We start from the raw sequence: 109,083 nt of genomic DNA, 5'->3' as shown, positions 1-109,083 counted from the left end.
TCTTCGTCTGCGGCACGCCGTTGGCGACCGAGGAAGGTTCAGGAAATCTGACCAAGGGCGGCAGCATGGCGGAAGCCAAGAAGGCGCTGGCCGAATCCGGCTATGACGGCACCCCCGTCGTGATCATGGCGCCGGGCGACGTTGTCACGCTGAAGGCGCAGCCGATTGTCGCGGCGCAGTTGTTGCGCGACGCCGGCTTCAAGGTCGATCTGCAGGCCACCGACTGGCAGACCGTCGTGGCCCGCCGCGCCAGCCAGAAGCCTCCGAAGGAGGGAGGTTGGAACATGTTCTTCACCAACTGGGTCGGCGCCGACGTGATGAACCCGATCGCCAACGCCTCGATCGGCGGCCGCGGCACCAAGGGCGGCTGGTTCGGCTGGGCGGAAAGCGCCAAGATCGAGGAGCTGAAGGACAAGTTCGCGCGCTCTTCTTCGCCGGAGGAGCAAAAGAAGATCGCCGCCGAGATCCAGAAGGAAGCCTATGAGCAGGTGATCTATATCCCGCTCGGCCAATACCTCACGCCGAGCGCGTGGCGGAAGTCGCTGACCGGTGTGCTCGACGGCCCGGCGACGCCGGTCTTCTGGAACATTGACAAGAGCGAGTAGGGCAATTCGCTTTAAGTCGAACATCAGGCAAACGCGACGGAGGACTGTTCCTCCGTCGCGTTTTTGTTTTCATCGTCAGCAGTGACTGTCGCGCACCAGTTCCGGGCCGTCATTCCCAAGCGGCGGAGAGACTTGCGGCGGGGGCGGCGACGGAGAGCGCTGATCCCGCGCTTGCTTGCGCTCCGCTGCAGCCTTTTCCCGATCTTTTTCACTGGTCATGTTGTCGTACTCCATTTTTGTGCACGACAACATTTTTGCGGGCGTTGCGTTCCTCACGCAGGATGCGCAGCCAGATGTTCCAGCAGCAACTCGCTCACCCGTTCCGGCGCCTGATCCGCTGCAAAATGCCCGACGCCGGGCAGCACCTCGAAACGATAGGGCGCGGCGATGAAATCCACCGTGCCTTCGGCGGCGGCGCGACCGACGGTGTCGTCGGCGTCGCCCCAGATATAGAGCGTCGGCACGCGGATCGGACCGAGTGGGCCGCGGATCGCGCCGCGTGCGCGATACCAGGCGAGCGCTGCCTCCATCGCATCCTTGTTGCCGAGCACGGCAAGATGTCTTTCGATCGCATCAGAGGGAACGCCGTTGGCAGCGAGACGCTCGCGCAGCCATTTGGCATCGTTCGCGAGCACGATATCGGCGGCATCCGGTTCCAAAAACGCCCTGTGATGCTTTGAGCGCTGCGCCTGCTGGCTGTCGGTTGCCAGCGCGCGGTTGAACGCGTTCGGGTGTGGCCGCGAGAGAATGGTGAGCGACGCCAGCCGCTCGGGATGCCGGTCGGCGATGCCCCAGGCGATGCTGCCGCCCCAGTCATGGCCGACCAGATGAAACCGCGCATAGCCATAGCCGGCAGCCGCCACGATCGCCCTGGCGTCGTCCATCAGGCAGTCGATCCGGTAATGCGAAAATTCGCGCGGATCGGGCCGTGCGCCCGGCGAATAGCCGCGTTGGCTCGGCGCCACCGCGCGATAGCCCATGTCGCCAAGGGCCGTGACCTGCGCACGCCAGCAATGCATCGATTCCGCAAAGCCGTGCAGCAGCAGCACCAGCGGTGCGCCGGGCGTGCCGGCGCTGATGGCATCGAAGGCGAGATGCGGGGCGATGGTGATTTGCTCTGACGCCAGCATGCGGCGAACCTAACGAGGCAATTCCGGCCGGCCGATGGCGCAATTGTGCAACGGCGGGAAAGTGCTGTATTGGGTGGCCACAAAGTGCCCAAGGGGACAATCGTTGCACTATTTGAGATCGATCATATTCGATACGGCGGTGGTAATTCTGACGCTTGCCGTGTCGCTGACGGTGCCGTTCATGTGGCTGTTCAATGCCAGCAGCCGGACTGTGCGCGCGGTCTCGCAAGTCTGGGTCAACGGCATCATGTTTCTGATGAAGCATGTCGTAGGCCTCGACTACACGGTGCGAGGGCGCGAGAACGTGCCCGACGGTCCCTGCATCATTGCCTGCAATCATCAGTCGCTGTGGGAAACCGCGGCGCTCTGCGCGCTTTTCCCGGACGCCAGCATTGTCGCCAAGAAAGAGCTGCGCAAGGTGCCGTTCGTCGGCTGGTTCCTGGCGCGCTATCCGATGATCTTGGTCGATCGCTCGGCGGGCCGCCATGCGCTGCGCCAGATGGTCGATGAAGCCAGGCGAGCGGCTAGCGAGGGCCGTCAGGTCTTGCTCTTTCCGCAAGGCACCCGCCAGGCGATCGATGAGCAGATGAGATTCCAGTCCGCTGGCATTTCGGCGCTCTACACCAACCTTGACGTATCAGTCGTTCCGGCGGCATGCAATTCCGGACTGTTCTGGGGCAAGAAGACCCTGATCATGCACTCCGGCACCATCACGCTATCCTTCCTGCCGCCGATCGCGCCGGGCCTGCCGCGCAAGGAATTTCAGGAAAAGATGGAGCGGATGATTGCGGAGGAGGCGAGCCGGCTGCTCACGCTGAGCGAGGCCAAGGTTTCGCGCTAGCCTGCGCGACGCGCAGCAAGCCAGCCAGCAAGGGGCGCCAGAAACGCCAGGCACCAGACAAACTGCGCAACCCCCGGCGCGGTGAATGCCGCAATGACACCAAGCACAAACACGAACACCGGAAACAGCGCCGTCACCAGCAATTGCGGATCGCGGCGGCCCCGCAGCGCCAGAACCCACAATACCGCGTTCAGCGCCGCGATCACCAGCAGGTGAAAGCCGTAGATCACCGCGATCACGCCATCGAGCCGGTAGACACCGTAGAGGCCGTTGGTCACCGGCAGCATGATGATCGACAGCAAGAAAAACAAATTGAGAAATACCACGCCGCGACCGCCTTCCGGCGCCACCGCCAGCCGCCGGTGATGGCTGAACCAGAACACGCCGGCGACCACGAAGCTGATCGTCAGCGCAATGACGGGCTGGGCGTAGACGCGAAGCACGTCGTGCCAATCGGGCGCTTGCGTGAAACTAGAGGCCTTTGGCAGGTCATAGGCGAGCAGCGTCATGGCAACGCCGAAGATCGTGTTGCTCAGCATCTCCAGCCGGCGCATTTCGAACAGATGGATTTGCGGCAACTTGGCCCCTTGCATCATCAGTCCGTCTTCGCTTTCGCCACGCTCAAGCTACGCCGGACACGCTTCGGCCTGGCGGCCTTCGCGTGGCTGCGCCACGCGTAGCCCGTCAGGGCGGTGGCTTGCCAAGCCGTAGCTCGCGGACACAAGCCCGCCTTCGCCCGTCGGCTTCGGCGTGGCAGCCTTCACTCGCTTCGCGAGCGAAGGCTGGTGCGGGCGGCCGGACTCGAACCGGCACAGAGGTCACCCTCCGAGGGATTTTCTTACCAGCTACGGCTTTCGCCGCCTCGCCAGCGTGGACATCCGCGCTGGCTCGTTTGTGGTCTGGACTATACCTTCACCATTGGTGCGTTCGCGCCTTTAGGTGCTGCCCGTCTAGTCTCTACACCTTCGCACGAACCGTTAGGTCTGGGCGCTTGGCTCGGGATTGCCATGTGAAAGGTTTCCCCGACTTTGAGCAGTTCTACAGCTTGGGTTTCCCCAAGAGCACTCAAGCGTTTAAGTCCCTTGCGTCTACCATTTCGCCACGCCCGCTTTCACTACCAAATCAGATACTTAGCGCGTTTTCCGGAGAGGTGGAATTGGGATAATCTCCGGCCCGAACGCTCCCCACCTTTAAGTGAGCGCGCGCGCAGAAGCAAAGCCTCAATGCGGACACTTGGGGTGTTTACCTGCGGCAAGCTTTAGGCAATCTCAAGATAATCCGCTTAACGAAGGTCCGATGCCCAACTCGCTGTCCCATCGCCGGTTATTATCGCGCAGCCTCGCGGCGCTGGCGCTGGTTGCGCTCGGCGTCGGCCTGTCCGGTTGCGCCGGGATGAGCGACACCATTTCGCCGGCCTTTGCCGATCCCGCCAAATACGATCTCTACGATTGCAAGCAGCTCGAGCCCGAGCGCAAGAACCTCGCGGCGCGCACCGCGGAGTTGCAGGGGCTGATGACCAAGGCCGAAACCGGCGTCGCCGGTCCCGTGGTGGCGGAGCTCGCCTACCGCAACGACTACATCGCGTTGCGCGGACAATCGAAGCTGGCCGATGAAGCCTGGCAGAAGAACAGGTGCCAGGAATCGAAACCGGAAGCCAGGCCGGCGCCGGTCCCGCCATCGATCGCACCGGCTCCCGCTGCCAAGAGCCGTACGAAGGCAAGCCCGGCGGCAAATTAGAACGCTATCGGTTGCGGCCTCGAACTTCGCTCTACACCCGCCAATTGTAAATCCAGTCCTGCCGCGCCAGCATGCGCTCCGGGCCCATCGCCTTGATGGCGACGTCGCGCGCCAGGGCCAGCGGTCCGGTGAGATGGTAGATGCGTCCCTGTTGTCTTGCCGCACGCTGCACCCGCAGCACACGGCCGCGCCGCTGCCGGCCATAGCGCTTCAGTGCTGCCGGGATGCCTGCGACAGGATCGCCGGCGCTTTCGCTCACGCATTTGGCCAGCACGGCGGCATCCTCGATCGCCATTCCCGCGCCTTGCGCGGCAAACGGCAGCATCGCGTGCGCGGCGTCGCCGAGCAGCGCGATCGCGCCGTCGGTCCATTCGCGGATACCAGGCAGCGTGAACAACGCCCAACGCCGCCACTCGTCGACGGCCCCAATCAGCATCCGCGCAGTCGCGGGCCAGCGCTGCGAGGCGAATGCGTTCTTCAGTTCGTTGGCATCGCCGGGCACACTCCACCCCGGCCTGTTCCAGGTTCCCGGTACGATAGCGACCACGTTGATCTGGCGCGCCGCCGAGATCGGATAGGCGACCAGGTGCGCGTCCGGCCCCATCCAGAGCTGCACCCGGGCAGCGGTATATTCGCGCGGCAACGTGGTCGCATCGAGGGTTCCGCGCCAGGCGATCAGACCGGAAAATTGCGGTTGCACGTCCGGGAACAAATGGTTCCGCACCGCGGACCAGATGCCGTCGGCACCGACCAGCGCCAGCGCCAACTCCTGCTGACGTGCATTGCCGTGGCGCTGCACCACGGTCAGCCCCTTGGCGTGCGAGGTCACGTCTTCGAATTGGCAGCCAAGCCGCAGGTCGATGTCCGGATGATCGTTTACCGCCGCCTGCAGGGCGCCTTGCAGATCGGCGCGGTGCATCACCCAATAGGGCGCGCCGGCGCGCAGACCGGCGGCCTCGCCGAGCGGCAGGCGGACGATCTCACCGCCCGCACGCGCGCTCACGATACTAATGGCTTCGGGTGTCACGGCGCTTGGCGCAAGCCGCGGCCGCAGGCCGAGGTCGATCAGGATCCGGCTGGCGTTGGGCGAAAGCTGCAAGCCGGCGCCGGCTTCCTCCAGCCGTTCGGCCTTTTCCAGAATGATGACGCGAAAGCCTTTGGCTGCGAGCGAAAGCGCTGCCGTCAGTCCCCCGATCCCGGCACCAGCAACGATGATGGTGCGCGCGGCGGCCACCGAAACGTCAGGCGACCTTGTCCCTCAGGACGCATTCCGGCGGGCGGGCTTCGCCTGCGGCGAGGTCGGGGGCAAAGCGGTAAAGCGTCGAGCAGTAGGGGCAGATGATCTCGTTGTCGTTGCCAAGGTCGAGAAATACGTGCGGATGATCGAACGGCGGATTGGCGCCCACGCACATGAATTCCTGCGAGCCGATCTCGATCACGGACACTCCGGCGTCGTTATGGAAATGCGGGACGACATGGTCGGACATCAGCTTCACCTTGGATTTCAACGATGAGCGCACGCAATCAACGCGACGCGGCAGCTTCGAAATGCCGCGCACCATAGTGGGGGGTGCCGATGATTCCTAGAGCCGATTCGGGGTGTCCCCGCCGCACATTTGCTCATTCAAATTCGACACAATCTTGTCGTTGGAGAAAAGCCCTTCTTTCGTCGGGGCAGTTGTGTCTTAAAAACGGCATACCATCTTGAGAAAGACGAAAACATTGGACTTTTTTGGATGAGGCGGTTGCGGTTCGGTTCGGCTCTGGCAGGGGCGCTGGGATGCTTGGCGCTCAGCGTGGCGGTGTGCGCCGCGCTGTGGCCGCACGCCCGCGAGGCCGGCGCCATCCTGGCCGCGCAGGACGATCCCGCGGCACTGTCCGACATCCAGATCAATTCCGCGTTGCGGGCCAACCAGGCGCTGGTCGCCGAGAATATCGAGGCAGCGCTCGCGGCGGGGGATTCCGATCTCGCCAACAGCTTCGTCGAACTCGCTCGCGACAAAGGCATTGCCGTCAGCGACGAACTATCGAAGCGCGTCAGCGATGCCGTTACTGAGGCAGGTTCGGCGTCGCATTTTGCCAAGCGCTTTGCCACCGGTTTCGTGGTCGGCAATGCCGACGATGTCGCAAGCCTGTCGGGTACGGTTGCCGGCGATCTCTTCGTCTACGGCGATATCAGGGACGTTGTTCGCGAAGGCAAGCACCTCGCGACGGGCGAGGACGTGGACCGGCTGGTGCTGGGCCTTGCGACGGTCGGCCTCGCAGTGACCGCGGCGACCTATGTATCGGTCGGCGGTGTCGGTCCGGTGCGCGCCGGCCTCAGCATGGTCAAGAGTGCCCGCAAGGTCGGACGTCTCGGCGAGGGGCTGACGCAATGGGCGGGCCGCTCGGCGCGCGAGGTCGTCGATGCGCCGGTGCTGCAGCAGGCGGTCGCGAAAGGCTCGGTGCTGCGGCCGGGCCAGACCATCAGCGCAATCAAGGCGGCGTTCCGCGCCGAGAAAGCTGGCGCGTTGGTGCGTCTGGCGAAAGATGTCGGACGCGTCGGCGAAAAGGCCGGCACGCGTGGTGCGCTCGACGCACTGCGCATCGCGCAAGGCCCGAAGGACATCGCCCGCGCCGCGCGGCTTGCCGAAGCCAAAGGAGGCCAGACCCGCGCGATTTTGAAAGTGCTCGGCCGCGGCGCGCTGCTGCTGGCTGCCGGGACGTTCAATCTGACGATGTGGGTCTTCGGTGCTCTATTGGCGCTGTTCGGATTTCTGTCATCGATCAAGGCGACCACCGAACGGGCGACCGAAGCGTGGCTTCGCCGCAAGAAAGCGCGGCGCTTGAGAAAGGAGGCGGCGGCAGCATGCTTGCCGGCCGCCCCGGCGCTGGCGGGCGCTGCTGCGCACGGCTAGACTTGCGGCCATTGCAAGGCCCCCGTCCATTTCCAATCCCCCGAAAAATGGAACTGATGATGCCGAGTTTTCACAACGGCGCTGTCGAAATTGCTTATCTCGACGAAGGCGAGGGCGATCCGATCGTCCTCGTGCATGGCTTTGCCTCCAGCAAGAACGTGAACTGGGTTTATCCGACCTGGGTTTCCGATCTGAGGAAAGACGGCCGCCGCGTGATCGCGCTCGACAATCGCGGCCATGGCGATTCCGAAAAGCTCTACGATGCCGCTGCTTACGAAATTGCGATCATGGCGAGCGACGTCATTGCGCTGCTGGATCATCTGGGAATCGAGCGTGCCGACATCATGGGCTATTCGCTGGGATCGCGAATGACGGCGATCCTGGCGCGCGAGCAGCCGCAGCGGCTGCGCTCGGCGATTCTCGGCGGCATCGGGATCGGACTGATCGAGGGCGGCGGTCCCGGCGAGAACGTGGCCATCGCGCTGGAAGCGCCGTCGCTGGAGGACGTCACCGATCCGGTCGGCCGCACCTTTCGCGCCTTCGCCGATCAGACCCGATCCGACCGCCACGCGCTTGCCGCCTGCCTGCGCGGCTCGCGGCGGCTGATGACATCGGATGAAGCCGCCGGGATCCGCGTGCCAGTCCTGATTGCGGTCGGCACCAGGGATGAAATTGCCGGCTCAGCCGCGGCGCTCGGAAGGATCGTTCCGGGCGCGGAGGTGCTCGACATTCCAAACCGCGATCACATGCGCGCGGTCGGCGACAAGGTCTACAAGGTCGGTGTCATCGATTTCCTGTCGCGACGGCAATGAGCGGTCGCGCGATGATCCTCAGCGGTGAAATGCCTGATCGCCGCAATCAGCGCCACCGTGGTTGCAAGCCCGGCGAAAATGTCGGTCAGGAGCGTGCTGGCAAGAAAAGGCAGCGAGGTGGTCAGGGCCAGCACGAAGCTCATGGCCAGGAGCCGCAACGGCTCGGAGATACCGAGCACGCGGAGCGTCAGCTGCAGGATCCACAGCGTCGCCAGCGCGTTGATCCCGAGGTTAATCCAGAAGCTCGAATCCTCGCCGAAATGAAGATAGAGGCCGAAAGTGGTGGAGCGGCTGGGGACCAGGTGGCCCTCGTACCACCGGGCCAGATAGCCGCCGGTGTCCCACTGGGGATAGCCATTCCACAGGGCAGGGGCCAGCAACATCAATGGGATGGCGATGGCGGCGATCGAGGCCGAGCGCGAATTCGCAGCGGTACGCGCCCGCAATATCTGCGTGCTGATGTGGCTTCCCCCCATTTTGGGCCAGCATCCGCCGAATGGCAGGTCCGCCGAAATTCACCAATAGTCGCAGGCCCGCCGGCTTGATTTCCTGCTATCGCTGACCACCTTGAACGGACCCCACGGCATTCGGAGGCGGTTTACTTTGGCCTGCGCCTGCCCGGGACAGAAGTCCGCCCGCCGTGCTATAATAGCAACGAAATCAGCGAATTTGCGAGAGCAACCATGGCAGTGCATCAGGTCAATCCGCAAGCATCGAAGCTCGCCGCGCTCGATCCGATCTGGGACCGGGTGCGGGGCGAGGCGGAGGACATCGTCCGCCGCGAGCCGGAGCTAGCTTCCTTCATCTATTCGACCGTGCTGCACCACGATCGCCTGGAGGATTCGGTCGTGCATCGTCTCGCCGAGCGGCTCGATCATTCGGCGCTATCGGGCGATTTGATCCGGCAGACCTATGATGAGGCGCTGCGCGACGAGCCCGATCTCGGCAATGCGTTCCGCGCCGATCTGGTCGCGGTCTACGACCGCGACCCCGCAACCTCGCGCTTTATTGATCCGTTGCTCTACTTCAAGGGTTTTCACGCGCTGCAGACCCATCGTCTGGCGCATTGGCTCTATCAAAAGGGCCGCAAGGATTTTGCCTATTATCTGCAGAGCCGCTCGTCGGCGGTGTTTCAGACCGATATCAACCCTGCCGCCAAAATCGGCCGCGGCATTTTCCTCGATCACGCGACCGGCTTCGTCTGCGGCGAGACCGCCGTGATCGACGACGATGTTTCGATCCTGCACGGCGTCACGCTGGGAGGCACCGGCAAGGAGAATGAGGATCGTCATCCCAAGATCCGCCGCGGCGTGCTGATCGGGGCAGGCGCCAAAATTCTCGGCAATATCGAGATCGGCCATTGCGCGCGCATTGCCGCGGGCTCGGTGGTGGTCAAGCCGGTGCCGCACAACGTCACGGTCGCCGGCGTCCCCGCCAAGATCGTCGGCGAGGCGGGCTGTGCCGAGCCGTCGCGCACCATGGATCAGATGCTCGGCGCTATCGGGCTTTGATTTTCCTCACTTTCTGCCAGCCGTATTTGTGAAGTTACGGCTGGTAGTCTGCGCCGTCTCGTCCTAAAAACCTCCCGGAAATTTAAAGAATCCGATTGGAGACCGCCGTGGACGTTCAGGAAGTCAGGAAGCTCGACGCCTATCTCAAGCGCGTATTCGGCAATCCCAAGATCCGCGTCGTGCCGCGGCCGAAAAAAGACGACTCCGCCGAAGTCTATATCGGCGAGGAATTCATCGGCGTGTTGTTCGTCGATGATGAGGACGACGATCGCTCGTTCCAGTTTCAGATGGCGATCCTCGAAGAAGATCTCGCCGACGTCGGATAGAGTGCGTGCGGCGTAGGGTGGGCAAAGCGTAGCGTGCCCACCAACTTGTTTTCTTAGTCGTGAATTACGATGGTGGGCACGGCGCAATTGCGCCTTTGCCCACCCTACAAAGCTGCGAAATCGAGCCTAGTCCTTCGGCCCGCGCATTTGCGCTGTCAGGCGGTCCATCGCATTCGCAACATCGCGCCATTGCGACAGCCAGCTCCGCGGAAAGCGGAACGTCAGGTCGGCGCCGTCGACGCGACGCTCGCTCAGGCACATGCCGGGCGTCAGGCCATCGCGCGTGCAGCGCGCGTTGAGGCTCGGAGCGCCGGCCGAGAACAGATCCTCGTTGGCGTAGGGCGAGCCGTCGCGGAAGGCGCGCATCGTCAATCCGTCGTCGATCGGTGTTGTCTTCTGTTCGAGGTAGCGCGGGTAGATGGTGCGAACCCGCATCTCCGGCGCCAGCGCGTTGTGGTGGGCCGATATCGAGACGAAGATCCGGTCGATCGGCTGCACCTTCTCCTCGATCGTATCGGCGCTGACGTGCTTCGGCGCATCCGGTGGTTCAAGCGACGGGAAGACGAAACTGAGATCGACCCGCTCCTGCGGCCCGGAGTGGCGCTGGATCTTGCGGCGGATTGCTGCTGTCGGCACATTGAAGAGCGTGGCGCCGACGCTGACCGGCAACCGGCCCGGAGCGCTGGCAGGCCGCGCTACCCAGGTTGGCCACAGCAAGTAAGCGACAAGTGCAGCGGCGCCCGCGGTGATGGTTACGGCGACCATGATGAGCATCATGTGCGAGCGCGGATCCCTGCGGGTGTCGCGGGCGAGGTGCTGGGCCGTCGAAAGCAGGGTCATGAAGGAAGCATCAGTGGGTTCGAGGCTCGGGCGCGATCCCGAGAGCTAGGCGAATCATCCCGCGAATATGCCATGGGCCGCGCGATTTCCGCATGATTTCGCGGGAGTTCGGCCGCTGTAGCTATGCGCAAACGAGGTCCTGGCGGATCGTTGTTAACCCTTCCTTAAGGATGCTGTGGCGGCCGCCGCCCAATTTTGCGAAAGCAGGGGCGCGGTTTGTCGAGTACGGGAAGTTGTCATGTCGCCCGATGCGTTGAATTCCCTGTTCTCCCTGTGCATCGGCTTTGCGCTCGCAGGCGCGCTCGCCAGCGGCTATCAGGCAATGGCGGCGCGGCCGGCGGGATTCGGGCTGCTTGGGGAAGGCGTGGCGCCGAAGACATTTGCGGCCGTGCCGTTTCTGGTTTTCGCCGCACCCTTCATCATCATGCGTAACACGGTGCGCGGCGCGAAGATCGAGCGGCACCGCTTCGAATTCGTGATGATGGCGACCGTGCTTTCAGGCTTCTGGAGCATGATGTCCGGCACGTTCTTCCTGATGACGCTGCGAGCCGCGGGCGTGCTGGCCTGAGGCTGGCGGCCTGTTCGCTTGATCCCGCGCCAGCGGCTGTGCCAAGGTCTCTGCCAACGGAGACCTTTTTGTTATGGCGATCTACGAACTCGACGGACAGGGGCCTGAACTCCCCGCAAACGGAAACTATTTCATCGCAGACACCGCCGTCGTGATCGGCAAGGTTCGCCTGCTGGATTCCGCCAGCGTGTGGTTCGGCGCGGTACTGCGCGGCGACAATGAGTGGATCGAAATCGGCGAAGGCTCCAACGTGCAGGACAATTCGACCTGCCATACCGACCGCGGCTTTCCGCTCACGATCGGCAAGAACTGCACCGTCGGCCACAATGTCATCCTGCACGGCTGCACGCTCGAAGACGACGCGCTGGTCGGCATGGGCTCGATCGTCATGAACGGCGCGAAGATACGCCGCGGCAGCATCGTCGGCGCGGGATCGGTTATCACCGAAGGCAAGGAATATCCCGAATATTCCCTGATCATCGGCTCGCCCGCGCGCGTGATCCGCACTTTGTCACCCGAGCAGGTGACGGCGATGGGAAGTGCTGCGAAATTCTATGCGCTCAACGGGCCGCGGTTTAAAAACGGACTGAAGAAGATCGGGTGAAGACAGTCCTCTTCGGTTCCGTCTCGGCGGTTTCGCGAGAACGGGGCCTCCGAGGAGTATCTCGCTGACGCTTCGCTAACCGTCATGCAGGGACCATGGGGTTCCACGGCGGTAGCCCGTATTACTACCGGTTGCAACCTTAAGCTTGTGATAGCGGAGGTGCTTTAGGCTCTGTCGTTCTGGAGCGATGGCCGACGGATGCACCACCCTGAAGCCCGACCTCGCAACTGCCGGAGGCCGGATCGATGAAAAGAATGATGGCTGGGCTCGTCGGTTGGACGAGCGATCTCAGCGTTACCGAGAAAATCTATGGCATCGCCGCCGGGTTGATGGTCGTCACGACCGTCCTAATGGTGATGTCGATCCAGTCGGTACGGCTGTAAACCGGATATCGGCACCTGCAGGCGTCGTCGGCCCAGGCCGCAGCCAATGTCAGCCAAGCCAATGGTCTCATCTACGCCATCGTCATGGAATCGCGCGGCATCTACATGTCCACTGACCGGGCGAAGGTGAAGCAGTACGGCGACGAGCTCTTAAAGCGCAACCGCGAACTGACCGGCGTGATGGAGCGGTGGAAGCAAACCGTCCGCGCTGACGACGTCGAGCAGTTCACGGCTTTCAAGCGACGCATTGACCAGTTTATCGAATTCCGCAAGGAGCTCGTACGACGCGCGGTCGACATCAGCCCGGCGGCTGGCCGCGAATGGGGCGACAACGACGCCAACCGTGCGCCGCGTACGCAGCTCAGCAACGACCTCGAGGCGCTGGCGCGGATCTACAACGAACGCACCGTCGAGGCCGCGGCGCTCGGCGACCAGGGCCGCATCTGTTCGCGCTCGGACTTGGCGCTCTGATATTTGCCGCACTCAACGTACTCGTGATGCGACGCTCTGTCGTCCAGCCGTTGCAGGAAATTACCGAGGCGACCGACCGCATCGCCGCCGGCAACGTCAATAGCTATATTCCGCATTACGCCCGTGCCGACGAGATCGGACGTCTGGCCTACGCCGTTCAGAATTTTCGTGACGTCGTGAGCCGCAACTTCGAGCTCGAGAAGCTCAAAGCCGGTACCGCGAAGCAGCGCGATGCTGCCATGGATGAGCGCGACAAGTTCAACGACAAGTACCAAGCCACCAAATGGCAACTGACTGCGGCCATCAACAGCATGCCGCAGGGCCTGGTCATGCTCGACGGCAAGGCGCAGGTCCTGGCGCTGAACGACCAGTATCGAAAACTCTATGGCCTGCCGGTGAAGATCAAGGCCGGATCGTCGCTGGAGGAGATCCTGCAGCATAGGGTCGACAGCGGATTGTTCAAAGGCGACATCAAGCAATATCTCGCAGCGATCATTGATCGCATCGGAAAACGGCAGCCGACCTGCTACGAAATCAGCCTCACCGACGGTCGCGTGATCAAGATCCACGAGCGTCCGATGGACGGCGGCGGCTGGGTGTCGGTGCAGGAAGACGTTACCGCACAAAGGAAGGGCCAAGCCATTCTGGAGCGGACGGAAGAGTTTCTGGCCGCGATCGTCGAAAACATACCCGAGGGGATTCTCGTCAAGGACGCGCGCAATCTGCGGTACCTGTTCGTCAACAAGGCAGCCGAGGAGATGATCGGCATGTCGCGTGCGGAGATCATGGGGAAAACACCCCGCGAGCTGTTTCCGGAGTCGGCTGCCGAATTGATCGAACGGCGCGATCGGCAGTTGCTGGAGCGCAAGCAGCAACTCGAAACCATCGTCGATACCGTCGACAACCCGGTCAAGGGCCGGCGCACCATTGCGGTGCGGCGGCTTCAGATCGGCGGGCCCGAACGCGAGTCCCATTTGTTCGTGAGCATGGTCGAGGACCGGACCGGCCAGACCGATATTGCGGCCCCGACCGAAGCTGCGGCGTAGAGGCTTTTCGGTTCTGATTGAATCAGAGCCGGGCTTTAGACTTTGTTTTGACGCGTTTTCTTGACGCGAAACGTTCTAACGATCGCAAACGTTCCAGGCGGCTCAGCCGCCTTCACTTTCGTTCGCCTCGCGAGGGCCGGCGACCTTTTCATGGCCCGCGGCCCAGAGCGCATGCTCCTCGCTGCCATCCCGATATGGATTAGCTTCCGCCGGAATGTTTTGGCGCGCGGCGCGCTGGCCTTGCTCGAAAGGATCGGGGTCGGAATTCATGATGCCGCCTTTCGGGTTTTCGATCTGGTTCTTTTCGGCGTCGCTTCGTTCGAAGCGGCTGCGCTTTTCCGCAGCGCGTCCTTGAGGTCGATGGGGATGCCGTGCTTCTTCAGCAGGTCCGCAAAGGCTTCGTCGGCCAGTTCCTGAAATGTCGCCATCCGATCGCGCGCAAGCTGGGTCAGCTTGTCGAGCGTGTCATCGTCGAAGGCAATCAATTTGCGCAAAGCGTGGCCACTCCGGGCGTCGAGCGGATGTGAATGAATGATCGGGCAGGGGGAATCGTTCCGGGAGGAACAAGGGAACGGGTGCCGTCGTTGTTCCGTAAAGGAGATTTCCGATGAAGCTATCATCTGCGGCCGCTGCAGTTGCGGCCATCACAATCCTGATATCGCCGGTCACTTCGTTTGCACAGAGCGGCGGCGGCGCCGGCGGAGGTGCGAGCACCGGCGGCGCCAGTTCAGGCGGTGCGGCGAGTGGTCCTACCGCTGGTAGCAGCACCGCCGCTGGTTCTCCGAACGCGGGCTCTGCGGGCGCGGGCTCGCAAAGTGTCACCGGCGTGCCTCCAGGTCCCGCCAGCCCCGGCGGGTTGAACAATGCCGGCGAAGATCCAAGCGGCGCGGCGAACCAGCCCAGGCTAGCGTCGCCGCCTGCACCGGGCACCAACAGTGCCGGGACCGCCCAGTCGTCAGGCAGCGGCGTCAACACCGGCAGCGGCGTAACGACGGGCACGGGAAGATCGGCAGGATCGGGAACGAACGTAACGGGCCCGCAGACCAGGGAAGATGCCGAGATCAACGAAGAAAACAAGACGATCGATCGCAAGATAAAGGGCATTTGCCGCGGCTGTTAATCCGTGCCAGAGCGACGTCCGGTCGCAGGGTAGCGGGCAAATAGGGCCAGCCATCTCCGTGAACCCGTTCTAAATTTGACCCGGGATCCGCGAGGATCCGACGCGGACAGCGTCGAGCACTTCAAGGGCAAATCGCGGGGGCGATACGCTCGGGCGTTTTCCAGAGCCGACGCCGTATTTCGATCCATCCGCTGATATGCCGCTGGCATCGCATCAGGGATGTTGAACATGCTCACAGTCCCAGCATTGACGTTGTTATTCCTTTGTGTCGTGGTTGGTCTGGGTGCGGCCTTCGTCTGGATGTTCTGGGAGTTCGAACAGAGGATGGCCAAGCCGCGCCAGATGTCCAAGCCGTATCGCAAGAGCGGTCGCGCCGGATAGCTGATTTTCGACAGGATCGCGCGCAGTCATGTTGCACGCGATCTCTGCGGCCTGCCATCGCAGCGGGCTGCACAGCCACGCCTGGATTCTGGCGCGTATCGGTGCGGGCGTCGGTGAGCTATTGGATTGCAGCGGCGGCCGTTGAAGGGGGCACAAAAGAACAAGGCCGTCGACGCAGTATACCGTCAACGACCTTGCCAGCCCCGGATATTGAAATCGGCTCACGCCATCCGGTGAATTACAGGATGCCCGGGATTTTTCCGGCCATGTGTGAACCAGTTCACAAAGGCGGAAAAAACTTGCGGCAGGACATGCCACAGCGATGGAAAATGTCCCGTCAGCCAGCCGCGCGGCGGAATGCGCTGGGGCCGCCATGTGCTGGTCCCTATGCTAAGGGCAATATCGTCGGATTGCCGGAAGCAAGCGGTGCGGATCGCATTGGCGTCGGCGGTCGCGCCAGCCGTCAAACGCCGACCAGACCGGTCAGCCCCGCGCCTTGGCGCGGCTGCGATTTGCGCTTCGGGCCGCGCGGGGCTTTGCCTTGGCTGACCGGTTGCGGGGCGCGGCAGCCGCGGCGGGTTCGGAGGCCTGCGCGCTGGCAAAGGATTGCCGCAAGCCATCGATCGCCTCTGTCAGCGTTCCGACCTGCTCGGAAAGCTTCCTGGTATCGGCCTGCTGCGCGGCGAGCAGGCGGCGCACGGTCTGCAACTGGTCCTGCACCACCTGCAACTGGTCGATCGATTCCTGCTGGGTCGCTTCCAAGCCCTTGGTCTTCTCGACCAGTTGCTCGGAGGCTTGCGCGGCGCGCGCCTGCAACAGGCGGGTCGCGGCCGCGCGATCGGTCTCGGGGGCGCTGCCCGTACAGGCGCGCCACAGGGCGATAGAGCTTACGCCAACCACGACAATGACGAGAGCCGCAGCAGCGATCGCAATCGGCTGGCCGCCGAAACGCACGACGGGGCTGGCACTCCGGGGGGCGAGTTCGATCATGCGACTCCAAATCCGGACGTGATTTCAATGTTCTCAAATAGCACAGCCGCGCTGCCGCACAAAACCGGGATTTGCCGGGCGGGTGAGGAATTCCGGCCAAGTCCTTGAGAATCAGGCTTTCCCGGCGGCGGCCACCGGAGCCGGATGTTCAGTGCTATCGGATATGCGACTTGATGAATTGCCCGGCGCAGGCCAGCGCGCGGCGCCCGTCTTCGAGTTTGGCATTCCAAACCGGCCAAGCGTGGATCATGTGTGGCCAGATCTGCAGCGTCACATCGACATCGGCCGCGCCTGCGGCCTCGGCGAGCCGTGTGGCGTCCGCCAGCAACGTCTCGGCCGACCCGACCTGAATGAGGGCCGGCGGAAAGCCGGTGAGATCGGCGAATAGCGGCGAGATCAGTGGATCGCGGCGGTCGATGGGTGGCGGCGCGTAGGCATTCGCGAGCTCGGCCAGATAGGCCTTGCGGATCAGCGGATCGATTGCGTCCTTGGTTAGAAGCGTCCTGCCTGACATCGTGAGGTCGGTCCAGGGCGAGACCAGCCAGATGCACGCCGGCAATTCCTCGCTGGCGGCGCGCAGCCGATCGAGCAGCCCGAGCGTCAGGTTGCCGCCGGCGCTGTCGCCGCCGACCGCGATGCTCGCCGCGGCGATGCCTTGCTTGCGCAGAAAATGCCACGCGGTCAGTGCGTCTTCGTGGGCGGCGGGGTAGGGGTGTTCGGGCGCGCGCCGGTAGTCGATCGCGAGGGTGCGGGTGCGTGCCGCGCGTCCGGCTTCCGTCACCAGGCGGCGGTGACTGACAATCGAGCCGGAGCAGTATCCGCCGCCATGGAAATACAGCAGCACACGCGATGTGTCGCTGCCCGGCGCGATCGACCACTCGCCGGCGACGCCGGCACAATCGACCGGCTCGCATTCCACGTCGGATGCCATCGGCCAGGTCGATCCGACTTCGTCGAGCCGCTGCCGCCGTTCCGCCCATCCGACCGGCCGCGGCTTCGAACCCAGCAATGCGCGGATGGCGTCGATCTCGCTGTGCGCCAAGGTGCGTTCTCCGGCCGCGGCGGTCCATCATTGCACATCGGTCATGCGGTGCAAAAGATCGACAAGGCCGGCCAGGCCGGCGCCGGTCCGCAAAAATTTTTATCCGCACCCTTGAAACCAAATCGCGGTTTTCCAATTTTTTTGCTGCCGCCGATAGGCGGCGGGGCCGGGCGCCTGATGGGCCCGGTCTTGGGACGGGCACCGGTCGTGTCCGGTGCCGCTCGTATCCAACTTGCTCCATGGAGGATTTGGCTATGCGCACCTATGACTTTACGCCGCTTTGGCGTTCCACCATTGGCTTCGATCGCCTTTTCGACCTCGCCGAAACCGCGCAACGGATGGGCGAGGATAACTACCCTCCCTACAACATCGAACGCCTCGGCGAAGATCGCTACCAGATCTCGCTCGCGGTCGCCGGCTTTTCGACGGATGAGATTTCGGTCACCGCCGAGCAGAACACGGTGACGATCGAGGGCCGCAAGGCCGACAAGGGCCAGCGCGAGTATCTCTACCAGGGTATCTCCGCTCGTCCCTTTAAGCGCCAGTTCAGCCTTGCCGATCATGTGCAGGTGAAGAGCGCGTCGTTCGAGGAAGGTTTGCTGCGGATTGAGCTGTTCCGGGAGGTCCCGGAAGCGATGAAGCCACGCCGCATCGCCATCAATGGCGTGACGCCGAGCAACGTTCAGCAGATCGAGGCGAAGGCGGCCTAAGGCCGGCTCGCACCGCGCGAAAGGACCGGAGGCTCCCGCCCGGGCATTGCGGGCGGGAGGCGATTTTTACCTTTTGGGGAGGATGAACCGATGATCGATCAGGCGGACAATATCTTTGATCTGAATGCCGTTCTGCATCCGGCGACCGTGTTCGACCACCCGCGCGACGTGGTCGCCGACGCGACGCTGTCGCTGAGCGAAAAGCGCGCGATCCTCGCCTCGTGGGCGTCGGATGCGGCGGCCGTGACTTCGAATCCCGCGCTGCGCGAGCTGGCGGGCACGAGGCGCCTCGTGACCATTGATGAGGTTCTCGAAGCGCTTTCGATGCTCGACCGCAAACCGCCGGGATCGCCAGGCGGCAAGCCGATGCGGCAAAAATCAACGTCGCGCGTGGCGCTGGCGGCGTAGTCGTCAGAACAAAATATGACACGGCGCGGCGGCCCCCGGGGCCGTCGCACATCGTTTGCGCCCCGTCGAAATCGCTGTCAGGCCGATTTGCGGTGGACCATCTCCGTCAGGGCTCGATCAGCCACAGCCTTCAGGCCGCCAAGGGTGGTATTTCCTTTCCTGGCAGCTTGAATGAGTTTCATGGCAATCTTTTTTCGGGTTTCGTGGTCGCCACCGTGTTTCAATCCCCTGCAGGCTTCTTCCAGAACCACATCCAGATTTGCTGCGGTACGGTCGTCCACATGGATCATCTTGGGCCTCCAAGCGGCGAAAAATAGAGGATTGATTTGAGCGACAAGCCCACGGTCCTGTCTGTCTGCTAGTAGTCATATAAGGGATTTAAATGCTCGCAACGGCCAAGAACGCAACTGGGTGCAAAGCTGGTGCGCTCTGCGTGGAGGCCGCACAAAAAGGTGCGGCCACCCTTTGGGGGAAGGGTGGCCGCGCGCGAACCGGTCTGGGACGGGGAGGGGTGGGGATGTGACCGGGTCGCGGGTTGGTAAAATCCTTCTCTCGTTATCGATCGCGTGACGAGGCGGTGGCGACCGCCGGGCGACTGTCACCGAGCGAGACCCATATGTTCGGGTCGCTCTGCGACTGACGCTTGACGAAGCGGTAGCCGGTCTCGGTCCAGGCCAGGACGTTTTCGTTCTGGTTGTCGAGAACGAACTCGCCCTTGTCGGTCTTCACCGTCAGCACTGCGTGGCCTTCGCCCTTCTTGTCGCGCACCACCGTGATCAGCAGCGCCTCGCGCGGCCATCCGGCGTCGATCAACATTTTGCGCTTCAGAAGCACATAGTCCTCGCAGTCACCGTAACCGTCCGTCGGCAACGACCACTTTTCGATCACACCCCAATGATCCATGTCGGTGATCGGCTTGATGGCCTCGTTGACCCACTTGTTGACCCGCAGCAGATCCCGCCACGCCGTCTGCGACATCACGATGTCGCGCGGCTGTGATGCGCCGCCGCGGCATTCGCCCGCGTTCTCGGCGCAGAATTCGACCCAGCCGATCGGCGAGCGCGCGGTATCGCCAAGGCTGGCATAGACTGCGTCGCCGGCTTTCGCCGGGACGCACATTGAAGCGCTCACTCCCAACAGGACGGCGATCACCGCCAGTCCCTTCCCCTGTCCCCTGAACAACATTGTGGCCCCCGTTTCTTGTTGGGACCACGTTTCGCACAAAGGATTTGCGCCGCCGCTAAGTCAGGCAAGTACATTTGACGCGAATACTAGTAAAGCTGGCGGCTAATTCGATCTATACTTGAATCGAATTCGAATAAAATTTGAAACAACTGCAATTGATTCAAACTTTATGGATTAACGCTTGTGGCGCTGCAGTAGCAGGGGATGCGCGGGCAAAAGCGCCCCGCGTTAACCGAGTCTGGCCGTTGCCGGACAACGAAAAGACGGCATCCGGCAACCCGGATACCGCTTCTTGAGGTTGAAAAATCAGGGGTTTTTGGCGGCTGGCGCTTTACCGCGCGGTAACCGCGTCTTCGAGCGCCTCGGCGACTTGCTCGTGGACGAACTCGAGCGCAAAGCCTTCTTCGAGATTTCGCACCACGCGAGACTGCACCTTGCCGAGCATGACCAGCGACTTCAGCGGCGGGCGGTTCTCCGCGGCGATCGCAGCGCCCGACAGCGACAGGTCGATGATGCGGCAGGTCATCTTGCTGCCGTCCTCGAGCGTCAGCAGCGCAATCGGGTTGCGCGGCACGATGCGATCGTGGCGGCGGTCTTCGGGCAGATTGAGGATATCGCGGTTGGCGAGCCAGGTGAGCTGGGCGGCGAGCTTGTCGCGCTTGCGCGCGGTGGCGCCGACCGTCATGGCAAAGCCGTTGTCGATGATGCGGGTGATCTTGCCCTCAACGCGGCCGATGTGGTCGAGATAGGCGATCACGCGGTCGCCGACATTGCCGATGCCGGGCGCCAGCAGCGCCAGGCCCCCCGGCGACATGTTGATAATCTGGCAAGGAAATTCGCGGCGGTCCGGCAGCATGTAGCGGCCGAGCAAATGAACCTTGACGCGCTGGAAGCGCCGCCGCTCCTCCGCGGACGGCACAGTGGTTGTTTTCTTTTGCGCAAACGACATCTTCGCCACCAGACAGCCGGTCCTTCGGCGTCAGGAAGACCCTAAGGCGGACAGGGTTAACGATGTGTTAGCGGCGGTTGCATGAAGCGCAGGCACTCACGCGGCCTGCAGTCGCGGCGCAGCAATCCGGTTGTATCCCCACAACAATACTGGACAGACAAGCAGGGCCACCGTCCCGAAGTCGAATGCCGCCGCGGCGCTGCCGCTCCATTTGGCGATGGCGCCGGCAACCGCTGGGCCGAGCATCATTGCGGCGTAAAAGACGGTATAGAAAATGCCCATCCCGATCGCACGCGTCTGAGGCTGCAACACCTGTGCGGGCAGGCTCATGATCGGCCCTGCGGGCAGGGCGCTGATCAAGCCTATCGTGATTACGAGGGGAAGCACTGCCGTGCTGCGAGGCAGCACGAGCATCAATAGCGCGAACACGACGCATCCGATGACAAGCACCGATTGCGGTCGCTTGGTCCAATCGGCCAGAAATCCGCCAGCCGTTCCGCCGAGCGCCGCGAGCCACAGGACGATGCTGATGGCCGAGCCCGCCGCCGTGATCGTCCAGCCGCGTTCGACCAGCAGGGTGGGGCCGAAACTGAAAATCGTCGCGAACCCGATGTTGAAGAGGCCCCAGGTCAGACCGGCGATGATCACGGCAAAGAGGGTGTTGCGGTCGAGCCGTGAGGCGGCCGAAGGCGCGGCTGCTGCGGTTGACGGAGATCGATAGACCACAACAAGAAGCAGCATGCCGAGGCCGATCAGCGCGGCAATCGAAAGATAGGCCGCGCCGACGCCATAGGCGGTGCCGATTGGGGGCAAGGTCAAGAGCGATATGGCGATGCCGGCCGGCCACGAATTGACGAAGATGGCCATCGCGGTCGCGATTTCCTTGCCGGCGAACCAGTCGGTCACCATTTTCGTCAGCAAGACGTTGAGCAAGACGCCGCCACCGCCGGCGATCAGCCGTCCTGCGATCTGCCAGCCCCAGGACTCCGAGACCACCATGACCACCTGGCCGATCAACATCAGCACCAGCGCACCTGACACGGTGGCCTTGTCGCCAAGCCTTTTTCCGATCGCGCCGCCCGGCAGCGAAAGCGCGACTCCCGGCGTGAAATAGAGGCCGATCAGGAGTCCGATATCGGCAAGGGTGGCATCGAATTTGGTGCCGAGCAGCGGCGCAACCGCAGCGACGCTCTGAAACTGGAACGCCATGGTGAGCCGCACGGTGAACAGAACGGCCAGAACGCTCCAGCGATTGCCCAACGCTCGCTCCTCGACCGGGTAGACCGACTCTGCGCCGATGCTGGCGCAGTGATTGCGGGTCGCCTATTTCCGTACCAGTTGATTGAGGTCCTACTTGATTGTGTTCAGCAGCGACTCCAACCGCTTTTGCCGGAATGCAAGTTGCTCCGGAGCAACTTCAACCGGACGCGCACGCATAGCGGTTCGAACCTGCGGACGCCTCGGAACTACAGAACGCACAGGTTCTTCAGCGTGCGGCTCGCTTTTGACGAACTCGCCATGCAACACGTCATTGCGCCGTCCCATCAGCCAGAGGATCGCCCAATAGGATAGTGCGAGAAAAATTACGCAGAAAATACCGATCTCAAACATAGCTCACATCCAATGAGCCAAGTATCTCTGGCAACAGGGATTTCGGTCAAGTCTGCGAGAGGCCATTGTGCTTCGCATCGCTGCTTCGGTACGATTAGGGTTACCTGTCGCGCCCGGCCGGGCCGGCCCAAAACGTCAGCAGACGGAGGAACCGAATGCCGGGAGTGAAGCGGGAGCGCGACGACAGCGTCGGCATGCTGACGTTGGATGAACCCGAGACCCTGAACGCGATGACGCCCGATTTGCTGGGCGATCTCGCGACAGCCATCGGCGAGATTAACGATGATCCGCAGGTGAGGGCGTTGGTGCTGACGGGCGCCGGGCGTGGCTTCTGCTCGGGCCAGAACCTCAAGGCGGCGCAAATCCTGGGCGACGACCTCGCGGCCGGCGTGATGAAGTATTACTGGCCGGCGTTCAAGGCGCTACGCGAGTGCCGCGTGCCGGTCGTGGTCGCGGTCAACGGCGTGGCGGCGGGCGGCGGATTCAGCCTTGCGATGGCGGGCGACATGATCGTTGCCGCACGTTCGGCGCGCTTCATTCAGGTGTTCAGCCGCATCGCGCTGGTCCCCGATCTTGGCTCGACCTGGCTGTTGCCACGCCTCATCGGCCGGCAGCGAGCGCTCGAATTGATGATGACCAACGAGCCGCTGTCTGCCGACCTCGCGAAGGAGTGGGGATTGGTCCGCGAAGTGTTCGACGATGCAGCGCTTCGGGACGGGGCGCTTGGGCTGGCGCGCCGGCTCGCTGATGGCCCGACGCGCGCGCTGGTCGCGACGCGCCGCCTGATCGATGAGAGCGAACACGCCAGCTATGCCGATCAATTCCGCCGCGAGATCGAGACGCAGGCGGAGATCCGCTTGAGCGCCGACGCGGTGGAAGGGCGCAACGCCTTCCTTGAGAAACGCGCGGCGGTGTTCACCGGACGCTGAGCAGAAGTTCAGCCGACCTGACCGACGAACTGCTGCAATTCCGGCGTTCGCGGCGCGGCGAAGACCTCTTTCGGCACGCCTTCTTCATGCACCTTGCCGTGGTGCATGAAGACGAGCTTGGTGCCGACGTCGCGGGCGAAGCGCATTTCGTGCGTCACCAGAATGAGCGTCATGCCCTCGCGCGCCAATTGCTCGACCACGCGCAGCACCTCGTTGACCAGTTCGGGGTCGAGGGCTGACGTGATCTCATCGCACAGCAACACCTTCGGCCGCATCGCCAGCGATCGCGCGATGGCGACACGCTGCTGCTGGCCGCCGGAAAGCTCGCTCGGATAGGCGTCCATCTTTTCCGACAGACCCACCTTCGCCAGTACTTCGGCGGCGGTGGCGCGGGCTTCGGCCTTCGATACCTTGTTGACGACGGTGGGCGCCAGCATAACGTTCTCGGCAGCGGTCAGATGCGGAAACAGGTTGAACTGCTGGAATACCATGCCGACATGGCGGCGCAGTTCGCGCAAATTGGTGTTGGCGCCGGCGACCTCGATGCCATCAGCGACGATGCTGCCGGATTGATAAGTCTCCAGCCCATTGATACAGCGGAGCAGGGTGCTCTTGCCGGAGCCGGAGCGGCCGATGATCGCCACCACGTCGCCCTTGGCGATGTCGAGCGAGACGCCTTTCAGCACCTCATTGGTACCAAAACTCTTCCTGACGTCACGAATGCTAACGAGCGACATTGAGGCGGCCTTCGATTTTCTTCGCCCACCAGGACAGCGGGAAACACAGACAGAAATAGATCAGCGCGACCAGCGAGTAGACCAGGAACGGCCGGAAGGTCGCGTTGTTGAGCATGGTGCCGGCCTTGGTCAGCTCGACAAAGCCGATGATCGAGGCGAGCGCGGTGCCCTTGATCACCTGCACCGAAAACCCGACGGTCGGCGCCACCGCGATGCGCGAGGCCTGTGGCAGGATGACGTAGCGCATCTGTTCGATGTAGCTGAGGGCGAGGCTGGACGAGGCCTCCCATTGGCCCTTCGGGATCGCTTCGACGCAGCCACGCCAGATCTCGGTCAGGAATGCGCTGGTCCAGAACGTCAGCGCCAGCGTCGCGGCCATCCACGGCGAGACCTCGACGCCGAACAGCGCGATGCCGAAGAAGAACAGGAACAACTGCATCAATAGCGGCGTGCCCTGGAAGAACTCGATGTAGATCTTGGTGAACCATTCCAGCGGCGCGATCCGCGACGTGCGCATGAACAGCAGCGCCAGCCCGACGATGCCGCCGCAGAAGAAGGCAATCAGCGACAGCACGATGGTCCATTGCGTGGCGATCAAGAGGTTGGAGAGGATGTCCCAAAAGCTGAACTGCAGCATGGTTCACCTCGCCTTGAAGATGACGCGGCCGAGCGCCCGCAAGAGCGAACGCGTCAGCATCGCCAGCAGGAGGTAGGCCAGCGCGACCAACAGGTAGACCTCGAAGTTGCGGAAGTTTCGCGACGCCACATAGTTCGCGGCATAGGTGAGGTCTTCCGCCGAAATCTGCGACACCACCGCCGAACCCAGCATCACAATGATGATCTGCGACGATAGCGCCGGATAGATTTTTCGGAACGCCTGGTTGAGCACGATGTGGCGCAGCACCTCCCATTTGCTCATGGCGAGGCTGAGGCCGGCTTCGATGTGGCCCTTCGGAACCGCCTCGATGCCGGCGCGGATGATCTCGGTCGAGTAGGCGCCGAGATTGATCACCATGGCGAGGAAGGCGGCGGTGGTTTCGCTGAGTTTCAGCCCGAGCGCCGGCAGGCCGAAGAAGATGAAGAACAACTGCACGATGAACGGCGTATTGCGGATCAATTCCACATACACCGCGACGATACGGCCCAGCCAGCCGGGGCCGAAGGTGCGCGCCGCGGCGCCCGCGGTGCCGACCGCTATGCCGACGACCGTCGACACGATCGTCAGCACGATCGTGAAGGCCAGCCCGTACAGCAGCACGTTCCAGTAGGGCAGCAGTTCGGCGAATTGCAGTTTATAGGGCACTGCCCCAGCCTTGCTCTTAGAAGCCGGGCGGTAGCGGTGCTTTCAGCCACTTCTCCGATAGTTTTCCGATCTCGCCAGATGCCTTCGCTTTGGTGATGATCTCGTTGACCTTGGCGAGCAGCGCCGGCTCGTTCTTGTTGAGCCCGACATAGCAGGGACTGTCCTTGATCACGAATTTCAGCGTCGGAGCGCGGGCAGGGACCTTCTCGGCGATCGCAGCCGCAACGGTATTGCCGGTGGCAATCAGGTCGACCTGGCCGGACACGAAGGCGGCGATGGTCGCATTGTTGTCCTCGAAACGCTTAATAGTCGCATCCGGCGGGGCGGAGGCGGTCAGCGCCTGCTCCTCGATCGCGCCGCGGGTGGCGCCGATGGTCTTGCCCTTGAGATCGGCCGCGCTCGCAACTGCGATCGCCTTAGTGCCGAACACGCCGGAGAAGAACGGTGCATAAGCGATCGAGAAGTCGATGACCTTTTCGCGCTCCTCGTTCTTGCCGAGGCTGGAAATCACCAGGTCGGCCTTGTTGGTCTGCAAATAGGGAATGCGGTTGGCGCTGGTCACCGGAATGATTTCGGTCTTCACCCCGAGTTCCTTGCCGATCAGATTGGCCATATCGATGTCGTAGCCTTGCGGCTTGAGATCGAGCCCGGCGGAGCCGAACGGCGCAAAATCCTGTGGCACCGCGATCTTGATTACCTTGGACTTCATGATCGAATCGAGGGCGTCGGCATGGGCCTGCGTCGCCACCGCAGCAGTGGCCAGTGCGGCGGCAAGCATCAATCTCTTCAATAGCATTCTTGGATCTCCGAGGTTACGGCGAATACGCGCCTCCGAGATTTTCTCTCGGTGCGTATCATTCGACTGATGTGGCCCGGCTCCACGTCGTGGTTTGACCCTGCCTGACGGCTCGCATTTAGGCAATGCTAGGCGGTGCTTTTTTTGAAGGCTTTTTGTGGGTCGTTTTCGAGCATGATCACGCGACCATGCGTTGTGCTGCGGCGTTCGATGTACCCGGCGGTTCGTGACTACCGCAGGCCCTCATACACCATGAAGCCGCGCGCGATCGCGAGCGTGCGCAAGGCGCGCGGGACGAATTTTTGTGGCCGATGCAGATAGCGCCACGACGTCACCTTGAAATCCCTGATCGTGCCGAGATCGCTTTCGAACGGCGCCAGCAATCCGGTCAGGCTGATCGGCGCATGCGCGCGGTTGTTGAAAGGCAGCAGCAGCAACTCCAGATGCGCCGTCGTGCCATCTTGCGAAGTCGCGGTGATGCCTGCAATCGCCGCCAGCATTTCTTCGGCGACATAGCTGATGATGTCCTCGATCTCGTGGCGGCTCTCCGGAGCGAACAGCGCCGAGAAACTCGTGTCCTTCAGATCGCGGCCGAGCAGGGCGCAGACCCGCGTCCCGGCGACTCGAAACGGATAGCCGGCCCCGTTGTCGTAGGACAGCACGAAGATGTCGCCGAGCAGCTCGCGCACCGCATCGGGTTCGATCTCGCTACGGTCCGGCGCCCGCGCGTCGCCGCGTTTCGCGTCCCAATAGGCGAAGAACTCGCGGCTCGATGGGTGTTTCATGCTTACCTTTTCCCGGCTTGCCTAGGCGGGACACATCTGTCCCGCTTTTGCGCAACACGCCTTCCCTTGTTCGTTGTGCAGGACAGGCTGTGCAGCGTCCATGCCGGGGACGCGATTTGGCCGCGTGGGGCGCGGCTTTGCGTTGTTAACGTTAAATTAACTATGAGGTTGGCCGTGGCGCTGCGGCGTGCGTAATGTGGAACGCATCACGGGGCTCCGGCTTATCTGTCCGGCGCGGTTGGTACACAGGTGGCGTCAAACAGTTTGGTCATCGCGCGGGGAGGGGCGGGGATGTGGTCCCGGCTCCGGGGCGCGAAAAGGCCAGCAAGACGGGGGAGAGCTTTCTCAGAGCTCTCCCTTTTTCTTTTCAGAGTTCGTTCGACAGAAGGTGTCTCGTGTCCCGGCTCTGCGTCGCACCGCCAAGGGGCGCTGCGCCGCGTCCGGGACACAGATAGCTGCGATTGTGCACTTGCACAGGGCGGGCAAAGCCGCCTATCTGGGCCCATAAGCCTCGAAGCCGCCAGCTAAGGTCCTGGACCCCTTGGAATCCCAGTCTTACTCATCCCCGGTCGAGCCGCCGGACGCCCCGCACGAGCCAATCTTGACGCTACCGGGCGCGCTCACGGCCTATATCGTGCTGATCGCTGCGATTCATGTGCGGGTGCTGCTGCCGGTTGAGCTGGAGAACTGGACGATCGATGTCTTCGGCTTCATTCCGAAGCGCTACGACTCCACCTTGCTCAGTATCACCTTTCCCGGCGGAGCCGGCGCCAAGGTATGGACCTTCGTCACCTATTCGCTGCTGCATGCCAATCTCAGCCATATCGGCTTCAACGTATTGTGGCTGTTGCCGTTCGGCAGCGCGCTGGCGCGCCGGTTTGGTCCTGCCAGATTCTTCGTCTTTATGGCGGTGACGGCCGCGGCGGGCGCACTGGCGCATCTCGTTACCCATGAGCACGCCATCGCGCCGATGATCGGCGCCTCGGCCTCGGTATCCGGCGCCATGGCCGCCGCCATTCGCTTTGCCTTCGTGCGGGGAAGTTTTCTTTCGTTCAGACGGGGCGATGCGGATGCTGCCGCGAAGGTTCCGGCGCTGTCGCTTGCCCGGGCGCTGCGCAACCCTCGCGTGGTCGGATTTCTCGCGGTGTGGTTCGGCGTCAACATCATCTTCGGCCTCGGGGCGATTTCGATTGGCACCGAGGGTGCCAGCGTTGCCTGGCAGGCGCATATCGGCGGATTTCTCGCCGGCCTGATGTTGTTTTCGCTGTTCGATCCGGTGCCGCGTGCGACGCCGCATGCTGCGGATGCTTCATCGCCGGACGAATCTGGCCGCGTCTGATCGCCGCTTGCGGGTCAGGGCGATTTCATTCATCATCATCGCGAACTGCAAGCCGAGGCACGTGCATCACCACTTTGCTTGCTGACCGCGCCCCGAGAAGAAACCGGCGCGGAACTGTTGATTGAAGACTCGCGAACAAGTCGGGCCCTTGCGGGCGCGAACCGATTCAGGAGGCGACAATGACGGTACGTGCAATTCTCGACACCAAAGGTCATGACGTTTTGAGCGTCGAGCCCGACGCCAAGCTTTCGGCTGCGATCAGGCTGCTGGGCGAGAAAAAGATCGGCGCGGTACTGGTGATGAACCAGGGACGCCTCGAGGGCATTCTTTCCGAGCGCGACATTGTCCGCGTGCTGGGGGAGCGCGGAGCCCGGGTGTGTGAGGAGCCGGTCAGCGAGGTCATGACGCGCAAGGTCGTGAGTTGCCGGGAGTCCGACACCGTCGCCGGCATCATGGAAATGATGACGCTTGGTAAGTTCAGGCATCTGCCCGTGATTGAGGACGGCAAGGTGGTTGGCCTGATATCGATCGGCGACGTCGTCAAGCGCCGTGTCCAGGAATATGAGGCCGAGCAGGAAGCGCTGCGCGACTACATCAAGACGGCATGAGCTTGTTTTGATGCATTTCCTTAGCGTGAACCGGTGACCACCCTCGGATCAAGTCCGAGGGCATGCTTCGCTTGAAAACGCTACGCTATTCCTTATCAGGCTTTTCGAGCGCCTTCTCGGCTTCGATCTGCGGCGGCGCCAGGATATGGATCGCCTCCTGGATCGAGTCGATGGCCCGCTCGGCCGCGCGCACGCCGTGGGCGATCAGGTCGTCGGCGCGATGAAAATCGAACCAGCCGATCTTGCCGACGCGGGGCGAGATCAGGAGGTCCGGCGGATCGCCGGCAAGCCGAGCACGGGTGATGCGGTCCTGCATGATGTTGAAGGCATCAACCATGACCGAGGAGATGCCCGGCCGTCCGCCGCCACCGAAGAATTCACGCTTCATCGTGCGCTCGGCGGAGAAGAATTTTCCGATGCCGCGTTTGCGCGGCTCGGGTTCGGGCAGCGCTTCCGGCATTACCGATACCGAAATGCCGGCCGTCGGACCGTGGGAATAGATCGTTGTGGCGTGCGCGAAGACGTCGCTGGAGAGATTGGCAGCGATCACGATTTCCGCCCCGAGCGCGCGCGCCGCCGATACCGGCACCGGATTGACCAGGGCGCCGTCGACCAGCCAGCGGTCGCCAACCAGGATCGGCGAGAATATTCCCGGCAGCGCGTAGGAGGCGCGCATCGCGTCCACCATCGGGCCATGGGTCAGCCAGATTTCGTGGCCGGTGCGCACTTCGGTCGCGACGGTGGCAAATTTCACCGGCAGATCCTCGATCAGGCTTTGGCCGAGCGCCGCCTCCAGTTGGGCCGCCAACTTGGCGCCGCCGATCAGGCCCGAGCCGTTCAGGCGGATATCGAGATAAGAGAGGACCGTCCGCGGTTGCAGGCTACGCGCCCATTCTTCCAGCGTGTCGAGATGTCCGGCAGCATAGGCGCCGCCGACCACGGCGCCGATCGACGTTCCCACTACGACGTTGGGCATGATTCCGTGAGCCACCAGCGTCCGGACGATGCCGATATGGGCAAAGCCGCGTGCGGCGCCGCCACCAAGCGCCAGTCCGATCACCGGCCGGCGGATACTGCCGAGCCCTACCTTGTCCTGGGCATCGGAGCTTTTTTGGCCACGGCCCATCCAGCTATCCAACACGCAAACTCTCCTGCGGCTGCAACGATATTCGTCGCGGCGCGGCCGCGCCAGAATTGTCCATTCCAATCCGGATGCATGGTTTATGCCCGGCGAATGGCCGGCGTAGGCAGGGAATGTGACTGGACCACGACCGCTGGATTAACATTGGGTGCCGGTGCGGGTTCCTTTAGCGCCGCTGGCCAAACTTCGGCCACGAAGGCTTGAATTTGCCGCGTTTTCAGTGAAAAGCATGGCGATGATTTCGGGCGGCAACGGTATCGTAGGATACGGGCGGGGCGGATGGCCCTTCCCGGCGCTGGCGGTTGCCTTCACGCTGGTTGCTTTGCTTCTTCCAACCCCGGTCTCGGCCCAGTGGTTCTCGGATCGCCCGCCACCGGTGCCGCCCGCCGTGGTTCCGGACACCCAGACCGGGCCTGCCATGAACCTGGCGCCGCCGTCGGGGACGGGGGCGATTCCACCGCTTGCCGCGCCGCTGAACCAGCCGACCATCGTTCAGCCACAAGTCACCGCCGTGCCGCCGGTGGTACCGCCGCCGGGTGCGGCGACTGCAGGCCAGGCGGTGCTGTCGCTCACGGCGCGCTACGGCAAGGATCTGCCGGTTATCAACGGCGGGCTGGTGTGGCGGGTATTTGCCGACAAGCCCGACGATACCGGCACGTTCAAGCTGATCCGCGAGGAGCGCGGCGCGACCCCAAACATCGTGCTGCCGCCTGGTAATTACGTCGTCCATGTGGCCCTCGGCCTGGTCAGCGCGGTGCGGGCGGTGAGCCTGAAAGCGGAGACGGACCGCGTGGGTTTCGTGCTTCCGGCCGGCGGACTGCGCATCGAAGGCCGCGTCGGCACCAGCAAGATTCCCCCGAACCAGATCTCGTTCGCGATCTACAAGGGCAGCCAGTTCGAAGGGTCCGAACGCAGCCCGCTGCTTCCGAACGTCGCCGCGGGCGACGTCGCGCTGCTGCCGGAGGGCACCTACTACATCATCTCCAACTATGGCGACGCCAACTCGGTGGTGCGCTCCGACATCCGCGTCCAGGCCGGCAAGCTGACCGACGTGACCGTCTCCCACCGCGCGGCGGTGATTACGCTGAAACTCGTCAGCGACAGGGGCGGGGAGGCGCTCGCCAACACCGCATGGTCGGTGATTACGCCGGGCGGCGACGTCATCAAGGAATCGATCGGCGCGTTTCCGCGCGTGGTGCTGTCCGAAGGCGAATACCGGGCGATTGCCAAGAACGAAGGCAAGGTGTTCGAGCGCCCCTTCAACGTCGTCAACGGCGTCGACGGCGAGGTCGAGGTCGTGGCACGTTAAGCGCATCGCCGAATGCTTCTCGCCGCACGGACCCGGAGCAGCAGCACACCACGCCGCCAACCATAGCGCGTCGAAGACGCGCGTGTGCTGTTGGCGCTGCGCAGCATCCGCGGAACGCGAGCAGTCTGAACTAGACTAGAACCGCGTCACGATATCCGACAGCGCCGGGCGCGGGCGGTCCTCGGCAGGCTTGGCCGGCGTGCCGATATGGATGAAGCCGGCGAGTTTTTCATCTGCCTTCAATCCGAGCCCGTCGAGCACATCGCGGTCGAAGGCGAACCAGCCGGTCAGCCAGCACGCGCCGTAACCAAGCGCGGTGGCTGCGTTGACGATGTTCATCGCGCTGGCGCCGGCGGACAGTTCCTGCTCCAAGGGCGGTACTTTTGGATGCGGCCTGGTGAAACTGACGACACCGATCACCAGCGGCGCGTCCATTAGCCGGCGCTTCTCGATCTCGATATCGGCGGCCGGCGCCGACGGATTTTTACGTGCAAACACCTTGGCGATGACCTCGCCGGCGCGAAGGCGCCCGTCGCCCTCGAACACGATGAAGCGCCACGGCGTCAGCTTGCCGTGATCGGGCACCCGCGCGCCGATGGTCAGGATGGTCTCGAGTTCGGCCGCCGTCGGGCCGGGGCCGCTCATCTCGCGCGGTTTGACCGAACGGCGGATTTTCAGGAGTTCAATGGCGTCGGGCACAAGGGTCTCTCATTGGATAAGGTGTGGGATTGCCTAACACGAAGATAGGTTGCCGACGAAGCCAGCAAAAGCCGGTTTAGATGGATTATGATGAGGTGTCTGCCCGACTTCATGCTTGTTACGTTTGGGGCGCTCCGCGTGGTCTATATCAGGTTTATCGGGACGCATCGGCAATACGATGCAATCGATGCACAGAGCGTCTGAGGTTCAGTCATGAATATCGCACCGATCAAATCCAATCGTGACTATCGCCGGGTTCTCAGCGAGATCGAGGGACTGATGAATGCCCGGCGCAACTCGCCCGAAGGAGATCGGCTCGATGTATTGGTCACGCTGGTGGAGGCGTGGGAGCGCAAACATTACAGGCTCGATATGCCGGATCCGGTGGAAGCGATCAGGTACCACATGGAGCAGAGCGGATTGCAACCGCGCGATCTCATACCCTTTATAGGCAGCCGAAACCGAGTGCACGAGGTGCTCAATCGGCGGCGCGAGTTGACTCTCAATGTGATCCGAAGACTGCATGAGGGGCTCGGCATTCCGGCCGAGTCCCTCATCAAGATCGGGCAAAATAAGGCCGCCTAGACCGCCGCCTGTGCCCGCTTTACGTCCGGCGGCGTCGCTTCCTCGACGAGGGCGGCCAGCGCCTCGTCGGTCGGCATCACCTTCTGTCCGTCGCTGCCGAGCCGGCGGATCGAGACCGAATGGGTCTCGGCTTCCTTCTTGCCGACGACGAGCAGGGCAGGGATCTTCGCCAGCGAGTGCTCGCGGACCTTGTAATTGATCTTCTCGTTGCGTAGGTCGATCTCGACGCGGAGCCCTGCGCGCCGCGCAGCGGCAGCGACCACCTTGGCGTATTCGTCGCCTTCGGAGGTGATGGTCGTGACCACGACCTGGATCGGCGCCAGCCAGAGCGGGAAATTGCCGGCAAAGTGCTCGATCAGGATGCCGATGAAACGTTCCATCGAGCCGCAGATCGCGCGATGCACCATCACCGGCGCTTTCTTCGAGCCGTCGGCATCGATATAGAACGCACCGAAGCGTTCCGGCAGGTTGAAGTCGACCTGCGTGGTGCCGCATTGCCAATCGCGGCCGATGGCGTCGCGCAGCACATATTCGAACTTTGGCCCGTAGAACGCGCCTTCGCCCGGATTGATCTCGGTCCTGATGCGGTTACTGCCGCCGGCCTGAATTTCCGCCAGCACGGTCGCCATCACGCGCTCGGCATGATCCCACATCTCGTCGGTGCCGACGCGCTTCTCTGGCCGGGTCGAGAGCTTGACCGTCAGCTCGCCCTCGAAGCCAAAATCGGCGTAGGTCGACAGGATCAGGTCGTTGATCTTCAGGCACTCGTCAGCAAGTTGCGCCTCAGTACAGAATACGTGTGCGTCGTCTTGTGTAAAACCGCGCACGCGCATCAGGCCGTGCATCGCGCCCGAGGGCTCATAGCGATGCACCACACCAAACTCGGCAAGGCGTAGCGGCAGGTCGCGATAGCTCTTCAGCCCGTGCTTGAAGATCTGGACATGGCCGGGGCAGTTCATCGGCTTCAGCGCAAACCAGCGCTTATCCTCCGCCTCGTCGCCGGCCGATTGCGCCGCGAACATATTTTCGCGGTACCAGTCCCAGTGGCCCGAGGTTTCCCACAGCGCCTTGTCGAGGATCTGTGGCGCGTTGACCTCGTCATAGTCGCCGGTCAGGCGGCGGCGCATATAGGCAATCAGCGCCTGGAAAATGGTCCAGCCCTTCGGGTGCCAGAACACCACGCCGGGGCCTTCCTCCTGGAAGTGGAAGAGATCGAGCTCGCGGCCGAGCTTGCGATGGTCGCGCTTCTCGGCTTCCTCGATCTGCTTGAGGTAAGCATCGAGCTCTTCCTGCTTGGCGAACGCCGTGCCGTAGATGCGCGTCAGCATCGGGTTATTGGCATCGCCGCGCCAATAGGCGCCCGCCACCTTCATCAGCTTGAAGGCGTTGCCGACCTTGCCGGTCGAACTCATGTGTGGGCCGCGGCACAGGTCGAACCAGTCGCCCTGGAAGTAGATCTTGATCGGCTCGTTGCCGGGAATGGCGTCGACCAGCTCGACCTTGAAGGCCTCGCCTTTGTCGCGGAACACCTGCTTGGTCTTCTCGCGATCCCACACTTCCTTGGTGAAGGGCTTGTCGCGCGCGATGATCTCGCGCATCCGCTTTTCGATCGCCGCGAAATCTTCCGGCGTGAACGGCTCGTTGCGGAAGAAGTCGTAATAGAAGCCGTTCTCGATCACCGGGCCAATCGTAACCTGCGTGCCCGGCCACAGCGATTGCACTGCTTCCGCCAGAACGTGCGCGCAGTCGTGCCGGATCAGTTCCAGCGCGCGCGGGTCCTCGCGGCTGATCAGCTCGATCTTGGCGTCGTTCGAAATCGGATCGTTGAGGTCGGTGACCACGCCATCCAGCGCCATCGCTACCGTGCGCTTGGCGAGCGAGGGCGATATGCCCTTGGCGACGTCGAGCCCGGTGATGTCCTTGGCGAATTCGCGTTTCGCGCCGTCGGGGAAGGTGAGGGTGATTTTGTGCACGGGTTCGGCCGGTTTCAAATTCGCAAGGCCAAATTGGAATCCCGATGCGGGGGCATTGCTGTCAGGCATTGGCATCTCCTTGAGCTCACTCCTGCGAACGAGCGCAGGTAAGCGGGAAGCAGCGGTATAGCAGGGGATTCGGCTCCCGCAATCGGTCAATTTGCCAAAACAAGGGCGCGATAAACCGCGGCCGACAGGAGCCCTGGCGGCGTCAAATCAATAAATCTCATGCAGCGAATGCCAAATAGTCCGGTATCGCGTCCTTTTTTTGGCGCGCGGAGCGGCCTACATGCATCTGCATGAAACATCTGCCGGTGCCCGCCTCATCGAACGCCGCTTTGCGCCCACCGCATTGATGCTCGGCAATGTTGTTACTGGCTGCTCGGTATTGGCGCCGGCGGGCATGCTGGTGGAGTTGTCTTCCGGTCTCGACATCAGTATCCGCACCGCCGGGCTATTGATCACTTTCGGCGCGATCATGCTCTGCATCGGCTCGCCGGTTACGGCGTGGCTGACCTCCAGGATCGATCGTCGCAACCTGCTAGTGGCGACGCTCGCGGTGCTCGCGCTCACCAATTTCGCCTCCGCCTTCGCGCCTGACTACGCGAGCCTGCTCGTCATTCGCCTGCTGATGCTGGCAATCGGCGCGCTCTACACGCCGCAGGCGGCGGGAACGGCCGCACTGATCGTGCTTGAAGAAAGGCGCGGCAGCACCATCGCCTATATCTTTCTCGGCTGGTCGCTGGCGGCGGCCGTCGGCCTGCCGGCGATCACCTTCATCGCCAGCCGCTATGGTTGGCAGGCGGTCTATGGCGCCATCGGTGCAATGAGCTGCCTCAGTTTCCTCCTGCTGGCGTGGCGCCTGCCCCGCGGGCTGATGGGTGCGCCGGTCGACCTCAAGACCTGGGCAGCAATCGGCCGCAACCGGATGATCCTGCTGTTGCTGTTGATCACGACCGCGCAGATGTCCGGCCAGTTCGTGGTGTTTACCTATATGGGCCCGTTGCTGGCGCGGCTGACGGGCGCAGGCCCGGACCCAATCGCCGTGGTATTCGCCGTCTACGGCGCCTGCGGCGTCATCGGCACTGCGATCGGGGCCCGCATCGTGGATTCCTGGGGCGCTTGGAGGACCTCGATGCTGTTCACGTCGGTGTTGCTGGCCGGCGTGGGCGGATGGGCGCTCAGCGCCGGCATCTATTCCCTGATGGCTATTTCCGTCGCGATCTGGGGTATCGGATTTGCTTCCACCAATTCGATGCAGCAGGTGAGGTTGATCGGCGCAGCGCCCGCGCTTGCGTCCGCGTCGGTATCGCTCAACACATCCGTGCTCTACGTCGGACAGGCCATTGGTTCGGCCATCGGCGGTTTTCTGTATGCGCGCGATCTGCTTTACGCCTCGGGCTACGTCGCCTCGGCTTTTGTCGCGTTGGCGCTGGTGACGGTGATTCTAACCAAGCCGAAAAAAGTCCAGGGAAGCGCACCGCACTGATGCCGGCCCGAGGCTTTTGACATCCCTACGCGAGTTCCATAAATGTGATGTTATAACATTACGCTATGGGGCTGTAAGCAATGGAAAAAATTGGCAATTGGTATGAAGTCAGGGGGCGGATCGGACGCCGAACGCGGTTCTTGGCAGTTCTGACCGCAGCATCCTTTGCCGCGGACGGTGCACGGCCCGCGATTGCTCGAGCCGTCCCTCAGGCTGTCCTGCCTGCGATTACAGTGGAAGGACGGCCGGCCACCAAGCAAAAGCAGCGAACCAGCAAGCGCTTGCAGATGCGAGCTGCGTCCGTCGCGCGCCAGGCGCAGCCCGGCGCGGATCAAGCGCCGCAAGGCCCAATAGCCGGATGGCCAGGAGGCTTGCCGCGCGACCACATCCGTTCGACGACCGATCTCAACGTACCCAATGCGACCGGATCGCGACTGCCGAGCACGGCTCGCGACATCCCCGCCAGCGTGGAGAGCATCAATCAGGCGACGATGCAGGAGCGAGGCAAGACTAGTTGGGTGGACGCCCTTCAAGGCCTGACCGGCTTCACGTCCGCCGTCCGGCCAGGAGCTGCCGGCGTCGCATCGACGCGCGGGTTCGTCGAGAACGGCATCGCGGTGCTCTATGACGGAATCCGTGTCACCAACACCACGATCAGCACGCGCAACTACGACAGCTTCATTTTCGATAGAGTAGACGTGCTGCGCGGACCGGCGTCGGTGCTTTACGGTGAAGGCGCCATCGGCGGCGCCGTCAATCTCGTTCGCAAGCAACCGAGCGGGGTCAACGAGCCGTGGGAAACAATCTCCTCGCTCACCACGCGCGAAGGCGTCCGCCAGGCCGTGGGAAAGGGAGGTCCGCTGGGGAACGGCTTCTCTTATCGGCTCGACGGCGTCGTCAACGGATACAACGGCCCGGTCGACGACAACCAGATCAGATACGGCAACGTCGCAGGCGCCTTGCGCTGGGACGTGACGCCGCAATTGTCATCGACCGTCGATTTTGACTACATGAAATCGAAAATCGAGAACGCGTATTGGGGCACGCCCCTGGTGCGAGGGCAAATCCGCTCCGATCTCCGCGAGGTCAACTACAACAACCTGCCGAACAATAAATACGACGACAGTGTGCTGTGGCTGCGCTGGAACACGACGTATGACACCGAGGAGCTAAAGATCCGCAATCGCTTCTGGTCTTATCAATCCGATCGCGATTGGATTAACACGTACCGCTTTGCCTATATTCCCGCAGGCGGCACCTGCTCTTTCCGCGGGCAGAACCTCCTCAACAACACCGGTACGGACCAGGTCTGCCGGCAAACGTGGGAGAATCTCGGCTACGACCATCGCTTCATTGGCGATCGTTTCGACGTGAACTGGAACGGCAGCTTGGGAGCGATGCCGCTGTCGACGGTCATCGGCGTTGAGGTTGCAAGCACGCGATGGGACAGTCCGCGCAACGAGGTGACATCGCTTCAACTCGTCGATCCCTATAATCCCGCACCGACGGACTTCTTCGCGCGGGGCACTGCACGGACACAAAACGTGCGCGCGGATCTGACGCAGAAGGCGGTTTTCGGCGAGGCGCGCCTGGAGGTGCTCAAAGGGGTCAAAATTGTTGGCGGGTTTCGGGTCGATCAAATGGAGGTGGACTACAATCGGCAGCCCACGAACCAGCTCTACAGCAAGACGTTCGAACCCAGCACCTACCGCATGGGTGCACTGTGGGACATTCGCGCCGACACGACGCTCTACGCCCAATATGCAACCGCGGTTGAGCCGCGCTTCGCTCTGTTCACATTGGGCGTCAGCGATACTCCCTTCAGCCTCACCAATGCGCGCCAGGTGGAAGGCGGTATCAAACACGCCTTCGCGAACGGACGAGGTGAGCTGTTGGCGGCCGTCTATCACATCGAAAAGACCGATATCCCCTCAACCGATCCGCTGACGGGATTCACGGTTCAGGTGGGCAAGCAGTCATCCCGCGGCTTTGAGATTTCCGGCAGTTATCGCCCGATGGAGACTTTGCGCCTTGAGGCGAACTTTGCCTACGTGAATGCCCGGTATGACGAATATCGAACCAGTACGACCGCGAACTACACGGGTAATACGCCGCCGAATGTGCCGCAGGTCGTGGCGAACTTTGGTGCCACGTGGCAGCCGTTCACAAACTGGGCGGTTGGCGGGTGGATCAATCACAAGGCCTCCATCAAGGCTGACGATGCCAACCTCGTGACGTTGCCGTCTGCCACCACCGCGGATGTTTTTGCCACCTACCGTTTTGCGCAAAACGCCGACCTGACGTTCCGCGTTCGCAATATCACCGACGCGGTCTATGCAGCGTGGGCCACGGACGCGAACTACGTCATTCTTGGCGCGCCGCGGACCTTCGAACTTTCTCTCCGTACGCGCTGGTAGGTAGGCCCAGGAATGCTCGTTTGCAGCAGGCGTCGTGCTGCGCCAGCTGCGACGCGGACGGTTTCCGAGGCCGGCAAAGCGTTCGTGCCCGGACACGGGGACGCCGGCGATCCGAACGCACGGCGCCAATCATTCACGGCGCCATCATTCAATGGCTCACGCCATCCCCTCCGATCGCAAGCAGGTCTGAGGGGACGCCCTCTACCTTGATACGCTGTCGCTCGGCGAGAGTCGTTGCGTCGAGAATTGCCACTTCGCCCGTACGCGGGTCGGAGACGGCGACATGCGGGCCGATGGAAACGATCCGCGGGCGGACGGTGCTCTGATCCATCGCATAGCGCTCGGTAACACGTGTTTGGGCTTCGGTCGTGCCGGTCAACGGGTTGATGCTGAGAAGGGTACCGTCCTCAATGATGACAAAGAGCCGGTCTCCCGACTCTGGATGGAGGTTGAAGTCCATCCTGCGCGCCGGCAGAGCGATGAAGCGGAAGTCCCCATCCGCAGCAGAAGGGTCGACGATGACCATGCCATCAAGACCGAAATCACCGGCAACGAATGTAAATCCGGTTGCGCCGGTCATGCGGCGGATCATGCGTCCAGGCGGTAGCGAAGCTGGATAGGGGAGTTGGCGACTGACAACGCCGTTGCGTGCCATCTCGAAAATCGCAACACCATCCGCACATCCCAACACGACGAAGCGGCTGGTCGCCGCTTCGCCGTGCAAGCTTGGGCATTCAACCCGGTGCGGCTTTGGCGTGTCCTCGCTGCGGAGCTCGATCGCATCCGGAAGGCCTTCGCCTGCGGGTGGAACGGTGACGGCCAACCGCCTTGCAACCGGAACGGCTACGCCGTGATGCTTGATGTCGGTTTCGGCACGCTGAATGCGTTCCATGCGGCCCGCGACGAAATCTTGCTCGTTGAAAATCTGGGCTGTTCCGTCGCCATCGAAAAACACGGCAACGCGGATGTTGTCGTGCGTGAGATGCGAAGGGCGCAAGCCACGAAGCCGGGAAGACAAAAGCGCGGGAGCGGAAATCTTTATGTCGGCATGATCGCCGTGGCTCCCCCGTTCAATGCCGGTATCGATGACAGCGACTTCATCCCCATCGGGCTGCACGGCATACGTATAACGGCCCGAGGCTCCCGCGTGGAGGCGCGCCGGACTGGCCAGGGGCAGTGCGGCAAGCAATTGGCCGTTTTCAAGATCAAAGATCTTGACTGCCGCCGCCTTGGCATCGGCAACCACGAGCCGGAAAGCCTGCGCGGTGCCCGCAGCGTGGGTGCGATGTTCGCCGGCAGGGCCATGCGCATCGCTGGTTGCGCCGGACATTCCGCAAAGAACCATCGCGATAGCAAGAAGTCGGCGCATCGCTGTCCTGTAAGATGGAGAATATGCAATGTTATAACGTAACAGGTACATGCGGCAAGATGCTTGGCGCAAGTCATGCGTGATCAAGATGACAATTCGATCCGGGGGAATGATGGCTGGCACGCCGCGATATCGCGCCGAGGCCGTTACCGATTGGCGTACGGCGCGCCGGCGAGGCGGGTCAAGGCAGGCGTTGCGGCCATCTTGACCAGCACGTCCTTGACCGGATGCTCGGTCCAGGCCTGCGTCACGTAATCGCGATGGGTGACGCCATCAGGCGTCTGCACGAACACGACGCTGCCGGGCTTCAACGGCCCGTCCATGCTCTCGGTGATGGTGATGCCCCTGTCGCGGAGCATCTGCATCAGCTCCAGGTCGTGCCGCTTGGTGTAGCGGGTGTACGAAGAGACGAAGAAGCCGGTCCGGTTTTTCTGGATCCACGACGCGAACTTGTCGAGCTCGCCATAGACGGCGTCGAGCAGGAACACGCCGCGGACCCGGTTGGGGAGGCCGCCGACTTCGAGGCTCCACGCCGTCGGCAGGAAACCGCCGCTATAGCCGACGATCACGATCGGCATGTTGGCGAACGCCTGCGCCGACTTCGGATCGCCATAGAGGCGGGCGAGGTGGCTTGCTGATTCCTCGATGAAGCGCTTGAAGCCGCCCGGCTGCCAGAACTTGCCGGCCGAGGAGTCGGCGGCATTGACCGCCATTTGCGGGGCGAGCAGCACGGCATTGACACCTGAATCGGAGATCTGCTGCGGCACCAATTGCCGGTCGCGGACGTCGCGTTCCAGCGTCGCGCCGTTGCCGTGGAAGAACACCACGATCACGCCCGGCTTCCTGACATCGAACGCCTCGGGGACATGTACCAAGACGCGGCTATCGTTGTAGGTCTCGTCCTGCCAGTAGACCTTGCCGCTGTAGCTGCGATGGCCCTTGCGGTCGCCTTTGACGATGTTGAGGAATGGTTCTTCCGAGCGCGGATTGGTGCCGAAATAGGGGAAGGCGGAGGATTTCATGCTGACCAGCGTGGTCAGCTCTTCACGCTCATTGCGGGGTAGCGTCAGCGTTGGCGTTAGCGAGGCGACCCGCACCGGCTCGGTACGCACCGCGCGCGGCTGCGGCGCCAGCGCGACCTGGCGCTGGACTTGCGGCAGGCTTTCACCCGCTGTCGGAAAACGGTCGGCGAATTGCGGCTGGGGGAAACGGTCGTCGAACGTGTCGGCGGAAGCCTGCGGCTTGGCGGCCCGGGATTTGGCGCCACCCGTGTTCGCCGCCAGCATTTCCGGGTTCGGCGCCTTACCGCATTGAACCAGGACGAAGGATAGCGGCACGACCAGCGCGGCCATCGCGGCCCAGTGGCATCGAAGCGGCAGCAGACGGCGCGGCATGGCCGAAGACGTTGCCCGGCTGGCGCGATCAACTGTCGGGAATTTCGGATTAGCTCCGACCATCCACCTCAATGCCCCAAGATCCACCGTCAACCGGCGTATGCTCGCACGCGTTTAGGCGACGTTAAGCGTCCGGAAAAACTCCCCGCATCCGGAAGGCTAAGGAGACCATGCAATCGTGTCGCGATTGTGGGACCGCCACGATGTTTTCGCAATCAGTAGCGGCACGGTGGCGCTTGTCGGTACTATAGGACCTATTTGTATCTCAATTTAAACCCTTGTTAACATTGCTTGAATTGAGGGGCGTCAGCCTGCACGATGAGCTCCTGGCTGGGCGCTGAAGGTACGGTCCGAGATGGCGGCATCAGAAACGGGAAGCCCGGCCTGGCCTGGCTCGCGCTCCGGCAGCGGCTCCACCGTTTCGGTCCTGGTGGCGGTTGCCATCGTGGTTGCCGACATGGTCGGTGTCGGCGTCTTCACCAGCCTCGGCTTTCAGGTCAAGGACATCCCCTCGGGCTTTTCCATCCTGCTGCTGTGGACGGTCGGCGGCATCGTCGCCCTGTGCGGGGTGTTTTCCTACGGCGAGCTCGGCGCGATGTTTCCGCGCTCGAGCGGTGAGTACAACTTCCTCGGCCGGGCCTATCACCCGGCCTTCGGTTTCGTGGCGGGCTGGGTGTCGGCGACGGTCGGCTTTGCAGCGCCAGTGGCGCTCGCTGCCATGGCGTTTGGCGAGTACGGCAAGTCGGTGCTGCCCAACACGCCGCCGCTGGCACTTGCGATCGGCGTGGTCTGGCTGGTGTCGCTGGTGCAACTCGCCGGCATCAGGCACTCCTCGACCTTTCAACTGGTCGCGACCATCCTGAAGGTGGTGCTGATCGTGGCCTTCCTGGTCTGCGGCTTCGTGATCGGCACCGCGCAGCCGGTTTCGTTCGCGCCATCGGCGTCCGACTTCACCCATATCGTCAGCGCACCATTCGCGATCAGTCTCGTCTTCGTGATGTAGTCGTTCTCCGGCTGGAACGCGGCAACCTACATCATCGGCGAGGTGAGATTGCCAGAGCGCAACGTACCGCGGGCGATGCTGATCGGAACACTGATCGTACTCGTGCTGTATGTCGCGCTCAACGCCGTGTTTCTGCACACCGCGCCGATCGACAAGCTTGCGGGCCAGCTCGATGTCGCCCGCATCTCCGGCAGCTACATCTTCGGCGAGCTCGGCGGCCGCATTGTCGGCGCGATGATCTGCTTCGGGCTGATCTCCTCGATCAGCGCGATGATGTGGATCGGGCCGCGCGTCATGATGACGATGGGCGAGGACATTCCAGTGCTGCGGCCGTTCGCCAGCCGGTCGGCCAGCGGTGCGCCGGCCTACGCCATTCTGTTTCAGCTTACGGTCGCGAGCCTGATGCTGCTCACGCGCAGCTTCGAGGCGGTGCTCGACTTCATTCAGTTCGCGCTGCTGTTCTGCTCATTCTTTACCGTGCTCGGCGTGATCAAGCTGCGCATCATGCAGCCGGATCTGCCGCGGCCCTACCGTGCCTGGGGATACCCGGTAACCCCTGTGGTTTTCCTGCTCGTGACCGGGTTCATGATGTACTACCTTCTGACCGAACGGCCGTTGCAGTCGCTGCTGGGTCTTTTGATTATGTTTTCAGGTCTCTTGATTTACGCCGTCTTCGGCAAGCGGGCAGATCAAGTCCCTGTGGGGGCAGCGGGGCGCGAATGAGCATGCTGCACTGTCTGAGAACGGCGGCGGTTGCTGCTTTCATGCTGCTGGCGGCCGTGGCTGCCGTCCATGCCCAAACCGCAACGGAGGACGACACAGCGAAATTTCTCGCGGGCATGATGCCGTCGGCGGACTCGCCGCTGGCGCCGCTCACCAAAGATCCTGCCTGGCAACGCCACGCCAAATTCTTCGACACCGCGTTCGGCCAACTCGAGCAGCGCCAGATATCGCGGATCCGCGCCTGGGCGGATACCAATCTGGCGGCGCCGAAGCCGACCATGTTCTACATGTTCTCAGGCCCGGACTTTCTCTACGCGAACGCCTTTTATTCGAAGGCATCGACGTACGTGTTGAGTGCGCTCGAGCCGGTCGGCTCGGTGCCCGACCTGACTCGATTGCCGCGCGGCGGCATCGCGTCCGCGCTCTACAATGTCGAACGTTCGCTCAGTTCGATCCTGAGCTTCAGCTTCTTCATCACCAAGCAGATGAAGACCGATCTGCAGGCGGGCCAGATCAGCGGCACCTTGCCGATCCTTTACGTGTTCCTGGCGCGCTCGGGCATGACGGTGAAGAGCGTTAGTCCGATCTCGCTGGACGACAAGGGCGCGGCGTATTTCGCAGGCGAAAATCCCGGGCCGAATGCCGTGCGCGGCGTGCGCATCATCTTCGTGGACCCCGACGGTCAGGACAAGACGCTGTATTATTTCTCGACCGATCTATCCAACTCCGGCGTCAAGGCGAGCGGTTTTCTGAAATTCTGTGCGACGCTCGCGCCCGGCAACAGCCTGATCAAGAGCGCGTCCTATCTGCTGCACTCCGGTAACTTCACCGCCGTGCGCGACTTCCTGCTCGCCAACAGCGCCACAATCATTCAGGACGATTCTGGAATTCCGCTCGCTTTTTACAATCAGAGGAAGTGGCGCTTCTTCCCGTTCGGCCGTTATCTGGGACCGATCGACGAGTTCCCGGAGCGCTACCAGGAATCCTACGCTGCACTGTTCCGCCGCGCTCAGCCGATCGATTTCGGCATCGGCTATCGCTGGCGCACGCCTGAATCCAATGTGCTGCTGTCGGTGAGATTGCCCGTTGACGGCACGGCCACCTCCGAAGCCACGCCGTCAGCCGAGGCGCCACCGCCGCCGCGTCCGCGCCGGCCGCGGCCGCCGGCGGATGTCGGACCGCAGCCGAGAGCCGGATTTTTCTTCTGGCGTTGAGCGGCGGAATCCAGGCTGCCGCGAGCGTCGCATTCACGAGGAGTTGACGCCGCGCCAACGTCCGTAGCGCCACGGCAGATACCATCGTGCCCCCGGCGGGGTGGTGAGCGGCACGTTATCGATGCCGGAGGTGCCCCACGGATGGCAGCGTAATAGCCTCGCCAACGTCATCCAGCCGCCGCCCCACAAACCGAAACGTTCGATCGCCTCATCGCCATACACCGAGCAGGTCGGCAGATGCCGGCAGTTGTAACCGACCAGCAATGACAGCGAGTGCCGATAGATCCAGATCAGTGCTCGTCCTGCATTTCGCGGCAGACGACGGACCATGCTGGCACAATCTGTGCATTGTTTTCGCTGTGACGCTGAATGATCTGCCGGAGCCATGCGGGACTATGTACGTAGTTTCGCGGGAGTTCCCAAGCAAGGAACTCAATTCGTGCAGATATTTAGCCACAGTTCGCAATTATCGCACCGCAAACTGACGCAACAAGCCAAGGTATTATGGACGACACACGTCAGCACAGTTACCGTTTTCATACGGATCGATGACAGAATCATCTCGCGTTAAAACGGGGCCATTGCCGCCCGTCGTAGACGGGGCTTGGGGGAAGGATCCAAATTGAGGTTTGTGACTTCGCTGAAATTTCGCGGCCTGGCGCTTCTCGGTGCCACTGCCTTCTGTCTCGCACTGCCTGGCGCGATCACGATGCTGGGCAATTCGGCTCATGCCGGCGGCACCCTCGAAGAACGCAAACAGCCGATGCATTTCAAGTGGAATGCATGCCAGCCGGATTGCAGGGGCTGGGTGTCGGCGGTCGGCATCGTCACAGCGGATAGTCCGCGGGAGTTCGATGAATTCGCCAAGGGTCGCCAGCTCGCCGGCGCGACCATCGTGCTGGATTCCAGCGGCGGCTCGGTCAACGATTCCATCGCGCTTGGCCGGCGGTTCCGCAGTCTCGGCGCGCTGACGACCGTCGGCTCAACTGTGCGCACCAAGACCCCGCTCGGCGAACGCGTGAGCGTCGTGCCGGAAGCCTATTGCGAGTCGATGTGCGTGTTCCTGCTGCTGTCGGGCAAGACACGTTACGTGCCGCCCGCCGCACATGTCCGGGTGCACCAGATCTGGATGGGCGATCGCGCCGACAACGCCAAGGCCGCAAGCTACAGCGCGCAGGACCTGATGATCGTGGAGCGCGACATCGGTCGGCTTGCGAAATTCACCTTCGACATGGGCGGCACCGGCGATTTGCTGTCGCTCGCGCTCAGCGTGCCGCCGTGGGAAGATCTGCACAAATTGTCACACGGCGAATTGCGCCTGACCAATCTCGTGACGACCGATGCAGCCGCCGACGTGTTCCCGCAGGACAATGCGTCGGTACCGATGGCCGAGGCGAAGCCTTCCAAGCCGCAGGATCGCTTCGTCAGTTCCGCGATGGAGGGCGACGCGCAACAGCAGACCGGTAAATCGACCAAGACTGCCGAAGCCGCGGTTCCGACCGGCTCTGCGACCACGCCGGCGCAGCCGGCTCAGCCGGCTCAGCCGCAGAAGTAGGCTTTATCCGCTTAAACAGTGTCATCATCCGCGAAGGCGGATGATCCAGTACGCCGCGGCATCTGTAATTGATCGAGAATTCCCGGCGTACTGGATGCCCGCCTTCGCGGGCATGACAGGATACGGCTGGGCGGGAAGTTCCCCTTACGCCTGCGCCGGCTGCTTTGCCCTGGCTTCGATCTGGCCGATGGCGTCGACCACGGCGTCGAATGTCAGCATGGTCGAGGCGTGGCGGGCCTTGTAGTCGCGCACCGGCTCGAGCAGGGCGATGTCGGCCCATTTGCCCTGCGGGGGACTGCCATTTTCCTTCAACATCTTGCGCACGATTTCTCGCAATTCACGTAACTCGCTAGCCGTCGAGCCGACCACATGGCTTGCCATGATCGAGGAGGAGGCTTGTCCGAGCGCGCAGGCCTTCACGTCATGGGCGAAGTCGCTGACCACAGGCCCGTCCATCTTGAGGTCGACCTTGACGGTCGAGCCACACAGTTTGGAGTGGGCGGTGGCGCTGGCGTGGGGGTCGGGGAGGCGGCCGAGGCGGGGGATATTGCCCGCTAGTTCAATGATCCGCTTGTTGTAGATGTCGTTCAGCATGAGAATCAGTGTCCCGGGCGGCGATCCAAGCGCCCTTGGCGGCTGGGTTTCATCGTCCTATATATGGACAGGAACGGCGGAAAAACAGCCCGGCCGTTTGCCTTGGGCGGACGGACATGGACCAGACATGGAAACCAGTTCGGCCGTCCGCGTGTTGTGGATGGGACTCAGGCGCCCGGCGGCAAAACCGCCCCGTCTGCCCGGTGACACTCCGGTCTCTTCAGGCCGGTCGAACGGAGAAGACATGGACGCATTGATCAAATCCCTCCGCCCTGGCAAGCCTTCCGAAGTCAAGCCTTCCGATTTGAAGCCTTCCGAAGTGAAATCGCCCGACGTGGCCCCGGAAACCCGCTCAGCCGAGCTCGATCCGGCCGAATTTCTGGCCGCTGCCGTCCGCGCCGACCTGCCGCGCCCGTCACGCGCCGAGGCCGAACACGCCGTGCACACGCTGCTAAGCTATATCGGCGAAAACCCCGATCGCGAGGGTTTGCTGGATACGCCCCGCCGCGTGGTCGAAGCCTTCGACGAGCTCTATCAGGGCTATCATCAGTGCCCGGCCGAGGTGCTGGACCGCACCTTTGGCGAAACCGCCGGCTATGACGATTTTGTCCTGGTCCGCGACATCGAATTCACCTCGCAATGCGAGCATCACATGATGCCGTTCTACGGTAGGGCGCATATCGCCTATACGCCGGTCGAGCGGGTGGTGGGGCTGTCGAAGCTGGCGCGGCTCACCGATATCTTCGCCCGCCGCCTGCAGACCCAGGAGCACCTGACGGCCCAAATCGCGGCCGCGATCGACGAGGTGTTGAAACCCCGCGGCGTTGCCGTGCTGATCGAGGCGGAGCATACCTGCATGTCGGTGCGCGGCGTCGCCAAGCATGGCGCGATAACGTTCACCAGCCGGTTCACCGGCATGTTCCGCGACAATCCGGCGGAGCAGCAGCGTTTCCTGTCTCTGGTGCGAGGGCCGAACCGGTAGCCTCGCCGAAATTTCTCCGCGAGGCCCTGCCGTGTCCACATCCGCAACGACCGATGAACGCGAAGAGGGGCTGACCTTCCAGCCCAAGTTCGACGCATCCGGTCTCGTAACCTGTGTGGCGACCGATGCCGCGACCGGTGACGTGTTGATGGTTGCGCACATGAACGAGGAAGCGCTGCACAAGACGATCGCAAGCGGCGATGCCTGGTACTTCAGCCGGTCGCGCAACGCGTTGTGGCGAAAAGGTGAGACGTCAGGTCAGACCCAGCGCGTGGTCGAGATGCGCATTGATTGCGATCAGGATGCCATCTGGATTCGCGTCGAGCAGCAGGGCGCCGCGTGTCACACCGGGCGGCATTCCTGCTTCTACCGCAAAATCGACGCCGCCGGGGGCGGTGCGCTGCTGACGTTCGTCGATGCCGACCGGCAGTTCGATCCGAACAATGTTTATCGGAAATAGCTGGCGTTGGCTCCGGCTGGTCAGGCCAACAGCTCACCGATCATGGCGGCTGCGCGTTTCGCACCATCGGCTTCGACCGGTTTCGGTCTATCCGGCCTCGACATAGCCGACATCATGGCGTCGGCAATCATGTCGGGGGTTGACGAAGCGAAGTCCATTTGGATGCCTGCGCCATAGCGGCGGAGCCGGTGGGCGACGTGAAAGTTCTGCTCGAAATGGTTTCGCAGTGGAAAATAGACAAACGGCGTCCCGGCGGCAGCGAGCTCCATGCATGTGGTGAGCCCGCCCTGAACCAGCGCCAGGTCACACGCTGCGAGATGCCGGTCGAGATTGGCGACGAACGACCGTATCTCGACGCCCTCGGGCGCAGGCAGCGACGCTGGATTAATGCGGGGACCGGCGACCACCACCATGCGCAACGCCGGCAGCTTGGCCTTCACAATGGGATAGGCCTGCAGGACGCGCTTGATCAGGTGAGCCCCGATCCCCGAGCCGCCGACGGTGACGATGCAAATCTGCTCGGCGTTCCGGTAGCCCAGCGCTTCGCGAAGAAATTGGCGGCTGCCGAAGCTTTGGGGGTGCTCGCCGATAACGTAGCCGGCGAAATCGAAGTGCTTCGGTACCCAATCGCGCATCAGGGGCAGATCCGCACCGAACGATAGCGGCACCACGTCTTCAGGGTGGCCTACGAAAATCGCTCGATCGCGCACGCCAGGATGCTGCTCGACATGTTCGATCATCTCGGCATTGTAGTCGGCGGTCAGCAGCGCCTCATGTTTGCCGCCGGACGGCATCGGCACGTAGCCGACAAAGTCGGTCAACCAAACGAGTTTTGCCTTTTTCAGCTCGGGGTGCTCGTGCCAGTAGTGGTCGATATCCCAGGCCTCGTCCGCAATCACGATGTCGTAAGCGCCTTGCTCGACGGCGTCCTGGAAGATCATGAAGTTCTTGATCAGCACCTCGTCCATGCGGCGGAGCGCCTGAAAGCAGTGCAATTCGTGTTCGCCGCTTTCGAGCTCGATATGCCGCGTTTCGCTCGCCAACCTCGCACTTAGCGGATGGACATGCTCGTTGCCGGCCTCGAGCAGACGCGTGACCGGATCTTGCGCCAGCCAGTCCACCGTGAGGTCAGGATGAAGCTTGCGCAGCTCGCGGGCGATGGCGATGTCGCGGCGGCCATGGCCGAGGCCGATCGGCGAGGAGAGATAGAGGGCGCGCTTTTGCCGTGCATGGTGCGGCAAGGTCTCACGTGCCGGCGGGCGGATGGCAAGCCGGCGATCGATGAAGTCGTTGATCAGCGCGTTCGATTTTGCCGGATACCGCCCGAGTGGGTTATGACCGCCGTCTCTGATCGTTACGAACTCCGAGCCGCTCACCGCGGCGTGGGCCGCCCTGGCGCGCTCGCAGGGCTGAATCTGGTCGTTATCGCCGTGGATGAACAGAACCGGGCAGCGGATGCTGCGGTACATTTCCGCGCTGACGTCGAATTGGGGAGGAATGTTTCGCGCTTCGATCGTTTTGATCAGGGTTGGTCCATCCGTCTCGGCAGCCCAACCGACCCCGTCCTCGATCTGTTTGGTCGAATGCGGCTCGTTGCAGATGTTGCGAACGAAGAACTCCGCGAAATCGGGGTAATTCTTCAGCCAATAGTCACGGTTGAACTTGTTCCAGCCGTCGTAACTGTCTCTCTCGGCCAGAAAATGCGAGGCCGCAAATCTTGCCTGGTGCGCGGGTCCGATGGTCGAGACCGTGCCGGCAAGGATGGCTGCCCGCACACGCGTCGGGTGATAGGCCGCGACAATGGAAGCGAGCAACCCGCCAAACGAAAGTCCGACCAGGATAGTCTGCTCCACCTCGAGGCCGTCCATCACGGCAAGCACGTCGGCGAGGTAGTTGTCGAGCGTGTAGGCAGTGACGTCTTCCGGTCGATCGGATTTGCCGTTGCCGCGGCCATCATAGGCGATGCAGCGGAAACGTTCGCTGAAGTAGGGAAGCTGCGCCTTGTAGATCCGCGAGTGGACGATGCTCCATGGCGGGACAAACAGAATGGTTTCTGCGCCGGTGCCGTAGATTTCGTAGGCGAGTTTCACGCCGTCGCGGGCGATGAAGCCCTCACTGTCCGCCAGCTTTGCTCGCATGCTGTCACCCTTTTTCCGGTGAAGATCCTTCCGCAATGCGAATGAGGTCGCCGACGCGCCGCAGCGACGCCCTTATCGGCGAGCCTTTTTTCTCCAGTCCCAGCAGGAACAGGCTTTCGCCGCCGATGAAACTGGAGGCGGCGATCGCGCCGACCTCTTCCGCCGAGAACGGCCCGAGCGGCCCGATCATCTGTTCGGTCCTCCGTACCACGCCTACGATCAGGTCGATCCAGCCCATGAGGCCGGCTCGGATCACCTTTGCTACTTCCGCGTCATGCCAGCTCACCGCGATCAGCTCCTGCAGCACCCGCACATAGCCGGAGGCGATATCCTCATCGAGGTAGTCACAGGCGCGATCCCATTGCTCGGACAGTTTTAGCGATGGATTTTCGAACAGCCTGTTCTGCCGGTCGAGCAGTTGAGCATTGAGATACTCGAACAGCTCCAGAACCATGTTCTGCTTGGAGCCAAAATGGTAGTGGATCTGGCTTAAGGGCACGGCCGCTTCTGCAGCGACTTCGCGAGTGGAAAGTCCGGCATAGCCGGCGCGGCGCAACACCTTCTTGGCAGCTTCGAGCAAGCTCGTGCTGGTTTCGATCTTCTTCACTGCCGCGCGCGCCATGGTACCTCATGATGTGATGGAAGCGTCAAAGACGCTACATGCATTCCGGCTGAGAAGGCCAGCCTTGCCATTTCAACCCTCTACCGGCCGGAAAACCGGTGCCCGGAGTTGGGCCGGGCACCGTGAAACAAATGTCACCCGACCTTCGCCTTGTGTCGTGGCAGCGGGATCAGCATCGAGACCTGCTGCCGGTAGCGGCGGTACTGGTCGCCGAACAGCGCTATCAGGTCGCGCTCCTCGAGCCAGATGCCGATCAGGATGTAGCCGGTAGTGGCGATGGCGAATAGCAGATGACCGAACGTCATCACTGGCGTCGCCCAGAACGCAAGCAGGAAGCCGAGATAGATCGGATGCCGGACCACCTTGTAGAACATCGGCGTTTTGAACTCGGCCGGGGGCAACTCGCGCCCGAGAAGCCGCGCCAGCACCTGGCGCAGGCCGAACAGCTCGAAATGGTTGATCATGAAGGTGCTGGCGAGCACCACCACCCAGCCGATCCAGAAGATCGTCTCAATGACAATTGCCGCAACTGGATCGGTCACCGACCAGATGACTCCGGTCATCGGCCGCCATTGCCAGTAGAGCAGGAGCAACGCGAGGCTGGCCAACAGCACGAAGGTCGTGCGCTCAACGGATTGCGGCACGATTCTCGTCCACCAGCGCTTGAAGGCGGGACGCGCCATTACGCTGTGCTGGATTGCAAACAAGCCAAGCAGGACGACATTGATGAGCAGCGAGGGAACGAGCGGCCCGGGGGTGCCGCTATCGATGGTCTTCGGTACCGGCAAGTTGCCGACAAAGGCAATCGCATAAAGAAATGTACCGAGAAACAGCAAGTACGTGAGCGTGCCGTACAGCATAGCCGTCAAGCCGCCGGTTAGGGTCTTTGCGGGAGGGGAGTGGAGTGCATGGTCTGTCATGATCTTAATCCTCTCTGGGAACACTGCGGAAGGCCTTGCTTTCAGTGCGGACGGTCGTGATTGCCCGGAACTTCTCCTCGTTTGCGAGCCGGTCAGATCCAACGTCAAATATTCAGTCGGTCGAACGACCGAAAAGTTCATTCCCGCTTTATGTTGGAAATGCGGCATTTTAACCCGGCATTAACCATAAATGGCTCAGGCTGGGTCGGTGAGGCGCCGGATTGGCGGCGTTCACGAGCCCGCGCGAGGTTTCGCGAGGAGCGGGGCACCACAGATATGACGGTCGACACATCAAACGCCACGGCTGCGGCAGGTGTCGATCCCGCGCGCGCGAGGATCGCGGGCTCGATCAAGCAGGCCGCATCCACCACCGGTGCCAGCTTCGAATATCTGCTCGCCACCGCAAAGATGGAATCCAATTTCAACCCGAAGGCCGCCGCAACCACCTCGTCGGCGCGCGGGCTGTTTCAGTTCATCGACCAGACCTGGCTCGGCACGGTAAAGGAGGCGGGTGCCCATCTCGGCTATGGCAAATATGCCGACGCCATCACCAAGAATCCGTCCGGCAGCTATTCGGTCGACGATCCCGCGGCACGCGCCGCGATCATGCGGCTGCGCGACGATCCCGAGGCCGCCTCATCGATGGCGGCGGTGCTGACGCAATCCAACAGTTTCAAACTGACCGGCAAGATCGGGCGCCGCCCGACCGATGCCGAACTCTACATGGCGCATTTCATGGGCGTCGGCGGCGCCGGCAAGCTGATCCAGAACGCCGAGGACAATCCGAACGCGTCTGCGGCGCGAATGTTTCCAGCGGCAGCCGCGGCCAACCAGTCGATCTTCTATGACCGCTCCGGGCAGCCGCGCAGCGTCTCGCAGGTCTATTCGGTGCTGAGCACGCGCTATGCGGCTGCCGCCAGTTCGCCGGTGACGCGCACGGCGATGGCGGCGGCCGGCGGCGATCTGCCACGGCGCGTCACGGTCGCGAGCACCGCGCCGGCAGCGATGGCGATCGACAACGCCTCCTATCTCTCGAGCTTCCCGGATTCGCGCGCCGTGACGCCGACAGGCCCGACGTCGCAGGCTGCTTCGGCGTCAACGGAGCCGATCTTCCGCTCGTTGTTCCAGGCCGGTCAACGCACGCAGCCGATTTCGCCGGCGGTGCAGGAATTGTGGGGCAGCAATTCGTCGTCGGCGTCAGTTGCCTCCGCGAGCACCGTATTGTCGGGACATGAGCCCGAAGTCCGTGCACCCGGAAGGCTCGATCTTTTCAGCGACCGCAACGGCACGTTCAGTAGCTGAGATTGCAGCGGCATGTTCGACGGCTGACCCTCATGGTGAGGAGGCGCGCTAGCGCCGTCTCGTGCGGCCCCAGTCGGGCCTTCATCCTTCGAGACGCGCGTTCCGCGCTCCTCAGGATGAGGACGACGCAGTAGGCCGCCCTCGACACCCCTTAACAAAACGTCAATAAAACCAGCCGTTTATGGTGAACCCTTTGTTAAGCGTCATGGTTTATTTTTTCTAATAGTGGCACCGCGTCACGGTGTCGTCTCAGGTTGCGTAGCCAGGACCATGATCGTTCGGCAGTTCATCAGTTGGATTCGTACCGCCCCGGCAGGCGAGCGGGCAGAGGCGACGCGGGCATTGGCGCGGGCCTGGTTGATTTCAGATCTCAGCGAGGACGATCGCACCGCCGCTGAAGGCGCGCTGTTGATGCTGCTCGATGATCCGTCGCCACTGGTGCGCCAGGCGATGTCGGAAGTCTTCGCGCGCAGCTCGGATGCGCCGGCTGCGATCGTGCAGGCGCTCTCGCTCGACCAGCCCTCGATCGCGCTTCCCATACTCGAACATTCGCCGCTTCTGATCGACGCCGACCTCGTCGACATCGTCGCCACCGGCAACAGCGACATGCAATGCGCCATCGCCCGCCGCATCAACCTGCCGCCCTCGGTTTCCGCTGCGATTGCCGAAGTCGGCTCGGCGGCCGCGGCGCTCGAACTGATCGAGAATGCCTACGCGGAATTGGCGCCGTTTTCCTGGGACCGTATCGTCGAACGCCACGGCCATCTCGCCGCAATCAGGGAATCGATGCTGGTGCTGGAAGGCCTGCCCGCCGCCACCCGCGTGGCGCTGGTCGCGAAACTCTCCGAGACGCTGGCGCAATTCGTCGTCGCCCGTAACTGGCTGAGCGCCGACCGGGCAGGGCGGCTGGCGAACGAGGCGCGCGAGCGCTCGGCCGTGAACATCGCGGCGCGTTCGCGCGGCGACGACATGCTGGGCCTGGTGCGGCACCTGCGTGCCACCGGGCAACTGACCGCAGGCCTGATCCTGCGCGCGCTGTTGTCGGGCAATCTCGAACTGTTCGATGCGGCGCTTGCCGAACTCGCCGACCTGCCGCTGGCCCGCGTCACCGCGCTGCTGCACAACCGCGGCGGCGCCAGCCTGCAGGCGCTCCTGATACGCGCGGGCCTTCCCGAATCCACGTTCGGCGCGTTCCGTATCGCGCTCGAGGTCAGCCATGAGACCGGCTTTGTCGACACGATCGGCGGCGCCGCGAGACTGCGCCGCCGCATGGTCGAGCGTGTGCTGACCCATTGCGAGACCGACCGCAAGGCTGCCGAGCCGCTGTTGATCCTGCTGCGGCGCTTCGCAACCGAGTCCGCGCGCGAGGAAGCCCGCCTGTTCTGCGAGGAACTGGTCGCCGACGAAGCGTTCGTGCCGGCCGTGCGCGATCTGATCGCGGCGTAGCTCTCGATCACCGTCATTGCGAGGAGCGTAAGCGACGAAGCAATCCATCGTCCGCGTATGCGGCGCGATGGATTGCTTCGCGGAGCCTGTCATCGGGCGCGCATTCGCGCGACCCGTTGGCTCGCAATGACGGGAGGACTTACTCCGCCGGCACGATGCTCGGCGCCAGGATCGCTTCGAGATGTTCGGGGCGGTCGCGGTTGACCTTGAGCAGGAATTCATCCGCGACTCCGCGGAGCTGCTTGCTCAATGCGCTCGCCATCACGGCGGTGTCGAGCTTGGTGCGTTCGCGCACGATCGCCTGAATGGCATTGATGTGATGGGTGATCAACTCGGATGGGACCTGGTCGAGATCAGGCGCGTGTTCGATGATGCGGCACAGGCTTTCGGCGGCGGCGCCGGCGGAAGGGAAGCCGAACGTGGCGGCGTCGCCTTTGATGTCATGTGCCGCGCGAAACAGCTCCTCGCGGTTGTCGATGGTGAAGCCGTCGCGGAGAATGGCCGCGTAGGCGGCCGAGAGCCGGTCCGCCTCGATCGCCATCCAGTTCTTGAATTCGCCGGATAGTCCCGCAAGCGCCTTTTCCGCGCGCCCGACAGGATCGTCGAGATCGGATTCGGGAACGCGCAGCAATACCTTGCGCAACGGATTGGGCTGCGTGATCACGTGATGATCGGCAAACGATTTGACCTGTATCGTGCCGGGTTTTTCTTTCGCCATGATGGTCTCTCCAGGCCGCGCTAGATGTTCGTCCGCGCCTTGTCGAGCAGCGACGGCTGTTGCATGACTTCCACCTCGCCACCGACCCTGCGCTCGGGGCCGATATAGGCGTTGTTGGTGTTGCGCCGCCGGTCGGGGCCGAAATAGGTCTTGGTCTTGATGAAGGGGCGCGGATTGGCGACCACGTTGAGGATGCGCTGATAGAGTCCCTTGGCCGAGATCGGCTTGGCCAGAAATTCAGTGACGCCGGCGTCGCGCGCGACCGTGACGCGCCGCTTCTCCGAATGTCCGGTCAGCATGATGATCGGCGCGTAAGGGTTACCCTTCGATTCCGGCTGCCGGATCATCTGCGCCAGTTCGAGGCCATCGAAGATCGGCATGGCCCAGTCGGTGATGACGATGTCGGGCACATAGTGGCTGTACATTTCGAGCGCGGTGGCGCCGTCCTCGGCTTCATAGGCTTCGCGCGCGCCGAACGAATGCAGCAGCGTCCGCAGGATGCGGCGCATATGCGGATTGTCGTCGCAAATCAGGAACCGCAGCTTGTTGAAGTCAATGCGATACATGGTCCGGCCCGGCCAAACGGTATACTGGCGTTAACCATATCGCGGCGCGGGTTAAGGAATGGTTGCAAGCCGGCGTGAGGAGGGCTCCGGTGAATCCGAATTAGTACCCGAACTGCTCGCGCAGGATGCGTTCCTCGAGGCTGTGGCCGGGGTCGAACAGCATCCGCATCGAAATCGTCTTGTCGGACAGCACCTCGACGCGGCGGACATCGCGCACGTCGTCATGGTCGGCGGCGGCCGCGACCGGACGCTTTTCACCCTCGAGCACCTCGATCACAACAAAGGCGGAGTTCGGGAGGAGGGCGCCGCGCCAGCGGCGCGGGCGGAACGCGCTGATCGGGGTCAGCGCCAGAAGCGCGGCGTTGATGGGCAGGATCGGTCCCTGCGCCGACAGATTGTAGGCGGTGGAGCCGGCCGGCGTCGCCACCAGGATGCCGTCGGCGATCAATTCCGCCATCCGCTCGTGCTCGTCGATCAGGATGCGCAAGTGGGCGGCCTGGTTGGTCTGGCGAAACAGCGCGACTTCGTTGATGGCGTGATGCAGATGCACTACGCCGTGCACGTCGGTCGCACGCATCAAGAGCGGATTGATCAGGGATTCCCGCGCCGCCGCCAGCCTTGTATGCAAATCGTGCGTGGTGAATTCGTTCATCAGGAAGCCGACGGTGCCGCGATGCATGCCGTAGATCGGCTTGCCCGAGCGCATATGGGCGTGCAGCGTCTGCAGCATCAATCCGTCGCCGCCGAGCGCCACCACGACGTCGGCGTCGTCGGCGTCATGATTGCCGTAGAGCTTGACGAGCTGCGCCAGCGCGGCCTGCGCCTCGGCGCCGGCGCTCGCGACGAAGGCGATCCGGTCGTATCGCTTGGGGGTGGCCATCGGACGACGAACTCATACCTGGCGCCGGATTGCGCCGCGCTCGTCTATACACCTTGGACAGGCTTGTCGAGATGGCCGTCAGGCACTTTCGCGCCGGTAACGTAAACCGACGGTCATAGGGACGTCATTTTTCCTGCAACGTCCGGATCGGATCCCAGTCCTCGCTCGGCGGGTTTTGGGCCAATTCCCGGGCCCGCGCGGCAAACAGCGATGCCGGCCGGTCGATATCGGCCGAACGGCCGAAACACTCCGCGGCGCGCGCGAACTCGCGGGCCCGCCAGTGCGCCAGCCCGTCGGCGTAGTTGGCGATCACGGTCTGCTGCGAGGGCGTCAGCCCCGCTGACAGCGCCAGCAATTGGTAGATTTTGAGCGCCTGGGTTCGCCCCTTGACCCTGATGGCGTCCAGTTCGCGCCAGGCGAAGGCTTGGCCTGCAAGCGCAACCGTCGTCTCGGAAGCGATCACGGTGGTGCCGTAGAATTTGTTGGCGCCCTCCAGCCGCGAGGCCAGGTTCACCGCGTCGCTCATCACGGAGTAGTTGAAGCGCCGCCGCGATCCGAAATTGCCGACCAGCGCCTCGCCGGAATTGATGCCGATCCGCTGTGCCAGCTTGTAGTCGCGAAACACGGCGGAGGAGGCGTTGAGTTCCGCCAGTTGCGTGCAGCAGTCCAGCGCGGCGCGCGCTGCGTTAGCTGCATGGTCGGGATCGTCGGCCGGCGCGCCGAACACCGCCACGATGGAATCGCCGATATATTTGTCGACATATCCGCCATGGCGCTCGATGACGTCGGTCATCGCCGAAAGATATTCGTTCATCAACTCCATCAGGCTATCTGGCGACATCTTCTCCGCAATCAGCGAAAAGCCCTCTATGTCGGAGAAGAACACGGTCACGTTGCGGGTTTCGCCGCCGAGCTCCGGCAACTTGCTCGATGACAGCATGCGGTTGATGACGTGCGGGGCGAGGTAGAGCGCAAAGCTCTTCTGCAGCAGGCGGCGATCCTTGTCGGCGACGACGAAGCGGAAGCCGATGGTTGCGGCCAGCGCAGTCAGGCTGGCCAGGAACGGCTCGACGATCGGAAGCGCCAGTGCGTGGTTGAATGCGACCGTTGCGCCGGCCACGCCGAGCACGATCATGCCCGTCCAGGCGGCGAACGCGATGACGGGCCTGAACAGCCAGGCGGCGGCCGCGGCGAGCGCAGCAATCAAAGTCGCGATAAGCAAGCGGGGAAGCGGCCCGGGTTCGACCACGCCATTGCGCGCGATCAGGTTGTTGACTGCGGTGGCATGGATATAGACGCCTGCAATCGTGCTCTTCTTGAAACCCGCGGTGACCGGCGTGCTCTCGGTTGTGCAGCGCGGGGTGCGCGCGCCTTCGATGCCGGTTGCGAAGCGCTTGGACGTCTGCTGGCGGTCCTCAATATCGAGCACGCTGCCGAAGATCACGACCTTGCCGCCGAACCAGCGCCGGAAATACTCCTTGTCGTTCTTGACGGCGCAGGCGCGCAGATCGGCAAAGGAGAAGGTCGGAATGTCGTCGGCGCCGCCTTCGAAATTCAGTGTCATCGTGTTCGGCACTCGGCCGGGAACGCGGTAGCCGGCGAGCGTCAGCCTGCCGCGCTCGTCGAACTCGGGCGCGGCGCCGAGCGCCCGCGAGGCCAACTCGACCGCCATCGAGGGTGCCCTTGTCCCGTTGACGGTGAAGCTGAGCGGCAGGCGCCGCAATACATCATCGCTGTCGATATGAACGTTGAGCGGGCGGATGTTCAACTGCTGGCGTACCGCGACGCGCTGTCCCGGCGACGGCCTGACCGGTTGGTTACCGCCCAGGACTTCTCCCAGAACCACCTTGCCGTTCGCCGCCGCGCCGGCAAGCGCGCGAAGGAAATCGCGGTCAAATCCACGAACCTTCTCGCCGAGCGTGCCCTCGCCGAACGGTATCTCCGATTGCTCCATAGATTTGGGGATCACCATATCGAAGCCGGCGACCTTGGCGCCGCCTTCGAGCGTCGCTGACAGCACGCGGCCGATCTCGCCGGTCCAGGTCAGCATCGGCGCGTCCTTGAAAGGAGCGGTGCGCAGGCTCTCCTCGTCCATCGCGACGACGACCGCCGCCGAAGCGGCGGGATCCTGCCTGCGGCCAAACACCTCCCAGCGCAGCGCTGTGAGAATATCGATGGAGAGCCCGCGGATCGGTCGGGCCGCAGGAGAAACCGAGGCCGCCGCGCAAACCAGCGCGATGGCGGCGATCGCCAGCCTGTCGCGCGTGCTGCGTCTTACTCTCAAGCTGGACGGTCCGGCACGCCTATTCCATCCGCAGCAGACGGCCGACGATCGGCGTCGCGCCGGGCTTGGCTTGCTCATCAACCCGGAACACGATCTGCGATGACTTGAATGAAGCGGCGTAGAGGCCGCCGGGGGCCAGCGCAACATTCTCGCTGGCAAAATCTACGAAGCGTCCCTTGAGCTGGGTGCCGCCGAGACTAATCTCCTGACGCTCGCCCGCCGCGTCGAGACGCCGAATGATCAGCTTGCCGCGTCCCTTGGCTTCCACCAGCGGAGAGGCGCCGTAAAGCGTGAGCTGCGGCTGCGGCAGGGAAGCCGCCTTCTTGCTGTCGACGCTCCGCAGCACGGTTGCGGCGACGCCGCTGGTCTCCCGCGTGGTCACGTTGGCCTGGTTGGCATCGCAATTCGTCTTCTCGGCCTTGACCTCGGCGAGGTGAACGGCGCTCTCCTCGGTGCCGACGACAATGGTGCCGGTGCCGCTGATCGTCTCGCGCCGGCATGACTTCAGGTAGCTCAGAATGACAGAGCCGCCGTCGCCGATCTTGATCACAGCCTTGGGCGTCACATAGTCCATGAATTCCGCGCCGGTGACCTTGCCCTTGATTTCTTCGACCACCGCGGCCGGCGAATCTGCGGCCGCCGGAGAAGCCAGCGCCAGCAGGCCGAGACAAACAGCAATCGAACGTTTCATTCTAAGACCCCATAAAAAAGCGCAGGTTCGTTAGTCGCGCCAGCGCCCGAATGGTTTCATGGATGGATCAAAATATCTGGCCCGTAGGCCAGCGGAACCGACCGTTATCACCTAACGGCCGCCGAGGACAACCATCGGGCGCAGCGTCGTAGGGCATCCCGATCCTCTCACGCGACACTGTCGGGATTGTGATTTCCGCGGGTTTCCTGCCCTTGTGTACCAACAGCCCGCTGTCGCAGTCTCCGGGCAGATTGGCAGGCCCTGACTGATCGCGAGCGCAGGAGTAAACGGCATGGCTTTTCGTTTTATGCCAACGCGTCCCATGCGTCTGGCCGTCGCGATTCTGGTCCTGTGTTGCGCGACCGGCGTACGTGCCGAGGAGGCGAGTTCGCCGACTTCGCGGCAGCCCGCCGCAGCGACGCCATCGCCGTCTTCGCCGGGCCAGAAGGGCGGAGCAGGGCGGGACCCCGCCGCGACGCCATCGCCGGCAGCCGAACAACGTCACCTGCCGCCGGATTCGACCACCCAGCAAACGCTGACGCTGCCCGGCCGGACGCTCAATTTCACCGCCACCGCCGGCTCGATCCGCATATTCGACGACAAGCGCGAGCCGCAGGCCGATATCGCCTATACCTCCTACCAACTCGATGGCGCCGATCGCGCAAGCCGGCCGGTGACGTTTCTGTTCAACGGCGGGCCAGGCGCGTCCTCGGCCTGGCTGCAATTGGGCGCCGCCGGGCCGTGGCGACTGCAGATCGGCGGCGATGGCGCGGTGTCGTCAGCCACTCCCGATCTGTTGCCCAATGCCGAGACGTGGCTCGACTTCACCGATCTCGTCTTCATTGATCCCGTCGGCACTGGCTACAGCCGCTTCATCGCCTCGGGCGAGGACGTGCGCAAGCGATTGCTTTCCGTTGATGGCGATGTCAGTTCGATTGCGCTCGTGATCCGGCGCTGGCTGGAGAAGTACGACCGTCTATCGTCGCCAAAATTCGTCGCCGGCGAGAGCTATGGCGGCATTCGCGGGCCGAAGATCGTCCGCAATCTGCAGACGCAGCAGGGCGTCGGTGTGCGCGGGCTGATTCTGGTTTCACCCTTGCTCGACTTCCGCGATTTTTCCGGCTCTAGCCTGCTGAAATACAGTTATGCGCTGCCGAGCATGGCGGCGGTGGCGCGTGAGGTGAGGGAAGCCAGAGGGGCGCCGCTGACGCGCGCCGATCTCGCCGACGTCGAACGCTACGCGCAGGGCGAATTTCTCACCGACCTCATCAAGGGGCAGGCGGACACACAAGCCGCCACGCGGCTCGCCGACAAGGTGGCGGCACTGACCGGCATCGATCAGGCCGTGAGCCGCAGGCTCGCGGGTCGTTTCGAAGTCGGAGAATTCCGCAGGGAATTCGACCGCCGCAACGGCAGGGTGACCGGGCGCTACGACGGCTCGGTCATGGGCTTCGATCCCTATCCGGATTCGAATTCAGCGCATTTCGGCGATCCATCCGGCGATTCGCTGATGGCACCGTTGACCAGCGCCGCGGTTGAACTCACTACCCGCAAACTCAACTGGCGGCCGGATGGTTCGTACCAGCTACTCAGCGAGAGCGTGAACCGCTCGTGGGATTTCGGCCGTGGGCCGGCCGAGTCGATTTCACAGCTACGACAGATTCTCGCGCTCGACCCGAAGATGAAACTGCTGGTCGGCCACGGACTGTTCGATCTCGCCACGCCCTATTTCGCGTCCAAGGTCCTTCTCGACCAGTTGCCGGCCTATGCCAGCCCCGATCGCGTCAAGCTCGTCGTCTATCCTGGGGGCCACATGTTCTACTCGCGCGACGGCGCGCGCCAGGCATTCCGCGCGGAAGTTGAGAAGGTGATGAAGTAGCGCTCAAACAAAACCGGCGCAGTGGTGAGCCGCGCCGGTTGCCATTCGTCATTGCGAGCGAAGCGAAGCAATCCATATCGCGGCATAACGGATAGATGGATTGCTTCGTCGCTACGCTCCTCGCAATGACGTGGAGAGATTAACGCCTCAGTACACCAATCCAGTCCCCGGCGGCTTTTCAAGCGCGGCGGCGAGCGAGCGATATTCCTCGCTTGAGGTGCCGGTGAGCTGCGCGATCCGGTTCAGGTGGTATTGCGCCTGATCGCGGTTGCCCTGTTCGACCTGCCACAGGCCGTAATACTGCCAGGTCTTGACGTGGTTCGGATCGGCTTTCAGCGCGCGCTCGTACCAGATCTGCGAGACCTTGTAGTCGCCGAGCTTACGATAAGAATAGCCGATTAGATTGGCGACGGCGGCCGAGTCGTCACGGCCGAGCGCCTTCAACTGCTCGATCGCCGACGCATAGTCGTGGTGCTCGTAGATCGCGGCGTAAGCAGCGCGATAGCCGTCGGCGAATGCGGTTTGTTCGCTGCCCGGACGGGTTTCGCTGGATTTCTTCTTCTTCGGCGGCGGCGGGGGATCGTTGTCGGGTGCTGCGTAGACGGCGGAAACGACAGGGGCTGCTGCGAGCGTGAGCGACAATATTGCGAGAGTCAAAAGCCTGATCGCTAATTTATTCATGCATCTCTCCTGATGGCCGGTTCGGCGATCCTACACCGAAGGTCGCTGATGTGAACACCCGGCAGCCGCGAACATTCCGGTCCGTGCACCTCGATTTACTCAATTTGCTTTGCCACGAAGATGTCATTCAGATGAATGGAGTTGAAAAGTCGGCTTCAGCAGCGGTTCAGCGCGCAGTGCCTAACGTCGCATGCACGATCGGCGAGCCCGGCCATTCGGGACCGGAGAGCCCGCAGGTCCCCACGGAAGAGGAGACAGCCATGCTCAAGACCATTTCTGCAGCGCTCGTTGCCGTGTCCGTTCTCGCCGCGCCCGTGCTTGCCGGCACTGCGGGCAAGACCGCGCAAGCTCCGGTGACCAAGAGCACGCAGGACCCGGTCACCAAGGCCGATCAGGGAAAATCGAAGGCGTTGAACGCCAATGCAGGCCGCCATCACAAGCACTATCGGCATCAGAGCCACAAGAAGCAGGTCGGCCTCTCGAAGACGCGGGCCGCGGTCAAACCCGCCGCGCCGGCTGCCAAGCGCAGTTGAACCAGCGCGATCGAATCTGATCCGTCGGCGCGTTTTGCTTCCCATTGCCCACGCGTCGGCGGATATCGGACCAGCCCACGTGCCATTGCTTCCCCGATGGCCGTGGGCTGGTGCTGCTTCGATCTGTTCGGGACGGTAACCGAGATGCGAATTCCATTTCGCCGCCGGGCAGTCTAAGAGACGGCCAACAACGGGGCGGGGGAAACATTTCGCTTGCGAAGTTCAGTCAAAATTGCGGCGATGGTGCTGTTGCCACTCGCGCTGTCGGCCTGCGCCGCCAGCGACGAGAGCAAGCCGATCACGTTTACCGACGATCGCGGCGTCTCCAGCCAGCCTTTTCCGAAAAATTACCGCGCCGAAGTGCTGGCGTTCCTGAAGACCTACCTCAACGACCCCGTCGGGGTACGCGGCGCCGTCATGGCCGAGCCGATCGAGCGCGTCGTCGGCGGGCGGCTGCGCTATGTCGTCTGTCTCCGATTCAGCCCGCGCGAATCCGACGGCGGCTACCGCGAGCCGCGCGAACGCGCCATCCTCTTTGTCGACGGCCGGCTCGACCGCATCATCGAAAACGCCGCGGAGCCCTGCGCGGGAATGGCCTACGCGCCATTTCCGGAACTGGAGAAACTGACGCGCTAGAGCATGATGAAATTGGGTTTGGTTGCGACCACGCAGAAGGTGCGCTCCCTCTCCCGCATGCGGGGGAGGGTTGGGGTGGGGGTGTCTCCGCGGGCGACACTGCCCGAGTGGAGAGAGCCCCCACCCGGCGCTTCGCGCCGACCTAAGAGCGAGCTTCGCTCGTCTCGACCCCCGCAAGCGGGAGAGGTGAAGCGCGTCTGCGGCCAAATCGATCTAACCAAAAATCATCATGCTCTAGATTCGCGCGCGTGCTGTGAGCTCCACACGAGAGTGTGATGCTTCGCGCCTATACATAGCGCGCCTGACCACTTAGATCGCATGCGATCTAATCGCATGAGATAAAGACCGGAGAAAGACCATGTCCCATCCCATCACGCCTGACCGCCGCCGCTTCCTCGGCACCGCGGCAGCTAGCCTTGCGGCCGCACCGTTTGCCATGAACGGGACTCTGTTCGCGCAGTCCGGTGACGCCGGAGCAGGCGCGGGCAGGCCGAGCGCCCACGCCTCGTTTGCTGCGCTGAAACAGATCGATGCCGGCGTCCTCAATATCGGTTACGCCGAAGCCGGGCCCGCCAACGGTCCCGTCGCCATCCTTCTGCACGGCTGGCCCTACGACATCTACGCGTTCGTCGACGTGGCTCCCGTGCTGGCATCGGCAGGCTTCCGGGTCATCGTGCCGTATCTGCGTGGTTACGGCACGACGCGCTTCCTCTCAGGCGATACGCCGCGAAATGGCCAGCAGGGCGCGCTCGCCACCGACGTCATCGCGCTGATGGATGCGCTGAAGATCGAGAAAGCGGTGGTGGCTGGCTTCGACTGGGGCGCCCGAACCGCCGATATCGTCGCCGCGATCTGGCCGGAGCGCGTCAAGGCGCTGATTTCGGTCAGTGGCTACCTGATCGGCAGCCAGGAAGCTAACACAAAACCGCTGCCGCCATCGGCCGAGCTGCAGTGGTGGTACCAGTATTATTTTGCAACCGAGCGGGGCCGGTTGGGCTACGAAAAATACCGGCGCGAGTTTTCCAAGCTGATCTGGCAGCTTGCCTCGCCGAAATGGAATTTCGACGACGCCACCTTCGAACGCAGCGCGGCGTCCTTCGACAACCCCGACCATGTCGCCATCGTGATCCACAATTATCGCTGGCGGCTTGGTCTCGCCCCGGGCGAGGCCAAATACGACGCGCTCGAAAAACGGCTGGCCGAATTTCCCGTGATTACCGTACCCACGATCACCCTCGAAGGCGACGCCAATGGCGCGCCGCATCCGGACCCGAAGGTTTACGCCAAAAAGTTCTCCGGCAGATACGCCCACCGTCTCATCACCGGCGGGATCGGGCACAACTTGCCGCAGGAAGCACCGCAGGCCTTTGCCGATGCCGTCGTCGAAGCGGCTCGCGCTTGAAGACGGACGGTCTTGCTGCCGGCAGCCGCGACGGCTGCCGGCGCGGGCCTTCTCCTAGCGCTCTCGGGACGGAACCGTGAACGAAATCGGATCACTTTTCGGCGATGGTTGAACCTTGCCTTAGTCATCCCGGACACCAGCTAAGCGGGGAGATCACCTCCTTAACCGGGGAAAAAGCCTGACGTGCGAGGGAACTAAAACGCTTTGTTGCTGTGCCGTCACAGTGGCGCGCCATCCGGTCGCGGGCGTTTGCCGCAAAGCAACCTAAATGAAGTCACGTTGTTTGGATTGGTATCCGCAAGCGTTCCTAACGGGGAAGTCAGATGAAGAAGTTACTGCTCGGGGCTGCCGCGCTGGCCGTCATGGCGGCTCCAGCTTTTGCGGCCGACATGCCGCCCCGGCCGTACACCAAGGCGCCTGCCTATACGGCGCCTCAAGTCGTCTACAACTGGACCGGATTCTATATCGGCGGCCATGTCGGTGGCGCCTTTGCGGGTGACAGCTCCCTACAGGGCAGCGATGCCCGCTTCCTTGGCGGCGTGCAGGGCGGCTTCGACTATCAGTTCGCGCCGAACTGGGTGCTGGGTGCGGAAGCCCAGTACAGCTGGCTGCCCAACAACAATAATAACGGCGTGCTGTTTCCGGGCGGGACGCTCGTGACCTCCAACACTGATCAGATCGGCTCGGTAACCGGCCGGATCGGCTACACTTGGGGTCCGGCGCTGCTCTACGCCAAGGGCGGTTACGCCTGGCGCAACGGCAACGATCTCGGAGTGTCGGTGGCCGGCGTGCCCGCGGGCTTCACCACCAACGGTAACGAGAAGGACGGTTATACGGTCGGCGGCGGCCTCGAATACATGTTTGCCCCGAACTGGTCGGCCAAGGCCGAGTACCAGTATTACAATTTCGGCGATACCACCTTCACGTCCGGTCCCGCCGACATCACCGGCCGCAGCTTCCGCAACGACGAACACACCGCCAAGGTCGGCGTAAACTACCGGTTCGGCTGGGGCGGCCCTGCTGCTGGCAAATACTGATACCGGCTTTGGTATCGACACATGTAAAGGCCGGCTTCACGCCGGCCTTTTGTTTGGGGAATGTCGAAGCGAGCGCGCGCCGGTGATTTTTTGGCGGATGCGAAAAAAATTTCGCGGTGCATGCAACTTTTCGTCACGATCCGATATTATGGTGCCGGCCGGCTGGTGGGACAACGAACATGCGTGTTTTTGCGTTAGGGCTGATCTTTTCCGCAGCGGCGTCTCCGTGCCTTGCTCAAACTGTCCTCAAATCCGAACCGCTTATTCTTGCTCCCTATGAAGTCGCCTTCGTGCAGGATCCCTCGTGCGGGGCCGGCAAGGTACGCAAGGTAACCGGTGCGATCAGGGGACTGCAGCGGCGCAAGGCTTGCGTGACCCTAGCTTCGGAACAGGCATCGCTCGTCTCGGCGACGCCGTAGGATCCGACTTTCTGTCTCAGATGTCGTCCCGGCGAACGGGATCCGTTCGCCGAGACCTGTCGTGTGCCCGGCCGTTTGACGGCGGGCCTTACGACGCTAATTGCAATTCCGTCTGCGCTTCGCGCTCGGCGTCCGCCTTGTTTCGGGCGGGGTCTTCATGCGGCTCGAGCTGGCACGGCCTGATCTCGTAGTCATGATCCAGCACCGGACGGGGGCCACTGTTGTCCTGTCCAGAAACGACATCGACGACGAGGCCGCTCTTCTGGGCGATCTTCCAGACATCGGCCGCGGTCGGATAGGCTTTGCTCAGCTTGGCATCGTTCGAGAACAGCGCGTAGGGCATTGTTAGCTCCGGTAAAAACGGTCAACGCAAAGGCGGGGGCCGGGTTTCAGGCTTGGCTGCCATGCGGCCATTCCACAGGCTGTTTCGGGAGCAATTTGGCTCGTTTCGGCCCATTTTCGTGGAGTCTCTGAGTCTTTAACGAGCCGTAAATTCCCGAAAAAAGAATCCCCGAGACTCAGTCGCCAGAATCGCCGGATGTTTCCGGCGATGAGAACGAGCCTCCAGACCTCCTGCGAGCGTGTCCAACTCACGCTGACCGTTTGCCTGCTGGCTGCCTGCGCAGCCAACATGGCGCTGGTCTATGCCTGGCTCTGAACATCGGGGCGGGCAGGAGAACGCAGCAAGGTGTTTGGGGTCTACTCCGCCGGCCGTGCCGGCGGCTCGCCTTGCCGGAGCGCAGCGTGCACCTTTGCCATGGTCGCGCTGCAATAGGCCTCGCGCTCGCGGTTGAACCGCTCCTGATGGGCACGGAAATTCGCAACCCGCGCCTTGATCTCGGATCGGAAGTCGTCCGGCAGGCTGGGGCGCGGCATCGGATCCGGCCTTGATATTTCCTTTGCAGCCGGGCTGACGGTGCCACTTACGGCCAAGAGCGCCTCGATGTCGGGCATCGGCGCGGTCGCGCGGGCAGTTTCCGAGGTCTCGACCGAAAACAGCGGGAACGACGTCGTGACTGTCTTCTCGGCCTCCGGCGGCTTGCCGGTCACCGATTGAACAAACGCCATCGTCTGCGCGATCAGGAGATCGCGTTCCCTCATCCATTTCATGAGACACCTCGGCCCAAACCCACTCCATCAAACGGCTTTTGTGGAATCAAGCGGTCGGGGAGGTAGCTGGGGATAACTGCCGCTCATTTGCGCGCGGGGTGACAAAACGGTGACAGTTCGTCCCGCGAACTACACATGGCCCGTCAGGTGCGCGTCAGGTGATTGTGTCCCGCAAGCGTGGTCGCGAATCGGGATCTAGCGTTCGCGGGGATTGGTGTTCGGGACAAAGGGCGCGCCGATCATGCGTACCGGCGGCTGGTCGCCGACGTAGATGATCCGCTTGTCGGGTGAGGCTGTCCGCTCGATGCGGGCGCTGGTCCGATCAGCGAACTGGTCCGTGTTGCTCGACCCAAGCAGCGTGGCTCCGACCGCAATCGCCGAAGAGAACACGGTGACAACAGCGAGCAGCACCATGTTGCAGTTTTCTTCGCGAATTCTCATGCGTTGAAAACGTGTGCGGAGGAGGTTGGTTCCGGCTCAGATCGAGCGACGGTCGCGCACAACGCTCCGCACCGGCGGATTGCAGGACACGGCTAGCGTCTCGTTTTCGCGTCGCTCGGAGTCGCAAGCAAATAAATGGTGCCGGTTGAGAGGATTGAACTCCCGACCTTCGGTTTACAAAACCGCTGCTCTACCGCTGAGCTAAACCGGCGAATTGAAGCGATCGTTGAACAGCGAAAATACCCGCCGCATGGGCCGATCTTTGGCGGCTCGAATAGCAGACTTGGTCGCAAAGGGCCAGAACATCAAGAACCGCGCCAGCGCACCCGAGGCATGAAAAAGGCGGCCTTTCGGCTGCCTTTCCCGGACTCGATTTGCACTGTTCTATTGGCAGATATGCCTGCGGCCGTCATCGCCGCGGAACTAGGAGCCGGGGGTGCAGACGAAGCCGTTGCGCCGGGCGTATTGGCCGCCGCCGATCGAGGCCCTGGCGGCGGCAACTGGAGCGCTCGCGATAGCTGCGGCGGTGCCCACCGCGTCGCCGACGACTCCGGCCACGACGTCGCCTGGCCAGAAGCCGCTGTCTTAGCGGTTATAGCTGTTACGCCAGGTGCTATCCCGATAAGTGCTATCCCGATAAGTGCGATCCCGATAGGCCTGATCGCGATAGACCTGCCGCTGGTAGCTGCCGGTATAGGGATTTCCCGGTCCCTTGTTCTGGCAGTTGGCGTTTGGATAAAATTGCGCGCAATAGCCGGGATTTTGGATGACCTCCTGCGCGGTGGCGGGGCTAGTGAGCGCGGACGCAAGCACCGCGGCGGCGGCGAGAATTCCGGACTTTGTCATCGGGGGTACTCCGTTGCTGGTGATGCGGGCTAAGCGCCCCCCGCTGCCGATCGTTCCGGTGTTCGCATTCAGGTTGAGTCAAACCGGCGTGATGCCGAGCAACGGGAAAGCGCCGGACTCTTCGATTTCGGTTGTGCGATCCTCAAACCGGTGTGAAGTTCCGGCAGCCTATCATTTGAAGGATCGGGAAATTTGATTCAGCCGCGCGATGTCGACTACCGCTGCGACGAGCTCAATCTGCGCGGCTATCTTGCAATTGACGAGAACGCGGTCGGAAAGCGACCGGGCGTGCTGGTGTTTCACGAGGGCCTGGGGCTCGGAGAATTCGCCATGGAGCGCGCCCGCCGGCTCGCCGGTCTCGGCTATGTGGCGCTGGCCGCCGATATGTTCGGCGACCGTCGGCAGGCAGTCAACCTGCAGGAAGTCTCCGCGCTGGTGGGCGGGCTTCGCGCCGAGCCGGAGAAGCTGCGCGCGCGGGGGCGTGCCGCGCTCGAAACGCTGGCCGCGCTGCCGCAGGTTGATCCCCGGAGGCTGGCGGCCATCGGGTTCTGTTTTGGTGGGTCGGTGGTGCTGGAGCTCGCTCGCGAAGGCGCGGACCTCAAGGCAATCGTCAGTTTCCACGGCGTGCTGGCGACCAAAATGCCGGCGCAGCCGGGCCGGGTGAGGGCGAGCGTGCTGGTCTGCACCGGGGTAGACGACCCGTTGGCGCCGCCGGATCAGGTGGCTGATTTCGAGAATGAGATGCGCACTGGCGAGGTGAAGGATTGGCAGGTTATCTCCTACGGCAACACGCTGCACGGTTTCACCAACCCGGCCGCGGACGGCTCGATCATGCGCGCCGCGCTCTACAACGAGCAGGCCGACCGCCGCTCCTGGGCATCGATGCGGAGCCTGTTCGATGAAGTCTTGACCTGACAAAGGCTTCGAACTGGTATTTTATCAAGCAGGCTAGCGAGCAGGGGGCGCATGTTCGGAATTCTGGGGTTGGGGTTTTTGCTGGGCATGCAGCATGCGCTCGAAGCCGATCATATCGCCGCCGTCTCCAGCATCGCCGCGCGCCGCAGCCGTGTCGCCGATATCGTCAAGCACGGGCTGACCTGGGGGCTCGGCCATACGCTTACCTTGTTCTTCTTTGCCGGTGCCGCCATTCTGCTTGGCCGCGCGATCCCGGACGGCGTTGCCCGGCCGCTCGAGACTGCCGTCGGCCTGATGCTGGTCGGCCTCGGGGCGCATGTGCTGTGGCGGCTGTGGCGCGACCGGGTGCATTTTCACCGGCATGACCACGGCGACGGCACAGTGCATTTCCATGCTCACAGCCATGCCGGCGAGACCGCACCGCATGGCCGCGCCGCCCACATCCACGAACATGGCTTCCGCTGGCGGACCCTGCTGGTCGGCTTGATGCACGGCATGGCGGGCTCGGCCGCACTTCTGGTGCTCGCGGTCACGCAGGCGTCCAGCGCTGCCGTCGGGCTCGGCTATATCGCGCTGTTCGGCGTCGGCTCGATGATCGGCATGGGCGCGCTGTCGACGGCGATCGCAGTGCCGCTTGCGGTCTCCGCCCGCTGGCTCACTTGGGCCAATCGCAGCTTGCAAGGGGCAGTCGGCCTTGCCACCGTCGCGATCGGAATTATGACGGTAGTAGAGACGGTGCTGGCCTGACGCGGCATCGTCTCAGCGTTAGGGGCCGACAATAATTATAAAGTGTTTGGAGGAAATAGAATGAAGCGCCGAGATTTTCTGGCCGGAAGCGCCGTATGTTCGCTGGCGGCGATAACGGGCAAGGCATTCGCGCAGGCCGGCCCGCTGACCAAGATCATCTTTCCCTTTGCCGCCGGCGGCGGCGGGGATGCACTTTGCCGGCTGCTGGCGCAGCACATCGCTCCACTGCTCGATCGTAACATCATCGTCGAGAACCGCACCGGCGGCGACGGGCTGATCGGCATCAAGGCGGTGAAGGGAGCCAATCCCGACGGCACCACCGTCCTCGTCACCACGGGGCCGACGATGTATCTCTTGCCGATGGTCGAGACCACGCCGAGCTTCGACGCGGCGAAGGATTTCGTTCCGGTCAGCCAACTCGTGCGGTTCGAATTCTGTGTCTTCGTCGGTACCGCCGTCCCCGCCGAGGTCAAGGATTTCAAGCAATTCGTCGCCTGGCTAAAAGCCAATCCGGACAAGACGACGTTCGGCGTGCCCAGCAACGGCACCATTCCGCATTTTACCGGCTCGCGGCTCGAGCAGGCGCTGGGCGTCAAGCTGACCCGGGTGGCCTATCGCGGCAGCGCGCCGATCATCAACGATCTCGTCGGCGGCCACATGCCGTTCGCGATTTCCACGTTGACCGATGCCATCCCGCAGCATCGCGCGGGCAACGTTCGGATTCTCGCGGTCGGCAGCGCGCAGCGCTCGCCGTTCCTGCCCGACGCGCCGACGCTGAGAGAGAGCGGCGTCGATCTGGTGGCGGATGCCTGGTACGGCATGTGGCTGCCGGCAGGCGCCTCGCCCGACTTTGCCAAGAAGCTGAGCGGGGCCGTCGCCACCGCGCTCGCCAAGCCGGAGGTCAAGGAAAAGCTTTCAGCCATCGGCCTGATCCCAGTCGGCTCGACGCCCGAAGGCCTAACGAAGGAGCTCGCCGCCAATACCGCCTTCTGGCAGCCGATCGTGAAGGAGACGGGGTACAAGATCACGAATTAGAAGCATGATCGGGAAAAGTGGGTACCGGAAGCTCATGGAGCATTGACCAAAAATCAAGCTGGCACACAAAGGAGGGTTCTTTGGGCAGTGAAGGTAGAGTGACGAACAAGCCGCGTGAAAAACCTGCTGCATAGTTTGTCATGCGACCGATCTTCCATCCGAGTCTGGTCAACGGTCGCTACGGCGACCCGACGGTCTATGTGGAGACACTGTTCAAAACGGATAGTGTGCTGTTCGATCTCGGGGAAATCGCTTCACTGTCACCGCGGAAGCTACGACGCGTCGATAAGATCTTCGTCTCGCATGCGCATATCGATCATTTCATTGGCTTCGATCATCTGCTCCGTTTGCTCGTAGGACAGGAGAGAACTGTACATCTTTACGGCCCGGCCGGTTTTGCCGAGCGCGTCTTTCACAAGCTTCAGGCCTATCAATGGAATCTGGTCGAGAGCTACGGCGCCGATCTTGTCTTCGTTGTCAGCGAAGTTGAGGCGCCGAACTCCATCTCGACCAGGCAGTTCCGGTTGAAGAGGGCTTTTGCCGCAGAACCGCCGGTGTCGAAGGCAATTCTTGATGGCGTCCTATCTGACGAGCCGACCTGCCGCGTCTCAGCCGCCATCCTCGAGCATGGCACGCCCTGCCTCGGCTTTGCCCTGCAGGAGGCGGCTCATGTCAACATTTGGAAGAATCGACTATCCGAGCGCGGGCTTCCGGTCGGTCCGTGGTTGCAGTGGCTCAAGCAGGCAGTTGTGGAAGGCCGGCCGGACGATCATTTGATACGGATCGATGGAGCTACTGCTTCGGACGTTCGCCTCGAGCCGCTCGGCAGCCTGCGTGACCTCCTGACGGTCACTGCCGGCCAGAAAATTGCCTATGTTACCGATGTTGTCGATACGCCGGCCAATCGCACCGCCATCGTGGCGCTCGTTCAGAATGCGGACATCCTCTTCATTGAGGCGACATTCGCAGGCACAGATGCCGCATTGGCGAGGGACCGGGGCCATCTTACAACGACGGCTGCCGGAGAAATTGCGCGGGAAGCCAATGTGCGCCGTGTCGAGCCGTTTCACTTCTCTCCGCGCTATGCGGGAGAGGAGGAGCGGATGCTGGCCGAGGTGATGACGGCATTCAGGGATCCCGCATCTGACGCAAAAACCTGAGCGGTATTTTCATGCTCGAGGAAAGACGCTTGCCGGATGGGCATCGGAAATTGGTACGGCTCTTTCTATGCGGCGATGTCATGTGCGGTCGCGGCATCGACCAAGTGTTGGCGCACCCCTGCAGCCCCGAGATTTACGAAAATTACGTGCGATCGGCGAAGGGGTACGTGCTGCTTGCCGAGCAGGCGAACGGGCCCATTCCGCGGCAAAACGGGCCGTCCTACGTTTGGGGCGCTGCGCTGGGCCAGCTGGAGCGCATGCAGCCGGACGCACGGATCATCAATCTCGAAACCGCAGTGACCCGCAGCAACGACCGCATGAACAAGGGCATCAACTACCGCATGAGCCCCGAGAATGCAGAATGTCTCGTGGCGGCCGAGATCAACTGCTGCGTATTGGCCAACAATCATGTGCTCGATTGGGGCCGCGCCGGCCTGCTGGAGACGCTGGCTACTCTGCAAAAACTCGACGTCAAGGCAACGGGCGCGGGGCGCAACGATCATGAAGCGCGCGCACCCGCGGTGCTGAACCTTGGCAAAGCGAGGCTCTTGATCTTTTCGTTTGGGTCGACATCGAGCGGCATCCCGCTCGAATGGGCTGCGACGTCAGACGCGCCAGGCGTCAACTTACTGCCTGACTTGTCCGAGGCGAGCGCGTGGGAGATCGCCGACCAAGTCATGGCCATCAGGAGGCCGGGTGATCTCGTCGTCGTATCGATCCATTGGGGATCCAATTGGGGATATCACATTCCCCGTGAGCAGAAAGTTCTGGCCCGGGCCTCGACAAGGCAGGCGTGTCGATCGTTCACGGGCATTCCTCGCATCATCCGCGAGCGATCGAAATTTATCGAGACCGCCTCATTCTCTATGGCTGCGGTGATTTCCTGAATGACTATGAAGGGATCAGTGGTTACGAACGCTACCGTGACGATCTTGCCTTGATGTATTTCGCCGACCTGGATCCGACCAGCGGAAGCCTCCATGCGCTCAAACTGGTTCCCCTGCAGATCAAGAACTTTCGTCTCTGCATTCCAGCGCGGCAGGATATCGAATGGATCCAGCAGACACTGGATGGGACATGTCATCAGCAGTTCGGAACGAGGGTCATTCCTGATTCCGAAGGGCAGCTTGTCGTTACCGGGCCTCGGGCAGGGATCTAACCCTGTCACGCCCGCTTTCGGCGCGACGCGGACCATCTGCGAATGCTGACGTCTGCGCGCCTCCTTGAGGCTTCATTCCGATCTTCTCACTGATCGCGCCGAGCTAGGCTGCGTCCTGGCCCGATGCTTCGTGCGTTGATGACGGATAGCGCGCTCTACCGCTGAGAGGAAAGAGGCGATCCAATGATCGAGGATCCAGCCGGCCTGGCCAAATCCTTGCTGGCCAAGTCCTTGCTGGCCAAGTCCTCGATTGCCTTGTTTTGTCTGTAACGCCTGCGTCATGTTAGCCACCTTTGCCACCGGAGAGCAGTGCTCCGGTGGCGTAAGAAACGACAGCGCGGTCAGTCCTATCGCCGCGCTTCGAGCACGATGTTGAAGGGTGTCTCGGCTGCGATCCGGACACGGCTAAATCCTGCTTCGCGCAGAACCGCTTCCAACCGTTTTGGTCCTGCCTGCCCACCGAGGGCGAGCCCTACCTCCTGCGCCAGGGAAACCGGCGTGCAGATCATGGTGGAGCCGGCATAATAGAGGCGGCCGACCGGATTGATATTGTCTTCCAGCCGGTCTCCTGCAAGCGGCTCCACGGCCATGAACGTGCCGTCAGGGGCGAGAGCCTGCAGAATGCGGCTCGCTGCGCCGACGGGATCACCAAGGTCGTGCAGCGCGTCGAAACAACAGATCAGGTCGAAATTGCCGCCAACAAAATTCTTGGCCGTGGCGACATCAAATTCCGTCCTGGCTGCTACGCCGTCGCGTTTCGCGGCGTCGCGGGCGCAGGCGATCGAATCTTCGTGGTTGTCGATCCCGAGAAATCTGGACCGTTCGAATGCTTTAGCCATCAGGATGGTTGAGATGCCATGGCCGCAGCCGATATCCGCGACCCGCGCACCGCGGCCGAGTTTTTCGACCACGCCGTCCAATGCGGGAAGCCATTCCTGCACCAGATGGGCTTTGTAGCTCACGCCGAAGAAGCGCGCCATTCCGCTGAACAGGCAGTTGCATCGCCCGTGATAACCGGCGGCGCCGCCGTTGCGGAAAGCCTTGCTCACCTTGGGCTGGTCAACCATAACGGCCTGGCAAACCTCGAACGAGCCCAGCATGTAGACCGGGCTGTCAGGATTGCCGAACACCATGGCCTGCTCGGGATTCATGGAGAAGCGCTTGGTCGAAGCGTCATAGTCCAGATAGCCGGCGGCGGCGTGAGCGCTGAGCCATTCGCGCACAAGGCGCTCGACTGTTCCGGTACGGCGCGCCAGCTCTTCCGGCGTCACCGGTCCCGACGCGGCGAGCGTGCTGTACAGTCCGAGTTCGTCGCCAATGCGCACCAGCGGTGCAATCATGGCGGCGCCGAGATCGCCCAGTATCCGCGTAACAAATACTTCCAGCTTCTGCTCGTTTAATTCTCTGACCATCATGTTCATTGCTGCCTCCTTTGGCGCGATGGGGACATAGGTCCTCGCGGGGGTGCGGCAAATGACCAGACTGCCGGATGGCTTGACTAGGCGTCTGAATTCTTTCTATTTTTTGCAGTTCGTCCGAGAAGCGTGACCGAGCGTCCGATTGGAGCTGCGACTATGGGGGCGGATGCCCTGTCCGATGTGTTGCGCGCCGTACGACTCAGTAGCGCGATGTTCTTCCATCTTGACGTCCGCGCACCATGGGTGGCCGAGGCGCCGGAATCGGCCGCCTGCGCTTCAGCCGTCTTGCCTGGGGCACAGCACGTCATCGAGTATCACGTGGTGGTCGACGGTCGCTGCTGGGGCGGCTTGATCGATGCGCCATCCGTACGGCTCGAGGCGGGCGATATCATCGCTTTTCCGCAGGGCTCAGCACATGTACTTTCCAGCGCTCCGGGCATGCGGTCGATGCCTGATCTGAGCATCTATGGTCAGGCGAGGGCCAGTCAGCTTCCGCTCATGATGCGCCTCGGCGACAACGGACCCGCCGATGCGCGCATCCTGTGCGGATTTCTCGGCTGCGACACGCGTCCTTTCAATCCGCTGGTGGAGGCGCTGCCTCCGGTCCTGCATCTGCGCGGAAGTTCATATCGGGAGAATTCGGGACTTGGTTACCTGATCAATGCCGCACGGGTTGAATCGGAGGGGCGCCGGACCGGCGGGGAGGGCGTGCTGGCCCGGCTAGGCGAACTGCTCTTTGTCGAGGCGATCAGGTGCCATATCGAAGCGCTTGGCCCCGAACAGACCGGCTGGTTTGCCGGCTTGGCCGATCGACACGTCGGTCAAGCGCTGAATCTCTTGCATGGCGAGCCAGCGGCCGATTGGACATTGGATGAGCTCGCGAAGGCCGTGGGGCTGTCGCGATCGACGTTCGCGCAGCGGTTCACCCATCTGATCGGACAACCGCCGATGCAGTATCTGACGCGCTGGCGCATGCAACTCGCTGCCGGTCTGCTAGCGTCTGGAAGCGATCCGATCGCCCGCGTGGCGGAGGCGGTTGGCTATGATTCCGAAGCCGCCTTCAATCGTGCGTTTCGCAGAACGGTAGGGACGCCACCGGCGGCCTGGCGGCAGACGCAGATATCGCCGGAGTAGGCGCTCAGAGGATGCGTTCCTGATGGCTGGTCGTGGAGTTCGGGCGGTTAGCCTCATTCTCGTCAGAGCGATTGCCCTGGTGCTTAGAATCGTGGGGGTAAAGGGCTCACGCAACGATCGTGACTGGTTGGCTGAATGGCAACACCTGCGGGGAAAATTATCGCAACGCGTGGTGTTCCCGAGACCCTGTACGATGCTAATCGCCTGAATTACTGCATGATTTGTCAAGGTTGGCAGCGCCTTCGCGCGCTCGAGGGGCCGTCAAACGTGCCCCGTCCGCGTTTTGACTTGATGGTGATTTCCTAGTTTAACTACCATTCTGTTTCTGACGGAAGTTGGGGATCGAAGCAGGTGCGGTTGACCCGTTTTACCGCGTCTGCCGATAGCAGGGGGATAAGCACCGCATGAGTTCGTATTTTCGGCGGCAGCTTGCGGATTACGTTGAATACCATCGTGACCCCTGGAATTGCGCAATGCATGTGTTGGGCATCGTGTTCTTGTTCCTGGCCGCTATCCTTCCGCTCAGCTTGTGGTCCATCACCGTATTCGGGTTCCAAACCAGCGCGGCAACCATCGCTGTCATACCGGTGCTCATCTACTGGTTGCTGCTCGACTCCGCCCTGGGAACCGCGATCCTTGGGGCCGCAATTGTGTTGCTCTCAGTCGCCGCTGCGATCGTTGATAATACGACGACTGCCGGGATGTGGTCACTTACGGTGATCCTGATTGTCGTCGGCGTCGCATCGCAAATTATTGGGCACCGCGTGTTCGAGGGGCGGCAGCCGGCGCTGGTCGACAATCCGACTCACCTGCTGCTGGGCCCAATGTTTGTCATGGCAAAGCTGTTTATCGCGCTGGGCTTTCGGCGCGATCTCGCCATCATCATCCAAGTGCATCCGCAAGGCGCTGCATCTTGATCTCAAATAGTTCAGCTTGAGACCATCGGCAGCATGACGCACATACTGGTCACAGGCGGCAGTGGATTCGTCGGAAAGCACCTCGTCTCGGCGCTGATAGCGCGAGGTCGGCAGGTGAGGGTGCTCGATCTTCAGCCGCCCCCTCGCGCGTTGCCGCAGGTTCAGTATGTCAGGGGATCGGTACTTGATCGCGACCTGGTTGACCGCGCGATGGACGGGGTCGACGAGGTCTATCACCTGGCCGGCCTGCCGGGGATGTGGCTGCCGCGGAAGGCGGATTTTCACGCCGTCAATTTCGGCGGCACCGAGATCGTTATTGAGACGGCGCGCAAGCGCGGCATAAAGCGTTTCCTGCACTGTTCGACGGAATCCATTCTGTTCCGTGCCTCGCCATCAATGGTTCCTGTCGCTGACGATGCGTTGCTGCCGGACGATATGCCGGGTCCATATACGCGCTCGAAAATGCTCGCCGACCGGTTCGCTATGCAAGCGGCCGCATCCGGATACCCGGTGGTTATCGGCTGTCCCACCATGCCCGTCGGGCCTTATGACCACAACGTTACCCCGCCGACGGCGATGCTCCGGTATTTTCTCAAACGACGTCTTCATTTGCATCTTGATTTCGTCGTGAACCTCGTCGATGTCCGCGACGCCGCCGAAGGGCTGATCTTTGCTATGGAGCGCGGACACGCTGGACATCGCTACGTTCTCGGTGGCGAAAGCATGCCGCTAAGACGGGTTCTCGAACTCATGGCTGATATCAGCGGCCGTCGCGTCCGGTACATTCAAGTGAACGGCAAGGTCGCCGAAATGGTCACTGCAACGCTGGAATTCATCGCCGATCACGTGACGCGCCGGCCTCCGTCCGGTACGGCCGAAGGCGTTCGTATCGCATTGCGGGCGGGGGCGTTGTCGATCGAAAAGGCGCAACGAGAGCTGGGCTATGCGCCGGGTCCCGTCGAACCCGTATTGCGTGAGACCATTGCGCATCTGCTTGATGCCGGCCACAATCAACCTGAATGGGATTTAGCGCCGAGTACGCGTTTCACGTCGAGCGCCTGTTCGGCGGTTGATCCAATCGCTTAAGGATGGTCCGCGACATGCTGAACGATCCTGGTCAATGGCTGGCTTTCGCCTTGAGTGGTTGGACCACTAGCTGGCCCACACAGTTGCTCGCCATCATTTGGATTTTGTGGGTCATGAGCTGGGTTTTGGCGTCGTTCTGGTCTGGTCAAACGAAGAAACACGTGATGACCTGGGACTCGCTCAAATACCGCTTCCCCATTCTCGTAGGGGCCATTCTTTTCTTGCCATTGACTGGCAAGGTCCTGGGGGAAAAGCCGCTCTGGCAGTTTGGCAGCCTTGGCATCTACGTGCTCGCCTGCCTTGTCCTTGCGGGGATCTCATTCACATGGTGGGGGAGAATTCATCTCGGACGATTCTGGTCGAACGCGATCACGCACAAGGAAGGCCATCAGGTCATTGACACCGGCCCCTACGGGCTGGTGCGCCATCCGATCTATACGGGGCTTATCGCCGGAATGCTGGTGACGGGTATAGCGGTCGGAACGGTGAGCGCGATGCTGGGGGCGGCGCTGATCTCGCTCGGGATGGGGTTGAAGGCCCGCATGGAGGAGGGCTTCCTCACGGCGGAACTCGGTGTGGATGCCTATGGATCGTATTGCCGTCGCGTTCCGATGCTGATTCCGTTCCTGCCGCGCACCTGACGTCGCTCTGCACCTACCGTTTTCGTCGCGACGCCGCTGACGTCGCGACAGGTGGGACGAGGCGGCGCGGAACCAGGACGGGTTGGCCAACCGACAGCGGTGCACTGTCAGAATACTGATTGGCCTGGGTAAGCGACCACAGCGGTACATGGTTTAGTGCCGCAAGCCTCTGCAAGGTATCGCCCGAACGGGCGAATTGCTGCGTGCCGCTGTCCCACAGCTCCAGCGGGGCATTAGGAGGAACGACGTAGCGCAGCGGCACTGCCTCTCCCTTGGCCGGCAAAGGCGTCGTCGCAAGTTGCGCAATGGCTGTCACCAGTTGCTCGTGGACGGAATCCATCTTGTCGATGTTGATGTGGGTGACTTCGCCGTGCTGCTTCAAATCGAAGCTCGCGTAGTGACCCTGGTAACCCTGCTCCGCCACCACATCGCCGCCGCCCAATATACTGTCGGACAGGAAAATGTTGATGTAACGCTCGACGTTCAGCGGCACCTTCGGGCTTGCCTGAGCCGGATCGATGGTGACCACCAGACTTGCCGAGATGTTTTCGGACCTCAGTATGCCGGCGAACGTCAGGGCGCACAGTCCGCCCATCGAATGACCGATCAGGACGATCGGAGCAGGATCGTTCCGGAAATCGCGGATCGCCTGATCCGCAATCAGCCGACAAATCGTGAATTCGTAGACGTCAGCCCGGATACCGGCTTCCTGGAGACGATTGGTCAGGCGATCCATCCCGCGCGAAAAGATCGGGCCGAGCGCGCCGCGGAACAGGTAGACGCGCGCCTGCGGCTGGGTCGCGGCTGGCGGCGTATCGGGAGCGACCGTCGCGACAGCATTGGTCGTGCGTGCGACCGGACCGGCGACCGCCACATTCCAAACGGCCGACAAGATGCAGACGGAAAGGGCTGCACGGATCACCAGGGCTGCAACCAGCGTCGGACTTCTCATGTACATTCCGCTCGCGATTTAGGCGTAGAGGTGCCGGACCTCGAATGCCGGCCGGGCCACGCCACCCAGCGCTCTGCGGGTGATCTATCGTCGAGGAATTAGCAGAATTTGCGGCGCTCGTAGCTTGGCGCAGCCACCTGAACCGATCGAACCGAACTACTAACGTACCGCCGCGGCGCTTGCCGTGCCGGGCCTCGTCGCGTTTGCCGCTTCTGGTTGCCGCGGCTTCTGCGCCCCCGAAGCTGGTACAGATCGGCCGAAGACGACAGCGTCGATCTCGCTTATCACCTTCTGCTGCATGATCAGGTTCTTTTCGATCGACATGTGCCCGACGCCAGGCACGTCCTGCACGTTCACATTTTCGAGCTTGCCCTGGAATTGTCCGGTTTTCTGAACCGGCGTGCCGGCACCGTTGGCGATATAAAAGTTTATATAGCGTCCTACGCGTCCCGAGAGGCTGGTGCGAAACACCGAATCCAGGCCGATGGCGAGCCTAACGGGAGCGCCAAGCTGATCCAGCTTGGCGACCATGTCGGGAAGCGCGGTCGCCCCCGAGGAATGCCCGACCAGAATGATCGTCTTGATCCTGCCGCTCTTGTATCCGGCGGCGGCTTCGTCGGCGAGCGACGACCAGGAGGCAAAGTTCGCGACAGTGACCGGGATGCCCTGCGCCCGCAGCTTTACTGCAATGTCATCGAGCCCCAGAGAAAAAATATTGAGCACGCCGCGGAGCAGATAGACATGAGCAGTCGAGGCTGCCGACGCGGAACTCCTTGCCTGTGTGGGGCTTGCGCCGATCGCCAGGAGCAGCAAGACCGCAATAGCCATCGCGTGCAGTCGACGCAACGATGCCCGGCAGAAAAAGGATAACCAGCCGACAGAACCGATATCGCCGCGATATGGCTTCATTGCGCTCCTCGAAGGGCTGCGAAGTGTTTCGCCGGCCGACCGTAGCGCCCGCACGCTCGGAACTGCAATAAACGTGGCGTGAACAGTCGCAATTTACCAACACGACGTGTCTCCGCCGCAACACCGAGACTCGTCGATGGCTTTCGCCAGGCGCCCAGAGCAGAACGCGATCGTGCCCCGGGCGGAAATGCTGCGAATTTCTGGTCCTTGGAACTCTGAGGCCAAGGCCGCTCCTTCATTCAATTGCGGGCAAGTCACGATTGCGACGGTCCGACCACTCAGGTCTCGACCAGCAGGTGACTCGAGCGGTGTGCACCCGATAGTGCGGTCGCGGTACCGAAACGCAACAGACGACCACAATCAGATGTCAAAAGTAGAACTGAAATGAGGGAACCCACCAGACTCAGGCCAGACTCAGGTTAGATTCCGTGCAGCTTGAATTTGGCGGGGGGCACCAATGCCATACTTAAATTTTGATCTCGTCATCGGCGCGGAGCTCAAAAACCAGGGCGGCATGTTTCTCGAAAACACAGAAAATGCGATCGATAAGGCCGAAAGCCTCGCGAGCGAGCTTCGCATCGTTCGTCCCGAGCTGTGTTCCACGGGATGTGCTGTGCGTGTCACCGACGGAGACAGTAACGAGCTCTACCGTACTCCGGTCGAACTTATCGGCCGCGGATGAAATCGTCCCGTCGCGTACGATGTGTCGTAAGCGCACGGGATCGAATTGGCCTGAAGTGTAGGTTACGGCAAGGGCAGTAGTTGAGTTGGTGGCGATTTCTTGCCGAGGGGGCAGCTCGTTCGGTCCTTGAGGGAATGAATCTGAGCTGCAGATCCGTTGGAATGGTTCGGATCAGATGCCGATGACTCGGTCGCACTCATAAGCTCGGCCACGTCGGCATTCGATGACGATTCCACGTAACTAACAACGGCGAACGTAAGGGCGAACAGGGTAAAAAGCCCGACCACTGCTATCGTGCCCATTCCCTGGCAATCGATTTGGCTATTGAATAATGGCATGGCTCGTCTCCCGAAGCCGGGTTTGCGACGGCCTTAAATCAACTCGCGATTCTCAACTGTGAACTGCCTCACGTCTCACGCTCACTTGATGCCGAGACAGAATGCCGGACGTCTTCTTGCTTGGGCGATTCGTCGCGCAATGAGCATCACCGGTCTTATGGCTTGATCCCGATCTTCTCTCTGATCGCACCAAGCTCGGCCTCGTCCCAGATGCCGATCAAAACGCCGTTCTTGACCTGCAATTGCTGGGCGGCATAGGCGGCAATTTTTGCGTTCGGCGTGGTGATGTGCATCTTCGGGTGCAGCGCCCAATCGAACAGCTCCGACTGCAGCCGCGCCACGATATCGGCGCAGGCGGGATCGGCGCCGCGGTCGAAAAATTCCTGCGGATCGGTTTCGAGATCGTAGAGCATCGGCCGGAAGCCGGACGCATGGATGAATTTCCAGCGGCCGTCGAACACCATGAACAGCCGGCAGCGCTCGATCGGCTGGTTCAGCATCACGCGGACGTCCTGCATGGCGTAGTCGTATTCGGAGAACACCACCTTGCGCCAATCGGCAGGCTTGTGGCCATGCAACAGCGGCACCAGCGAGCGCCCTTCCAGGATGTGATCCGGCGGCGTTGAGCCGAAATAGTCGATGAAGGTCGGCGCCAGGTCGATCGCCTCGACCAGCGCATCGCTGACCGTGCCGCGCGTGGCATCGGCAGCAGGCGAGGGATCGATCACGATCAGCGGGATTTTGGCCGATTGCTCGTGGAACAGATCCTTCTCGCCCATCCAGTGATCGCCGAGGTAGTCGCCATGGTCCGACGTGAACACGATCATGGTGGTGTCGAGCAGACCGCGCGCTTCCAGGAAGCGCATCAAGATGCCCATCTGGTCGTCGATCTGCTTGATCAGGCCCATATAGGTCGGAATAACCTTCTCGCGCGCCTCGTTGCGCGACATGTTGCGGGAATAGCGCACGTCCATATAGGCGGCGAACACCGGATGCGCGTTGGCGCGTTCCTCCTGCGAGCGGATCACCGGCTGCACGTCCTGCGGACCGTACATGCTGGCGTAGGGCTCCGGCGCGATATAGGGCCAGTGCGGCTTGATGTAGGACAGATGCAGGCACCATGGCCTTCCGTCGTCCTCGGCTTCCGCGATGAACTCCATCGCGCGCCGCGTCATATAGGGCGTCTCGGAATGCTCGTCCGGCACCCGCGCGGCTTTATCGGCGTGAACCAATAGCCAGCCGTTCTGCAAGGTCCCATCTTCCGCCGCGCCGGAATTGGCCCAGTGCTCCCAGGGATTGGGCGCGTCATAGCCGTGCTGGCGTAGATAATTGTCGTAGGCCGGGCGCGGCCGTCCCGTCGGATGCAGGCCATCGTCGCGCTCATAAGGCTCGAAGCCGCATTCCGACACATGCACGCCGATGATCGAGTCGGCGGGGATACCGAGATTCTTCAGTCCCTCCAGGTCGGGCGCCATATGCGTCTTGCCGACCAGGACGTTGCGCACGCCGATCTTCTTTAAGTGATCGCCGAGCGTCGGTTCGCCGACGCGCAGCGGCCAGCCGTTCCAGTGCGAGCCATGCGAGCGCATGTAGCGGCCGGTATAGAACGACATCCGTGACGGCCCGCAGATCGGCGACTGCACATAGGCGTTCGAGAACAACACGCCGCGTTTGGCCATCGCGTCGATGTTCGGCGTCTTCAGCACAGGGTGGCCGGTGCAGCCGAGATAATCGTAGCGAAGCTGGTCGCACATAATCCAGAGCACGTTCTTCGCAGGCGTCTTGGCTGTCATCTCAGGCATTTCGGGTGTCATCGGGAAGGGGCCGGGATGGTGCGATATGTCAGCGCAAATGACAATCGAGCGGGCGACCAAACCCGAGGCGTTAACATTTGGATAGCGCCATTTCTCGCAATTGAATGGCGATCCACGGTTGCGCGTTAGCCTTACCGCCAGTTTGGCCGGCCGCCTTAACCCTTGGACCGGCGTGTTGGATTAAATTGGGACTCGGAAAACCGGATCCCAAGCAATGCGCATTGGCGTCACACTGGCACTTTTGATCGCGACGATTTCGGCCGCCTTTGCCGGCGGCGGCTTCGAGATCGTGATTCCGGGCCGTCCCGGCGTTCCCGTCATCATTAACGGCGTCGACGCATCCTATGCGGTGGTCGAGGGTGACTGGGGCCTCGGCAAAGGCACCCATGTCGAGCCGACCATCTATGGCGGCCGCTATGTCGATCCGGTGCCGCGCGTCGGTCATTACTATCCGAGCGCCGGCCGCATGCCCGGTTACGGGCGCCTGGAAATCGAGCCGCCGGCGAACCGGCGGCTGCCGCAACCGGCGGAGAGCTACCATCAGTCCTGGTCGGCGCAGTCGGCACCGCTGCCGGCGCAGTCCAACGTGCCGGTGGATCCGCCCGAGATCATCTACGCGCCGCGCGACGACAGGCGATGGCCGCACCACCTTCCACGTTGAGAAGACCAAGCAAATACGAACAGGAGAGAGTAGTAATGCGTCAGATACTTAAAGGATTGATCGCGGCAGTGGCCGTCATGGCCGCCGCGCCCGCGATGGCCTGCGGTTACGCCCCTTGCGCAGCGCCGGTCTATGTCGCACCGGCCGTGACCTACGGCTATGCCGGCTGCAGCCCCTGCGGCGGCTGGGTCCGCGAGCGTCTGCCCGATCCGGAGCAGCAGTATTATTATGTCAACCAGGGCCCGACCTATACCGGTCCGGGCAACTGGGCTCCGCGTCCGGTCTATCGCGAAAGTTCGATCTCCGGTTACGGCTATGGCTACAACCGTCCGTATCGCGCGTACCGCCACTATCATCGCCACAGCTATCACCACGGCTACGCGCCGCGCTATTACCACGGTCAGCGCGTGCTGCGTCGGTACTACTGATCCCGCAGTATCTGAAAGCTTCAGCGCCCGTTCGCTTGTCGCGAGCGGGCGTTGTTCATTTCGTAAGTCCCAATCGGCTCGCGCCGATGTAGAGCGCCAGAACTGCGGCGTTCGACACGTTCAGGCTCTTGATCTCGCCGGGCACGTCAAGCCGCGCCACCGCGCGGCACGTCTCGCGGGTCAGTTGCCGCAGGCCCTTGCCCTCGGCGCCCAGCACCAGTGCCAGCGGTTGCTGCAAGGGCACGGCGGCGAGGTCATCGGTCCCCTCGCTGTCGAGCCCGACCGTCAAGAAGCCGCGGTCATTCAGTTCAGTCAGCGCGCGGGCGAGATTTTGCACGGTCACCAGCGGCACCAGTTCCAGCGCGCCGGAGGCGGATTTCGCCAGCACGCCGGTTGCTTCCGGGCTATGGCGGGCGGTTGTGACGATCGCCTTCACCGCAAAGGCGGCCGCCGAGCGCATGATGGCGCCGACATTGTGCGGATCGGTGATCTGGTCGAGCACCAGCACGATGCCTTCCTGCGGCAGCGTTTCGATATCGGGCGAGGGTAGGGGATCGGCCTCCGCCAACAGCCCCTGGTGTACCGCGTCCGGGCCGAGCCGCTGGTCGATCGCGTTCGGCCGGACGATCTCGGGGGGAACGCGGGTGTCGATATTTTCGTCCGCCAGCCGCCGGGCGGCGTTTTCGGTCAGGAACAGCTTTCGAATCCGCCGCTCGGGGTTAGCGAGGGCCGCCGAAACCGTGTGCCAGCCATAGAGAATCACCGGCCCGTCGGGGCTCGAGTCCCGGTCGCGCCAGCCCGGCGGACGGGCGAATTTCCGCCCTTTTTCGAAGTGTTTGCCGCCGCCGCGGCGGAACGGCGGTTTTCGGTCGCGATCGCTCATGGGGAGCTTGTGTCACGGGGGCCGGAATATGGCAATTTGGCCTCATCGAACCTATTTTTGGTGGTCCGTGTTGGTTGACTTTGCCATCCCGCTTCGCCCATAAACGCGCCGGTCGCAGCCGTTTCGAAACGGGCTTTCGGCCTCAGCGTCATCCTTGGGTCCGGTCCTCCGCCACTCGGGCGGCCGGTTCGGTGACGTTGTCGGACGGGGAAGTGTCCCGAGTGGCAAAGGGAGCTGACTGTAAATCAGCCGCCGTATGGCTTCGAAGGTTCGAGTCCTTCCTTCCCCACCATCCTGCTTCGCGCCAACGCGCTTCGCAGGATTGGAGCCTGCCTGACCGCGAAGCAGGATGCCCTCCGAAGCCTTGGCGAAGGAGGGCCGCTCCAGATGCACTACGTGTACTTGTTACAAGCGAGAGCTTTTCCGACCGACGTTACGTCGGAATGGCGTCTGATGTTCAGAGGCGACTGTCGGACCATAATGCGGGCAGGTCTCCCCATACCTCTAAATTTTTTCCTTGGAAGCTGGTTACATACGTTGCGTTCTCGAACGAACAGAAGGCGCGCACATTCGAGCGCTATCTGAAATCCGGCTCTGGGCACGCGTTTGCCAGAAAACGGCTTTGGTAGACTGGCCCAACCCAGCCGCCAGCAGGCCAAGCCCCCGGAATTCAACGACAGGTACTCGGGCGGAACGGAAGCGCTGTTCGTTCGGTATCACCGAACTCCACAGCATACAGTTCCCGAACAGTTCGGTGGCACTCGCACGCGCGGCGCTGCAGGAGATTCACATCCAGAATGCTTATGTTGCCCCTGCTGTACGAGATCAGCCCTTCCTTTTGCAGTTGGCTGGCAACGCTGGTTACGCTGGTTCGCCTCACACCCATCATCTGCGCCAAAAACTCCTGCGTCACCGGCAGTTCGGTGCCCACGAGATCGCACATCCGGACCAGCCACTTGCACGTCCGCTGTTCAACGGTGTGAACCGCGTTGCAGGCAGTCGTCTGCTGCACCTGGGCGAGAAAGAATTGTTCGTACTTGATAAGCAGCGCGAGCAGGTCAGGAGAGGACAGGGCAACCGCTTTGAGGTGCTCCGCATCCACGACGCTCGCAAAGCCGGATACCTGGACCACCACTTTATGCAGCGACGCCTTGCTATCCAGCGCTTGTGCAGCTCCGAAAGCACCATCGTTTCCGATCATGCCGCTTTCGATCGCCCAACCGTCTTCCAGTTCAACAACGGAGGAAAGTATGCCGCCGTGCGGGAAGTACACCTGATTGATGCGCGCGCGGCTCTCCGCAACGACCTTGCCGCGTTGCATTTCGATAACGCGAAGATGCGGCCGGAGATCTTCAAGATCGACAGGGCTTGCTCGGGACAGAATACGATTTTTTGAGTGAGGCATCGTGGTCTCCTGATCCTTTGCAGGCGGGAGCACAACACTCTCAGTCACCGACGCCCACGGGCACTGGTTTTGTCGGTGATGCATTCAATGTGGGGATCGGAGACCGCGATAGCGAGTCACTTATTGTGTCGTATTTTGAGCCCCTTGCAGTGCAGTATGGTGAAGCATCAGCCCTGACCGGGTCCGCTCGAGGCTTCCGGCAACGCTTCACCGGGGAGATAAAGTCTGATCGGGCGGATTTCGTAGACGGCGGACGGATTGACACGCCGCAGGTCGCGGGCAATCGCGATCGCTTCCTCCTCGTTGGCGCAATTCAATACGTACAGACCCAGCAACTGCTCCTTGGTCTCGGCAAACGGGCCGTCGATAACCATTCCCGCGCCCGGTCCGCGCAGGGTGCGGGCTTCCGCCGTACCGCCGAGCCGCGCCGCCGGCCCGAGCACCTTCTTGGCGTTGAGCCGCTCATGCACGGCCAGCAATTCGGTCATCAGGGCCGCGTCCTCTTCCGCCGTCCAGGATGTGACCTCGGCTTCGACGTGATAGGCCAGCATGGCGTAGAGCATAGCTTTCTCCTTTATGGCGGGCCGGACTGGCTGCCTTTCGAGGACGTTTTGCGGCAGCCGATCTCGACAAACGGTGGCACGAAACAGTCCGGAAACACGATATACCCGTTGCCTCTTGAACGTGCAGTGGGAAGCCCACGACTGATGAGCAGAACGCGAGCCAACGCGCACCCTTCACGGAGACGGTCATGCGAAGCAAGCCAGCCACGATCATTTGCGATGCCGCCAGGTCCTGCGGGTCGCCGTCATCGTCGCAGGCCGGCGACTGGCACGACGTCACCGGCCATCACCGTTATTACGGCGGTTCGGCCATCAATGGTGGCGAGCGCATTGTCGAAAACCGCCGCGGCCGACGTCCGCGCTTCGTCAATCTCTGCGGCTTTTGATCGGCAATTAAGCAATTAAAAAGGCGCGGCGGGAGAACTCCCGTCGCGCCCCAACTGTTGTGCTCGCTGGTCCAGGGCTGAGAACGCCCCGATGCCAGGCCAAAAGACAAGCCTAGCGGGCGATCCCAGCGAGGTGACAGCGCTTGGTGTAAGACACTGGATCACCTCCTTTCATTGTTGATGGAAACGTCAATATAGGCGGCGAATCAGCCCCTGTTAAGGGCCGGTCGCCGGGAACGGCGGCCTTGTGCACGGATGAGCGGCGCCGCCCCGGGCGGGTTGAGGCCGCTTGCGCGGCGTGTTAGGTCAACGGCAACGCGGGTGTAGCTCAATGGTAGAGCAGCAGCCTTCCAAGCTGAATACGAGGGTTCGATTCCCTTCACCCGCTCCATTTCATTGCCTGCCGCGAACAAGCTGATGCCAGCCACGGCGTCGGCGGGAAGCGAGCAGTCTTTGTTGAATGACAGACAGGCGGCAGGTCTGATGCGCATCATCTACTTCAGCCTCGGTTGGGTGATGGTTGCGCTCGGCGTGATCGGCTTGGTGATGCCGCTGATGCCGGGGGCGGTTTTCCTGATCGTTGCAGTGGCGTGTTTTGCGCGCTCGTCGCCGCGGTTCGAGGCATGGCTGCTAGATCATCCGACACTTGGCAAACCGCTGCGGGATTGGCGCGCCGCCGGAGCCATTCCGCGGTCGGCCAAGGCCATGGCTTGCGTGGGAATGGCGATCGGGTTTCTCGTGTTCTGGTACAGCGTCGACCCGTCATTGCCGCTTGCGGTAGCGGTGGCGGTCATGTTCTTTGCCTGTGCCGCCTACGTTTTGTCACGCCCGGCAATGGCCGATGAGGGCGGCATCTAGGCGTCGCTACTGAAGGAACCACGTCAGCGGCCGCTCGCCCTGGCCAGCCGGGCCTAAGTGGCTTGCCTGGTCCGTTCCAGGAAGTCTTCGAGGCCGACCGGTACTTCGTCCAGGTCGATGCAGCGCGCGCGGAGTTCGTCAGCGATATCGCTCGTCACGTCGCGCGACCATCCTTCCCCGACGTTGAAGGCGACGATGCGTACCGGGTTGACGTACTGGCCTTCGAGCAGTTCGCGGATCAGCGTGGCCCGCCCGGTACTCTCCTCGCTGGTCTCGCGCCATGCCCTTCCAATCCGACCCAGATCGTCGAGCACGAGGTAGACGTCGCGGTCTCCACCTTCCGGCACGATGGACGGCGTACGCATTTGCGAGACTCGAAACAGACACACCGTCGATTCAAAGCGCGACCTTGTGAGTCGTTCCTCGATCGATGCGCCCTCCGCAACTGGCGGAGAGCGTGGGGAGACTTTCTTCGCAGGCTGGGGCGGGCACCGAAGTACGGTGCTCGCCCTCCTTTGCTTTAAGCTAATCGAATGGCGCCGGGAGTTGGCGGCAGCCTCAAGCGCCCATCATTGGGAAGCGTTCCGCCGAGGCGGGCGCGCAATGCGCCTCCAATCTTTTGTAGCGCGCGAACCTCGATCTGGCGGATGCGCTCGCGGGACACGCCGAAGGTGGCGCCAAGCTCCTCCAGGGTTTTCGGCTGTTCGGCCAGGAAGCGTGATCCGATGATATGCTGTTCGCGGGCCGTCATGCCGGCGAGTGCGTCTTTCAATGCGCTCCTTACCTGGTCGCGATCTTGTGCTTCCGACAACAGGCTTTCGGGATCCGGCGCCGGATCAACCAGGCAGTCCTGCATTTCCTCGGAACCGTCCTCCCGCGTCCTGGGCAGGTTGAGCGAAATGTCACCGCGCATCCTTCCATTCATCTCGACGACATCGCGGGAACCGACCCCCAGTTCGTCGGCAATGTATTTGACCTGCTCGGGCGAAAGATCGCCGTCCTCGCCTGCGGAAATCCGGCCTTTCAGTTTTCGCAGCTTGAAGAACAGTTTCTTCTGGGCGGCGGTCGTGCCAATTTTCACCAGCGACCAGGACTTCAGGATGTACTCATGGACGGTCGCCTTGATCCACCACATCGCATAGGTGGCGAGCCGAACACCTTTTTCGGGTTTGAACCGCTTCACCGCATGCATCAGGCCCAGATTCGCTTCCGAGATCAGGTCGGCGATGGGAAGGCCATAGCCGCGATAGCGCAGCGCCAGCTTCGCAGCCAGCCGGAGGTGACTTGTCACCAGGCGATAGGCCGCTTCGCTCTCGCCGTGTTCGTGCCAGCGGCGCGCGTACATGGCCTCGTCGGCCGCACTCAGCAGCGGAAACTTTCTGATAGCGGCGAGGTAGCGGGAGAGCCCGCCTTCCGAGTGAAGCGCAGGTAGGTTCGATAGAACTGACAGGGTGCTCATATCCAATTCCTCCTCAGAGCAAAGTGGGTGCGAGCTACCGAGCATGTGCCGGGCCCGGAAACGGCGCCCGAGCGCATCAAGCCGGAGCGTCCACAAAATGTCGTTGCTTGCAGATTGTTCCATTGAAAATGGCTTGAAAGCCGAAGGCGGTCAGCGGCTTGCAGGTCGAGGGGTGCAGCCCCTGGCCGCCTCCGTCGGCCAATGACAACCGGCCAATGACACCTTACGCCGCCACGGCTTGAGCCGCTTGTGCCGGCGCCGGCGCGGCACTCTCCGCCGCAGCGTTGCCGCGCTCGAGAGCCAGCAGGGCAAGCTCGACCTCGTGAAGGCGCGAGGGCCGGTCGTTCTCCGGCATGCCCTCGTTGGTCGCCTGGTCGATCAAATATTCGGTCCAGGCCCAGTCGATCAGGATCGAGCGTTTTGCATCGAGCGACAGGCTCGGATCGCACACCACCGCCATGGGCCAAGCCCAGCCTTCCTCGCCCCGGCAATCCTGCCGGGCTTCCGCACCGGCAACGGCCTTGTCATAGCTCTCCCGAAGGGAACCGAGCCCAAGGCGTTCTAGGGTCTCATCGGAGAAGGCGTGCTTCATCTTGCGGGACTGTCGCTGGTTTGCGTTCTGCTCCTCGGTCGCCTCAACGACATAGGGAAGTCTCTGCCGCTCGGCGTAGCGGATCGCCGACCTAAGCGTCGGGAAGCTGAGCTCGACGGTCGCGAGCGGGTCATCATCCCCGGTCCATCCCATCAGGGGTTCGACATAGGGGGCGCTGCGGCGCTCGAAGGTGAGCCGCCAGCCCTTGGTGCCGGCCTTTCCCGAGGTCATTGCGGATCGTGCGGGCCGAAAGATGCGCGCTACCGCATCCCTCGGGAAGGGGGACGAGGTCAAGCGTCGGTCCGGCATATGATTGTCGTTCGCGGCGAATGCCGCTTCCGATGTCGTCGTTTTCAGTTCGTCAATTCTAACCCTCTCCATTTTTTGTCCCTCCCACTTCTGGCGAAGGAAAACCATCCGCGGCTTGGCATCCGGCAAGCCGCCCATGCGTCATTGATCGGTCCGGCTACGACCAAATCGACAGCCGGTCAGGAGGGGCACCCCTTGCAGATATCCGGGACAATCTCCTCGGCTCGGAAGGGCGGGATCACCACGGTGGTCGTTCGGTTGGACCTTGTGTTCCGACCGGCCGCCGGCCGCTCCGGCGCTTCCGTCTGAACCGCGGCAGTCGCACTGCCAGGCTGCTTCGGCTTTTTCCCCTGCGCACCGGCCGCTTCGGTTGCGCTGAACAGCATGGCGAATGCGACGAAAGCTGCGAGCAGACCGCGCATCGTTCTTTCCTCAGCGTTAGCGCTTGCGAGGAGAGAGCCTGATGCGCCAGTTCCTGGATGCCGCCGCGATCCGATCGGCCAGTCGCCCGAGCAGACGGACGATTGCCGTGCTCCAACGCAGCACCGACTGGGCGTGATCTGTCATCTTCATAACCACATCCTCCTGAAAGCAACGTGGACTCCCAAGCGCCTTCTCCATTCGGGATCCGGCGCGCCAACCCTGCACAGGCCTTGGCGGCGGCCGATTTAGGAAAGCGCCGTGCGACGTCAAGAGGTGCGACGCTCGGACGCGGCGGCGCGCGCGCGCGGTACTCGTTCCGCAATGGCCGGACGCCATTCTGCGAACCATCACCACGGCGGCGGTGATGTGGCGCGCCGTGCTTCAAGGTCGATGGAGGCGGTGAAAAAATGAAAAACGTGCGCCGGTTGTGCCCTTGCAACCAAATCGAACCCTTCTAGTTCTTGTGGTGCCACAGGTGTGGCACCGGATGCCGTCAGGGTCCGGCCAAGGCCGCCGGGAACGTCCCGGCGTAGCTCCTATCCATGTTGCTCAAAGGAGGATGTGGTTATGAGAACCTACGATCTATCCCCGTTCTGGCGTTCGAGCGTCGGGTTCGATCGCCTGTTTGACCTCGTCAACGACACGGTGAACGACAGCGACACTTATCCGCTGTATGACATCGAGCGTGCCGGCGAGGACCAGTACCAGATTTCACTGGCGCTGGCCGGTTTCAGCCCGGAAGAGATCACCATCACCGCGGAGCAATCGACGCTCACGGTTGAGGGCCGCAAGGCTGACAAGGGTGTTCACGACTACCTGTACCAGGGAATCTCGATGCGGCCGTTCCGCCGCCTATTCAACCTGGCGGAGTACGTCCAGGTGAAGGATGCGACCTTCGAAAACGGCATGCTCAAGATCACGCTGGTTCGGGAAGTGCCGGAGGCGATGAAGCCGCGTCGCGTCGCGATCGAGGCCGCCGACAACGGCAAGCAGATCGAACACCAGCAAAGCGAACATCAGCAGGCGGCCTGACGGAGTTGTCGTTCAAGGCTGTCGAACCACCTGTGCGCGGCTCGGCCGCGCGGGTGATCTCTGTCCACTGAACATGAAGAACAGAAAGGAGGAACTATGGCACTACGCGATCTCATTCCGTGGAACAACGGCTCTCGTGATCTGAGCCTGCACCGCAATGAACCCAATCCGTTCCTCGCGCTTCATCGCGAGATGAATCGGCTGTTCGACGATGCGTTCCGCTCGTTCGACATTGCTCCGTTCAGCTCCCAGGCGATGGGTTGGCCGAGCGTCGAGGTTAACGAGACCGAGAAGGAAGTCAAAGTGATTGCTGAACTCCCCGGTCTCGAAGAGAAGGACGTCAATGTCGAACTCAGGGACGGCATGTTGACCATCAGCGGTGAGAAGAAGAGCGAGACCGAAGACAAGGAGCGTCGCTTCAGCGAGCGCTACTACGGGCGCTTCGAGCGTTCCGTCCCGGTCGATGATGTCGATCAGGACAATGTCGGGGCCTCGTTCAAGAATGGCGTTCTCACCGTGACGCTGCCGAAGTTACCGACCGCGCAGCAGAAGGTGAAACGGATCGCCATCAACGGCAAGTAATCGCGGGGCGGGCGGGAGCCTCACGCGCTCGCCCGCGCCGAGGGTGCTGCCAATCAACAACGACAGCTCTATCGAACTGCAACAGTGAATTGAAAGGAGCCAATGTAAGGAGTTACAACGATGAACACCGTCTGGAAAAAGGACATGATCGCCGATGTGGTCAACCTCGTAATCGGCCTGGCCTTGTTCGTGTCGCCATGGGCCTTGGGGTTCGCCGCTGAAAGTCCCACGAACTGGAATGCGTGGTTGAGTGGCATCCTGATCGCGGCGCTTGCGGTAGCAGCGCTGGCGGTATTCGCCGAATGGCAGGAGTGGCTAGCTCTTGCCGCCGGCGTTTGGGTGGCGCTGTCGCCGTGGGTGGTGCAATTCTCGGCCAACCAGACCACCACGACACTCCACGTCATCGCCGGGATCGTGGTGGCGGCCGTTGCGGCTCTGCGCCTCTGGTATCTGCACCAGAGTCCTCCTCGCGTGACGGCCTGATGCTTGGCGAGGGAGGCCGTTGCCGGCCTCCCTTCGCTGGGGCGGGCGTCAGTTTGCTTGCGGATCGAGGGTGAACTCGCCCGCGGTCCGTATTTCCCTGCCTAGCACTGCGCCTAATTGCTTCCAGTGAGGGCACCCGCAAGCCGTCGCCGGCTGTCATGAACGATTGCTCATGACAGCCGGCCGGCCGGAGCCCAGCGCCGTGCTCAATTGTCCTTGCGCGCAGCCGCTGGGGAGGCCTCGGCTTTGTGGGCATTGGCCGCTGCCGAAATTGCGGCCATGGCCGAGAGTTCGAGTTGCGGCGCGGCGTGCTTGCGCAGCATCTTCTGATAGATCTTGACGTAGTCCGCGGCCATCCGCGCAGCCGAGAACCGCTCCTCGAAGCGGGCGCGGATCGCCTTGCGGTCCAGCGCCAGCAAGTCCGGAACCGCGTGCACCGCCTCATCGATGTCGGAGACGATCCGGCCGGTCAGCCCATCCTCGATGATTTCCGGGACCGATCCGCAACGGAATGCCAGCACCGGCGTGCCACATGCCATCGCTTCGATCATTACCAGGCCGAAGGGTTCGGGCCAGTCGATCGGGAACAGCAGCCCGGCGGCCTGACCGAGGAATTCGCCCTTGGCGTTGTCATTGATCTCGCCGATGAATTCGACCCCGCCGCCGTCGAGCATCGGTGCAATGACGTCGCGGAAATATGCGTCGTCCGCCTTGTCGACTTTGGCTGCGATCTTGAGCGGAAGACCCGCCGCGCGGGCGATTGCGATGGCGCGGTCAGGCCGTTTCTCGGGCGAGATGCGGCCGAGGAAGGCCAAATAGCCGCCGTGCCGGTCGAGGCTCGGCGTGTGCAGGCCGACCGGCAGCCCGTGATAGACGGTGCCGACGAAGTTTACGCCCGGGAGGGGCGCCCGCTGCGCGTTCGATATCGAGACCAGCGGCATGTCGGAGAACCTCCGGTAGAACGGCATGTGGTCGGCGAGGTCCTGCCTGCCGTGAAGGGTCGTCAATATCCGGCCGCGCTCGGACCGGAACAGCGGGAAATGCAGATAGTCGACGTGGAAGTGCAGAATGTCGAACTCGTCGGCGCGCTCGCGTACTTTGTCGAGCATGACCATGTGGTGGGGCAGGGCATCGCGGACGTTGGGATCGAGGCGCAGGGCGCGGGGCGTGCAGGGAACGAGCTCGGCCGACGTTATGGAGTCCTCGCTCGCAAACAGCGTCACCTGATGCCCCTGCCGGACCAGCTCCTCGGTCAGGTAGGCAACGACCCGCTCGGTCCCGCCATAGAGCCGCGGCGGCACGCTCTCGAACAGCGGGGCAATTTGCGCAATCCTCATTTTATCTCTCCGTTCGTGTAGTACAGGCCGGTCTTGCCACCGGAGGGCCCGCGGCTGACCGCCTTATTGTTGATCACGTATTGCCTGCGCTGCCGCACATGGCCGGCAGCGCGAGCCTATGAACTTGCAAGGGCCCGACTGGTTCCTGCGATGCTGTCGGGAGAAGGGGCGTCGACACTCCCCGTATTCACGTGGCGCCGGGTCGCGCGGCTCGCCGGCAACGAGGCGATAGCCGGTCAGCCCGGCCGGCGTTTGCGCTCGGACGAACCGCGCTGCTCCATCGTTTAAAATTTAGTCAAGATGTCGCTGCTATCGTGCCGCGTCGCGGGGCCCCCGCGGGTGCGGAGCGAACACGCGCTGATTGCGAGCGCGGTGCGTTAACGGCAATTTGGTGCATTTCTTGGGGCGAAATACGCGCTTGCTAACCATGCCTCACGGAACGCCTGGACTCGCCACAAAATCAATCCGATTGAGACACAATGTCGGCGAGTAGGGTTGAAACGGTGCCCGCGCGGCATCACGCGCTCAATCTATTTTGCAGAACATGGGCTCACAGGGGGACTGTAATGGGAGCTATCGGCTTCACTCATTGGCGAATGGATCAATTGTCCTGGGCTTCGGCCCGTGACGCCATGGGCCGGTTCAGCATCACGCCCCGGCGCAACGCGGCAGCGGTGCTGGTGTTGGCAGCGATGGCCGGCTCGATGGTGAGCGATCAGGTGTACGCGGCGCCTCCGGGCAGCAACGAAATCCGGATTGGCAACACCGCTCCCTATACCGGTCCGGCTTCCGCCTACGGCGTCATCGCTAAGGTCATCTCGGCTTATCTGGACAAGGTCAACGCCGAGGGTGGCATCAATGGCCGCAAGGTCAATATGATCACCTATGACGACGCCTACGATCCCAACAAAACCATGGAGATGACCCGCAAGCTGGTCGAGGACGACCAGGTTCTCTTCACGTTGGGGACCATCGGTACGAACACCAACGCCGCGATCCAGCCCTATCTGAACTCAAAGAAGGTCCCGCAGCTTTTTGCCTTGTCGGGCGCAGCAGCCTGGGACCAGCCGCGCGAATTTCCCTGGACCATGGGCTTCCTGCCGACCTACACGGCTGAAGCGCAAATCTTTGCGCAGTATATCCTGGAGAACCATCCCCGCAGCCGGATCGCTGTCCTCTATCAGGAGGATGGCATGGGCAAGGAATACCTGAAGGGCCTGAAGGACGGCCTGGGTGGCAAGGTCGCGATCGTGGCCGAGGCTCCCTACAAAGTCACCGACACCAATATCGATGCGCAGATGGCCAAACTGAAGGCGTCCAATGCCGACGTCTTCATTGAGTTCACCACGCCGAAATTCGCCATCATGGCAATCCGGCGAAGCGCCGAACTCGGCTGGCGGCCGGCACATTTCGTCGCCTCGATCGCCAATTCGTATTCGGCCGTGATTCAGCCGGCGGGCCCGCAAAATGCGGAAGGCCTGCTCTCGGCGGCATACAGGCTGGAGGGCGAAGACGCGGCGGCGGCCGGTGACGTGGCGTTCCGCGAATGGAGCGCCTTCATGCAGCGCTATGTCCCGAGCGTGAGCAAGACCAACGGCCAGGCCGTCCTTGGCTATCTGGTCAGCAGGACCCTGGTCGAGGTGCTGAAGAATTGCGGCGACGATCTCTCGCGCGAAAACATCATGAAGCAGGCCCGCGCGATCAAGGGTATCCAGCTTCCCATGATGGTGCAGGGCATCCTGATCAACACCAGCCCGTCCGATCATGCGCCGATCGAGCAGATGCGGATGATGCGCTTTACCAATGGCCAGTGGCAGCACTTCGGCCCGGTGCGAAGCGGCATCGATCCGGGCGCCGTCTCTGATTCCTTCAAGACGATCTTCAAATACGGCACCGCCACCAAGCGCGATCTGGCCAACCAGCTCAACGCCAATACCGTGAGCCTGATGACGGGTTCGTTCGGCTCCACCTATGCCCAGGTGGGCGCCGATCTCGCCTCCGTGCTCGACAACGGCACCGCGCTGCGGATCCTGCCGGTCATGGGCCGCGGATCGGTGCAGGCGGTGGCGGACATTCTGCTGCTGCGTGGCGTCGACGCGGGCATCGTGCGCAAGGACACGCTCGCCTATCTCGACCGCAAGGACTTCGCCAAGGACATCCGCAACCAGTTCGTCTATGTGGCCAAGATGTTCAACGAGGAGATGCACGTCCTCGCGCCGAAGACGATCACCAGCATGCGGGAGCTCGACGGCAAGACCGTGGTGGTCGATTTGCCCGACAGCTCGACCTTCGTGACGGCGATCAACGTGTTCGAGCGGCTCGGGATCAGGCCGCATCTGATCTACCAGGAGCCGCGACTGGCGGTGGACATGCTGCGCAAGGGTGAGGTCGACGCGATCGTCGCGATCGAAGGCAAGCCGTTGCAATGGCTGAACCAGGTCAACGATCGTAACCTGCATCTGGTCCCGGTCGATTACGCCAAGACGCTGCAGGAGGAATATCTGCCTTCCAAGCTTTCTTCGGCGGACTACCCGGGCCTCGTGCCGGACGGCGGCTACGTCGAGACGGTTGCGGCAGAGGCGGTGCTGGCGTCGTATAACTGGGCGCCGAACAGCGACCGCTACCGTCGCCTGTCGCTGCTGGTGGATACGATGTTCGACAAGGTCGCGCAGTTGCAGCGTCCGCCGTTCCATCCGAAGTGGCGGGAAATGGCGCCGCGGGCGACGGTGTCCGGCTGGACCCGCTTCAAGGCGGCGCAGGAATGGCTCGACCGCAACATGCCGCCGGCGGCCGCCGTATCGGCAGCATCGGGCGCCGTGCCGGCTCCCGCGCCGGTTGCCGCGCCGGCCGCCGCCGCGTTTTCCCCGCAGGAGCGCGATCCTCTGTACCGCGAGTTCCTGGAGTGGCGCGCCAGCCGCGCCAAGGCCGGCACCCGGTAGTCACGGTCATCACGGTTTGACAACGGAACGGCCCGCTTTGGCGGGCCGTTCTATTTTCAGCGACGTCCAGCCCGTTCCCTACAATGCCGCATCCGCTCCTGCTCTCCTATGACCCTCGGAAGGCCGGCTGCCTCGCGCGTCAGCGGGCGGTGAACGGATGGCGTCATGCCGGTAGTGCAGGGCTCAGCCGCACAAAATAGTGTATCGGCAGGCATCAAAGCGCCGGACCCTGGTCTCGCGTCCCAACGCCAAAGATTTCGGAGGAAGTTCATGTCGGCTCTGCCACTTTCGGGCATCAAAATTCTCGACCTGACGCGGGTGCTGGCGGGCCCGCTGTCGGCGCAGATGCTCGCCGATCTCGGTGCCGAGGTGATCAAGATCGAGCGTCCCGGCGGCGGCGACGATGCGCGAGCCTTCGGCCCGCCGTACCTCAGGGATCCCGAGGGCAAGAACAACAACAATAACTCGTTCTATCTCTGCGCCAACCGCAACAAGAAATCCGTCACCGTCAATATCGCGACGGCGGAAGGGCAGGATATCGTCCGCGAGCTCGCCAAGAGCTGCGACGTGATGATGGAGAATTACAAGGTCGGCGATCTCAAACGCTACAGGCTCGATTACGAATCGATCAAGGAGATCAATCCCGGCATCATCTATTGCTCGGTGACCGGTTTCGGCCAGACCGGACCGTACGCGCCGCGCGCGGGTTATGACGCGATCCTGCAGGCGATGGGCGGCTTGATGAGCGTCACCGGCCATATCGACGGCGAGCCCGGCGCCGGCCCGATGAAGGTCGGCCCCTCCATCGTCGACTACATGACCGGCATGAATGCCTCGATCGGCATTCTGGCCGCGCTTTATCACCGCAAGGCCAATGGTGGGGAGGGGCAGCATGTCGACGTCTGCCTGTTCGACACCGTGATCGCCGCGCTGTCGCACTACGCGCAGATCTTCCTCGTCAACGGCCAGACCCCGCCGCGGCGCGGCACCTGGGGCAATGGCGGCATGCCGGCCGGCGTCTTCCGCTGCACCGACGGCGAATTGATGCTGGTGGTCGGCAATGACGGCCAGTTCCAGCGCACCTGCGCCGTGCTCGGCGCGCCCGAACTCGCGAGCGATCCGCGCTTCGTCAAGAACAACGACCGCGTCGTCCACGGCAAGGAGATCATGGCGATCTTCGCCGGGCTGTTTTTGAAGAAGCCCGTTGCCTATTGGCTGGAAGAGCTGGAGAAGGCCGGCGTTCCCTCGGGTCCGATCAACGATTTCTCGCAGGTGTTTTCCGATCCGCATGTCCGCTCGCGCGGCATGCAGGTCAAGGTCAACCATCCGCTGCAGCCGGACCTGTCGCTGATCCGTAACGCGATCACGTTCTCCGGCACCCCGGTGAAGGACTATCGCGCCCCGCCGCTGCTGGGTGCGGACACGAAAGATGTGCTGGCGACGATCGGGTATGACGAAGCGAAGGTGGAAGCGCTGAAGGAGAAGAAGATCGTCTAGACCTGCCTCAACCGCGGCCCTGGCTCACTCAGCCAGTTCGCGCATGACCTTGATCAGGTCGGATTTGTCCTCGAAGCCGATGCCCGGCAGATCCGGCATGATGATGTGACCGTCCTCGACGCGAACGGAGTCCGGGAAGCCGCCGTAGGGCTGAAAGAGGTCCGGGTAGCTCTCATTGCCGCCCAGGCCGAGGCCTGCAGCAATGTTCAGCGACATCTGGTGCCCGCCATGGGGGATGCAGCGCGACGGCGACCAGCCATGCTGGGTCAGAACGTCGAGCGTCCGGAGATATTCGACAAGTCCGTACGACAAGGCGCAATCGAATTGCAGCCAATCCCGATCGGGCCGCATGCCGCCATAGCGGAGCAGGTTTCGCGCATCCTGGTGCGAGAAGAGATTCTCGCCCGTCGCCATCGGACCGGGATAGAATTCGGTGAGAGCGGCCTGAAGCGCGTAGTCCAGGGGATCGCCGGCCTCCTCGTACCAGAACAGCGGGTAGTCGCGCAGCATCTTCGCGTAGGCGATCGCAGTCTCAATGTCGAAACGTCCATTGGCATCGACGGCGAGCCGCGCTTTCGAACCGATTTCCTCCAACACGGCCTCGATCCGTCCACGATCTTCGTCGATCGGTGCTCCGCCGATCTTCATCTTCACGACGTTGTAGCCGCGGTTGAGATAGCCGCGCATTTCCGCCCGTAGCGCCGATTTATCCTTGCCCGGGTAGTAGTAGCCGCCCGCCGCATAAACGAAGACACGAGGATTGGCCTCGCGGCCCTTCTTTTCGGCGAGAAGGCGGAACAGCGGCTTGCCGGCGATCTTCGCGACCGCGTCCCAAACAGCCATGTCGAGCGTGCCGACGGCGACGGAACGCTCGCCGTGCCCTCCGGGCTTTTCATTGGACATCATCGCGGCCCAGATGCGATGCGGATCGAGATTGGTGCCTTCGTCGTCGAGAAGGCTGTTCGGATCGGCCTCGATGATACGATTGCGGAAGCGTTCCCGGATCAGGCCGCCTTGACCATAGCGGCCGTTCGAATTGAAGCCGTAGCCAACGACGCGGCGCCCATCGCGCATGACATCCGTCACCACCGCGACGAGGCTCGCCGTCATCTTCGAAAAGTCGATGTAGGCGTTCCGGATCGGAGAGGCGATCGGCTTGGTGATCTCGACGACATCGACAATACGCATGGCATTTCCCTCTGTATGGCTTTCAGATCTCCGAATGCCTTGTTGCTATGCCGGAAACGACTGTATGGGACGGCGTTCGCGTCGGCAGGCGGCCTGATATAGGGCTCAGCTATTTCCCGTCTTCTAAGGAGATTTTTAGAGCTGGATTTGGCGCAACGCCAATGCTATTCCCACAACTTGTTATGTTGGTTCGGCATCACCAATGGAGCTGATCTGGTTTGAGGACTATCTGGCGCTGGCGGAGACCCTGAACTTTTCCAGGGCGGCGCAACTACGCCACGTCACGCAGCCGGCCTTCAGCCGCAGGATTCGCGCGCTTGAGGGGTGGATCGGCGCAGACTTGTTTGCCAGAACGACGCATGGTGTGACGCTCACCCCGGCAGGAGAACATTTTCGCCACCAGGCGGAGGTCCTGACACGAGCCCTGCACCAACTGCGCCGTGATACCCTCGAAGTTTCCGGCCGAGGCGTCAGGCCCTTGTCGATCGCGGCGACCCACGCGCTTTCCTTCACGTTTTTCCCGAAATGGGTTCGCGGCAAGGAAAGAGTTCTCGCGCTGGGTAATCTCAGCTTGATCTCTGACAGCATGCAGGCGTGCGAGCAGATGATGCTGCGGGGGGATGCGCAGTTTCTGCTTTGTCACCACCACAAGGACGCGAGCAGCCGGATCGAGTCCGGCCAGTTCAAGAGCATCGTGGTCGGCGTCGACACTCTGGTTCCGCTCAGCGCGCCCACCGGAAACGGAGTTGCACGGTGGTGGCTTCATGGCGGCGAGCCGGTAAAATACCTTGCCTATAGCGCGCAATCAGGGTTGGGCCGGATCGTCGCAGCCCAATGGGGAGCGAAAGATCGCGCCTTTGCGCTTGAGACGGTCTTTACCTCGCACCTCGCCGCGACGCTGCTCTCGATGGCCCGCGCAGGAGATGGCGTGGCTTGGTTGCCTCGGACGTTGGCTGAAGAGGACATTTCGGCCGGGTTGCTGGTTGAAGCAGGCAGCCCCGAACTTGAGATACCAATCGAAATCCGGCTGTTTCGTCCGGTGGCACGTCAAAGCAAGGCGGTCGAAGCGATCTGGTCGGCCTTTGAACGGGGTTGATGTTCTTCAATTCACCGCGCTTCCCGCGTCACCAACCTCCCGGGCGTTTTCTTTATCTTTTCCTCGCCACCGGTCAGCGCGATCACATTCGGGGACGACGACGCGAAGCGCTGAAGGCGCAGAATTATCTGATCCGAAGACCGGCGCGGGTTTGAAAGCACGCGCCGGTTCTCATTCGGCGACACGACAGAGTATCCGCGGTCAGCGCAGGCCCTGTCGGTTGATCAGGATCCGATGGATCTGGATGAATTCGGGCAGCTCGATCAGAAACTCGGGATCGCGATCGAGATGATGAACCTTGGTCGGTTCGCCCTTGGTGAAGGCGGTCATCGATTCGAGATCGCTCCAATAGGAGATCGTCGTGAACCAGCTCTCCTGTTCGCGGTCTTCCCGGAATAGCTGGACGCCGAGCGCCGTCTTCTCCAGAGGCGGGATTCCTTCTGCTCGAATATACGATTCATAAGCGTCCGCGATTTCTGGCCGCGTGCGGCCGCGCCAGATGCGGGCAATCGTCGGCTCGGTCGGCATCAATTCCTCCGTTCTGTGTTCCTCGACCAGAGTGTCGATTTATGTTGAAGCACGTTGCGAAGCCTGACCCACAACGACATTGCTGGCCCGCGCGTTCCCTCGAAGATGCGAAGATGGAAAGCGCTGTTGTGATCAGGTTCGTGTCGAACGATCTCATCCTGTCTTTCGAAGCAGCATTGTCGCGCGTGCCACGCCACAGGATGATTGGAACCCAAGGGTCGCTCAATCGAGCACGACCATTCCCATAAATGGTCACGATTGGGTCAACGACTGATCACACTGGGCCAATAGCAGCAAATCAGAACGATCGCGAATGGTCCTTCAGCACATCGTCATCTGTCATCACCCTGCGAGGACATCGTCATGGCGCAGCCGAGTACCTATGAGCAGTATTTGCTTGAACTGATCAATGCCGAGCGTGCCAAGGTGGGCGCTCAGCCGCTTGCCTTCGATGGCGATCTCAACGAGGCCAGTGAAGATCATAGCCAATGGATGATCGGCACAGACACGTTCTCGCATACAGGCTCAGGCGGGTCGACCGCGGGTCAGCGCATGACGGCCGCGGGCTATACGTTCACCGGCTCCTGGAGTTGGGGTGAGAACATCGCGTGGGCAACGACCCGATCGCCCGCGGGGCTCCAGGACGAAGTGCTTCTGTTGCACACGAACCTGATGAATTCGTCCGGCCATCGGGCCAACATCCTCAATGACAATTATCGCGAAGTCGGACTTGGCTTCGAGACAGGTGATTACGGCGGCCGCGATAGCGCGTTCGTTACCGAAGATTTCGCGCGTTCCGGTTCGAGCGTGTTCCTCACCGGCGTGGCGTTCGACGACAAGGATGGCGACCGCTTCTACGATGTGGGCGAGGAGCTCGGAGGTCTGACGCTGACCGCCGTGAGCAGCACCGGCGCAACCTACACCACGACCACATACGGCTCCGGTGGCTATGATCTCGCGCTGCCGCCCGCCACCTACACGGTCACGTTCTCAGGGGCGGGCATTCAAACCACCACGATGCAGACGACGATCGGCAGCAAGAATGTCAAGCTCGACCTGATCGATCCCGCCACAAGCGGCGGCTCCCAGCCGCCGCCTTCCGAACCACCGCCACCCGCGTCGAACGTGATCGCCGGCACGGCATCAGGCGAGACCCTCAACGGTACGGCCAGCGCCGATACAATCCAGGGCTTCGGCGGTGACGACCGGCTCTATGGGCAAAGCGGCAATGACCGGCTCGAGGGCGGCACCGGGCGAGACTACCTGTACGGCAGCACGGGAGACGATACGCTGCTCGGCGGCGACGGAAGCGATCGTCTCTATGGCGGAGCCGGCCGCGATGTCCTGACTGGCGGCGCGAACCAGGACAGCTTCGTTTTCGACACGAGTCTCGGCGCTTCGAGCGTCGACAAGATCACGGACTTCTCGACCGTGGACGATACGATCCGGCTGGACAACGCGGTATTCACCGCGTTCGGATGGAACGGCACGATGTCCTCTTCGGCGTTCTATGTCGGCGCGGCCGCCCATGATTCGACCGACCGGATCATCTACAACAGCGACACCGGCGCGCTTAGCTACGATCCGGACGGAACAGGCTCGGCGGCCGCAGTCCAGTTCGCGGAGCTCTCGACCAAGCTGGCGCTCACCTCTCAGGATTTCCTGATCGTCTGATCCGGCGCCGCTCGTGATGCCCGCTTCGGCTTGATATCCTCGACGACCGGCGCCACCGACTGCGCGAATAGCTTCGCCACCGGACTGAGCGAACGATCCTTCAGCGCGATCAGGCCGATCGCCCCGCGCGTGGTCGGCAGCCGCACGTCGACAGCGGTCAATTGCGGGTGTTCATTCGGCGTCGTCAGCATCGCGCGCGGATGAATGCCGAGGAAATTACCATTGCCGACCAGCACGCTCAGCGAATAGGTGCACGCCGTGGTCACCGTCGCGCGCGGAAACTCCAGGCCTTGCTCCTCGAAAGCGCTGCGCATGATTCCCGTAAGAAAGCCCGTCGGCGGCGGCAACACCCACGGCTCGTGAACGAGATCGGCCAGGGAAACGTTGCGGCGCCGGGCCCATTTGCTGCGCTTGCTGCAGAGCACGACCAGTTCGTCTTGAAACAGCGTCTCGACGTTGAGATCGTCATTGCCGGCCATCGAGGCGAGCCGGCTGATGACGATCTCCACATCGCGCTGGCGCAATTGGCGGAGCAGCACCTCGGTCGGACCGACGGTCAGTTCGAACCGCATGCGCGGATAGCGCGGTACCAGGCGGTTGAACACGGCTGACGCAACTGCCGACATCGGCGGCGTGGTGCCGATGCGCAGCTCTCCGACCTCGGGGTCGGCGAGCGAGGCAATCTCACTGATGCCATGCCGCAATTCGTTGAACACGATGGCGCTGCGCTCAAGCAGCGCCCGTCCGTAGACCGTCGGCGTCACGCCCTGCGACGAACGATCGAGCAGCGGCGCGCCGACGGCGTGCTCCAGCTCAGAGATCGCGTAGGAGACGGCCGGCTGCGTGATCGAAAGATGCGCCGCAGCCTTGGCCATGCTGCCGGTTTCGGCCGCGGCCTGAAACACGTGAAGGTCGCGCAGCTTGATGCGCCGGTCGACGTTACGATCCATGGCGGATCTCCATCAATGGATTTTATCGCCTTATAAGGAGAAAGAGACTTCTTTTATGGATCGTCAGGGGAGAGGGTCAAGACAATTCAGGCATCTCCATTGGCGAAGGCATCCTATGCGCAAAATCCGAACGGTGTTGGCGGCTTCCCTCGGCCTCCTCATCAGCAGCCCCGCCGTTGCTCAAAGCGGCGAGGCCACGATCCGGATTGTCTTGCCGTATCCGGCCGGCGGCGTCGGCGACACCGCGGCACGGATGATCGCGGAGTCCATGCGCGCAAAGCTGAATCGAACCGTCATCGTCGAGAACAAGCCCGGGGCGGCCGGCCGCCTCGGCGTTCAGTCGGTCAAGGACGCTCCCTCCGATGGCAGCGTCTTGCTGTTCACGCCGATCGCCCCGATGGCGCTGTTTCCGCACGTCTATGACAATCTTGCCTACGATCCGGCGCGCGATTTCCAGCCGGTCTCGCAGGTCGGGACCTATGACCTTGCGATGGCGGTCGGCGCGAATGTCCCGGCTAAAAACCTCAAGGAACTGGTCGACTGGTTGAAGGCCCGTCCCGATCAGGCGGCCTATGGCACGCCGGCCGCGGGATCGTTGCCGCACTTCTTTGCGGTGCTGTTCGCCCGCCATGCCGGCCTCGAGCTCCGCCACGTCGTCTATAAAGGCAACCCGCAGCCCGTCTCCGATCTCATTGGCGGTCACCTGCCGATGTTCTTCACCTCGACGCAGGATCTCGTCGAAGCCCACAAGGGCGGGCGTGTTCGCGTGCTCGCAACGTCAGGCCGTGCGCGATCGGCGGCGCTGCCCGAGGTGCCGACGTTCACCGAAAGCGGCTACGGCATCCGCGGCGAGGGCTGGTACGGAGTCTATGCCCCGGTCAAGACGCCCGCCGAGGTGGTCGCGCAATTGAACGCGGCCGTGGTCGAAGCCGTGCACACAGAGGAATTCAGCAAGCGATTGATGCCGCTCGGCGTCCAGCCGACCGGTACGTCTGCCCAGGAATTCTCGAAAATTCAGAAATCGGATTCCGAGCTGTGGGAGCCGGTGATCAAGGCCTCCGGCTTCAAACCCGAGTAGGCGGTAGCTCCCGTCTAGGTGCTCTCCAAGCCTGTTCGCTCCCTGAACACCTGCGATTGCTGCCCTGCGAACCTTCGGCGATTTGCGCCAGACACCGAGGCCGACTGAACTGCCGGCCTCGATGTTACTCAATCAGCGTTTCTGCTGGGCATCGGCCACGGCGCCCAGCATCTGCGTGCCAACCGTTAGGTCACCAATCTTCTTTCCCATTTCTTTGCCGGCTTCGGTGGAGAAGCGATAGTGAAAGCCGGCATAAATGCGCGCGCTGGAAACCTCGTCGCTATAGTCCTGCAGCCGCGTCCACTTGCGTGTAGCGCCGGCAGCCGTCGGACTCGTCAGCGTGATCTCGCCGATTTCGTTGCCCACCACATGCTGCAGCACCGTCGAGATGGCGCTGGCGACGATGCAATGGGCGCAGGGATATTCCGGGTGCATCGGCGTCACGCCCAAAGGCTGCCAAGATGCCTCGCGCGGGGTCGCGGGATTGGACGTGAGGTCGGCGTTCCGGATGGCTGTCACAGGACGCCAGAGATTGTACGCATATTTCGCATCGAATACGGCGATGAAGGCATCAGCGCCGGCCATCGATGTCAGCGCATACAGGCGGGCGCAATCGACCAGGTCCATTTTCCTGTTCGAGGCGATCTGGCGGACAATCGCATTGTAGGTTCTAGGCCCCGTGAAGAACCAGAAACGGGCGATCGCCGTCTGCTCGGCCGAGCGCTTGGCGCTGGCATTGCTGCCGATCTCGCGGATTTCGTTCAAATCCCTGGTCCAGGTTTCGGATGTCAGCGCGGGAGGTGGGCCGGCGCGAAATTGCGACGCGGTACCCATCACGAAGGGCTTGATCTTCGAACTCTTGGACTCGATCGGTATCGTGGTCGGCACATACACGCCGGCTGTGGTGGCGGGCCGGTAATCTTCCGGTGTGTTGCTACCGTCATTGGCGCGCAAGGAGATGATCCCGGCGGCAGCCTTTTTGCCGAGTTCGACGCCCTTCGCTTTCGCCTCGTCCTCGGCCATCCCGGCGAGCGAGCCGGCAAGCGCAGCATCGAGATCGGCCTTCTTGTCGGGATGAAGCGCCAGCAGCACGTCATATGCCGCGGCAGCCGCTGCGGCTTCTCTTGACGCGGCGCGGTCCGCGGTGAGGCTAAGCTTGTAAGGAGCATAACGCTTGTCGATGGCGTTGACCGCCTCGAACATCGCAATGTGAAGCATCGCCTGTCCGCGGGCATTTGGGGCATTTGGCATCTGCTTTTCGACGGCGATCGCGTCGGCCTTGGCGTTCCAGTCCATGATGACGTCGCCGCGGGCGGCGGTGGCAAATAGTGCGACCGCGAGGGCGCTGCCGATCTGAATGGCCGGTAAGAACCCTGATGTTGGCTTCATTGGAATTTCTCCTTGCGTGTCGCCCTCGAAAGAGGGCTTGCCCAAAGGTCCCACATTCGGGAGCGTGGCAGCCGTGAAGAACCGGTGAAATTGTGATGAAATGCGCTAGATTGTCCGCGGACGCCGGATAGGCCGCGTATTGCAGAGATGTCGGAATTCAAGAGCTACCGATTTGGCCCGTTCCTGATCGACCGTCGATCGGCATGTTTGCGCCGCGAGGGCGTCAACGTGCCGCTGCGGCCGAAGTCGTTTGATGTGCTGGTGTATCTCACGCAGCATCCCGGCCGGCTCATTCCCAAGGCAGAACTGATCGAAAACGTCTGGCAGAACCTGAACGTCACGCCAAATTCGTTGGTTCAGTGCATCAAGGAGATCCGGCAGGCCTTGCAAGACGACGCTCAGGCGATCATCGAAACCGTTTCAAAGCGAGGTTATCTGTTTGCTTCGCCGGTAACGACCATCAACGGCGACGAACTTTCTCCGAGCGCAAGCGCCGCGACGATAGATGCCGATGAACACCACGCGCTGCCTTTGCCCGATCGTCCCTCCATTGCGGTGCTGCCGTTCGACAATATGAGCGGCGATCCGGACCAGTATTATTTCGCTGACGGCATATCCGAGGACTTGATCACGGGCCTGTCCCGCGTCCGCTGGCTGTTCGTCATCGCCCGCAATTCGACGTTTGTTTACAAGGGCCGCGCCGTCGACGTCAGGCAAGTCGCGAGCCAACTCGGCGTTCGCTATGTGCTCGAGGGCAGTGTGCGCCGCGCCGGCCAGCGGCTGCGTGTCAGCGCGCAGCTGATTGATGCGGTCACCGGCGGCCATCACTGGGCGGAGCAATATGACCGCGAACTGGGCGACATCTTTGCGATACAGGATGAGATCACGAGCAGCGTCGTTGCCTCGATCCAGCCGCGCCTGTTGGCAGCAGAGGGCGTTCGCGCGTTTTCGCGCTCGTCCGGCGATCTCGGCGCCTGGGAGTTGGTGGCGCGCGCACAAACGCATGTTTGGCGTTTGACCCGATCGGACAACGAAGCCGCCATCGAAGCACTCAATCGCGCCGCCGAGGCCTATCCGGATTATGCCCCGGCCCGAAGCCTGCTTGGCTTCTGCCTGGTGTTTGCCGCGCACAATGGTTGGATCGAGCGTGATCAGGGTTTGCAGGCTGCCCGTCCACACATCGTTCGGGCGATTGCGTTGGACGATTGCGATCCGTGGGCACAGATAGCGCTCGGCTATGGGTCAATGATGGAGCGGCGCACCGAGGAATCGATCGCGGCATTCCGGCGTGCCGTCAGCCTCAATCCAAGCTCGGCGGCCGCGCATTGTTATCTCAGTCATGGGCTGGCGTTCTCGGGGCAGTGTTGCGAAGCGATTGCTCACGGCAACGAAGCCATCCGGCTAAGTCCGTTGGATCCCGATACCGCGATGTTTCTCGGCGGCGTTACCGTGGCCAACTATCTCGCGGGCCGATATACGGAAGCCTTCGAAACCTCGGAGCAGTTGTTGCGGCTGCGCCCCGGATTCCACGGCGCCCAACGCCTGCGTTGTGCGAGCCTGGCCCAGATGGGGAGAGTAGAGGAGGCCAAACAATCTCTCGCCGCCGTGCGCCTCGATCAACCCCAACTCTCGATCGATTGGATCAAATCAAGCGTGCCCTATCAGACGCCGGAGCTGATGGAGCGCTTCCTGGAGGGAATGCGTAAAGCCGGGCTGACATAAGGTTGAGGCAGGGAGGGCGGGCATTCAGGTTGGAGGATTGCAAGGCTTGTGTTTTTTCCGTGCGCCCGATAGGCAAATCACTTCTGATTTTCAGAAATCGTGTCAAGCCCGGGAAGCAAAAATATTCCGCTTAACACGAGGGGCAAATCAGCCGCATAACTCCGCCCGTCTCACGGCAAGATGAGGGGCGCTCGCGATCGTCACGAACGTGCGGTGAGATGCGGTGGACGCTGAATGCGCGCTAGACGTACGCGCAGGAAGCGTACGGTGAAGTCGTGTGGTTCGGGCGCCGCGGTGCTGGCGTTAAGTCCGAGAGGGGCAAGCTTCTCACGGGCGACGGAGGCAAAAGAGCCGTTCTCCGGGAAGAGCACGAAGTAAGCCGTAAAGCCATTGCGCAGGGAAGGCCGGAGTGTTTCCGCTGGACCTGTATGCTCGTGTGCGTTTCCTTTTGCGCACTTTGCACACGAGACCGCGGGTGCGGCAAGCACCCGGTCTTCCCTGCGCCCTTGTGTCCAGAAAATTTGGCAGAATGTGCGAACGGGCGGTTGCGCACCAACCGCCCGTTGCTGGAACTGAGCCCGCTGCGCCCAAA

117 protein-coding genes, 3 tRNA genes and 4 pseudogenes (1 of these 124 only partly in view) are annotated in these 109,083 nt (G+C 62.4%); 64 read left to right on the top strand and 60 right to left on the bottom strand.

The features are described from left to right. Nucleotides 1–605: the 3' portion of an ABC transporter substrate-binding protein gene (locus IVA95_RS26290; protein ID WP_247513142.1), read on the top strand. It extends 1,018 nt beyond the left edge of the window; 605 of the gene's 1,623 nt are visible here — the last part of the coding sequence; its start codon lies beyond the left edge, outside the window; its stop codon occupies nt 603–605. A gap of 272 nt (nt 606–877) precedes the next feature. On the opposite strand, the gene IVA95_RS26285 is transcribed toward IVA95_RS26290, so the two are convergent. Next, nucleotides 878–1,735, bottom strand: coding sequence for an alpha/beta hydrolase (locus IVA95_RS26285; RefSeq protein ID WP_247513141.1), 858 nt, complete (start codon nt 1,733–1,735; stop codon nt 878–880). 103 nt (nt 1,736–1,838) lie between these two features. On the opposite strand from IVA95_RS26285, the gene IVA95_RS26280 reads away from it, so the two are divergent. Beyond that, complete coding sequence (locus IVA95_RS26280; protein ID WP_247513140.1) at nt 1,839–2,576, top strand: lysophospholipid acyltransferase family protein; 738 nt, start codon at nt 1,839–1,841, stop codon at nt 2,574–2,576. Here IVA95_RS26280 and IVA95_RS26275 read toward each other — a convergent pair. Both IVA95_RS26275 and IVA95_RS26270 read right to left on the bottom strand, forming a co-directional pair. Further along, entirely contained in the window at nt 2,573–3,172 is a 600-nt protein-coding gene (locus IVA95_RS26275) for a TMEM175 family protein (protein ID WP_247513139.1), read from the bottom strand. The genes IVA95_RS26280 and IVA95_RS26275 overlap by 4 nt on opposite strands. 187 nt (nt 3,173–3,359) lie before the next feature. Next, a pseudogene (locus tag IVA95_RS26270) lies at nt 3,360–3,458 on the bottom strand. Between the two features lie 414 nt (nt 3,459–3,872). On the opposite strand from IVA95_RS26270, the gene IVA95_RS26265 reads away from it, so the two are divergent. Continuing rightward, nucleotides 3,873–4,313 (top strand): twin-arginine translocation pathway signal, encoded by a 441-nt coding sequence (locus tag IVA95_RS26265; RefSeq protein ID WP_247513138.1) that lies wholly within the window; start codon nt 3,873–3,875, stop codon nt 4,311–4,313. A gap of 31 nt (nt 4,314–4,344) precedes the next feature. Here IVA95_RS26265 and IVA95_RS26260 read toward each other — a convergent pair whose 3' ends face one another. Both IVA95_RS26260 and IVA95_RS26255 read right to left on the bottom strand, forming a co-directional pair. Beyond that, nucleotides 4,345–5,547, bottom strand: coding sequence for an FAD-dependent monooxygenase (locus tag IVA95_RS26260; RefSeq protein WP_247513137.1), 1,203 nt, complete (start codon nt 5,545–5,547; stop codon nt 4,345–4,347). A gap of 7 nt (nt 5,548–5,554) precedes the next feature. Further along, the gene (locus tag IVA95_RS26255; protein WP_213245758.1) at nt 5,555–5,800 is read right to left on the bottom strand and encodes a zinc-finger domain-containing protein; all 246 of its coding nucleotides are present in this window, start codon (nt 5,798–5,800) and stop codon (nt 5,555–5,557) included. A gap of 249 nt (nt 5,801–6,049) precedes the next feature. Between IVA95_RS26255 and IVA95_RS26250 the strand changes: the two genes are divergently transcribed. Beyond that, complete coding sequence (locus IVA95_RS26250) at nt 6,050–7,210, top strand: hypothetical protein (RefSeq protein ID WP_247513136.1); 1,161 nt, start codon at nt 6,050–6,052, stop codon at nt 7,208–7,210. Between the two features lie 59 nt (nt 7,211–7,269). Then, the gene (locus tag IVA95_RS26245) at nt 7,270–8,022 is read left to right on the top strand and encodes an alpha/beta hydrolase (RefSeq protein WP_247513135.1); all 753 of its coding nucleotides are present in this window, start codon (nt 7,270–7,272) and stop codon (nt 8,020–8,022) included. A 62-nt stretch (nt 8,023–8,084) separates the two neighbouring features. On the opposite strand, the pseudogene IVA95_RS26240 reads toward IVA95_RS26245, so the two are convergent. Further along, a pseudogene (locus IVA95_RS26240) lies at nt 8,085–8,405 on the bottom strand (hypothetical protein); the annotation flags it as partial. A 300-nt stretch (nt 8,406–8,705) separates the two neighbouring features. Here IVA95_RS26240 and cysE point away from each other — a divergent pair. Then, nucleotides 8,706–9,533, top strand: coding sequence for a serine O-acetyltransferase (gene cysE / locus IVA95_RS26235; RefSeq protein ID WP_247513134.1), 828 nt, complete (start codon nt 8,706–8,708; stop codon nt 9,531–9,533). A 107-nt stretch (nt 9,534–9,640) separates the two neighbouring features. Next, the gene (locus IVA95_RS26230) at nt 9,641–9,859 is read left to right on the top strand and encodes a DUF3126 family protein (RefSeq protein ID WP_025590201.1); all 219 of its coding nucleotides are present in this window, start codon (nt 9,641–9,643) and stop codon (nt 9,857–9,859) included. A 126-nt stretch (nt 9,860–9,985) separates the two neighbouring features. Here IVA95_RS26230 and IVA95_RS26225 read toward each other — a convergent pair whose 3' ends face one another. Continuing rightward, nucleotides 9,986–10,633, bottom strand: a complete 648-nt coding sequence (locus IVA95_RS26225; protein ID WP_247513248.1) for a hypothetical protein — start codon at nt 10,631–10,633, stop codon at nt 9,986–9,988. 304 nt (nt 10,634–10,937) lie between these two features. On the opposite strand from IVA95_RS26225, the gene IVA95_RS26220 reads away from it, so the two are divergent. From IVA95_RS26220 to IVA95_RS26200, 5 genes are all read left to right on the top strand, one after another. After that, on the top strand, nt 10,938–11,267 hold the full coding sequence (locus IVA95_RS26220) for a hypothetical protein (protein WP_247513133.1): 330 nt from the start codon (nt 10,938–10,940) through the stop codon (nt 11,265–11,267). Nucleotides 11,268–11,340: 73 nt separating this feature from the next. Then, complete coding sequence (locus IVA95_RS26215; protein ID WP_057843886.1) at nt 11,341–11,871, top strand: gamma carbonic anhydrase family protein; 531 nt, start codon at nt 11,341–11,343, stop codon at nt 11,869–11,871. Nucleotides 11,872–12,116: 245 nt separating this feature from the next. Beyond that, nucleotides 12,117–12,254: a hypothetical protein gene (locus IVA95_RS26210; RefSeq protein ID WP_247513132.1), complete on the top strand. Its 138-nt coding sequence runs from the start codon at nt 12,117–12,119 to the stop codon at nt 12,252–12,254. A gap of 84 nt (nt 12,255–12,338) precedes the next feature. Further along, nucleotides 12,339–12,725: a hypothetical protein gene (locus IVA95_RS26205; protein ID WP_247513131.1), complete on the top strand. Its 387-nt coding sequence runs from the start codon at nt 12,339–12,341 to the stop codon at nt 12,723–12,725. Between the two features lie 26 nt (nt 12,726–12,751). Further along, nucleotides 12,752–13,771 carry a PAS-domain containing protein gene (locus IVA95_RS26200; RefSeq protein ID WP_247513130.1) on the top strand — a complete coding sequence of 340 codons (1,020 nt, stop codon included), beginning with the start codon at nt 12,752–12,754 and terminating at the stop codon, nt 13,769–13,771. Nucleotides 13,772–13,873: 102 nt separating this feature from the next. Here the strand turns inward: IVA95_RS26200 and IVA95_RS26195 are convergent, their stop codons facing one another. Together IVA95_RS26195 and IVA95_RS26190 are read right to left on the bottom strand one after the other, a co-directional pair. Beyond that, nucleotides 13,874–14,041 carry a hypothetical protein gene (locus IVA95_RS26195; protein ID WP_171578151.1) on the bottom strand — a complete coding sequence of 56 codons (168 nt, stop codon included), beginning with the start codon at nt 14,039–14,041 and terminating at the stop codon, nt 13,874–13,876. Further along, nucleotides 14,038–14,265: a hypothetical protein gene (locus IVA95_RS26190; RefSeq protein WP_247513129.1), complete on the bottom strand. Its 228-nt coding sequence runs from the start codon at nt 14,263–14,265 to the stop codon at nt 14,038–14,040. The genes IVA95_RS26195 and IVA95_RS26190 overlap by 4 nt, the downstream gene beginning before the upstream one ends. Nucleotides 14,266–14,378: 113 nt before the next feature. Here IVA95_RS26190 and IVA95_RS26185 point away from each other — a divergent pair, with 113 nt between their 5' ends. Further along, nucleotides 14,379–14,891, top strand: a complete 513-nt coding sequence (locus IVA95_RS26185) for a hypothetical protein (RefSeq protein ID WP_247513128.1) — start codon at nt 14,379–14,381, stop codon at nt 14,889–14,891. Nucleotides 14,892–15,119: 228 nt separating this feature from the next. Beyond that, the gene (locus IVA95_RS26180; RefSeq protein ID WP_247513127.1) at nt 15,120–15,272 is read left to right on the top strand and encodes a hypothetical protein; all 153 of its coding nucleotides are present in this window, start codon (nt 15,120–15,122) and stop codon (nt 15,270–15,272) included. A 483-nt stretch (nt 15,273–15,755) separates the two neighbouring features. On the opposite strand, the gene IVA95_RS26175 is transcribed toward IVA95_RS26180, so the two are convergent. Further along, a complete protein-coding gene (locus tag IVA95_RS26175; RefSeq protein WP_247513126.1) occupies nt 15,756–16,262 on the bottom strand; it encodes a hypothetical protein in 507 nt (168 codons plus the stop codon). Nucleotides 16,263–16,416: 154 nt separating this feature from the next. Then, on the bottom strand, nt 16,417–17,304 hold the full coding sequence (locus tag IVA95_RS26170; protein ID WP_247513125.1) for an alpha/beta hydrolase: 888 nt from the start codon (nt 17,302–17,304) through the stop codon (nt 16,417–16,419). A gap of 254 nt (nt 17,305–17,558) precedes the next feature. Between IVA95_RS26170 and IVA95_RS26165 the strand changes: the two genes are divergently transcribed. Both IVA95_RS26165 and IVA95_RS26160 read left to right on the top strand, forming a co-directional pair. Further along, nucleotides 17,559–18,014 carry an Hsp20 family protein gene (locus IVA95_RS26165; protein WP_247513124.1) on the top strand — a complete coding sequence of 152 codons (456 nt, stop codon included), beginning with the start codon at nt 17,559–17,561 and terminating at the stop codon, nt 18,012–18,014. A 90-nt stretch (nt 18,015–18,104) separates the two neighbouring features. Beyond that, a complete protein-coding gene (locus IVA95_RS26160; RefSeq protein ID WP_247513123.1) occupies nt 18,105–18,422 on the top strand; it encodes a hypothetical protein in 318 nt (105 codons plus the stop codon). Between the two features lie 77 nt (nt 18,423–18,499). Here IVA95_RS26160 and IVA95_RS26155 read toward each other — a convergent pair whose 3' ends face one another. The 5 genes from IVA95_RS26155 to IVA95_RS26135 form a co-directional block, all read right to left on the bottom strand. Further along, nucleotides 18,500–18,712, bottom strand: a complete 213-nt coding sequence (locus IVA95_RS26155; RefSeq protein WP_247513122.1) for a hypothetical protein — start codon at nt 18,710–18,712, stop codon at nt 18,500–18,502. A gap of 265 nt (nt 18,713–18,977) precedes the next feature. Further along, entirely contained in the window at nt 18,978–19,607 is a 630-nt protein-coding gene (locus IVA95_RS26150) for a transglutaminase-like cysteine peptidase (RefSeq protein WP_247513121.1), read from the bottom strand. 331 nt (nt 19,608–19,938) lie between these two features. Then, the gene (locus IVA95_RS26145) at nt 19,939–20,556 is read right to left on the bottom strand and encodes a PilZ domain-containing protein (protein WP_247513120.1); all 618 of its coding nucleotides are present in this window, start codon (nt 20,554–20,556) and stop codon (nt 19,939–19,941) included. A 96-nt stretch (nt 20,557–20,652) separates the two neighbouring features. After that, nucleotides 20,653–21,816, bottom strand: coding sequence for an MFS transporter (locus IVA95_RS26140; RefSeq protein WP_247513119.1), 1,164 nt, complete (start codon nt 21,814–21,816; stop codon nt 20,653–20,655). 90 nt (nt 21,817–21,906) lie between these two features. Further along, complete coding sequence (locus IVA95_RS26135) at nt 21,907–22,167, bottom strand: hypothetical protein (RefSeq protein WP_247513118.1); 261 nt, start codon at nt 22,165–22,167, stop codon at nt 21,907–21,909. Nucleotides 22,168–22,322: 155 nt separating this feature from the next. Between IVA95_RS26135 and IVA95_RS26130 the strand changes: the two genes are divergently transcribed. Next, nucleotides 22,323–23,096 carry an enoyl-CoA hydratase-related protein gene (locus tag IVA95_RS26130; RefSeq protein WP_247513117.1) on the top strand — a complete coding sequence of 258 codons (774 nt, stop codon included), beginning with the start codon at nt 22,323–22,325 and terminating at the stop codon, nt 23,094–23,096. Nucleotides 23,097–23,104: 8 nt separating this feature from the next. Here the strand turns inward: IVA95_RS26130 and IVA95_RS26125 are convergent, their stop codons facing one another. The 5 genes from IVA95_RS26125 to IVA95_RS26105 all read right to left on the bottom strand — a co-directional run bounded on the left by IVA95_RS26125 (nt 23,105) and on the right by IVA95_RS26105 (nt 26,717). Continuing rightward, complete coding sequence (locus IVA95_RS26125; RefSeq protein ID WP_247513116.1) at nt 23,105–23,833, bottom strand: amino acid ABC transporter ATP-binding protein; 729 nt, start codon at nt 23,831–23,833, stop codon at nt 23,105–23,107. After that, entirely contained in the window at nt 23,820–24,470 is a 651-nt protein-coding gene (locus IVA95_RS26120; RefSeq protein WP_247513115.1) for an amino acid ABC transporter permease, read from the bottom strand. The genes IVA95_RS26125 and IVA95_RS26120 overlap by 14 nt, the downstream gene beginning before the upstream one ends. 3 nt (nt 24,471–24,473) lie before the next feature. Then, nucleotides 24,474–25,136, bottom strand: coding sequence for an amino acid ABC transporter permease (locus IVA95_RS26115; RefSeq protein WP_247513114.1), 663 nt, complete (start codon nt 25,134–25,136; stop codon nt 24,474–24,476). A gap of 16 nt (nt 25,137–25,152) precedes the next feature. Next, entirely contained in the window at nt 25,153–25,932 is a 780-nt protein-coding gene (locus IVA95_RS26110; RefSeq protein ID WP_247513113.1) for a transporter substrate-binding domain-containing protein, read from the bottom strand. A 230-nt stretch (nt 25,933–26,162) separates the two neighbouring features. Continuing rightward, nucleotides 26,163–26,717 (bottom strand): PAS domain-containing protein, encoded by a 555-nt coding sequence (locus IVA95_RS26105; RefSeq protein ID WP_247513112.1) that lies wholly within the window; start codon nt 26,715–26,717, stop codon nt 26,163–26,165. A gap of 541 nt (nt 26,718–27,258) precedes the next feature. Between IVA95_RS26105 and IVA95_RS26100 the strand changes: the two genes are divergently transcribed. Together IVA95_RS26100 and IVA95_RS26095 are read left to right on the top strand one after the other, a co-directional pair. Continuing rightward, a complete protein-coding gene (locus IVA95_RS26100; protein ID WP_247513111.1) occupies nt 27,259–28,056 on the top strand; it encodes a rhomboid family intramembrane serine protease in 798 nt (265 codons plus the stop codon). A 179-nt stretch (nt 28,057–28,235) separates the two neighbouring features. Further along, nucleotides 28,236–28,664, top strand: a complete 429-nt coding sequence (locus IVA95_RS26095) for a CBS domain-containing protein (protein WP_247513110.1) — start codon at nt 28,236–28,238, stop codon at nt 28,662–28,664. An 85-nt stretch (nt 28,665–28,749) separates the two neighbouring features. On the opposite strand, the gene IVA95_RS26090 is transcribed toward IVA95_RS26095, so the two are convergent. After that, nucleotides 28,750–29,790, bottom strand: coding sequence for a patatin-like phospholipase family protein (locus tag IVA95_RS26090; protein WP_213246315.1), 1,041 nt, complete (start codon nt 29,788–29,790; stop codon nt 28,750–28,752). A 250-nt stretch (nt 29,791–30,040) separates the two neighbouring features. Between IVA95_RS26090 and IVA95_RS26085 the strand changes: the two genes are divergently transcribed. Beyond that, nucleotides 30,041–31,114, top strand: a complete 1,074-nt coding sequence (locus tag IVA95_RS26085) for a hypothetical protein (RefSeq protein ID WP_247513247.1) — start codon at nt 30,041–30,043, stop codon at nt 31,112–31,114. A gap of 135 nt (nt 31,115–31,249) precedes the next feature. Here the strand turns inward: IVA95_RS26085 and IVA95_RS26080 are convergent, their stop codons facing one another. After that, complete coding sequence (locus IVA95_RS26080; RefSeq protein ID WP_213245706.1) at nt 31,250–31,813, bottom strand: nitroreductase; 564 nt, start codon at nt 31,811–31,813, stop codon at nt 31,250–31,252. Nucleotides 31,814–32,026: 213 nt separating this feature from the next. Between IVA95_RS26080 and IVA95_RS26070 the strand changes: the two genes are divergently transcribed. Further along, the gene (locus IVA95_RS26070) at nt 32,027–32,398 is read left to right on the top strand and encodes a transcriptional regulator (protein WP_247513108.1); all 372 of its coding nucleotides are present in this window, start codon (nt 32,027–32,029) and stop codon (nt 32,396–32,398) included. On the opposite strand, the gene thrS is transcribed toward IVA95_RS26070, so the two are convergent. Then, complete coding sequence (gene thrS, locus IVA95_RS26065; RefSeq protein ID WP_247513107.1) at nt 32,395–34,440, bottom strand: threonine--tRNA ligase; 2,046 nt, start codon at nt 34,438–34,440, stop codon at nt 32,395–32,397. The genes IVA95_RS26070 and thrS overlap by 4 nt on opposite strands. A 220-nt stretch (nt 34,441–34,660) precedes the next feature. Here thrS and IVA95_RS26060 point away from each other — a divergent pair, with 220 nt between their 5' ends. Both IVA95_RS26060 and IVA95_RS26055 read left to right on the top strand, forming a co-directional pair. Next, on the top strand, nt 34,661–35,860 hold the full coding sequence (locus IVA95_RS26060; protein WP_247513106.1) for an MFS transporter: 1,200 nt from the start codon (nt 34,661–34,663) through the stop codon (nt 35,858–35,860). A gap of 371 nt (nt 35,861–36,231) precedes the next feature. Further along, nucleotides 36,232–38,277 (top strand): TonB-dependent receptor, encoded by a 2,046-nt coding sequence (locus tag IVA95_RS26055; RefSeq protein ID WP_247513105.1) that lies wholly within the window; start codon nt 36,232–36,234, stop codon nt 38,275–38,277. A gap of 148 nt (nt 38,278–38,425) precedes the next feature. Here the strand turns inward: IVA95_RS26055 and IVA95_RS26050 are convergent, their stop codons facing one another. Together IVA95_RS26050 and IVA95_RS26045 are read right to left on the bottom strand one after the other, a co-directional pair. Further along, nucleotides 38,426–39,607: a hypothetical protein gene (locus IVA95_RS26050; RefSeq protein WP_247513104.1), complete on the bottom strand. Its 1,182-nt coding sequence runs from the start codon at nt 39,605–39,607 to the stop codon at nt 38,426–38,428. A gap of 185 nt (nt 39,608–39,792) precedes the next feature. After that, a complete protein-coding gene (locus tag IVA95_RS26045; RefSeq protein ID WP_247513103.1) occupies nt 39,793–41,040 on the bottom strand; it encodes an alpha/beta hydrolase in 1,248 nt (415 codons plus the stop codon). A gap of 355 nt (nt 41,041–41,395) precedes the next feature. On the opposite strand from IVA95_RS26045, the pseudogene IVA95_RS26040 reads away from it, so the two are divergent. Together IVA95_RS26040 and IVA95_RS26035 are read left to right on the top strand one after the other, a co-directional pair. Continuing rightward, nucleotides 41,396–42,766: pseudogene (locus IVA95_RS26040) on the top strand (amino acid permease). 2 nt (nt 42,767–42,768) lie between these two features. Beyond that, complete coding sequence (locus tag IVA95_RS26035) at nt 42,769–43,980, top strand: hypothetical protein (protein WP_247513246.1); 1,212 nt, start codon at nt 42,769–42,771, stop codon at nt 43,978–43,980. 33 nt (nt 43,981–44,013) lie between these two features. On the opposite strand, the gene yidD is transcribed toward IVA95_RS26035, so the two are convergent. Beyond that, nucleotides 44,014–44,310, bottom strand: a complete 297-nt coding sequence (gene yidD / locus IVA95_RS26030; RefSeq protein ID WP_247513102.1) for a membrane protein insertion efficiency factor YidD — start codon at nt 44,308–44,310, stop codon at nt 44,014–44,016. Between the two features lie 292 nt (nt 44,311–44,602). Here yidD and IVA95_RS26025 point away from each other — a divergent pair, with 292 nt between their 5' ends. Continuing rightward, nucleotides 44,603–45,535 (top strand): hypothetical protein, encoded by a 933-nt coding sequence (locus tag IVA95_RS26025; protein ID WP_247513101.1) that lies wholly within the window; start codon nt 44,603–44,605, stop codon nt 45,533–45,535. Nucleotides 45,536–45,679: 144 nt separating this feature from the next. On the opposite strand, the gene IVA95_RS26020 is transcribed toward IVA95_RS26025, so the two are convergent. After that, nucleotides 45,680–46,129 carry an iron-sulfur cluster assembly scaffold protein gene (locus IVA95_RS26020; RefSeq protein ID WP_213245686.1) on the bottom strand — a complete coding sequence of 150 codons (450 nt, stop codon included), beginning with the start codon at nt 46,127–46,129 and terminating at the stop codon, nt 45,680–45,682. A 244-nt stretch (nt 46,130–46,373) separates the two neighbouring features. Between IVA95_RS26020 and folE the strand changes: the two genes are divergently transcribed. Both folE and hisI read left to right on the top strand, forming a co-directional pair. After that, nucleotides 46,374–47,111, top strand: a complete 738-nt coding sequence (folE, locus tag IVA95_RS26015; RefSeq protein ID WP_213245684.1) for a GTP cyclohydrolase I FolE — start codon at nt 46,374–46,376, stop codon at nt 47,109–47,111. 31 nt (nt 47,112–47,142) lie between these two features. Beyond that, complete coding sequence (gene hisI, locus IVA95_RS26010) at nt 47,143–47,571, top strand: phosphoribosyl-AMP cyclohydrolase (protein WP_247513100.1); 429 nt, start codon at nt 47,143–47,145, stop codon at nt 47,569–47,571. A 20-nt stretch (nt 47,572–47,591) separates the two neighbouring features. Here the strand turns inward: hisI and IVA95_RS26005 are convergent, their stop codons facing one another. The 3 genes from IVA95_RS26005 to mddA all read right to left on the bottom strand — a co-directional run bounded on the left by IVA95_RS26005 (nt 47,592) and on the right by mddA (nt 51,251). Then, complete coding sequence (locus IVA95_RS26005; protein WP_247513099.1) at nt 47,592–49,709, bottom strand: alpha/beta hydrolase; 2,118 nt, start codon at nt 49,707–49,709, stop codon at nt 47,592–47,594. A 4-nt stretch (nt 49,710–49,713) separates the two neighbouring features. Next, a complete protein-coding gene (locus tag IVA95_RS26000) occupies nt 49,714–50,331 on the bottom strand; it encodes a TetR/AcrR family transcriptional regulator (RefSeq protein WP_247513098.1) in 618 nt (205 codons plus the stop codon). A gap of 134 nt (nt 50,332–50,465) precedes the next feature. Beyond that, entirely contained in the window at nt 50,466–51,251 is a 786-nt protein-coding gene (mddA, locus tag IVA95_RS25995) for a methanethiol S-methyltransferase (RefSeq protein ID WP_247513097.1), read from the bottom strand. Nucleotides 51,252–51,527: 276 nt separating this feature from the next. Between mddA and IVA95_RS25990 the strand changes: the two genes are divergently transcribed. Continuing rightward, nucleotides 51,528–52,553 carry a transglycosylase SLT domain-containing protein gene (locus IVA95_RS25990; RefSeq protein WP_247513096.1) on the top strand — a complete coding sequence of 342 codons (1,026 nt, stop codon included), beginning with the start codon at nt 51,528–51,530 and terminating at the stop codon, nt 52,551–52,553. A gap of 270 nt (nt 52,554–52,823) precedes the next feature. Next, a complete protein-coding gene (locus tag IVA95_RS25985; protein ID WP_247513095.1) occupies nt 52,824–53,999 on the top strand; it encodes a DUF2336 domain-containing protein in 1,176 nt (391 codons plus the stop codon). A gap of 139 nt (nt 54,000–54,138) precedes the next feature. Here IVA95_RS25985 and IVA95_RS25980 read toward each other — a convergent pair whose 3' ends face one another. From IVA95_RS25980 to IVA95_RS25960, 5 genes are all read right to left on the bottom strand, one after another. After that, nucleotides 54,139–54,717, bottom strand: coding sequence for an Hpt domain-containing protein (locus IVA95_RS25980; RefSeq protein ID WP_247513094.1), 579 nt, complete (start codon nt 54,715–54,717; stop codon nt 54,139–54,141). Between the two features lie 20 nt (nt 54,718–54,737). After that, the gene (locus IVA95_RS25975; protein WP_213245668.1) at nt 54,738–55,283 is read right to left on the bottom strand and encodes a response regulator; all 546 of its coding nucleotides are present in this window, start codon (nt 55,281–55,283) and stop codon (nt 54,738–54,740) included. A gap of 100 nt (nt 55,284–55,383) precedes the next feature. Continuing rightward, nucleotides 55,384–56,163, bottom strand: a complete 780-nt coding sequence (locus IVA95_RS25970; RefSeq protein WP_213245666.1) for an NAD kinase — start codon at nt 56,161–56,163, stop codon at nt 55,384–55,386. Nucleotides 56,164–56,287: 124 nt separating this feature from the next. Beyond that, a complete protein-coding gene (locus IVA95_RS25965) occupies nt 56,288–58,447 on the bottom strand; it encodes an adenylate/guanylate cyclase domain-containing protein (RefSeq protein WP_247513092.1) in 2,160 nt (719 codons plus the stop codon). 19 nt (nt 58,448–58,466) lie between these two features. After that, nucleotides 58,467–59,138: a hypothetical protein gene (locus tag IVA95_RS25960; protein ID WP_247513091.1), complete on the bottom strand. Its 672-nt coding sequence runs from the start codon at nt 59,136–59,138 to the stop codon at nt 58,467–58,469. Nucleotides 59,139–59,430: 292 nt separating this feature from the next. Here IVA95_RS25960 and IVA95_RS25955 point away from each other — a divergent pair, with 292 nt between their 5' ends. Next, entirely contained in the window at nt 59,431–61,017 is a 1,587-nt protein-coding gene (locus tag IVA95_RS25955) for a peptidase S10 (RefSeq protein ID WP_247513089.1), read from the top strand. Nucleotides 61,018–61,164: 147 nt separating this feature from the next. Here the strand turns inward: IVA95_RS25955 and IVA95_RS25950 are convergent, their stop codons facing one another. Next, nucleotides 61,165–61,698 carry a tetratricopeptide repeat protein gene (locus tag IVA95_RS25950; protein ID WP_247513088.1) on the bottom strand — a complete coding sequence of 178 codons (534 nt, stop codon included), beginning with the start codon at nt 61,696–61,698 and terminating at the stop codon, nt 61,165–61,167. Nucleotides 61,699–61,958: 260 nt separating this feature from the next. Here IVA95_RS25950 and IVA95_RS25945 point away from each other — a divergent pair, with 260 nt between their 5' ends. From IVA95_RS25945 to IVA95_RS39090, 5 genes are all read left to right on the top strand, one after another. Then, nucleotides 61,959–62,231 carry a hypothetical protein gene (locus IVA95_RS25945; RefSeq protein ID WP_247513087.1) on the top strand — a complete coding sequence of 91 codons (273 nt, stop codon included), beginning with the start codon at nt 61,959–61,961 and terminating at the stop codon, nt 62,229–62,231. Between the two features lie 213 nt (nt 62,232–62,444). Then, entirely contained in the window at nt 62,445–62,867 is a 423-nt protein-coding gene (locus IVA95_RS25940) for a hypothetical protein (RefSeq protein WP_247513086.1), read from the top strand. A 358-nt stretch (nt 62,868–63,225) separates the two neighbouring features. Next, the gene (locus IVA95_RS25935; protein WP_247513085.1) at nt 63,226–64,269 is read left to right on the top strand and encodes an alpha/beta hydrolase; all 1,044 of its coding nucleotides are present in this window, start codon (nt 63,226–63,228) and stop codon (nt 64,267–64,269) included. Nucleotides 64,270–64,592: 323 nt separating this feature from the next. Next, entirely contained in the window at nt 64,593–65,306 is a 714-nt protein-coding gene (locus IVA95_RS25930) for an outer membrane protein (RefSeq protein WP_247513084.1), read from the top strand. 179 nt (nt 65,307–65,485) lie between these two features. Next, nucleotides 65,486–65,725 carry a hypothetical protein gene (locus tag IVA95_RS39090; protein WP_346658048.1) on the top strand — a complete coding sequence of 80 codons (240 nt, stop codon included), beginning with the start codon at nt 65,486–65,488 and terminating at the stop codon, nt 65,723–65,725. An 88-nt stretch (nt 65,726–65,813) separates the two neighbouring features. Here IVA95_RS39090 and IVA95_RS25925 read toward each other — a convergent pair whose 3' ends face one another. Continuing rightward, entirely contained in the window at nt 65,814–66,068 is a 255-nt protein-coding gene (locus tag IVA95_RS25925) for a hypothetical protein (RefSeq protein WP_247513083.1), read from the bottom strand. A 207-nt stretch (nt 66,069–66,275) separates the two neighbouring features. Here IVA95_RS25925 and IVA95_RS25920 point away from each other — a divergent pair, with 207 nt between their 5' ends. Then, nucleotides 66,276–66,383 (top strand): glucose transporter, encoded by a 108-nt coding sequence (locus IVA95_RS25920; RefSeq protein WP_197427355.1) that lies wholly within the window; start codon nt 66,276–66,278, stop codon nt 66,381–66,383. Between the two features lie 41 nt (nt 66,384–66,424). Here IVA95_RS25920 and IVA95_RS25915 read toward each other — a convergent pair whose 3' ends face one another. From IVA95_RS25915 to IVA95_RS39085, 4 genes are all read right to left on the bottom strand, one after another. Continuing rightward, nucleotides 66,425–66,835, bottom strand: a complete 411-nt coding sequence (locus tag IVA95_RS25915) for a hypothetical protein (protein ID WP_247513082.1) — start codon at nt 66,833–66,835, stop codon at nt 66,425–66,427. A gap of 195 nt (nt 66,836–67,030) precedes the next feature. Then, a complete protein-coding gene (locus IVA95_RS25910) occupies nt 67,031–67,276 on the bottom strand; it encodes a hypothetical protein (RefSeq protein WP_247513081.1) in 246 nt (81 codons plus the stop codon). 136 nt (nt 67,277–67,412) lie between these two features. Beyond that, nucleotides 67,413–67,487 (bottom strand) — tRNA-Thr (locus IVA95_RS25905). A gap of 374 nt (nt 67,488–67,861) precedes the next feature. Next, on the bottom strand, nt 67,862–68,122 hold the full coding sequence (locus IVA95_RS39085; protein ID WP_346658047.1) for a hypothetical protein: 261 nt from the start codon (nt 68,120–68,122) through the stop codon (nt 67,862–67,864). A gap of 192 nt (nt 68,123–68,314) precedes the next feature. Here IVA95_RS39085 and IVA95_RS25895 point away from each other — a divergent pair, with 192 nt between their 5' ends. The 6 genes and pseudogenes from IVA95_RS25895 to IVA95_RS25870 all read left to right on the top strand — a co-directional run bounded on the left by IVA95_RS25895 (nt 68,315) and on the right by IVA95_RS25870 (nt 73,138). Continuing rightward, nucleotides 68,315–69,037, top strand: a complete 723-nt coding sequence (locus tag IVA95_RS25895; RefSeq protein ID WP_247513080.1) for a dienelactone hydrolase family protein — start codon at nt 68,315–68,317, stop codon at nt 69,035–69,037. Nucleotides 69,038–69,088: 51 nt separating this feature from the next. Continuing rightward, nucleotides 69,089–69,784, top strand: coding sequence for an urease accessory protein (locus tag IVA95_RS25890; protein ID WP_247513079.1), 696 nt, complete (start codon nt 69,089–69,091; stop codon nt 69,782–69,784). Between the two features lie 60 nt (nt 69,785–69,844). Next, nucleotides 69,845–70,819, top strand: a complete 975-nt coding sequence (locus tag IVA95_RS25885; RefSeq protein ID WP_247513078.1) for a Bug family tripartite tricarboxylate transporter substrate binding protein — start codon at nt 69,845–69,847, stop codon at nt 70,817–70,819. 140 nt (nt 70,820–70,959) lie between these two features. Next, nucleotides 70,960–71,979: an MBL fold metallo-hydrolase gene (locus IVA95_RS25880; protein ID WP_247513075.1), complete on the top strand. Its 1,020-nt coding sequence runs from the start codon at nt 70,960–70,962 to the stop codon at nt 71,977–71,979. A gap of 11 nt (nt 71,980–71,990) precedes the next feature. Then, nucleotides 71,991–72,814 (top strand): annotated as a pseudogene (locus IVA95_RS25875) (CapA family protein); the annotation flags it as partial. 105 nt (nt 72,815–72,919) lie between these two features. Further along, nucleotides 72,920–73,138, top strand: a complete 219-nt coding sequence (locus IVA95_RS25870) for a hypothetical protein (RefSeq protein ID WP_247513073.1) — start codon at nt 72,920–72,922, stop codon at nt 73,136–73,138. 347 nt (nt 73,139–73,485) lie between these two features. Here the strand turns inward: IVA95_RS25870 and IVA95_RS25865 are convergent, their stop codons facing one another. Next, nucleotides 73,486–74,559 (bottom strand): class I SAM-dependent methyltransferase, encoded by a 1,074-nt coding sequence (locus tag IVA95_RS25865; protein WP_247513072.1) that lies wholly within the window; start codon nt 74,557–74,559, stop codon nt 73,486–73,488. 153 nt (nt 74,560–74,712) lie between these two features. Between IVA95_RS25865 and IVA95_RS25860 the strand changes: the two genes are divergently transcribed. The 4 genes from IVA95_RS25860 to IVA95_RS25845 all read left to right on the top strand — a co-directional run bounded on the left by IVA95_RS25860 (nt 74,713) and on the right by IVA95_RS25845 (nt 78,334). After that, entirely contained in the window at nt 74,713–75,690 is a 978-nt protein-coding gene (locus IVA95_RS25860) for an AraC family transcriptional regulator (protein WP_247513071.1), read from the top strand. 404 nt (nt 75,691–76,094) lie between these two features. Next, a complete protein-coding gene (locus IVA95_RS25855) occupies nt 76,095–76,607 on the top strand; it encodes an Mpo1-like protein (protein WP_247513070.1) in 513 nt (170 codons plus the stop codon). Nucleotides 76,608–76,640: 33 nt separating this feature from the next. Then, a complete protein-coding gene (locus IVA95_RS25850; RefSeq protein ID WP_247513069.1) occupies nt 76,641–77,693 on the top strand; it encodes an NAD-dependent epimerase/dehydratase family protein in 1,053 nt (350 codons plus the stop codon). A gap of 14 nt (nt 77,694–77,707) precedes the next feature. Then, a complete protein-coding gene (locus IVA95_RS25845) occupies nt 77,708–78,334 on the top strand; it encodes an isoprenylcysteine carboxylmethyltransferase family protein (RefSeq protein WP_247513068.1) in 627 nt (208 codons plus the stop codon). A gap of 13 nt (nt 78,335–78,347) precedes the next feature. Here IVA95_RS25845 and IVA95_RS25840 read toward each other — a convergent pair whose 3' ends face one another. Both IVA95_RS25840 and IVA95_RS25835 read right to left on the bottom strand, forming a co-directional pair. Then, complete coding sequence (locus IVA95_RS25840) at nt 78,348–79,286, bottom strand: alpha/beta fold hydrolase (RefSeq protein WP_247513067.1); 939 nt, start codon at nt 79,284–79,286, stop codon at nt 78,348–78,350. 159 nt (nt 79,287–79,445) lie between these two features. Continuing rightward, on the bottom strand, nt 79,446–80,114 hold the full coding sequence (locus IVA95_RS25835; RefSeq protein WP_247513066.1) for a hypothetical protein: 669 nt from the start codon (nt 80,112–80,114) through the stop codon (nt 79,446–79,448). 538 nt (nt 80,115–80,652) lie between these two features. On the opposite strand from IVA95_RS25835, the gene IVA95_RS25830 reads away from it, so the two are divergent. After that, a complete protein-coding gene (locus IVA95_RS25830) occupies nt 80,653–80,877 on the top strand; it encodes a hypothetical protein (RefSeq protein ID WP_247513065.1) in 225 nt (74 codons plus the stop codon). Nucleotides 80,878–81,370: 493 nt separating this feature from the next. On the opposite strand, the gene IVA95_RS25825 is transcribed toward IVA95_RS25830, so the two are convergent. Next, nucleotides 81,371–83,017: an alkaline phosphatase family protein gene (locus IVA95_RS25825; protein ID WP_247513064.1), complete on the bottom strand. Its 1,647-nt coding sequence runs from the start codon at nt 83,015–83,017 to the stop codon at nt 81,371–81,373. 226 nt (nt 83,018–83,243) lie between these two features. On the opposite strand from IVA95_RS25825, the gene IVA95_RS25820 reads away from it, so the two are divergent. Then, the gene (locus tag IVA95_RS25820; protein WP_247513063.1) at nt 83,244–83,690 is read left to right on the top strand and encodes a hypothetical protein; all 447 of its coding nucleotides are present in this window, start codon (nt 83,244–83,246) and stop codon (nt 83,688–83,690) included. 35 nt (nt 83,691–83,725) lie between these two features. After that, nucleotides 83,726–84,118 carry a hypothetical protein gene (locus IVA95_RS25815; RefSeq protein WP_247513062.1) on the top strand — a complete coding sequence of 131 codons (393 nt, stop codon included), beginning with the start codon at nt 83,726–83,728 and terminating at the stop codon, nt 84,116–84,118. A 55-nt stretch (nt 84,119–84,173) separates the two neighbouring features. On the opposite strand, the gene rlmB is transcribed toward IVA95_RS25815, so the two are convergent. Further along, entirely contained in the window at nt 84,174–85,001 is an 828-nt protein-coding gene (gene rlmB, locus IVA95_RS25810; RefSeq protein ID WP_247513061.1) for a 23S rRNA (guanosine(2251)-2'-O)-methyltransferase RlmB, read from the bottom strand. Nucleotides 85,002–85,207: 206 nt separating this feature from the next. Between rlmB and IVA95_RS25805 the strand changes: the two genes are divergently transcribed. Together IVA95_RS25805 and IVA95_RS25800 are read left to right on the top strand one after the other, a co-directional pair. Beyond that, nucleotides 85,208–85,293, top strand: a tRNA-Tyr gene (locus tag IVA95_RS25805). 151 nt (nt 85,294–85,444) lie between these two features. Then, nucleotides 85,445–85,630, top strand: coding sequence for a GIY-YIG nuclease family protein (locus tag IVA95_RS25800; RefSeq protein WP_346658046.1), 186 nt, complete (start codon nt 85,445–85,447; stop codon nt 85,628–85,630). A gap of 41 nt (nt 85,631–85,671) precedes the next feature. On the opposite strand, the gene IVA95_RS25795 is transcribed toward IVA95_RS25800, so the two are convergent. Next, nucleotides 85,672–86,406: a Crp/Fnr family transcriptional regulator gene (locus IVA95_RS25795; RefSeq protein ID WP_247513060.1), complete on the bottom strand. Its 735-nt coding sequence runs from the start codon at nt 86,404–86,406 to the stop codon at nt 85,672–85,674. A 167-nt stretch (nt 86,407–86,573) separates the two neighbouring features. Continuing rightward, entirely contained in the window at nt 86,574–86,969 is a 396-nt protein-coding gene (locus tag IVA95_RS25790) for a YciI family protein (RefSeq protein ID WP_247513059.1), read from the bottom strand. 188 nt (nt 86,970–87,157) lie between these two features. Here IVA95_RS25790 and IVA95_RS25785 point away from each other — a divergent pair, with 188 nt between their 5' ends. From IVA95_RS25785 to IVA95_RS25775, 3 genes are all read left to right on the top strand, one after another. Continuing rightward, complete coding sequence (locus IVA95_RS25785) at nt 87,158–87,355, top strand: hypothetical protein (RefSeq protein ID WP_247513058.1); 198 nt, start codon at nt 87,158–87,160, stop codon at nt 87,353–87,355. 317 nt (nt 87,356–87,672) lie between these two features. Then, nucleotides 87,673–87,746, top strand: a tRNA-Gly gene (locus tag IVA95_RS25780). A gap of 65 nt (nt 87,747–87,811) precedes the next feature. Then, nucleotides 87,812–88,213, top strand: coding sequence for a YbaN family protein (locus tag IVA95_RS25775; RefSeq protein WP_346658045.1), 402 nt, complete (start codon nt 87,812–87,814; stop codon nt 88,211–88,213). Nucleotides 88,214–88,266: 53 nt separating this feature from the next. Here IVA95_RS25775 and IVA95_RS25770 read toward each other — a convergent pair whose 3' ends face one another. The 5 genes from IVA95_RS25770 to IVA95_RS38850 all read right to left on the bottom strand — a co-directional run bounded on the left by IVA95_RS25770 (nt 88,267) and on the right by IVA95_RS38850 (nt 91,146). Further along, a complete protein-coding gene (locus tag IVA95_RS25770) occupies nt 88,267–88,578 on the bottom strand; it encodes a hypothetical protein (RefSeq protein WP_247513057.1) in 312 nt (103 codons plus the stop codon). A 155-nt stretch (nt 88,579–88,733) separates the two neighbouring features. Further along, nucleotides 88,734–89,672, bottom strand: a complete 939-nt coding sequence (gene rpoH, locus IVA95_RS25765) for an RNA polymerase sigma factor RpoH (RefSeq protein ID WP_247513244.1) — start codon at nt 89,670–89,672, stop codon at nt 88,734–88,736. A 223-nt stretch (nt 89,673–89,895) separates the two neighbouring features. Further along, nucleotides 89,896–90,645 (bottom strand): ETC complex I subunit, encoded by a 750-nt coding sequence (locus IVA95_RS25760; protein ID WP_247513056.1) that lies wholly within the window; start codon nt 90,643–90,645, stop codon nt 89,896–89,898. 107 nt (nt 90,646–90,752) lie between these two features. Then, nucleotides 90,753–90,995 (bottom strand): hypothetical protein, encoded by a 243-nt coding sequence (locus IVA95_RS25755; RefSeq protein ID WP_247513055.1) that lies wholly within the window; start codon nt 90,993–90,995, stop codon nt 90,753–90,755. Between the two features lie 16 nt (nt 90,996–91,011). Beyond that, a complete protein-coding gene (locus IVA95_RS38850) occupies nt 91,012–91,146 on the bottom strand; it encodes a hypothetical protein (RefSeq protein ID WP_256470291.1) in 135 nt (44 codons plus the stop codon). A 417-nt stretch (nt 91,147–91,563) separates the two neighbouring features. Between IVA95_RS38850 and IVA95_RS25750 the strand changes: the two genes are divergently transcribed. The 3 genes from IVA95_RS25750 to IVA95_RS25740 all read left to right on the top strand — a co-directional run bounded on the left by IVA95_RS25750 (nt 91,564) and on the right by IVA95_RS25740 (nt 93,093). Beyond that, the gene (locus tag IVA95_RS25750) at nt 91,564–92,028 is read left to right on the top strand and encodes an Hsp20 family protein (RefSeq protein ID WP_247513054.1); all 465 of its coding nucleotides are present in this window, start codon (nt 91,564–91,566) and stop codon (nt 92,026–92,028) included. A 96-nt stretch (nt 92,029–92,124) separates the two neighbouring features. Continuing rightward, nucleotides 92,125–92,610 (top strand): Hsp20/alpha crystallin family protein, encoded by a 486-nt coding sequence (locus IVA95_RS25745; protein ID WP_247513053.1) that lies wholly within the window; start codon nt 92,125–92,127, stop codon nt 92,608–92,610. A gap of 120 nt (nt 92,611–92,730) precedes the next feature. Continuing rightward, complete coding sequence (locus tag IVA95_RS25740; protein WP_213245595.1) at nt 92,731–93,093, top strand: SPW repeat protein; 363 nt, start codon at nt 92,731–92,733, stop codon at nt 93,091–93,093. 206 nt (nt 93,094–93,299) lie between these two features. Here IVA95_RS25740 and IVA95_RS25735 read toward each other — a convergent pair whose 3' ends face one another. Then, a complete protein-coding gene (locus tag IVA95_RS25735) occupies nt 93,300–94,430 on the bottom strand; it encodes a glycosyltransferase family 4 protein (protein WP_247513052.1) in 1,131 nt (376 codons plus the stop codon). Nucleotides 94,431–94,996: 566 nt separating this feature from the next. Between IVA95_RS25735 and IVA95_RS25730 the strand changes: the two genes are divergently transcribed. Together IVA95_RS25730 and IVA95_RS25725 are read left to right on the top strand one after the other, a co-directional pair. Beyond that, nucleotides 94,997–97,369: an ABC transporter substrate-binding protein gene (locus IVA95_RS25730; protein ID WP_346658044.1), complete on the top strand. Its 2,373-nt coding sequence runs from the start codon at nt 94,997–94,999 to the stop codon at nt 97,367–97,369. A 270-nt stretch (nt 97,370–97,639) separates the two neighbouring features. Beyond that, nucleotides 97,640–98,866 carry a CaiB/BaiF CoA-transferase family protein gene (locus IVA95_RS25725; RefSeq protein ID WP_247513051.1) on the top strand — a complete coding sequence of 409 codons (1,227 nt, stop codon included), beginning with the start codon at nt 97,640–97,642 and terminating at the stop codon, nt 98,864–98,866. Nucleotides 98,867–98,890: 24 nt separating this feature from the next. Here IVA95_RS25725 and IVA95_RS25720 read toward each other — a convergent pair whose 3' ends face one another. Continuing rightward, a complete protein-coding gene (locus IVA95_RS25720; RefSeq protein WP_247513050.1) occupies nt 98,891–100,054 on the bottom strand; it encodes a mandelate racemase/muconate lactonizing enzyme family protein in 1,164 nt (387 codons plus the stop codon). A 202-nt stretch (nt 100,055–100,256) separates the two neighbouring features. Between IVA95_RS25720 and IVA95_RS25710 the strand changes: the two genes are divergently transcribed. Beyond that, complete coding sequence (locus tag IVA95_RS25710; protein WP_256470290.1) at nt 100,257–101,150, top strand: LysR family transcriptional regulator; 894 nt, start codon at nt 100,257–100,259, stop codon at nt 101,148–101,150. A gap of 201 nt (nt 101,151–101,351) precedes the next feature. Here IVA95_RS25710 and IVA95_RS25705 read toward each other — a convergent pair whose 3' ends face one another. Then, entirely contained in the window at nt 101,352–101,678 is a 327-nt protein-coding gene (locus tag IVA95_RS25705; RefSeq protein WP_213245575.1) for a hypothetical protein, read from the bottom strand. A gap of 363 nt (nt 101,679–102,041) precedes the next feature. On the opposite strand from IVA95_RS25705, the gene IVA95_RS25700 reads away from it, so the two are divergent. Continuing rightward, nucleotides 102,042–103,352, top strand: a complete 1,311-nt coding sequence (locus tag IVA95_RS25700) for a CAP domain-containing protein (RefSeq protein WP_247513049.1) — start codon at nt 102,042–102,044, stop codon at nt 103,350–103,352. Here IVA95_RS25700 and IVA95_RS25695 read toward each other — a convergent pair. After that, nucleotides 103,331–104,302 (bottom strand): LysR family transcriptional regulator, encoded by a 972-nt coding sequence (locus IVA95_RS25695; RefSeq protein WP_247513048.1) that lies wholly within the window; start codon nt 104,300–104,302, stop codon nt 103,331–103,333. The genes IVA95_RS25700 and IVA95_RS25695 overlap by 22 nt on opposite strands. Before the next feature lie 115 nt (nt 104,303–104,417). On the opposite strand from IVA95_RS25695, the gene IVA95_RS25690 reads away from it, so the two are divergent. Next, entirely contained in the window at nt 104,418–105,380 is a 963-nt protein-coding gene (locus IVA95_RS25690) for a Bug family tripartite tricarboxylate transporter substrate binding protein (protein WP_247513047.1), read from the top strand. Nucleotides 105,381–105,512: 132 nt separating this feature from the next. On the opposite strand, the gene IVA95_RS25685 is transcribed toward IVA95_RS25690, so the two are convergent. Beyond that, on the bottom strand, nt 105,513–106,769 hold the full coding sequence (locus tag IVA95_RS25685) for a vanadium-dependent haloperoxidase (RefSeq protein WP_247513046.1): 1,257 nt from the start codon (nt 106,767–106,769) through the stop codon (nt 105,513–105,515). 147 nt (nt 106,770–106,916) lie between these two features. Between IVA95_RS25685 and IVA95_RS25680 the strand changes: the two genes are divergently transcribed. Further along, nucleotides 106,917–108,491 (top strand): winged helix-turn-helix domain-containing protein, encoded by a 1,575-nt coding sequence (locus IVA95_RS25680; RefSeq protein ID WP_247513045.1) that lies wholly within the window; start codon nt 106,917–106,919, stop codon nt 108,489–108,491. A gap of 200 nt (nt 108,492–108,691) precedes the next feature. Here IVA95_RS25680 and IVA95_RS25675 read toward each other — a convergent pair. Then, on the bottom strand, nt 108,692–109,083 hold a 392-nt coding region (locus tag IVA95_RS25675; RefSeq protein WP_247513044.1), incomplete at its 5' end, for a hypothetical protein.

The organism is Bradyrhizobium sp. 157 (assembly GCF_023073815.1).
Lineage (GTDB): Bacteria > Pseudomonadota > Alphaproteobacteria > Rhizobiales > Xanthobacteraceae > Bradyrhizobium.
The sequence above is the reverse complement of the archived record's forward strand: the minus strand, read 5'-3'. Positions and strand labels throughout refer to the sequence as shown.

What these genes read in the sequence shown, in the direction of transcription:
- IVA95_RS25835 (WP_247513066.1), bottom strand. Translation starts at nt 80,114, where the DNA reads ATGGCTATTGCGGTCTTGCTGCTCCTGGCGATCGGCGCAAGCCCCACA.
- IVA95_RS25680 (WP_247513045.1), top strand. Translation starts at nt 106,917, where the DNA reads ATGTCGGAATTCAAGAGCTACCGATTTGGCCCGTTCCTGATCGACCGT.
- IVA95_RS26130 (WP_247513117.1), top strand. Translation starts at nt 22,323, where the DNA reads ATGCCGGGAGTGAAGCGGGAGCGCGACGACAGCGTCGGCATGCTGACG.
- IVA95_RS26005 (WP_247513099.1), bottom strand. Translation starts at nt 49,709, where the DNA reads ATGCGAGCAAAGCTGGCGGACAGTGAGGGCTTCATCGCCCGCGACGGC.
- IVA95_RS39085 (WP_346658047.1), bottom strand. Translation starts at nt 68,122, where the DNA reads ATGACAAAGTCCGGAATTCTCGCCGCCGCCGCGGTGCTTGCGTCCGCG.
- mddA (WP_247513097.1), bottom strand. Translation starts at nt 51,251, where the DNA reads ATGACAGACCATGCACTCCACTCCCCTCCCGCAAAGACCCTAACCGGC.
- IVA95_RS25885 (WP_247513078.1), top strand. Translation starts at nt 69,845, where the DNA reads ATGAAGCGCCGAGATTTTCTGGCCGGAAGCGCCGTATGTTCGCTGGCG.
- IVA95_RS25790 (WP_247513059.1), bottom strand. Translation starts at nt 86,969, where the DNA reads ATGCTCTACGCCATGCTGGCCTATCACGTCGAAGCCGAGGTCACATCC.
- IVA95_RS26155 (WP_247513122.1), bottom strand. Translation starts at nt 18,712, where the DNA reads ATGATCCATGTGGACGACCGTACCGCAGCAAATCTGGATGTGGTTCTG.
- IVA95_RS25745 (WP_247513053.1), top strand. Translation starts at nt 92,125, where the DNA reads ATGGCACTACGCGATCTCATTCCGTGGAACAACGGCTCTCGTGATCTG.
- IVA95_RS25910 (WP_247513081.1), bottom strand. Translation starts at nt 67,276, where the DNA reads ATGAGAATTCGCGAAGAAAACTGCAACATGGTGCTGCTCGCTGTTGTC.
- IVA95_RS25735 (WP_247513052.1), bottom strand. Translation starts at nt 94,430, where the DNA reads ATGAGGATTGCGCAAATTGCCCCGCTGTTCGAGAGCGTGCCGCCGCGG.
- IVA95_RS26200 (WP_247513130.1), top strand. Translation starts at nt 12,752, where the DNA reads ATGCGACGCTCTGTCGTCCAGCCGTTGCAGGAAATTACCGAGGCGACC.
- IVA95_RS25890 (WP_247513079.1), top strand. Translation starts at nt 69,089, where the DNA reads ATGTTCGGAATTCTGGGGTTGGGGTTTTTGCTGGGCATGCAGCATGCG.
- IVA95_RS25975 (WP_213245668.1), bottom strand. Translation starts at nt 55,283, where the DNA reads ATGTATCGCATTGACTTCAACAAGCTGCGGTTCCTGATTTGCGACGAC.
- IVA95_RS25750 (WP_247513054.1), top strand. Translation starts at nt 91,564, where the DNA reads ATGAGAACCTACGATCTATCCCCGTTCTGGCGTTCGAGCGTCGGGTTC.
- IVA95_RS26215 (WP_057843886.1), top strand. Translation starts at nt 11,341, where the DNA reads ATGGCGATCTACGAACTCGACGGACAGGGGCCTGAACTCCCCGCAAAC.
- IVA95_RS26275 (WP_247513139.1), bottom strand. Translation starts at nt 3,172, where the DNA reads ATGATGCAAGGGGCCAAGTTGCCGCAAATCCATCTGTTCGAAATGCGC.
- IVA95_RS25730 (WP_346658044.1), top strand. Translation starts at nt 94,997, where the DNA reads ATGGGAGCTATCGGCTTCACTCATTGGCGAATGGATCAATTGTCCTGG.
- IVA95_RS25970 (WP_213245666.1), bottom strand. Translation starts at nt 56,163, where the DNA reads ATGGCCACCCCCAAGCGATACGACCGGATCGCCTTCGTCGCGAGCGCC.
- IVA95_RS26195 (WP_171578151.1), bottom strand. Translation starts at nt 14,041, where the DNA reads ATGAATTCCGACCCCGATCCTTTCGAGCAAGGCCAGCGCGCCGCGCGC.
- IVA95_RS26145 (WP_247513120.1), bottom strand. Translation starts at nt 20,556, where the DNA reads ATGTCGTTTGCGCAAAAGAAAACAACCACTGTGCCGTCCGCGGAGGAG.
- IVA95_RS26085 (WP_247513247.1), top strand. Translation starts at nt 30,041, where the DNA reads ATGATTTCGGGCGGCAACGGTATCGTAGGATACGGGCGGGGCGGATGG.
- IVA95_RS26160 (WP_247513123.1), top strand. Translation starts at nt 18,105, where the DNA reads ATGATCGATCAGGCGGACAATATCTTTGATCTGAATGCCGTTCTGCAT.
- folE (WP_213245684.1), top strand. Translation starts at nt 46,374, where the DNA reads ATGGACGCATTGATCAAATCCCTCCGCCCTGGCAAGCCTTCCGAAGTC.
- IVA95_RS26000 (WP_247513098.1), bottom strand. Translation starts at nt 50,331, where the DNA reads ATGGCGCGCGCGGCAGTGAAGAAGATCGAAACCAGCACGAGCTTGCTC.
- IVA95_RS26175 (WP_247513126.1), bottom strand. Translation starts at nt 16,262, where the DNA reads ATGATCGAACTCGCCCCCCGGAGTGCCAGCCCCGTCGTGCGTTTCGGC.
- IVA95_RS25700 (WP_247513049.1), top strand. Translation starts at nt 102,042, where the DNA reads ATGGCGCAGCCGAGTACCTATGAGCAGTATTTGCTTGAACTGATCAAT.
- IVA95_RS26220 (WP_247513133.1), top strand. Translation starts at nt 10,938, where the DNA reads ATGTCGCCCGATGCGTTGAATTCCCTGTTCTCCCTGTGCATCGGCTTT.
- IVA95_RS26020 (WP_213245686.1), bottom strand. Translation starts at nt 46,129, where the DNA reads ATGCTGAACGACATCTACAACAAGCGGATCATTGAACTAGCGGGCAAT.
- IVA95_RS25990 (WP_247513096.1), top strand. Translation starts at nt 51,528, where the DNA reads ATGACGGTCGACACATCAAACGCCACGGCTGCGGCAGGTGTCGATCCC.
- IVA95_RS25840 (WP_247513067.1), bottom strand. Translation starts at nt 79,286, where the DNA reads ATGAGAAGTCCGACGCTGGTTGCAGCCCTGGTGATCCGTGCAGCCCTT.
- cysE (WP_247513134.1), top strand. Translation starts at nt 8,706, where the DNA reads ATGGCAGTGCATCAGGTCAATCCGCAAGCATCGAAGCTCGCCGCGCTC.
- IVA95_RS25925 (WP_247513083.1), bottom strand. Translation starts at nt 66,068, where the DNA reads ATGCCCTACGCGCTGTTCTCGAACGATGCCAAGCTGAGCAAAGCCTAT.
- IVA95_RS25685 (WP_247513046.1), bottom strand. Translation starts at nt 106,769, where the DNA reads ATGAAGCCAACATCAGGGTTCTTACCGGCCATTCAGATCGGCAGCGCC.
- IVA95_RS26120 (WP_247513115.1), bottom strand. Translation starts at nt 24,470, where the DNA reads ATGCTGCAGTTCAGCTTTTGGGACATCCTCTCCAACCTCTTGATCGCC.
- IVA95_RS26225 (WP_247513248.1), bottom strand. Translation starts at nt 10,633, where the DNA reads ATGCTCATCATGGTCGCCGTAACCATCACCGCGGGCGCCGCTGCACTT.
- IVA95_RS25870 (WP_247513073.1), top strand. Translation starts at nt 72,920, where the DNA reads ATGTATTTCGCCGACCTGGATCCGACCAGCGGAAGCCTCCATGCGCTC.
- IVA95_RS25935 (WP_247513085.1), top strand. Translation starts at nt 63,226, where the DNA reads ATGTCCCATCCCATCACGCCTGACCGCCGCCGCTTCCTCGGCACCGCG.
- IVA95_RS26205 (WP_247513131.1), top strand. Translation starts at nt 12,339, where the DNA reads ATGGAATCGCGCGGCATCTACATGTCCACTGACCGGGCGAAGGTGAAG.
- IVA95_RS25985 (WP_247513095.1), top strand. Translation starts at nt 52,824, where the DNA reads ATGATCGTTCGGCAGTTCATCAGTTGGATTCGTACCGCCCCGGCAGGC.
- IVA95_RS25920 (WP_197427355.1), top strand. Translation starts at nt 66,276, where the DNA reads ATGAGAACGAGCCTCCAGACCTCCTGCGAGCGTGTCCAACTCACGCTG.
- IVA95_RS25880 (WP_247513075.1), top strand. Translation starts at nt 70,960, where the DNA reads ATGCGACCGATCTTCCATCCGAGTCTGGTCAACGGTCGCTACGGCGAC.
- IVA95_RS25915 (WP_247513082.1), bottom strand. Translation starts at nt 66,835, where the DNA reads ATGAAATGGATGAGGGAACGCGATCTCCTGATCGCGCAGACGATGGCG.
- IVA95_RS26105 (WP_247513112.1), bottom strand. Translation starts at nt 26,717, where the DNA reads ATGAAACACCCATCGAGCCGCGAGTTCTTCGCCTATTGGGACGCGAAA.
- IVA95_RS26165 (WP_247513124.1), top strand. Translation starts at nt 17,559, where the DNA reads ATGCGCACCTATGACTTTACGCCGCTTTGGCGTTCCACCATTGGCTTC.
- IVA95_RS25855 (WP_247513070.1), top strand. Translation starts at nt 76,095, where the DNA reads ATGAGTTCGTATTTTCGGCGGCAGCTTGCGGATTACGTTGAATACCAT.
- IVA95_RS26285 (WP_247513141.1), bottom strand. Translation starts at nt 1,735, where the DNA reads ATGCTGGCGTCAGAGCAAATCACCATCGCCCCGCATCTCGCCTTCGAT.
- IVA95_RS25785 (WP_247513058.1), top strand. Translation starts at nt 87,158, where the DNA reads ATGCGAAGCAAGCCAGCCACGATCATTTGCGATGCCGCCAGGTCCTGC.
- IVA95_RS26035 (WP_247513246.1), top strand. Translation starts at nt 42,769, where the DNA reads ATGCTGCACTGTCTGAGAACGGCGGCGGTTGCTGCTTTCATGCTGCTG.
- IVA95_RS26090 (WP_213246315.1), bottom strand. Translation starts at nt 29,790, where the DNA reads ATGGGCCGTGGCCAAAAAAGCTCCGATGCCCAGGACAAGGTAGGGCTC.
- IVA95_RS25830 (WP_247513065.1), top strand. Translation starts at nt 80,653, where the DNA reads ATGCCATACTTAAATTTTGATCTCGTCATCGGCGCGGAGCTCAAAAAC.
- IVA95_RS25950 (WP_247513088.1), bottom strand. Translation starts at nt 61,698, where the DNA reads ATGAATAAATTAGCGATCAGGCTTTTGACTCTCGCAATATTGTCGCTC.
- IVA95_RS26180 (WP_247513127.1), top strand. Translation starts at nt 15,120, where the DNA reads ATGCTCACAGTCCCAGCATTGACGTTGTTATTCCTTTGTGTCGTGGTT.
- IVA95_RS26060 (WP_247513106.1), top strand. Translation starts at nt 34,661, where the DNA reads ATGCATCTGCATGAAACATCTGCCGGTGCCCGCCTCATCGAACGCCGC.
- IVA95_RS25865 (WP_247513072.1), bottom strand. Translation starts at nt 74,559, where the DNA reads ATGAACATGATGGTCAGAGAATTAAACGAGCAGAAGCTGGAAGTATTT.
- IVA95_RS38850 (WP_256470291.1), bottom strand. Translation starts at nt 91,146, where the DNA reads ATGAAGATGACAGATCACGCCCAGTCGGTGCTGCGTTGGAGCACGGCA.
- IVA95_RS25955 (WP_247513089.1), top strand. Translation starts at nt 59,431, where the DNA reads ATGGCTTTTCGTTTTATGCCAACGCGTCCCATGCGTCTGGCCGTCGCG.
- IVA95_RS25690 (WP_247513047.1), top strand. Translation starts at nt 104,418, where the DNA reads ATGCGCAAAATCCGAACGGTGTTGGCGGCTTCCCTCGGCCTCCTCATC.
- IVA95_RS25860 (WP_247513071.1), top strand. Translation starts at nt 74,713, where the DNA reads ATGGGGGCGGATGCCCTGTCCGATGTGTTGCGCGCCGTACGACTCAGT.
- IVA95_RS25740 (WP_213245595.1), top strand. Translation starts at nt 92,731, where the DNA reads ATGAACACCGTCTGGAAAAAGGACATGATCGCCGATGTGGTCAACCTC.
- IVA95_RS25845 (WP_247513068.1), top strand. Translation starts at nt 77,708, where the DNA reads ATGCTGAACGATCCTGGTCAATGGCTGGCTTTCGCCTTGAGTGGTTGG.
- IVA95_RS25705 (WP_213245575.1), bottom strand. Translation starts at nt 101,678, where the DNA reads ATGCCGACCGAGCCGACGATTGCCCGCATCTGGCGCGGCCGCACGCGG.
- IVA95_RS25980 (WP_247513094.1), bottom strand. Translation starts at nt 54,717, where the DNA reads ATGGCGAAAGAAAAACCCGGCACGATACAGGTCAAATCGTTTGCCGAT.
- IVA95_RS26050 (WP_247513104.1), bottom strand. Translation starts at nt 39,607, where the DNA reads ATGTCCGGCGCAACCAGCGATGCGCATGGCCCTGCCGGCGAACATCGC.
- IVA95_RS25770 (WP_247513057.1), bottom strand. Translation starts at nt 88,578, where the DNA reads ATGCGTACGCCGTCCATCGTGCCGGAAGGTGGAGACCGCGACGTCTAC.
- IVA95_RS25755 (WP_247513055.1), bottom strand. Translation starts at nt 90,995, where the DNA reads ATGCGCGGTCTGCTCGCAGCTTTCGTCGCATTCGCCATGCTGTTCAGC.
- IVA95_RS25825 (WP_247513064.1), bottom strand. Translation starts at nt 83,017, where the DNA reads ATGCCTGAGATGACAGCCAAGACGCCTGCGAAGAACGTGCTCTGGATT.
- IVA95_RS39090 (WP_346658048.1), top strand. Translation starts at nt 65,486, where the DNA reads ATGCGTGTTTTTGCGTTAGGGCTGATCTTTTCCGCAGCGGCGTCTCCG.
- rpoH (WP_247513244.1), bottom strand. Translation starts at nt 89,672, where the DNA reads ATGAGCACCCTGTCAGTTCTATCGAACCTACCTGCGCTTCACTCGGAA.
- IVA95_RS25930 (WP_247513084.1), top strand. Translation starts at nt 64,593, where the DNA reads ATGAAGAAGTTACTGCTCGGGGCTGCCGCGCTGGCCGTCATGGCGGCT.
- IVA95_RS25800 (WP_346658046.1), top strand. Translation starts at nt 85,445, where the DNA reads ATGGCGTCTGATGTTCAGAGGCGACTGTCGGACCATAATGCGGGCAGG.
- IVA95_RS26245 (WP_247513135.1), top strand. Translation starts at nt 7,270, where the DNA reads ATGCCGAGTTTTCACAACGGCGCTGTCGAAATTGCTTATCTCGACGAA.
- IVA95_RS26210 (WP_247513132.1), top strand. Translation starts at nt 12,117, where the DNA reads ATGAAAAGAATGATGGCTGGGCTCGTCGGTTGGACGAGCGATCTCAGC.
- IVA95_RS25815 (WP_247513062.1), top strand. Translation starts at nt 83,726, where the DNA reads ATGCGTCAGATACTTAAAGGATTGATCGCGGCAGTGGCCGTCATGGCC.
- IVA95_RS26070 (WP_247513108.1), top strand. Translation starts at nt 32,027, where the DNA reads ATGAATATCGCACCGATCAAATCCAATCGTGACTATCGCCGGGTTCTC.
- IVA95_RS26265 (WP_247513138.1), top strand. Translation starts at nt 3,873, where the DNA reads ATGCCCAACTCGCTGTCCCATCGCCGGTTATTATCGCGCAGCCTCGCG.
- IVA95_RS25795 (WP_247513060.1), bottom strand. Translation starts at nt 86,406, where the DNA reads ATGCCTCACTCAAAAAATCGTATTCTGTCCCGAGCAAGCCCTGTCGAT.
- IVA95_RS25820 (WP_247513063.1), top strand. Translation starts at nt 83,244, where the DNA reads ATGCGCATTGGCGTCACACTGGCACTTTTGATCGCGACGATTTCGGCC.
- IVA95_RS25850 (WP_247513069.1), top strand. Translation starts at nt 76,641, where the DNA reads ATGACGCACATACTGGTCACAGGCGGCAGTGGATTCGTCGGAAAGCAC.
- IVA95_RS25725 (WP_247513051.1), top strand. Translation starts at nt 97,640, where the DNA reads ATGTCGGCTCTGCCACTTTCGGGCATCAAAATTCTCGACCTGACGCGG.
- IVA95_RS26150 (WP_247513121.1), bottom strand. Translation starts at nt 19,607, where the DNA reads ATGTTGTTCAGGGGACAGGGGAAGGGACTGGCGGTGATCGCCGTCCTG.
- IVA95_RS25695 (WP_247513048.1), bottom strand. Translation starts at nt 104,302, where the DNA reads ATGGATCGTAACGTCGACCGGCGCATCAAGCTGCGCGACCTTCACGTG.
- IVA95_RS26095 (WP_247513110.1), top strand. Translation starts at nt 28,236, where the DNA reads ATGACGGTACGTGCAATTCTCGACACCAAAGGTCATGACGTTTTGAGC.
- IVA95_RS25960 (WP_247513091.1), bottom strand. Translation starts at nt 59,138, where the DNA reads ATGAAACGTTCGATTGCTGTTTGTCTCGGCCTGCTGGCGCTGGCTTCT.
- rlmB (WP_247513061.1), bottom strand. Translation starts at nt 85,001, where the DNA reads ATGAGCGATCGCGACCGAAAACCGCCGTTCCGCCGCGGCGGCGGCAAA.
- IVA95_RS26045 (WP_247513103.1), bottom strand. Translation starts at nt 41,040, where the DNA reads ATGCCGCGCCGTCTGCTGCCGCTTCGATGCCACTGGGCCGCGATGGCC.
- yidD (WP_247513102.1), bottom strand. Translation starts at nt 44,310, where the DNA reads ATGGTCCGTCGTCTGCCGCGAAATGCAGGACGAGCACTGATCTGGATC.
- IVA95_RS25720 (WP_247513050.1), bottom strand. Translation starts at nt 100,054, where the DNA reads ATGCGTATTGTCGATGTCGTCGAGATCACCAAGCCGATCGCCTCTCCG.
- IVA95_RS26125 (WP_247513116.1), bottom strand. Translation starts at nt 23,833, where the DNA reads ATGTCGCTCGTTAGCATTCGTGACGTCAGGAAGAGTTTTGGTACCAAT.
- IVA95_RS26250 (WP_247513136.1), top strand. Translation starts at nt 6,050, where the DNA reads ATGAGGCGGTTGCGGTTCGGTTCGGCTCTGGCAGGGGCGCTGGGATGC.
- IVA95_RS25760 (WP_247513056.1), bottom strand. Translation starts at nt 90,645, where the DNA reads ATGGAGAGGGTTAGAATTGACGAACTGAAAACGACGACATCGGAAGCG.
- IVA95_RS25710 (WP_256470290.1), top strand. Translation starts at nt 100,257, where the DNA reads ATGGAGCTGATCTGGTTTGAGGACTATCTGGCGCTGGCGGAGACCCTG.
- thrS (WP_247513107.1), bottom strand. Translation starts at nt 34,440, where the DNA reads ATGCCTGACAGCAATGCCCCCGCATCGGGATTCCAATTTGGCCTTGCG.
- IVA95_RS25945 (WP_247513087.1), top strand. Translation starts at nt 61,959, where the DNA reads ATGCTCAAGACCATTTCTGCAGCGCTCGTTGCCGTGTCCGTTCTCGCC.
- IVA95_RS26135 (WP_247513118.1), bottom strand. Translation starts at nt 22,167, where the DNA reads ATGTTTGAGATCGGTATTTTCTGCGTAATTTTTCTCGCACTATCCTAT.
- IVA95_RS26255 (WP_213245758.1), bottom strand. Translation starts at nt 5,800, where the DNA reads ATGTCCGACCATGTCGTCCCGCATTTCCATAACGACGCCGGAGTGTCC.
- IVA95_RS26110 (WP_247513113.1), bottom strand. Translation starts at nt 25,932, where the DNA reads ATGCTATTGAAGAGATTGATGCTTGCCGCCGCACTGGCCACTGCTGCG.
- IVA95_RS26185 (WP_247513128.1), top strand. Translation starts at nt 14,379, where the DNA reads ATGAAGCTATCATCTGCGGCCGCTGCAGTTGCGGCCATCACAATCCTG.